69 protein-coding genes, 2 tRNA genes and 3 rRNA genes (1 of these 74 only partly in view) are annotated in these 87,255 nt (G+C 45.6%); 36 read left to right on the top strand and 38 right to left on the bottom strand.

The features are described from left to right. Nucleotides 1-77: 77 nt before the first annotated feature. Together C8R30_RS06320 and C8R30_RS06315 are read left to right on the top strand one after the other, a co-directional pair. On the top strand, nucleotides 78-620 hold the full coding sequence (locus tag C8R30_RS06320; RefSeq protein WP_338065849.1) for a hypothetical protein: 543 nt from the start codon (nucleotides 78-80) through the stop codon (nucleotides 618-620). Between the two features lie 62 nt (nucleotides 621-682). Then, nucleotides 683-1,771, top strand: coding sequence for an acetyltransferase domain-containing protein (locus C8R30_RS06315; RefSeq protein WP_107783005.1), 1,089 nt, complete (start codon nucleotides 683-685; stop codon nucleotides 1,769-1,771). 534 nt (nucleotides 1,772-2,305) lie between these two features. Here the strand turns inward: C8R30_RS06315 and rrf are convergent. The 8 genes from rrf to glgC all read right to left on the bottom strand — a co-directional run bounded on the left by rrf (nucleotide 2,306) and on the right by glgC (nucleotide 12,931). Then, nucleotides 2,306-2,418 (bottom strand): 5S ribosomal RNA (rrf, locus tag C8R30_RS06310). Nucleotides 2,419-2,499: 81 nt separating this feature from the next. After that, a 23S ribosomal RNA gene (locus C8R30_RS06305) occupies nucleotides 2,500-5,416 on the bottom strand. Nucleotides 5,417-5,582: 166 nt separating this feature from the next. Continuing rightward, nucleotides 5,583-5,658, bottom strand: a tRNA-Ala gene (locus C8R30_RS06300). Between the two features lie 4 nt (nucleotides 5,659-5,662). Continuing rightward, a tRNA-Ile gene (locus C8R30_RS06295) sits at nucleotides 5,663-5,739 on the bottom strand. A gap of 104 nt (nucleotides 5,740-5,843) precedes the next feature. Beyond that, nucleotides 5,844-7,381 (bottom strand): 16S ribosomal RNA (locus C8R30_RS06290). Together the 16S, 23S and 5S rRNA genes with 2 tRNA genes alongside form the textbook arrangement of a ribosomal RNA operon. Nucleotides 7,382-7,761: 380 nt before the next feature. Beyond that, nucleotides 7,762-9,780 carry an alpha-amylase/4-alpha-glucanotransferase domain-containing protein gene (locus C8R30_RS06285; RefSeq protein WP_107789776.1) on the bottom strand — a complete coding sequence of 673 codons (2,019 nt, stop codon included), beginning with the start codon at nucleotides 9,778-9,780 and terminating at the stop codon, nucleotides 7,762-7,764. 130 nt (nucleotides 9,781-9,910) lie between these two features. Further along, on the bottom strand, nucleotides 9,911-11,620 hold the full coding sequence (locus tag C8R30_RS06280) for a glycoside hydrolase family 57 protein (RefSeq protein ID WP_107789775.1): 1,710 nt from the start codon (nucleotides 11,618-11,620) through the stop codon (nucleotides 9,911-9,913). Nucleotides 11,621-11,686: 66 nt separating this feature from the next. Next, nucleotides 11,687-12,931, bottom strand: a complete 1,245-nt coding sequence (gene glgC / locus C8R30_RS06275; protein ID WP_090668107.1) for a glucose-1-phosphate adenylyltransferase — start codon at nucleotides 12,929-12,931, stop codon at nucleotides 11,687-11,689. A 273-nt stretch (nucleotides 12,932-13,204) separates the two neighbouring features. Between glgC and glgB the strand changes: the two genes are divergently transcribed. Next, entirely contained in the window at nucleotides 13,205-15,415 is a 2,211-nt protein-coding gene (gene glgB, locus C8R30_RS06270; RefSeq protein WP_090668110.1) for a 1,4-alpha-glucan branching protein GlgB, read from the top strand. A 78-nt stretch (nucleotides 15,416-15,493) separates the two neighbouring features. Here glgB and C8R30_RS06265 read toward each other — a convergent pair whose 3' ends face one another. Beyond that, on the bottom strand, nucleotides 15,494-16,201 hold the full coding sequence (locus C8R30_RS06265) for a type 1 glutamine amidotransferase (protein ID WP_090668113.1): 708 nt from the start codon (nucleotides 16,199-16,201) through the stop codon (nucleotides 15,494-15,496). Between the two features lie 228 nt (nucleotides 16,202-16,429). Here C8R30_RS06265 and C8R30_RS06260 point away from each other — a divergent pair, with 228 nt between their 5' ends. Together C8R30_RS06260 and C8R30_RS06255 are read left to right on the top strand one after the other, a co-directional pair. Beyond that, on the top strand, nucleotides 16,430-17,821 hold the full coding sequence (locus C8R30_RS06260; protein WP_090668116.1) for a DUF2868 domain-containing protein: 1,392 nt from the start codon (nucleotides 16,430-16,432) through the stop codon (nucleotides 17,819-17,821). A 2-nt stretch (nucleotides 17,822-17,823) separates the two neighbouring features. Beyond that, nucleotides 17,824-19,233: a DUF3482 domain-containing protein gene (locus tag C8R30_RS06255; protein WP_090668119.1), complete on the top strand. Its 1,410-nt coding sequence runs from the start codon at nucleotides 17,824-17,826 to the stop codon at nucleotides 19,231-19,233. Nucleotides 19,234-19,239: 6 nt separating this feature from the next. Here C8R30_RS06255 and C8R30_RS06250 read toward each other — a convergent pair whose 3' ends face one another. Together C8R30_RS06250 and ppc are read right to left on the bottom strand one after the other, a co-directional pair. Next, nucleotides 19,240-21,222 carry a tyrosine-type recombinase/integrase gene (locus C8R30_RS06250; protein WP_090668122.1) on the bottom strand — a complete coding sequence of 661 codons (1,983 nt, stop codon included), beginning with the start codon at nucleotides 21,220-21,222 and terminating at the stop codon, nucleotides 19,240-19,242. Between the two features lie 85 nt (nucleotides 21,223-21,307). Continuing rightward, nucleotides 21,308-24,103 (bottom strand): phosphoenolpyruvate carboxylase, encoded by a 2,796-nt coding sequence (gene ppc, locus C8R30_RS06245; protein WP_107789781.1) that lies wholly within the window; start codon nucleotides 24,101-24,103, stop codon nucleotides 21,308-21,310. Between the two features lie 123 nt (nucleotides 24,104-24,226). Between ppc and hemC the strand changes: the two genes are divergently transcribed. The 4 genes from hemC to C8R30_RS06225 are packed head-to-tail and all read left to right on the top strand — an operon-like array spanning nucleotide 24,227 to nucleotide 27,916. Next, complete coding sequence (gene hemC, locus C8R30_RS06240; RefSeq protein WP_107789774.1) at nucleotides 24,227-25,165, top strand: hydroxymethylbilane synthase; 939 nt, start codon at nucleotides 24,227-24,229, stop codon at nucleotides 25,163-25,165. 24 nt (nucleotides 25,166-25,189) lie between these two features. After that, nucleotides 25,190-25,972 (top strand): uroporphyrinogen-III synthase, encoded by a 783-nt coding sequence (locus tag C8R30_RS06235; RefSeq protein ID WP_107789773.1) that lies wholly within the window; start codon nucleotides 25,190-25,192, stop codon nucleotides 25,970-25,972. A 19-nt stretch (nucleotides 25,973-25,991) separates the two neighbouring features. Next, a complete protein-coding gene (locus C8R30_RS06230; protein ID WP_090668130.1) occupies nucleotides 25,992-26,753 on the top strand; it encodes a uroporphyrinogen-III C-methyltransferase in 762 nt (253 codons plus the stop codon). Beyond that, nucleotides 26,750-27,916 (top strand): heme biosynthesis HemY N-terminal domain-containing protein, encoded by a 1,167-nt coding sequence (locus tag C8R30_RS06225; RefSeq protein WP_090668133.1) that lies wholly within the window; start codon nucleotides 26,750-26,752, stop codon nucleotides 27,914-27,916. Before C8R30_RS06230 ends, C8R30_RS06225 begins: the two co-directional genes overlap by 4 nt. Before the next feature lie 4 nt (nucleotides 27,917-27,920). Here the strand turns inward: C8R30_RS06225 and C8R30_RS06220 are convergent, their stop codons facing one another. Continuing rightward, on the bottom strand, nucleotides 27,921-28,961 hold the full coding sequence (locus C8R30_RS06220) for a CDP-6-deoxy-delta-3,4-glucoseen reductase (RefSeq protein ID WP_107789772.1): 1,041 nt from the start codon (nucleotides 28,959-28,961) through the stop codon (nucleotides 27,921-27,923). A gap of 42 nt (nucleotides 28,962-29,003) precedes the next feature. Here C8R30_RS06220 and C8R30_RS06215 point away from each other — a divergent pair, with 42 nt between their 5' ends. From C8R30_RS06215 to C8R30_RS06190, 6 genes are all read left to right on the top strand, one after another. Then, a complete protein-coding gene (locus C8R30_RS06215) occupies nucleotides 29,004-29,906 on the top strand; it encodes an SDR family oxidoreductase (protein ID WP_090668139.1) in 903 nt (300 codons plus the stop codon). Between the two features lie 160 nt (nucleotides 29,907-30,066). Next, nucleotides 30,067-31,287: a type II secretion system F family protein gene (locus tag C8R30_RS06210; RefSeq protein ID WP_090668141.1), complete on the top strand. Its 1,221-nt coding sequence runs from the start codon at nucleotides 30,067-30,069 to the stop codon at nucleotides 31,285-31,287. Between the two features lie 21 nt (nucleotides 31,288-31,308). Next, a complete protein-coding gene (locus C8R30_RS06205) occupies nucleotides 31,309-32,172 on the top strand; it encodes a prepilin peptidase (protein ID WP_090668144.1) in 864 nt (287 codons plus the stop codon). 3 nt (nucleotides 32,173-32,175) lie between these two features. Beyond that, nucleotides 32,176-32,805, top strand: a complete 630-nt coding sequence (gene coaE, locus C8R30_RS06200) for a dephospho-CoA kinase (protein ID WP_090668147.1) — start codon at nucleotides 32,176-32,178, stop codon at nucleotides 32,803-32,805. 96 nt (nucleotides 32,806-32,901) lie between these two features. After that, nucleotides 32,902-33,657 carry a cell division protein ZapD gene (zapD, locus tag C8R30_RS06195; protein ID WP_107789780.1) on the top strand — a complete coding sequence of 252 codons (756 nt, stop codon included), beginning with the start codon at nucleotides 32,902-32,904 and terminating at the stop codon, nucleotides 33,655-33,657. 12 nt (nucleotides 33,658-33,669) lie between these two features. Further along, nucleotides 33,670-33,855, top strand: coding sequence for a DNA gyrase inhibitor YacG (locus tag C8R30_RS06190; RefSeq protein WP_107783019.1), 186 nt, complete (start codon nucleotides 33,670-33,672; stop codon nucleotides 33,853-33,855). A gap of 34 nt (nucleotides 33,856-33,889) precedes the next feature. Here the strand turns inward: C8R30_RS06190 and C8R30_RS06185 are convergent, their stop codons facing one another. Genes C8R30_RS06185 through argJ form a run of 3 tightly spaced genes read right to left on the bottom strand, consistent with a single transcriptional unit; the run spans nucleotide 33,890 to nucleotide 36,984 of the window. After that, a complete protein-coding gene (locus tag C8R30_RS06185) occupies nucleotides 33,890-34,852 on the bottom strand; it encodes a Nudix family hydrolase (protein WP_107789771.1) in 963 nt (320 codons plus the stop codon). 27 nt (nucleotides 34,853-34,879) lie between these two features. Then, complete coding sequence (locus tag C8R30_RS06180; RefSeq protein WP_107783103.1) at nucleotides 34,880-35,749, bottom strand: ATP-binding protein; 870 nt, start codon at nucleotides 35,747-35,749, stop codon at nucleotides 34,880-34,882. A gap of 5 nt (nucleotides 35,750-35,754) precedes the next feature. After that, nucleotides 35,755-36,984: a bifunctional glutamate N-acetyltransferase/amino-acid acetyltransferase ArgJ gene (gene argJ, locus C8R30_RS06175; protein WP_107783021.1), complete on the bottom strand. Its 1,230-nt coding sequence runs from the start codon at nucleotides 36,982-36,984 to the stop codon at nucleotides 35,755-35,757. 150 nt (nucleotides 36,985-37,134) lie between these two features. Between argJ and C8R30_RS06170 the strand changes: the two genes are divergently transcribed. Then, on the top strand, nucleotides 37,135-37,362 hold the full coding sequence (locus tag C8R30_RS06170; RefSeq protein WP_090668156.1) for a sulfurtransferase TusA family protein: 228 nt from the start codon (nucleotides 37,135-37,137) through the stop codon (nucleotides 37,360-37,362). A 74-nt stretch (nucleotides 37,363-37,436) separates the two neighbouring features. Here C8R30_RS06170 and pmbA read toward each other — a convergent pair whose 3' ends face one another. After that, nucleotides 37,437-38,795: a metalloprotease PmbA gene (gene pmbA / locus C8R30_RS06165; protein ID WP_090668158.1), complete on the bottom strand. Its 1,359-nt coding sequence runs from the start codon at nucleotides 38,793-38,795 to the stop codon at nucleotides 37,437-37,439. Between the two features lie 129 nt (nucleotides 38,796-38,924). Here pmbA and yjgA point away from each other — a divergent pair, with 129 nt between their 5' ends. Then, entirely contained in the window at nucleotides 38,925-39,461 is a 537-nt protein-coding gene (yjgA, locus tag C8R30_RS06160; RefSeq protein ID WP_107789770.1) for a ribosome biogenesis factor YjgA, read from the top strand. Between the two features lie 13 nt (nucleotides 39,462-39,474). Here yjgA and C8R30_RS06155 read toward each other — a convergent pair whose 3' ends face one another. After that, on the bottom strand, nucleotides 39,475-40,485 hold the full coding sequence (locus C8R30_RS06155; protein WP_107789769.1) for a metal-dependent hydrolase: 1,011 nt from the start codon (nucleotides 40,483-40,485) through the stop codon (nucleotides 39,475-39,477). Nucleotides 40,486-40,963: 478 nt separating this feature from the next. Here C8R30_RS06155 and C8R30_RS06150 point away from each other — a divergent pair, with 478 nt between their 5' ends. After that, nucleotides 40,964-41,419, top strand: a complete 456-nt coding sequence (locus tag C8R30_RS06150) for a hypothetical protein (RefSeq protein WP_107783023.1) — start codon at nucleotides 40,964-40,966, stop codon at nucleotides 41,417-41,419. A 78-nt stretch (nucleotides 41,420-41,497) separates the two neighbouring features. Here C8R30_RS06150 and C8R30_RS06145 read toward each other — a convergent pair whose 3' ends face one another. The 3 genes from C8R30_RS06145 to cysK are packed head-to-tail and all read right to left on the bottom strand — an operon-like array spanning nucleotide 41,498 to nucleotide 43,861. Beyond that, a complete protein-coding gene (locus C8R30_RS06145; protein ID WP_107789768.1) occupies nucleotides 41,498-41,914 on the bottom strand; it encodes a GlcG/HbpS family heme-binding protein in 417 nt (138 codons plus the stop codon). Between the two features lie 19 nt (nucleotides 41,915-41,933). Continuing rightward, nucleotides 41,934-42,875 (bottom strand): serine O-acetyltransferase EpsC, encoded by a 942-nt coding sequence (gene epsC, locus C8R30_RS06140; protein WP_239654201.1) that lies wholly within the window; start codon nucleotides 42,873-42,875, stop codon nucleotides 41,934-41,936. Nucleotides 42,876-42,880: 5 nt separating this feature from the next. Continuing rightward, on the bottom strand, nucleotides 42,881-43,861 hold the full coding sequence (cysK, locus tag C8R30_RS06135; protein ID WP_107789767.1) for a cysteine synthase A: 981 nt from the start codon (nucleotides 43,859-43,861) through the stop codon (nucleotides 42,881-42,883). Between the two features lie 351 nt (nucleotides 43,862-44,212). Between cysK and C8R30_RS06130 the strand changes: the two genes are divergently transcribed. Both C8R30_RS06130 and C8R30_RS06125 read left to right on the top strand, forming a co-directional pair. Further along, nucleotides 44,213-48,394, top strand: coding sequence for an EAL domain-containing protein (locus C8R30_RS06130; RefSeq protein ID WP_107789766.1), 4,182 nt, complete (start codon nucleotides 44,213-44,215; stop codon nucleotides 48,392-48,394). A 62-nt stretch (nucleotides 48,395-48,456) separates the two neighbouring features. Further along, nucleotides 48,457-49,161: a septal ring lytic transglycosylase RlpA family protein gene (locus tag C8R30_RS06125; RefSeq protein ID WP_107789765.1), complete on the top strand. Its 705-nt coding sequence runs from the start codon at nucleotides 48,457-48,459 to the stop codon at nucleotides 49,159-49,161. Between the two features lie 22 nt (nucleotides 49,162-49,183). Here the strand turns inward: C8R30_RS06125 and C8R30_RS06120 are convergent, their stop codons facing one another. Genes C8R30_RS06120 through C8R30_RS06110 form a run of 3 tightly spaced genes read right to left on the bottom strand, consistent with a single transcriptional unit; the run spans nucleotide 49,184 to nucleotide 52,114 of the window. After that, a complete protein-coding gene (locus C8R30_RS06120; RefSeq protein WP_420812394.1) occupies nucleotides 49,184-49,495 on the bottom strand; it encodes a metal-sensitive transcriptional regulator in 312 nt (103 codons plus the stop codon). Further along, nucleotides 49,479-49,688 carry a heavy-metal-associated domain-containing protein gene (locus tag C8R30_RS06115; protein WP_090668186.1) on the bottom strand — a complete coding sequence of 70 codons (210 nt, stop codon included), beginning with the start codon at nucleotides 49,686-49,688 and terminating at the stop codon, nucleotides 49,479-49,481. The genes C8R30_RS06120 and C8R30_RS06115 overlap by 17 nt, the downstream gene beginning before the upstream one ends. 32 nt (nucleotides 49,689-49,720) lie before the next feature. Continuing rightward, nucleotides 49,721-52,114 carry a heavy metal translocating P-type ATPase gene (locus C8R30_RS06110; RefSeq protein ID WP_107789764.1) on the bottom strand — a complete coding sequence of 798 codons (2,394 nt, stop codon included), beginning with the start codon at nucleotides 52,112-52,114 and terminating at the stop codon, nucleotides 49,721-49,723. A gap of 153 nt (nucleotides 52,115-52,267) precedes the next feature. Between C8R30_RS06110 and C8R30_RS06105 the strand changes: the two genes are divergently transcribed. Beyond that, nucleotides 52,268-52,900, top strand: coding sequence for a hypothetical protein (locus C8R30_RS06105; protein WP_146162682.1), 633 nt, complete (start codon nucleotides 52,268-52,270; stop codon nucleotides 52,898-52,900). Then, complete coding sequence (locus C8R30_RS06100; RefSeq protein WP_107783031.1) at nucleotides 52,890-53,828, top strand: DUF2157 domain-containing protein; 939 nt, start codon at nucleotides 52,890-52,892, stop codon at nucleotides 53,826-53,828. Before C8R30_RS06105 ends, C8R30_RS06100 begins: the two co-directional genes overlap by 11 nt. A gap of 12 nt (nucleotides 53,829-53,840) precedes the next feature. Here C8R30_RS06100 and C8R30_RS06095 read toward each other — a convergent pair whose 3' ends face one another. From C8R30_RS06095 to dnaA, 14 genes are all read right to left on the bottom strand, one after another. After that, nucleotides 53,841-55,994: a sensor domain-containing protein gene (locus tag C8R30_RS06095; RefSeq protein ID WP_181258705.1), complete on the bottom strand. Its 2,154-nt coding sequence runs from the start codon at nucleotides 55,992-55,994 to the stop codon at nucleotides 53,841-53,843. Between the two features lie 99 nt (nucleotides 55,995-56,093). Then, nucleotides 56,094-56,903: a cache domain-containing protein gene (locus C8R30_RS06090; RefSeq protein WP_107789761.1), complete on the bottom strand. Its 810-nt coding sequence runs from the start codon at nucleotides 56,901-56,903 to the stop codon at nucleotides 56,094-56,096. Between the two features lie 649 nt (nucleotides 56,904-57,552). Beyond that, nucleotides 57,553-57,975 carry a F0F1 ATP synthase subunit epsilon gene (locus C8R30_RS06085; RefSeq protein WP_107789779.1) on the bottom strand — a complete coding sequence of 141 codons (423 nt, stop codon included), beginning with the start codon at nucleotides 57,973-57,975 and terminating at the stop codon, nucleotides 57,553-57,555. Between the two features lie 21 nt (nucleotides 57,976-57,996). After that, nucleotides 57,997-59,376: a F0F1 ATP synthase subunit beta gene (gene atpD / locus C8R30_RS06080; protein ID WP_090668205.1), complete on the bottom strand. Its 1,380-nt coding sequence runs from the start codon at nucleotides 59,374-59,376 to the stop codon at nucleotides 57,997-57,999. A 27-nt stretch (nucleotides 59,377-59,403) separates the two neighbouring features. Next, nucleotides 59,404-60,285, bottom strand: coding sequence for a F0F1 ATP synthase subunit gamma (gene atpG / locus C8R30_RS06075; RefSeq protein ID WP_107789760.1), 882 nt, complete (start codon nucleotides 60,283-60,285; stop codon nucleotides 59,404-59,406). A 3-nt stretch (nucleotides 60,286-60,288) separates the two neighbouring features. Further along, a complete protein-coding gene (atpA, locus tag C8R30_RS06070) occupies nucleotides 60,289-61,830 on the bottom strand; it encodes a F0F1 ATP synthase subunit alpha (RefSeq protein ID WP_090668211.1) in 1,542 nt (513 codons plus the stop codon). Between the two features lie 12 nt (nucleotides 61,831-61,842). After that, entirely contained in the window at nucleotides 61,843-62,379 is a 537-nt protein-coding gene (locus C8R30_RS06065) for a F0F1 ATP synthase subunit delta (RefSeq protein WP_090668214.1), read from the bottom strand. Then, the gene (locus C8R30_RS06060) at nucleotides 62,379-62,852 is read right to left on the bottom strand and encodes a F0F1 ATP synthase subunit B (RefSeq protein WP_107789759.1); all 474 of its coding nucleotides are present in this window, start codon (nucleotides 62,850-62,852) and stop codon (nucleotides 62,379-62,381) included. The genes C8R30_RS06065 and C8R30_RS06060 overlap by 1 nt, the downstream gene beginning before the upstream one ends. Nucleotides 62,853-62,891: 39 nt before the next feature. Next, complete coding sequence (gene atpE, locus C8R30_RS06055) at nucleotides 62,892-63,164, bottom strand: F0F1 ATP synthase subunit C (RefSeq protein WP_090539839.1); 273 nt, start codon at nucleotides 63,162-63,164, stop codon at nucleotides 62,892-62,894. Nucleotides 63,165-63,209: 45 nt separating this feature from the next. Further along, nucleotides 63,210-64,019: a F0F1 ATP synthase subunit A gene (gene atpB, locus C8R30_RS06050; protein ID WP_090668220.1), complete on the bottom strand. Its 810-nt coding sequence runs from the start codon at nucleotides 64,017-64,019 to the stop codon at nucleotides 63,210-63,212. 44 nt (nucleotides 64,020-64,063) lie between these two features. Continuing rightward, nucleotides 64,064-64,450, bottom strand: a complete 387-nt coding sequence (locus C8R30_RS06045) for an ATP synthase subunit I (RefSeq protein WP_090668223.1) — start codon at nucleotides 64,448-64,450, stop codon at nucleotides 64,064-64,066. A 213-nt stretch (nucleotides 64,451-64,663) separates the two neighbouring features. Beyond that, nucleotides 64,664-67,072: a DNA topoisomerase (ATP-hydrolyzing) subunit B gene (gyrB, locus tag C8R30_RS06040; RefSeq protein ID WP_090668226.1), complete on the bottom strand. Its 2,409-nt coding sequence runs from the start codon at nucleotides 67,070-67,072 to the stop codon at nucleotides 64,664-64,666. Between the two features lie 68 nt (nucleotides 67,073-67,140). Next, nucleotides 67,141-68,265: a DNA polymerase III subunit beta gene (dnaN, locus tag C8R30_RS06035; RefSeq protein ID WP_090668228.1), complete on the bottom strand. Its 1,125-nt coding sequence runs from the start codon at nucleotides 68,263-68,265 to the stop codon at nucleotides 67,141-67,143. 207 nt (nucleotides 68,266-68,472) lie between these two features. Continuing rightward, on the bottom strand, nucleotides 68,473-69,846 hold the full coding sequence (gene dnaA / locus C8R30_RS06030; protein WP_107783036.1) for a chromosomal replication initiator protein DnaA: 1,374 nt from the start codon (nucleotides 69,844-69,846) through the stop codon (nucleotides 68,473-68,475). A gap of 318 nt (nucleotides 69,847-70,164) precedes the next feature. Between dnaA and C8R30_RS06025 the strand changes: the two genes are divergently transcribed. The 10 genes from C8R30_RS06025 to C8R30_RS05980 all read left to right on the top strand — a co-directional run bounded on the left by C8R30_RS06025 (nucleotide 70,165) and on the right by C8R30_RS05980 (nucleotide 84,759). Continuing rightward, a complete protein-coding gene (locus C8R30_RS06025; protein WP_107783037.1) occupies nucleotides 70,165-71,442 on the top strand; it encodes an ABC transporter ATP-binding protein in 1,278 nt (425 codons plus the stop codon). Continuing rightward, nucleotides 71,432-73,108 (top strand): GNAT family N-acetyltransferase, encoded by a 1,677-nt coding sequence (locus C8R30_RS06020; protein WP_181258704.1) that lies wholly within the window; start codon nucleotides 71,432-71,434, stop codon nucleotides 73,106-73,108. The genes C8R30_RS06025 and C8R30_RS06020 overlap by 11 nt, the downstream gene beginning before the upstream one ends. An 84-nt stretch (nucleotides 73,109-73,192) precedes the next feature. Beyond that, a complete protein-coding gene (locus C8R30_RS06015; RefSeq protein ID WP_107789757.1) occupies nucleotides 73,193-74,374 on the top strand; it encodes a glycosyltransferase family 4 protein in 1,182 nt (393 codons plus the stop codon). After that, complete coding sequence (locus tag C8R30_RS06010) at nucleotides 74,340-75,119, top strand: PIG-L deacetylase family protein (protein WP_181258703.1); 780 nt, start codon at nucleotides 74,340-74,342, stop codon at nucleotides 75,117-75,119. Before C8R30_RS06015 ends, C8R30_RS06010 begins: the two co-directional genes overlap by 35 nt. 41 nt (nucleotides 75,120-75,160) lie before the next feature. Continuing rightward, nucleotides 75,161-78,298, top strand: coding sequence for a glycosyltransferase (locus C8R30_RS06005; RefSeq protein ID WP_107789755.1), 3,138 nt, complete (start codon nucleotides 75,161-75,163; stop codon nucleotides 78,296-78,298). Next, entirely contained in the window at nucleotides 78,295-79,200 is a 906-nt protein-coding gene (locus C8R30_RS06000; protein ID WP_107789754.1) for a glycosyltransferase family 2 protein, read from the top strand. The genes C8R30_RS06005 and C8R30_RS06000 overlap by 4 nt, the downstream gene beginning before the upstream one ends. Then, nucleotides 79,193-80,086: an SDR family oxidoreductase gene (locus C8R30_RS05995; RefSeq protein WP_107789753.1), complete on the top strand. Its 894-nt coding sequence runs from the start codon at nucleotides 79,193-79,195 to the stop codon at nucleotides 80,084-80,086. The genes C8R30_RS06000 and C8R30_RS05995 overlap by 8 nt, the downstream gene beginning before the upstream one ends. Before the next feature lie 167 nt (nucleotides 80,087-80,253). After that, on the top strand, nucleotides 80,254-82,029 hold the full coding sequence (locus C8R30_RS05990; RefSeq protein WP_090669603.1) for a type I secretion system permease/ATPase: 1,776 nt from the start codon (nucleotides 80,254-80,256) through the stop codon (nucleotides 82,027-82,029). A gap of 28 nt (nucleotides 82,030-82,057) precedes the next feature. Further along, the gene (locus tag C8R30_RS05985; RefSeq protein WP_090669600.1) at nucleotides 82,058-83,401 is read left to right on the top strand and encodes an HlyD family type I secretion periplasmic adaptor subunit; all 1,344 of its coding nucleotides are present in this window, start codon (nucleotides 82,058-82,060) and stop codon (nucleotides 83,399-83,401) included. A gap of 2 nt (nucleotides 83,402-83,403) precedes the next feature. Beyond that, nucleotides 83,404-84,759: a TolC family outer membrane protein gene (locus C8R30_RS05980; RefSeq protein ID WP_258191950.1), complete on the top strand. Its 1,356-nt coding sequence runs from the start codon at nucleotides 83,404-83,406 to the stop codon at nucleotides 84,757-84,759. Between the two features lie 37 nt (nucleotides 84,760-84,796). Here C8R30_RS05980 and C8R30_RS05975 read toward each other — a convergent pair whose 3' ends face one another. Next, a complete protein-coding gene (locus C8R30_RS05975) occupies nucleotides 84,797-85,270 on the bottom strand; it encodes a DUF5658 family protein (protein ID WP_107789752.1) in 474 nt (157 codons plus the stop codon). A 300-nt stretch (nucleotides 85,271-85,570) separates the two neighbouring features. Here C8R30_RS05975 and rpmH point away from each other — a divergent pair, with 300 nt between their 5' ends. From rpmH to yidC, 4 genes are all read left to right on the top strand, one after another. Further along, on the top strand, nucleotides 85,571-85,705 hold the full coding sequence (gene rpmH / locus C8R30_RS05970) for a 50S ribosomal protein L34 (RefSeq protein WP_090669592.1): 135 nt from the start codon (nucleotides 85,571-85,573) through the stop codon (nucleotides 85,703-85,705). A gap of 46 nt (nucleotides 85,706-85,751) precedes the next feature. Then, complete coding sequence (gene rnpA / locus C8R30_RS05965) at nucleotides 85,752-86,123, top strand: ribonuclease P protein component (RefSeq protein WP_107789751.1); 372 nt, start codon at nucleotides 85,752-85,754, stop codon at nucleotides 86,121-86,123. Further along, on the top strand, nucleotides 86,095-86,304 hold the full coding sequence (gene yidD / locus C8R30_RS05960) for a membrane protein insertion efficiency factor YidD (protein WP_090669586.1): 210 nt from the start codon (nucleotides 86,095-86,097) through the stop codon (nucleotides 86,302-86,304). The genes rnpA and yidD overlap by 29 nt, the downstream gene beginning before the upstream one ends. A 195-nt stretch (nucleotides 86,305-86,499) precedes the next feature. After that, nucleotides 86,500-87,255, top strand: partial view of a membrane protein insertase YidC gene (gene yidC / locus C8R30_RS05955; RefSeq protein WP_090669582.1) — the beginning only. 984 nt of this gene lie beyond the right edge of the window; only the first 756 of its 1,740 coding nucleotides appear in the window; it begins with the start codon at nucleotides 86,500-86,502; the stop codon falls past the right edge of the window.

The following is an 87,255-nucleotide window of genomic DNA, read 5'->3' as shown; positions in this document are numbered from 1 at the left end:
ATGAGCACTTTTTACACTGAAAGTGCTCTTTTGTCCAGATCTTTAAATAACTTTCTGAATTTGATTATGATTGATTAGTGAACAAATTTACCCTGGTGCGTGGTCTTGCATTTGTAGCAATGGACCAATTACACCTTGCCGAGCAAGAGCTTGCTTCACTACGCAAGATCATGCAAGAGCCTGGACTGGATTCACCATTGTTCTCGCCTAATACAGCTCGTGCTGTATTAGCAATCGGCCCCGAAGTATTGTCAGGTGAAATTCTTGCTGCACAAGGAAAATTTGATGAGGCCATCGCACATTTTGATCATGCTGTCCGCTTGGAAGATGGCCTGGTCTATACCGAACCCGCTGAATGGCACTTTCCACCGCGACTTGCACTGGGCACAATTCTGTTAGAAGCAGGACGTCCAGCCGAGGCAGAAACCGTATTTTGGGAAGATCTCAGGCGTAACCGCAACAACGGTTGGGCATTATTTGGCCTGCTACAGGCGCTAGAAGCACAGCAAAAGAACGAACAGGCAGCAGCGCTCATTGAATCTCGCTTCAAGAAGGCTTGGGAACGCGCCGATATCACGCTCAAAGCTTCTCGCTTTGGCAGAGAAACGGGAGGAATGTAGTTTTTTCATAAAGTATAGGCACTGTTTATTTCAATCATCACCCAGTACTGAACAGACATTACATGAATCGTATTGCTGCCATTGATTGGATGCGCGGTATTGTCATGGTGTTAATGGCACTAGACCACGCATCAATTTTCTTTAATGAAGGGCGCGTAGCTGGCGATACCGTCGTATCGCATATCGTGGGTTCGAGCTTTGTGACTGAACAGTTTTTTGCGCGCTGGATAACCCATCTGAGTGCACCGACATTCGTATTCCTAACAGGAACAGCTATGGCGCTCAGCATCCTACAGCGGCGCGAAAAGGGCATGAGTGACAGAAACATTGATCTTGATTTATTCATTCGGGGAGCATTTATCGCACTTTTGGATATCGTGGTATTTTCACTGGCAGCCGGAAAGCTTTATTTGCAAGTACTTTATGCAATCGGTGTAAGCATGATGCTAATGACGCTACTTCATCACTTAAGCAGACGCACACTTTTGCTGTGCGCATTGCTATTAATTTTTGGTGGAGAAGCCTTTACGCTACTTTTCTGGCAACCCCCGGGAGAGGTACCTCTATTATTATCACTAACTTTTGCGCCGTGGTTTAGCGAATCCTTTACAGCACTTTATCCAGCCATCCCATGGTTATCGATAATGATGTTAGGTTGGGTCTTTGGTGAATGGCTAGGTGATCGTTCAGAAGCCAGCTTGTCAGTTACGCGTATACTTCTGCTCTGCAGCTTAGTTTTGCTAACTTGCTTCTTACTGGTACGCGGTTTCAATGATTATGGAAACATGCTATTGCTTCGTGAAAATAATTCACTTATACAATGGCTGCATGTTAGCAAGTACCCACCGAGTATTTCCTATATAACATTAGAGCTAGGACTAATGATGCTGATCTTAGCATTTTTAATATGGTTAAAAACGAAGATCGGTGTTCGCCAAAATGGTCCTCTGCTAGTATTTGGTCAAACTGCACTTTTCTTCTACTTGATGCATTTTGTAATTTTAGAATTATTAACTTTATTACTGGCGCGCGGCGAATTAGCGCAAGCATTCTTGGCTGCGGCTATTACCCTGATTGTGCTTTATCCTCTATGTTATTTTTATCGAGTAGTGAAATGGCGCTTTCCTAACAGCTTACTGCGATTTGTATAAAGCGCTTGGCTACATCAAGTTTTATTTTAGTTTGAGCACAACTCTATCAGATTCATCACGCCAACATTCTTATTGCTCTCATCGTAAATAAAGAGGAGCACAGAGGGGTACGGTGTTATAACTAACGATAAGTATTTCTGCTCTTGATCAGCAGCAGAGTATCACAGCACTTTTGGAGATAATTTTATTCTTTTATTAACAAGGGTAAAAATATGATAGTTACTACGGGTAGGTGAAAGGAAATATTAATCATCTTTATACCGGCATTCTCAATCAATTTACCGATGTAAAGTGACAATATTTCAATTATAGTGAAGATGAAGTTACTGATATTATCCATGAAACTGGATAACAAATAGGTAGAATATTGGTTGCTATAATAGCAATGAAAATTAGATATAAATTACTCGGTATTGATGTATTTTCGAGCAATTTATATTAGTTCTGAGGTAAATAAATCCAACATCAATGGATTTATTTTTATGTAATTTTCTTATATACACTAATAAGAAATTACTTATTTCAAATATAAGAGCTTGGCGGTGACCTACTTTCACATGCGATTACACACTATCATCGGCGCTACTTCGTTTCACGGTTCTGTTCGGAATGGGAAGAGGTGGTTCCAAAGCGCTATTGCCGCCAAGCATAACCTGTATAAATGGCTTTCCCCATGGAAAGCCATTTTAAATAGACTGTTATCTGTTAAATATAATTCTCAAAATTATAGGATCAAGCCTCACGGCCAATTAGTATCGGTTAGCTTAACATATTACTATGCTTCCACATCCGACCTATCAACGTTGTAGTCTTCAACGAGCCTTTAGGGGGATTAAATCCCCGGGAAATCTAATCTTGTGGCAAGTTTCCCGCTTAGATGCTTTCAGCGGTTATCTCTTCCATACTTAGCTACCCGGCAATACGACTGGCGTCATAACCGGTACACCAGAGGTATGTCCACTCCGGTCCTCTCGTACTAGGAGCAGCCCCACTCAAATTTCCAGCGCCCACGGCAGATAGGGACCAAACTGTCTCACGACGTTTTAAACCCAGCTCACGTACCACTTTAAATGGCGAACAGCCATACCCTTGGGACCGGCTACAGCCCCAGGATGTGATGAGCCGACATCGAGGTGCCAAACTCCCCCGTCGATATGAACTCTTGGGAGGAATCAGCCTGTTATCCCCGGCGTACCTTTTATCCGTTGAGCGATGGCCCTTCCATACAGAACCACCGGATCACTATGACCTGCTTTCGCACCTGCTCGACTTGTCAGTCTCGCAGTTAAGCACGCTTTTGCCATTGCACTATCAGCACGATTTCCGACCGTACCTAGCGTACCTTCGCACTCCTCCGTTACCCTTTGGGAGGAGACCGCCCCAGTCAAACTGCCTACCATACACGGTCCCCGATCCAGATAATGGACCTAGGTTAGAACTCTAACAACACCAGGGTGGTATTTCAACGTCGGCTCCATGTGCTCTAGCGAGCACACTTCAAAGCCTCCCACCTATCCTACACAAGTATTGTCAAAATCCAATGTAAAGCTACAGTAAAGGTGCACGGGGTCTTTCCGTCTAGCCGCGGGTAGATTGCATCTTCACAAACATTTCAACTTCGCTGAGTCCCAGGAGGAGACAGTATGGCCATCGTTACGCCATTCGTGCAGGTCGGAACTTACCCGACAAGGAATTTCGCTACCTTAGGACCGTTATAGTTACGGCCGCCGTTTACCGGGGCTTCAATCAAGAGCTCTCACCCCATCATTTAACCTTCCGGCACCGGGCAGGCGTCACACCCTATACGTCCACTTTCGTGTTTGCAGAGTGCTGTGTTTTTATTAAACAGTCGCAGCCATCTTTTTATTGCAACCTCTTTTAGCTCCTCGTGCGAAACGATTCACTTACTCAAGGCACACCTTCTCCCGAAGTTACGGTGTCAATTTGCCGAGTTCCTTCTCCTGGGTTCTCTCAAGCGCCTTAGAATTCTCATCCTACCCACCTGTGTCGGTTTACGGTACGGTCTTTATATAACTGAAGCTTAGCGGCTTTTCTTGGAAGCATGGTATTACTCACTTCACACATAAAGTGCTTCGTTATCACGTCTCAACTTAGCCGCCCGGATTTGCCTAAGCAGCATGTCTACACGCTTGAACCAGGATATCCAACACCTGGATGAGCTAACCTTCTCCGTCCCCGCATCGCATTATATAAAGGTACTGGAATATTAACCAGTTTCCCATCAGTTACGCATTTCTGCCTCACCTTAGGGGCCGACTCACCCTGCGTCGATTAACGTTGCACAGGAAACCTTGGGTTTTCGGCGAGGAAGCTTTTCACTTCCTTTATCGCTACTCATGTCAGCATTCGCACTTCCGATACCTCCAGCAATTTTTACAAATCACCTTCACAGGCCTACGGAACGCTCTCCTACCATTCGTATTTACATACGAATCCCTAGCTTCGGTGTATAGTTTAGCCCCGTTACATCTTCCGCGCAGGACGACTCGATCAGTGAGCTATTACGCTTTCTTTAAAGAATGGCTGCTTCTAAGCCAATCTCCTGACTGTCTATGCCTTCCCACTTCGTTTACCACTTAACTATATCTTTGGGACCTTAGCTGAGGGTCTGGGTTGTTTCCCTCTCGACACCGAACGTTAGCACCCGATGTCTGTCTCCCATGCTTAATCTCTTTGGTATTCGGAGTTTGCAATGGTTTGGTAAGTCTCAATGACCCCCTAGCCATAACAGTGCTCTACCCCCAAAGATCATACATGAGGCACTACCTAAATAGTTTTCGGAGAGAACCAGCTATCTCCAGATTTGTTTAGCCTTTCACCCCTACTCACAGCTCATCCCCTAATTTTTCAACATTAGTGGGTTCGGACCTCCACGAAGTGTTACCTTAGCTTCATCCTGGCCATGAGTAGATCATCTGGTTTCGGGTCTACACCCAGCAACTTATCGCCCTATTAAGACTTGCTTTCGCTACGCCTCCCCTACTCGGTTAAGCTTGCTACTGAATGTAAGTCGCTGACCCATTATACAAAAGGTACGCAGTCACTCCTAACGGAGCTCCCACTGTTTGTATGCATGCGGTTTCAGAATCTATTTCACTCCCCTCCCGGGGTTCTTTTCACCTTTCCCTCACGGTACTTGTTCACTATCGGTCGATTACGAGTATTTAGCCTTAGAGGATGGTCCCCCTATCTTCAGACAGAATTTCACGTGTTCCGCCCTACTTATCTCAACCCTAGTTCCACATCAAAATTTTCGCCTACGAGACTATCACTCTCTATGGTTCTACTTTCCAGAAGATTTGACTAATTTTGATGCTAAAGATTGAAGGCTCTTCCCATTTCGCTCGCCACTACTTTGGGAATCTCTTTTGATTTCTTTTCCTCTGACTACTTAGATGTTTCAGTTCATCAGGTTCGCAACTTTTAACCTATATATTCAGTTAAAGCCGACTCTTGCTTAATTGATTCTTTGCAGAACCAAGTAAGCAAGAGTCAGGTTTCCCCATTCGGAAATCTCCGGATCAAAGCTTGTTTGTCAGCTCCCCGAAGCTTATCGCAGACTTCCACGTCCTTCATCGCCTGTAATCGCCAAGGCATCCACCACATGCACTTATTCGCTTGACCCTATATTTTTGAGAACTTCATTTACAATGAAATACAAATAACTTCAATTTGAATTTCATTATTACAATCTACCTTTTTTTAAATTTTTAAAGAGCAAAACCAACGCAAGAATAAAAAAACAATTAACATCGCCCCCATTTTCTCAAACAGAAACAGCCAGATTGATTGGTGGAGGTGAACGGGATCGAACCGATGACCCCCTGCTTGCAAAGCAGGTGCTCTCCCAGCTGAGCTACACCCCCTATTTGGTGGGTCTGGGTGGACTTGAACCACCGACCCCACGCTTATCAAGCGTGTGCTCTAACCAACTGAGCTACAGACCCACTAAGGATCTTCTATTAGCACAACCTTAAGATACGATATTAAATTCTTTTGCGTGATTTTAAACAACCAATAAATTGTAGGCGCTTGGTAATTAGTGATTTTGAAAGGAGGTGATCCAGCCGCAGGTTCCCCTACGGCTACCTTGTTACGACTTCACCCCAGTCATAACTCTCACCGTGGCAAACGCCCTCCTTGCGGTTAGACTATTTGCTTCTGGTGAAAATTACTCCCATGGTGTGACGGGCGGTGTGTACAAGACCCGGGAACGTATTCACCGCGACATGCTGATCCGCGATTACTAGCGATTCCGACTTCACGGAGTCGAGTTGCAGACTCCGATCCGGACTACGACGCGCTTTATGAGATTAGCTCCCCTTCGCAGGTTGGCAACCCTCTGTACGCGCCATTGTATTACGTGTGAAGCCCTACCCATAAGGGCCATGAGGACTTGACGTCATCCCCACCTTCCTCCGGTTTGTCACCGGCAGTCTCACTAAAGTGCCCAACTAAATGATGGCAATTAGTGACAAGGGTTGCGCTCGTTGCGGGACTTAACCCAACATCTCACGACACGAGCTGACGACAGCCATGCAGCACCTGTGTCTCGATTCCCTTTCGGGCACTTTCGCATCTCTGCGAAATTTCGAGCATGTCAAGGGTAGGTAAGGTTTTTCGCGTTGCATCGAATTAATCCACATAATCCACCGCTTGTGCGGGTCCCCGTCAATTCCTTTGAGTTTTAATCTTGCGACCGTACTTCCCAGGCGGTCAACTTCACGCGTTAGCTACGTTACCTAATCTTTATATAGATCCGACAACTAGTTGACATCGTTTAGGGCGTGGACTACCAGGGTATCTAATCCTGTTTGCTCCCCACGCTTTCGTGCATGAGCGTCAGTGTTAACCCAGGGAGCTGCCTTCGCCATCGGTGTTCTTCCACATCTCTACGCATTTCACTGCTACACATGGAATTCCACTCCCCTCTGTCACACTCTAGTCATATAGTTTCAAACGCAATTCCTAGGTTAAGCCCAGGGATTTCACATCTGACTTATACAACCGCCTGCGCACCCTTTACGCCCAATAATTCCGATTAACGCTTGCACCCTACGTATTACCGCGGCTGCTGGCACGTAGTTAGCCGGTGCTTCTTATGTCGGTACCGTCATTCATTGTGGATATTAGCCACAACTATTTCTTCCCGACCGAAAGAGCTTTACAACCCGAAGGCCTTCTTCACTCACGCGGCATGGCTGGATCAGGCTTTCGCCCATTGTCCAAAATTCCCCACTGCTGCCTCCCGTAGGAGTCTGGGCCGTGTCTCAGTCCCAGTGTGGCTGGTCGTCCTCTCAGACCAGCTACTGATCGTTGCCTTGGTAAGCCATTACCTTACCAACTAGCTAATCAGGCATCGGCCGCTCAAAAAGCGCAAGGTCTTGCGATCCCCTGCTTTCCTCCGTAGAGAATATGCGGTATTAGCACATCTTTCGATGCGTTATCCCCCTCTTTAAGACACGTTCCGATGTATTACTCACCCGTTCGCCACTCGCCACCAGGGTTGCCCCCGTGCTGCCGTTCGACTTGCATGTGTAAAGCATGCCGCCAGCGTTCAATCTGAGCCAGGATCAAACTCTTCAGTTTAATCTTAATTCTTTGCTTGACTATTAATTTACACTTAAAATAGCTGATGTAAATTAATACCTTTTTGAAATGGTTACTAATTAACTTCGATCAACGATCTAATTAATTCTTTACCAAACGCCTACATTTATTGGTTGTTTATTTTTAAAGATCATGTCGCTTTCGGTTTTTGTTACCCCTCAAGCGTCGAGAGATGTGCATTATACAGATTGAAATATTCCGGTCAAGATATTTACAAATAAATTTTTAAATTCTTGTTATGCATTGATCGCAAGAAGCAGAATAATCTAGCGATATCATAAGAATATAGCGGTTATGTTTTTTTATATCTTGAACAAGAAAATAATGGATTGGCCTCGATTCGTTTAATTGAGGCCGTGTTATTTTGATTTATCGTCAACCTCCAAAACAATCTTTAATTTCTTAATCGATACTGGCCAAATTAGTTTTAATTTTACTGCCTGCATAATTTTTTCAACGCCACCCTCTGATTGAGAAACCGAGAAATGCGGATTGGCTTGCAATTTTACCGGTTCTGATATGCGCAAAATTAGCGCACCCTGCAACACGATATCGTCTAATGTGATATTTGTCAGCTCATCGAGATCAAAATTCTGACCAAATCCACCTAGCACTTCCACACCGTTTTTAATATAACGCCCGCCTACGCCATCACAGCTAGGCATCGCCAAACTAATTTCGCATGCAATTGAGCCGGTCAATTCTCCAGACAAGCTATAGGCAACTGATAAATTATTTTCAGATAACTTCAGCTCTTTAACGATTGACCCTTGATCAACAGTCGACAAAAAACGGACAGAACTGCTGTCGTGTGACTCAAGCTGATAAATTATCGGCATTCCATTGAATTCATCAATAAATACGCTTTGCGCACGATTGTCCACAGTTAAATCGGATGACACTATTTGCTGCTTAAGATCAATTCGATCATGCGCTGAAGCGATACCTGCATCATTGTGCTTAGGAAAATTATGCGCACCCTGATGTACCCTGCAATGGTAATGCTCAGTTTGACGACGCAAGGTATCGCCAAAATTATGCCTGAGATGATAGGCATCTAACTCGCAGACACTGGCACTTCCATCAAGCTTAACGACAGCTTGAAGGTTTTTATTATGCAGATAGGCCTCATCCACACCATCTAAATCGGTATCTTCGATAAAAAAAGTGGGTCGCGACACACAACTATCCAACAATGCCTCCAACTCAACGATGTTGCTATATATCGCCCGCCGCAAATGGGGAAGATATAACCCACCGAATAAACCATGCCAATATGCGTCATTGGCTTGTGACGCATAAAGCTTTTGCCGCATTTCATCTGTACGCTGATTCACCGGCAAAGCGGCAAAGCGCGCAGAAAGCGTTAACATACGTTTATGCATCCAGTTCGATTCTGGATAGCGTGAAAAAAAATTTTTCCAGATTCCTCCTCGTAAAAATGATTTACTATGTTCATACCAACCGGCTGATTTTGCTTGCTGGACCAGGCTAGCATAAGCATTAGCTGGCTCTGCCGGCAACGTCCACTCATTCATTTCGATATAGGAAGTAGTCGGAAGATATATTACGCCACGTGTTTTCTCAGACGCATGATAATCACGATAATGTCTTGGAATGATTTTAGAAGAAGCGAGTACACCTTGAATGAACTGCTCAAGCCACCCTCTTTCATACACCCATTGATAGGTTTCTGGCCAAATGCCGAATTTTTCTATGTCATCAAAATAGATTGCTGCCGCTTGCCTATTATTTGCTGAACTTTCAGCTAACGATTCGATATACGCTACTGCCTCATGCGCTGGAGAAAAAGGCAATCTATAACGAAGTATTTCAGAAATAGGAAAGAGATCTAAGGTCCTTGCGTCTTCTTCCGTTGTAAAGTAACCGATAAGCTCATCCTTGGTTTTTCCGGCACAAATAAAATGATAGTCGTCAACGATTGCATAGCGTATGCCACAATCTACCAGAGCAGGTACTACTGTTGATTCCCAAACTCGTTCAGTAAGCCATGCGCCTTGCGGATACTGTCCCAGCTTCTTTTCTAATTTCTTTGAAAAAGTTTCGATTTGTCCGATACGGTCTCGATTAGGAATGACGGCCAATACTGGTTCAGTTTCTCCTGCACTGAAAAGCTCCACTTGTCCACGTTCAACCATCTCACGCAATAAAGCCATATCATCTGGATAATGCTCAAACAAAAAATCGAGCAACCACCCAGAAAAATGAAGCGCAAATTTAAATTCTGGGAAACGAGATAAAACATGCAAGAAAGGTTGGTAACAACGCAAATGGGCGTCTACCAAAACCTCGGTAAAATTACCAATTGGTTGGTGCGCATGAACACCAAAAAGTAAAGAAACAGACTGAGATGCCACTAATATTCACTCATATGCGTTGGATTACTCGATTATTAATCAACGGAACACCCTTTTTAAATTCCTTGCTGGCATTGGGTTATCGATAGCTGATTTATTTAAATTTCCAATCATATTCATAAGGCTTGGCTTAAGAAGATCGCCGCATTGTTTCATTTAAGCCAGCACCTCTACCTACACCATGACTGATAGGTTCAAGTACGACCGCTGGGACGGGTAACTTCAGCAAGCGATAAAGATTAGAAAGATTTTTACGGAATAGCCGGTCAAAACTAGCAACAGCCTGTGGTGAATTATAATCACCTAACCACCAAAACCAATCTGAGCTTTCACATGAAGCAAGTTGTAGCTCCGCCAACCTCATCTCTTGGTCTGTTAATCGTCCACTCTTCATTACTAAATCATAGCTCTGTTTCGCAGCACACAACAGATCCCACGCAAGATTTTTATCGTGATCGCCAATCCATGTAGAAAATGTACCATAAACCCAGCTTCCTGCAGCTACTGCCGGTAACACTTTGATTTCGGTTCGCGAAAAATTGTGATTATCGATATAGTCTTGGTAAGTAGTTGTTTGAATATGAGGGTGGTTACTCAGCAATTCATAAAGATCATTAAGAAAATAGTAACCATTATACGGATATGATTCCCATGCATTTTCTCCATCCAGAATTACACTCACAATCTGATTTTCAATCGATTGTGCTTCTTGCCGAATCTTTTCGATCGTATAAACAAAATGCTCTGCCGCGTCACGTCCAAACCATTTCGAGTACTCAAAACCGATCATATCGGATAATTTATCATCTCGAAAAAAACACAATATACTTTTATCTTTATCAGCTATTTGATAAGGTCGATAAAGATATTGATTGCGGTCTGGCAAGAATTGATCTGGATTCGATTTACGCAGGCTGTTAACCAAAACGCTTTCGCCACTCGCGCTCCACCGACAACCTGATTCCATCAAGATATTCAATAAAGCGGTTGAAATGGCACCTTCAGCAGGCCATATACCTGTTGGCTCGACATTGAAACGCTGCTGATGACTAGTGATGCTTGACTCCAAATGGAATACAACGCGTTCCCGTCCTCCCGGGTATGCAGCACTTGAGGGTAAAACAGCATTCGGCTCACTATCTCGAGCCGAAGAAAAATCTATGAGGAGTGGTGCCAGTGGATGATAATGAGGAGTGATAGACAACTCGATTTGACCTGACGCTGCCAGCTTACGGTAACGTGGAATCAAATCTTGAATAAGCTCCCCAATCAGATTGAATAACTGCATCCGATCCGCAAAACTGAAATTTTTACCTTGTGTCATGAGCTGCACCACAATCGCATGACTCCGGCGCACACTCTCGCCAGTCCATGCAAGGTGGTACCATGTTAATAAATCAGCAATGTATTGATCAGAAACATACATTAAATCCTTATCACCCTGCTCTCTCAACATCGCATAAAGGTCACGCAGATGGCGATAAGCGGGATAAGGCTCCAACATAGTCGTGTGATTACTTCGGAAGCAGCTATCTAAAATATAAGCACGCTCTTTAGCTGTAATCAAATTCAGATCCGGTTTAGAAAGTAGTCGCAGCAGGGGATCCCGTATTTCTCCCTGTGCAAATTGCTGGATATAATCTTCAAGTTGATCCAGCAATACCGGTACAAAATTAATTACCACTTTGATACGCGGATGGCTCTCGAGGTGATGCGCCATATCGGTATAGTCTTTGATCGCGTGGAGATATACCCATGGCAGCAAAAATTCGCCCGTTTCATGATCTCGATAATCCGGCTGGTGCATATGCCATAGCAACACGAGATTTATGGGGTTCATGGTTGTGCCATTATTTTGTATGTCATCCAGGAAATTAACCCACTTTAATCCGAATATGCCACCCTTTTATCGAACCTGATGGATACATTGTCCAAGCATTTCTGGTGTAATTAGGGTTATGCCTTTCTTAGTGACGTAAAACCGCTTACTGTCTTCTTCCAAATTGAATCCAACTTTCAGTCCTTCTGGAATAATACAATTTTTTTCGATGACAACACGTCGCAGGTGCGCATGCCGACCGATATCCACATTCGGCAAAATCACTGAATCCTCAACAATCCCGTAACTTCGAACCTGAACATTGGAGAACAATAGTGAACGTCGTATTGTTGCGCCGCTGATAATGCAGCCTCCCGAAACCATCGAATCCAGCGCTTGCCCCCGTCGATTATCATCGTCAAAAACAAATTTAGCGGGTGGCAGCTGTTCCTGGTAAGTCCAGATCGGCCAATCTTCATCGTACAGATTGAGATCAGGCGTCACTTTAGTCAGATCGATATTGGCTTCCCAGTAGGCATCTATAGTGCCCACATCGCGCCAGTAGGGAACACCCGCAGCCATATTGACACAACTACTCGGGTAGCGATGCGCATAGACACGATGATGGTTGACAAGATAAGGGATCAAATCCTTACCAAAATCATGCGATGACTGATGATCATCATGATCACGAATCAGTTGCTCAAATAAAAAGGAAGCATTGAACAGATAAATACCCATACTCACCAATGCACGATCTGATTGACCAGGCATAGGCGCAGGATTTGCCGGTTTCTCTGTGAAATCAGTGACAAGCCATTTATCATTAACAGCCATAACGCCGAAGGCCGTTGCTTCCTCTAGCGGAACTTCTGCACAAGCGACAGTAATATCGGCGCCTCGATCTGCATGTTCAACCAGCATTCTGCTGTAATCCATTTTATAAACATGATCGCCCCCCAAAATCAATACATGGTTAGGATCATGATCACGCAAAATATCAAGATTCTGAAAAACCGCATCCGCTGTACCTTGATACCAAGTCTCTTCAGTGCGCTGCTGCGCTGGAAAAAGCTCGACATACTCTTTGAAACGGCCATCAAGAAAACTCCAGCCGCGCTGGATATGACGAATCAGGCTTTGCGCTTTGTATTGCGTCACGACCCCAATACGCCGCACACCGGAATTAACGCAATTGGAAAGAGGGAAATCGATGATACGAAATTTACCACCAAATGGTACCGCCGGCTTAGCCCGCCAATCAGTCAATTGATGCAATCGGCTGCCTCGCCCTCCAGCAAGGATTAGCGCAAGCGTGTTACGTGTAAGCATTGATTATCTCCCAATCCTGAAATACCGCTCTATCTCATTTCCTTATATGGAAAAAGTAGCACGCGCTCTTCGACAGAAAAGTAAGCCACGAGGCACGCTGAATAAAATAATCCATCAAATGTATTACATATTTACCACTTCATGCTACTTCACTCTAAAATAGAAGCAATAAAATGCAATCTTTTGCGTTCACTGTGATCTCATCTTACTTGATCTTAATTATCATTTCCAGGCGCATTGTTCCACACAGGGCGTTCATGGCAATTTAAGCTTATGAAATCTGAACTCGTTTATAGCCAACAAGTTAATTCATTGCAAAAAGCGCTTCTCTCCGCACGCTTACACGATCCGTTCGCCTATTTAGGCCGGCATAGCGTTCAAGACGGCGAATTCATAAGGATATTCCAACCCCATGCAAAAAATGCTTGGGTTCAAACATCAAATGGCTTCGAGACAATGCCGCTAGTCCATGAAGAAGGCATTTTTGAGTGGCATGGAAAAACACCCCTTCCTTGGCCCTATCTACTTCGGATCGAGGAGTACACTCAGCAGGAGACCGTTATCTTGCGTGAATTACATGACCCTTATGCGTTCCCCTTGCAAATCTCGGATCACGATTTGTATTTGTTCAATGAAGGTAGTTTACGTCAAAGTTATCAAACCCTCGGTGCACATTTAGTGACCATAAAAGGGGTTACTGGTACTCGTTTTGCCGTCTGGGCACCGAATGCGGAACGTGTCAGCGTGGTCGGTAATTTCAATCGGTGGGATGGGCGCGTTCATCCCATGTCGGTGCATCACCAAAGTGGTGTCTGGGAGTTATTCATTCCTGATCTTCCTAGTAAGCAACTTTACAAATACGAAATTAGAAATCGTTATACCGGCGAAGTCTTCCTAAAAACCGACCCCTATGCAAATTTTCATGAACTGCGTCCCAACAACGCGGCTTATACCCCGTTAGAAGATCATTTTGCTTGGCAAGATGACGCTTGGATGCAAAAGCGTGCTGCATGGGATTGGCTACGGGCACCCTTAAATATTTATGAAGTGCATGCGGGGTCATGGAAACGCCACCCCGATGGACGGTTTTATAGCTACCGAGAACTTGCTCAACAGCTTATCCCCTACCTGTTAGATATGGGTTATTCCCATATTGAATTGTTGCCGATATCGGAGCATCCGCTCGATGAATCATGGGGCTATCAAACAACAGGGTATTTTGCTGTCACCAGTCGTTTTGGCTTACCAGAGGATTTCAAATTTTTTGTAAACGCCTGTCATGAAGCGAACATCGGAGTGATTCTCGATTGGGTGCCCGCACACTTTCCCCAGGATGCGTTCTCCTTGGCGCGTTTCGATGGTACCGCCCTTTATGAACATGAGGATCCTCGCCTAGGGTTTCATCATGATTGGGGAACCTTTATTTTTAACTATGGGCGTAACGAAGTGAAATCGTTTTTACTATCAAGCGCCCATTATTGGTTAAATGAATTTCATCTGGACGGATTGCGCGTCGATGCGGTCGCCTCGATGCTTTATCTCGATTATTCACGCAAATCAGGAGAATGGTTGCCCAATAAATTCGGCGGACGGGAAAATCTCGATGCAATCGATTTTTTGCGTGATCTCAATATTATGGTGCACGAAGAATTTCCGGGCGCGTTAACCATTGCGGAAGAATCGACTGCCTGGCCAGCAGTATCACGTCCGACTTATGTCGGTGGCTTGGGGTTTTCAATGAAATGGAACATGGGATGGATGAATGATACCCTGACCTATTTGAGACAAGATGCAATTTATCGACGCTACCATCATAACCAGCTCACATTCAACCAACTTTATGCCTATACTGAAAATTTTGTGCTACCCCTCTCACACGACGAAGTCGTACATGGAAAAGGTTCTCTACTCGCAAAAATGCCGGGTGATCGCTGGCAAAGGTTTGCTAACCTGCGTTTGTTGTTGACTTATCAAATGACTTGTCCAGGCAAGAAACTCAATTTCATGGGCAATGAGTTCGGTCATGCGCATGAGTGGCAAGTCAACCAAGCGCTTGACTGGGATTTACTTGACGACACATTCCATCGTGGTGTGCAAATGGCATTACGCGATCTGAATCATCTTTATATGGCTACACCCGCATTGCATCAGCTGGATTTTTTCCCTGAAGGATTTGGCTGGATTGACTGTCACGATGCAGATCAATCCGTAATCAGCTACCTGCGGCGCGCGCAAGACGGCTCATTTAGACTGATCGTACTCAATTTCACGCCTGTGCCGCGTATGACGTATCGAATCGGTGTCCCCAAGGGGGGTGCCTATCTCGAAATTTTTAACAGCGACTCTATTTATTATGGTGGTAGCAACATAGGCAATAGTGGGTGGATCAGCACGATTGGTGAACCTTGGTTAGAATTTCCGGACTCTCTCCTCGTCACGCTTCCGCCGTTAGCCGGGATTATCCTGGCGCCTAAGGATGACTGATCATATCATTACTGATTATTTGTACTGAATTTGTCAAGCTTACCGAAAGAAAAACTATCGGCCTCCGCTTAAACACACTCAATATTTTAGTGCACTGATCCACTTACCGTACAATCGATCAGCGACCGCTTTTAATTGTGGCAAACGGGATGGCAGATCAGCAAGCATTTCCTCCGCAGCTTGCACAGCGGGACTCGAGCGGTTTATTGCGATTTCTTCGGCATTGACTTCAATCCATTTACGGATCATATCCTCGGTGACTTCTACATGACATTGCATCCCGAGATGGATGCCTGATGCGAATGCTTGATTTTCGCAATAAACATTGGAAAATAGCCGGGTAGCGCTCGCTGGTATCGAGAAGGTTTCACCATGCCAATGAAATGGCTCGAATTCTTTTATCTCACCAAGCCATTCCTGAACAACGGGGTGATCGGTCACTGTTACTCTTCCCCAACCCAGCTCTTTGATGAGTCCGGTTTCAACGGTGCCACCCAGTGCTTTTGACATGAGTTGGCCACCCAAGCAATGTCCCAACACCGGCACTTCGCTAGCTACTGCTTGCTTGATCAGGCAAAGCAAAGGCTCGATCCACGGTAGATTATCGTTTACACTCATCGGACCGCCCATCAAAACCAAGCCGCTGTATGGCGCTATGCTCGAAGGAAGAGCCTGCCCTTCGTCAATGCGGATTAGCTGCCAAGGAATATGATTGTTATCGAGAAATGTGGCAAAATAGCCTGGGCCTTCGATATCAAAAAACCTGATAATTGCAACCGGTTTCATAGCGATAATCTTCTAAAGAGTGAGTTTTTGCTGCTTATTGTAGCTTGCCAAATTTAATCCTTTCTCCGTTCGCATTATTTTTATATAAGAAAGTGAAACACACTTAATTTCTGTCGAATCTAATTGATTTTCAATCAGCTATTGCCAGCTTGCTCTATGACATCGACTGTCAGTTTACTATGCAGAAAAAAACCATAGGCTTATTTTGTGCTTTTGAAATCGACCGTTATGACACCCAAAAATAATACTTTCACAGATTTGGTGCGCTTAGAGCAATTACGCCATATTGAAACGAGCAAGGCAGAAGCCCTATCGTACGCCAGTATCGCCGACATGGAAGCACACGTGGCTTCTGATTTCAGCTACCACGCTTTTCTCAAGCGGCTAACGACTCGCGCTCGGCGGCTGATTCAAGATAACGCTTTAACTAGAGTACTGCAACACCCTCAAAGCTTATTTGTTCGTGCGCGTCGGATAAGCTTGGTCATCGCTGCCATTCTGGGTGCATTGGCGGCAGCCAATGCAGTCGGTGAATCGGCAACATTGAATATTTACTGGCTGTTAGCCGTCTTACTCGGTTTCAATTTTATTTCTATTGTGCTATGGGTCATGGGTATTTCGCTCAATTTACAGAGCCTAAGCGCTGGCGTAGTCGCTCAGCTTGCTTGCTGGTTACCCTACCGCTACAAAGAAAAGGAAAGCGACTCGATTGCTTCCCTCGCAGCACGGGGCTGGTGGGAAACGTGTTTAACCGGTGCAATCGGTAAATGGCGAATCAGCGTACTTACTCATCTCTTCTGGTTGACCTATCTTACGACCGGTTTGGCCTTGCTGATATTACTGATGATGGCAAAGCAATACGATTTTATTTGGGGCACCACATTATTGCCGGAAAGCAGTCTTCCACAGCTAACACTTTGGTTGAGCAGGCCCATGGAAATTTTTGGCTTAATCCCTCCCGATAGCTACCAAATTGCAGCAAGCCGGGTAGGCGCTGCAGCACAAGATGCAGAAACCCGAAGTGCTTGGGCCAAATTTTTGCTGGGGACGCTGCTACTCTATGGCATATTACCCCGCCTCTTCTTACTTATGCTTTCCAGTTTGATGCAACAACTAGCAGAGCGTCGATTCAAGCTCGATCTTTATTTGCCCTATTACGTTACGCTGCGGCAGCGATTGATGGCACACGAGTTTGAATCGAGCGTCATCGACGCAGACCCCCAAATCGCATCCGCACATACAATCCCCGCCCTTCAACAAACCAGCGGGGGAATGCCTCAAAATATACTTGCCGTTGGAATCGAACTCGATGATCACATCATTTGGCCTGATGGGCTACAGTGCAGCGAGAATGTCATCGACCAAACATCCTTTGCAGAGGCCACTGATAAAATTAAAAGATTCAATGGGCCTCTACTAATTGGCGTAGCTGCGCACCGGCTTCCCGACAGAGGCGTTCAGCGCACTATCAGAGAATTAATCGCCAGTGGTCCGGGAGAAGCTTGGTTGATTTTACTACGCAGCCGTGCCGCCATTCCTGTCGCGGAGACACGAAAGCTCGCCTGGTTCCGCACAGCAGAGACATGCGCTATTCCTGCTGAACACGTCATCATTCAGTGAACATGAAAGTAACTAACGAATCACAGAACGTTCATGCATTGCTCAATGTCGCAGTCGTGGGACACACCAATACTGGGAAAACCTCGCTAATTCGTACTATGCTGCGAAGCACTCAATTTGGCGAAATTGAAGACGCTGCAGGAACGACACGTCATGTGGAGCGGGCAACCATATATGCTGGCAACGAAGCTATTCTCAATTTACACGACACGCCAGGTATCGAGGATGCCCACGCATTACAAAAACAGCTCAAAACCATCAGCGCTCGAAATAGCTCACAATCTACGGCAGAAGTATTGGAAGAATTCGTGGCATCGATCTCCATCGATGATCCACTGGAGCAAGAAGCAAAGGTAATCCGTCAAGTGCTTCGCAGTGACGTATTGCTATACATCATTGATGTGCGTGAGCCTGTATTAGAAAAATATCTGATTGAAATCGAAATTCTCAGTAAAGCCATGAAACCCATCATACCGGTTTTCAACTTTATTGCCGAACACACAGAAGAACTCGCGACTTGGCGCAAGAAATTGGCGGCATTCAATATTCATGCGTCTTTAGAATTTGATACGGTTGCTTTTTCCTTTGAAGCTGAAAAACGGTTATATCAAAAAATACAAAGCCTAGTGGAATTACACTACGATAAATTACAAAAATTGATCAACCACCGGGCTAAGGTCTGGGATCAGCTTTGTTTATCCGCAGCCAAGCGGATCGCCGACCTCATTGTTTCTGTCGCCTGTCATCGCGAGAGTAAACATAGTCAGAGTGATAATACTGTCAATACCGCCGCCCAGAAGTTAAAGGATTTTGTTAGAAAAGCCGAGCAGCGTTGTCTGCAAGACTTGCTTGCTATTTTTAATTTTTCGGAGAAAGATATCGCCTTGCAAAAAATTCCGGTAAGTAATGGTCAATGGCAGATCGATCTTTTCGCGCCGGGCGTGCTCAAGGCCTATGGTCTTGATGTTGGAAGCGCGGCACTCAAGGGGGCTGCGGCAGGGGCCGGAATCGATCTGATGGTAGGCGGGCTCAGTCTCGGTGCTGCCAGTGCTTTTGGCGCTATTGCGGGCACCGGCTGGTCGACATTCAAACGATACGGCAAAGAAATCAAAGCAAAAATACAAGGCACACAATGGTTATGTGCAGATGAGAATACTTTACAAATACTGTTTCTACGCCAGCAGCAATTACTGTCAAAGCTCATGCATCGCGGTCACGCAGCCTACCATATTGATCAAATCAACACAGTTACAGCCTCTGCTACAGAAAAATTACCGAGTGATTGGTCCAGCATGATCAGCACACTTCAGCAAAACCCTGCGTGGCAAAAGCCTTCTGCAGCCCGAAACCAGAATCCCCTCTATCAAGCGATCGAAACCAAGCTGATTAATACACTTCTAGGTAATGGATAATTCCACTCACGCTTGAGGCGATGGGGCCAACGGATAAAACAGTTCAATTTCGTCAATGCCGCGTTTCGGGCCAACTGGCGCATACTTGCTCAAGATCGATAATTCTGCCGGAGGAACGTAGCCGACGATTTTCTCAAGTTCCGAAAGGCGTACACCCTGTCTCACAAGATAAGCAATGTAGGTATGCCGCAAGGAAGCAGCAGAGATATCATCCGTAACAGGTAACCCTGCATCGACAATCGCGCACGTCAACAATGCTGCCAGGTCATCTTGAGAAAGCGTATCGCCGGATGGATTCACGAGTGCCAACCCATACTCTTGCAAACTCGCTTTTAACAATGGATGTAATGGGATGTGCCTAGGGTAAGTGCCAGTAATGGTCACAATAGCCTTCTCAAGATCAATATTTTCGATTTGCAATGCTGCGATTTCTTGTAAAGTCAATCCGCTCAATAACAATACCAACAGTTGCTGCTCCTTTTTATTGGCAGCTTTAATCAGCACGTCGATCTGTTCAGCAGGCATTTCCTTTATCAGTGACTGCTTGAGCGCATATTGCGGTGGTTGATTCAGTGCGCTCTGTGAAAATGGCAGTTGATCGATTGCCTCAGAGGCAAGTTTCTCGTTACTGTACACATGGATACCTGACAAGTTAATTGCAAGTTTTGCACGTTCTTTCCGGGTTAAAAATTCAACTAACCACACGCAAAAAAGCCCAAACAGCAAAGAGCTAAGAAGGGCAATAAGTGCGTCCCTCGAATAATTTGGCCAGATGGGATGATCAGGGTAAAAGGCCCATTCAACAACATCGACTTGAGGGTATTTCCCGGTATAGCGGGCCTCAATTTGTACCAATCTTTCTTGAGTTTCTCGAAAAAGCTGCTCCAGCCCTTCCAGATCATTCTTCAGCGCCTCATGCTCGGCAAATCGCGCCGTGAATTCAGCCGCTTTTCTTCGATGTTCATCAAGCTGCTCCCGAACAGCTTGTGTCGCCTGCCGTGCGGCTGAATAAGCCTGCTCTGCCTCCGAAACGACAATGGCTTGTCCGGTTTTACGCATACGCTCAATTTCAGCTTGTAGATTGGCCAGTTTCTCTGGAATAACCTTTAAAGAAGGTGTCAATGCCATGTATTCACGTGTAAAACGTCTATCCAGCTCTTCTAATTCTTCTCGTAACTCCTGAGCACGCCTTTCAAGCTGGCTCAATGTTAGAGAATCCTCTCTGGGAACAACTGTCTGGCCACGCGCGATGGCTTGTTTGATCGAGTCAAGTCTCGCTTTTGTATTAACTTCCTCTTCACTTGCCTTGTTCAAAGCGTCATTGAGTCCTCTCAATCGCGCCAACGCTTCGTTTTCTTCGCGCCCCATGGAGACAATATGGTTTTTTTCCCTGAAGTGCTCCAGTTCAGCACGTTTTAAGTTGATTTTTTCAGTGAGTTCCGCCAGCTCCTCTCGTAGCATCTGGGCTGTCACACCGATGGTTCTGGCAATTTCCGCCGATCTCGCTTCAAGGTAAACCTCAATCCAAGTATTGATGAGTGCAGGAAGCAGAGCAGGATCGGGGCCTTCCGCAACCAGCTCCACCAAATTGGTATCGGGCACAGATCTCACATCAAGTATATTGCGTATATCGGCAACGGCTATGTGGCTTCCCTTATCTTCTCGAGGAAGGGATCGAAGACGTTTTGCCGTTTCCGCCAGCAATTCAGCGCCAAATAGAATTTGCTTCTGAATGGCGACATGCTGGATATCCGCATCACTACTCCTCTGATCAATCGGGGTTTTGGCTACTGTCAATAATGTCGCATAACTCTGATAGACTGGGGAACGGCCAAACACATAGATCAGCGTGATCAAAGCACAGGCTGAAAATGAAACGATAAAAATCAACAACCTGCTGGATCGTAGCCAGGGCGGCCGGCCTGAAGACGGCAATGATTCATGATCTCGGGAGCGAGTGATATCGACTTGTGGAATACGATATTGCATGATGGCCCCACCCTCCTGAATGGATTACTTCGGAATAAGCTGCAAGAAAAATCCAGTCGTCATTCCCGCAGCTTGCCTTACTGCATCAGCCGCTGTTTCTAAGTCCTGCTGCAACGCCATTTATCGTCAAATGGATAGAGCGGTGCACTTGTTCAACGTCATCACCTGCACAATAACGCCGCAGCAACTCAATTTGCAAGTGATTGAGCGGATCAATATAGGGTGAACGAATACGAATACTGCGTGACAAGGTCGGGTTTTCCTGCAAGAGCTCTTTATGCCCAGTAATTGCAAACAACCATTTTACACTCCGCTCCCATTCCGCATGGATGCGCCCAAAAACCTCATCCCGCAAAGCCGTGTCGGTAACCAGCTCTGCATAGCGCGATGCAATGCCCATATCCGTCTTAGCCAACACCATATCCATGTTTGACAAGAGCGCTTGCATGAATGGCCACTTAAGATACATTTCCTGCAAGAGTGCCAATCTATCGTTCTGTTGATCTCGCTGAACGAATTCCTCAACTGCCGAACCAAAGCCAAACCAGCCAGGAAGCATTGTTCGATTGAGACTCCAGCTGAACACCCATGGGATAGCGCGCAAGTCTTCAATCTTATCAGAAGGTTTACGTGAAGATGGCCTGCTGCCAATATGCAATCCAGCGATTTCCCTAATCGGGGTGGCCTCTTGAAAAAACTGCTTGAAGCCCGGAGTTTCGTATACCAGATCTCGGTAAATAGCGAATGCATGGGACGATAAGGTCTCCATCACTTGGTAATAGCGAGGCGCATTTTCCTGGATAGCGTCATGGCTCAGCAATGTTGCTTCGATTGTGGCTGCAACCAATGTTTCAAGATTACGTCGCCCAATTTCTGGATCGGTATATTTACTGGCTACCACTTCCCCTTGTTCCGTCAACCGTATCTGCCCATTTACGCTTTTTGGTGGCTGCGCCATGATTGCCTGGTAACTTGGTCCGCCGCCCCGCCCTACGGTACCCCCTCGTCCATGAAACAAGCGCAGCTCAACATTATGCTTAGCAAATACTTTCGTCAATTCGATTTCAGCTTTGTAAATTTCCCAGTTAGAAGTCAGAAATCCACCATCCTTATTGCTATCCGAATAGCCAAGCATGACCTCCTGGACATTACCCCTTGAATTCAATAGCTTACGATAATAGGGTAGTGAAAACAATTCATCCATGATCTTGCTGCAGCTGCGCAAATCCTCGATCGTCTCAAACAATGGAATGATGTTGAGACCCAACTGGGGGCTCTCGCCCGCATGTAACAAACCGACCTCTTTCAGGAGTAACGCAACCTCCAGCACATCGGCGACACTTGTTGTCATGGAAATAATGTAATTCGGCAACGCCGCATGACCAAAACGCCGTTGTATTTCTGCCGCCATGTGCAGGATGCGCAACTCACTCTGCACTGTATCGGTATAGCTCAAATACGGTGAATGCAGCAATCTTAAGCTACTGATTTCTGCAAGCAACCATTCTATTCGCTCAGCATCTGTTAACTCGAGATAATTGTCTTGATGGGTACCTTTCGCAAACAACTCTGCGACAACCTGTTCATGAACTTGACTATGCTGCCGCATATCCAATGGCGCCAAGTGGAATCCGAATACATCAGCCGCACGACGCAATTTTCGCAACGCACCCTTTGCCAGCCAATGGGAGCGATGCTGCTTCAGCGAATTGATCACGATATCGAGATCATGAACAAACTCCGCACTGTCTGCGTAAGGTTCCGTAGGGCTGACCTGCAACCGCTGCACCACTGTCAACCCAAACCGCTGACTCGTTGCAGCGAGCCGTGCATACATACCAAGAAAAGCACGCCGATAGGGCTCATCTATACGGCTCGCGGGTATGTCCGGTGAAGAAGCCGCCAATTGCTCGAGTTCGTCGCTCACGCTGATTAATCGTTCGGCAAGACTCATATTCTGTCCAATCTTGCTGATTTCATCCATATAAAAATCCAGAACCAACGCAGCATGCCGCTCCGCTGCGTGCAACATGACTTGGTGCGTGACGAACGGGTTACCATCCCGATCGCTGCCTATCCAGCTTCCAATTCGCAAAAAAGAAGCAACACGTGGTGCGTCCTTGCCTAGGCGCCGCTCCAGCAAATCTTCGATCTTTGCATAAACGTAGGGCACCTGGCTTAAAAACGTATAGCTATAATAAATTAGCCCATTCTCGATCTCGTCATGAACGGTAAGACGTACTGATCGCAGCATACGGGTTTGCCACAAAATCTGAATGGCAGCACGCATTGCTTCCTCGTTGTGCCGCATTTCATTCGGTGTCAACTGAATGCGGTCGCGCTCCTGCAATAGCCGTTGTATGGTCAACTGGCAATCCAAAATGCTCCTTCGCTGAACTTCCGTTGGATGCGCTGTCAATACGGGTGACACCATTGCTTTTGCAAAAAAATTCCCCAAGGTTGCACTATCGATACCCCTTGCGAGCACGCGTTCCAACGCCAGAGTAACGCTTCCTGGTTGTGGAGATGAGCCCTGGCGCAAATGAGCGCGCCTTCGGCGGTTATGGTGCAGATCTTCTGCAATATTGGAAAGTAGTGAAAAATAACTGAACGCCCTTACGACAGCAATAGTTGCCTTGTTACTTAACCGATTCAGAATTTCATCGAGCTCCTGCCGCGCCTTAGGGTCTTTTTCCCGGCGAAAGCGGACCGCTGTTTGGCGAATCGTTTCGACTAACTCAAACGTTGCTTCGCCCTCGTGCTCCCGTAACGTATCTCCAAGCATGCGTCCAAGCATACGAATGTCTTCGCGTAGGGGTTTGTCTTTTTCCTCACCCACGTTATTGTCAGCATAATCGCTTACGCCAGCATCAGCGTTCATCTCAATGCGTCTCCCTTTCTTATAAAAATCAAATCTTTCACACACGCTCCAATCCATACGATAGATGACCATGCTAAAATGGCGCGAATCTGAAAGTTTTCTATTCTTTCCAAATTAAGCTCAATGTCAAATTCATTTACACCCCCTTCAAAAATTACTATTGCTTCACGTGAAAGCCTGCTTGCCATGTGGCAAGCCAATTTTATAAAGGACCGATTACGTGAATTATACCCGCAAACCGAAATCAACATACTTGGCATGACCACCCAAGGCGATCAGATCCTTGATGTCACACTCTCAAAAATAGGAGGAAAGGGATTATTCATCAAAGAACTCGAGCAAGCGCTAGAAGATGGACGCGCTGATATTGCCGTTCATTCCATGAAAGATGTGCCCATGAATATGCCGCCGGGTTTCAGGTTGGCAGCCATCACCGAACGTGAAGATCCCCGTGACGCTTTTGTTTCTAATCAATATGCCCATCTCGAAGCGCTTCCAAAGGGCAGTGTCGTCGGTACCTCGAGCTTGCGGCGCGAATCGCAATTACGTGCCCGCTTCCCACATTTACAGGTGAAACCTTTACGTGGAAATGTTCAAACACGGCTCAGGAAACTGGATGAGGAACAATTTGCCGCGATCATACTCGCCGCGGCGGGATTAAAACGCCTGGAATTGACCTACCGGATCACTTCATTGCTTGAACCTGAATTAAGTTTGCCGGCTGTGGGGCAAGGGGCACTCGGCATCGAATGTCGCGATGATCGGGCTGATCTAGCGTTACTGATGCAGCCCTTGCATCACGCAGAAACGGCTTATTGTGTTGAGGCGGAGCGCGCGATGAGCCGCATGTTAGGAGGAAGCTGCCAAGTTCCGCTGGGTGGGTATGCGGAAATTGCTGACGGTGTGCTTACTTTGCGCGGCTTTGTCGCTAATCCCGATGGATCAAACATGATAAGCGATGAATTATGTGGCAAGCCGGAAGCTGGTGTAACCCTTGGGCAGCAATTAGCCCAGAATCTAATAGCACAAGGCGCGGATAAAATTTTGGCGGCTTTAGCCTAAATAATATTACCTAAAGATGATTTCATGCCTGAAATGCAACCGCTAGCAGGTTTATCCATATTAGTCACTCGCCCGGCACACCAAGCAACTCATCTAGTTGACAGAATCAAGCAAGTGGGGGGGAATCCTGTGTTGTTCCCGGTGTTAGAAATCGCTGACACCAACGATCCTTACCCTCTTCTGAGCGCGATTCAGCGTCTCGATCAATTCGATTTAGCAATTTTTGTCAGTCCAAACGCTGTTGACAAAGCCATGCGTTTAATCCTGGCTACCCGGTCTATACCACCACATCTGAAAATTGCCGTGGTAGGAGAAGGCAGCGCTAACAAGCTAAGACAATATGGCATCCATGAAATCATTGTGCCTTCCGGCCGAAATGACAGCGAAGCACTACTTGAGCAGCCGGTTCTGCAAGACGTACTCAATAAACGTATCGTCATATTTCGAGGGAACGATGGCCGTCGCTTACTGGGTGATACCTTAATTGAACGTGGCGCCCAACTGGAATATATCGAATGCTATCGTCGCAGCAAGCCAAAAACGGATCCGACTCAACTGCTGAAAAGCTGGGCAAATAACGGTTTGCACGCAATTACCATCACAAGTAGCGAAGGCTTGCATAATTTATTTGACATGATAGGCGAAGTTGGCCAACAATTACTAAAAAAGACGCCTTTATTTACTGCACATGAACGAATTGCGCATATCGCAACAGAACTTGGGTTGACAGATGTGCATATAACTGCGGCTGGAGATGAAGGTTTAGTGAAAGGGTTGCTGGAATATTTTTTATCAATTAAAAATTAAAAATGGCTTCTCGAACATCATGAATAGAGAAACACAAACAGCTCCACCAAAAACGTCACACTTAGGCGTGACCATCCTGCTTTTAATCTTTTTGACCATTATTGCTTTTTATACATGGCAATGGGCAGATAGACAGGGCCATATCGTTGAAACAAAACGAACGCTGGCCGAATATCTGAACAATGTTGATTTCTTTGGCAAGCTGCCCCGCCAGCGCATCGCTGAAGTGCTAACGACCGCCGAAGAAACTCAAAGGCAGCTTGATAAGCTCAGTAAGGACGTAATATCCCCGGATCATCTTGCATTGGCGGATCGACTCTCACATCTGATTGAGTCGATTGATGCATTGCCCTTAGCGATGGATACGCATTTGGTTAAGGTCAATTTTCCGTTAGAACAGCTCATATCACCACAAGGTCATCGCTGGCATCAATTTATAAATGAAATAGGGCATGATCTTCAACAGCTTATACGAATTCAGAAAATCGATGATCCGTCAATTGAATTGCTGTCACCTTCTCAACGCGATCTCATCCGTGAAAACATCAAGTTAAGATTACGTCTAGCACAATATTCGCTGCTTACTCACGATCAAACAAATTTTCAAACAAATCTAGCGCTTGCGATAAACTTGATACATCGCCATTATGACAAGCAAACAGAGTCAGTCATCGACATACTAAACGAGTTAAATCAATTACACAGTTATACAATCGGCGAAGCGCTGTCCAAACTTTCGGCACGCAATTATCGGCTTATACTAGATGGGGAGGATGAATGAAATTAGTACTCTGGGTGTTAACTCTATTTGCTGCGGCTGCAGCTGTTGTGATTGCCGCCCAATATGATCATGGCTCCGTATTATTTGTTGTACCACCTTACAAGATTGAGCTTACGATAAATATTTTTATCATCGTTTTGATTGCCGCTTTTTTTCTTTTCTACCTCCTCCTAAGATTATTGGCAAACCTATTTGGCTTACACCGGAAGAGAATTAATGAATCTACGCTTACTGCAACCAAAGCTTTCTTCGAAGCACGCTTTGATAAAGCGGAAAAGGCGGCGGCTTCTGTAGTGAAATCGAATTCCCCTTCTACTATCAGCGCGATAAATGCTGTCATTGCAGCGCGCTCTGCACATAAACAAGCAAATTATTCACAACGCGACCACTATCTCGCAATTTCAGAGCAAAAAGCCCCTGAAGAAAAGGAGCTAAGACTCGTTACGCAAGCAGAGCTATTGCTCGAGGAGGAACGTTACGAAGAAGCGCTGAAGGCCTTACAAACGCTTTACTCAGAAGGGGGGTTGCAAAGTACCTCAGTGCTCCAACTTGAATTAAAAGCACAACAATTAGCCCAAAACTGGGATGCTGTCCTGGAATTAGCCAGTATCCTCGAAAAGCGCCATTCCGTTAATAGAGCGGCGATCGAGCAAATCAAGCACCATGCACATATAGAAAATATCAAGAAAAATGGGGCACACTTAGAATCGCTTAATAAATACTGGAATAGCCTATCCCCAGCAGAAAAACTGGATAGCCGGTTAGCAGCAACGGCTGCGCGTGCGTACATGGCGCTTGGCGAGGTATCCATGGCTCAAAAAATCATTGAACAAAGCATTGATTCGAAATTAGATTCCGAGCTTATTTCACTTTATGCTAAATGTCTGGATGGTAGCGTAAGCTGGCAAATTCAGCGTGCAGAAGGATGGCTGAGAAGACATCCTAACAATGCCGAATTGTTACTTACACTCGGAAAATTATGTACCTACTGTGAACTATGGGGTAAAGCTCAGAATTACTTGGAAGCAAGTTTATCGATCGAACCCAGCCGGGCCGCACATCTCGCACTGGCACAATTATTTGAAAAATTAGAGAAACATGATGAAGCAGCCGATCATTACCATAAAGGGCTAGGGTTTTCGTTGAAAAAGCAACAAGCTTAAAACCCTAAACAGATACGCTGACAGAAGGTACAAAAATATCTGAGTAGAAATGAGTAGCCGGTAGATTTTTTAGGGTCGTAAAATCTTGGTAGGCTGCTTTCACCATGAGTGGCGAACCACAGGCATAAACATGATAGCCTACCAAGCTTTCGTAATCTTCAAGTACAGCCTGGTGCACTAACCCCGTTCTGCCTGTCCAATTATCTGTGGGAAGCGCATCTGACAATACCGGAATGAATGTGAAGTTATGATGCTGCCGCGCCCACTCTCGTGCTAAATCCTCGAGATAAAGATCTGCTTTAGTCCGCACACCCCAATACAATGTCATTTTTCGTAGGCGTTCCTGCGTATTTTCTGTATAAAAAATATGCTCGAGCATGCTCTTGATTGGGGCAAATCCAGTCCCACTTGCCAGAAAAATAATCGGTAAATCTGCGTCGTTTTCATGCAGGATAAAAGAGCCGAGAGGACCTTCAAATCGAAGGATATCTTTCTCCTTCATATGCAAAAAAACATGCTCCGAAAACACACCACCGGCGTAATTTCGCGCGTGAATTTGCAAAAACTCGTCGTCATGAGGCGCATTTGCTAACGAGAAACTCCGCCTCTTGCCATCTTTCAATAAAATATCGATATATTGACCAGGAAGAAACTGCAATCGCTCATTCGCAGGTAATTTCAGATAAATAATCATCACATCAGGCGCCACGCGCTCGAGCTTTTGTACGCGACTGGGCATTGTCCTGATCTTGATATCCTTAATCGCGTCCACTTCACGACTCTCGATAATCAGATCGGTCAACGGTTGTGCACAGCAAAACAATGCTAGGCCTTGTTGTTTTTCCGTGTTTGTAAGCGTTTCTTCATTATATCTGCCATAATTAACAATACCTTGTACGATTTTTCCCTTGCATGCACCACACGAACCGTTACGACAACCGTAAGGAAGTGACAACCCTTGCCGCAATGCAGCCTCTAATACTGTCTCACCCGGCTCTACAGTGAAAGTATGCTCGCTTGGCTTAATAATGATTTGATACGACATTTCTCAGTTAAATAAAAAGACGGATTGACAAAATAAATAACAATGAAAAAAACGCTTTTAATGGTAGGGTGCGGTGATATCGCTTTACGGGTAGCACCACTGCTGCAACATCGATACCGGATCCTGGGTTTATGTCGAAAACCTGAAAATTTCAGCAAATTACGCGCTCACGCTATTACACCCATAATCGGCGATCTTGATCAACCCAGCAGTCTCAGCAAACTCGCTGGAATAGCACAGGCAGTATTGCACCTCGCACCACCACCCGCTGACGGCCTAAAAGATCCACGAACAACTCACCTGTTGGCCGCATTGACTCGACAACCACTTTTCGCAAAAAGGAGAATACTACCACAACGCTTGATCTATATCAGTACCAGCGGTGTCTATGGTGATTGCCGGGGCGAATGGGTGAGCGAGAACCATCCGCTCAATCCTACCAATGCACGCGCTATACGGCGTGTCGACGCAGAAATGCAAGTGCGACAATGGGGCACACGTAACAATGTGCCTATTTCCATTCTTCGTGTACCGGGAATCTATGCCGCCGATCGGCTTCCTCTTGCACGCTTACGTCAAGGAACGCCCGTCCTTTCTGCCGATGAAGACAGTTATACAAATCATATCCACGCAGATGATCTCGCTCGTATCATTTGCGCCGCGCTTCATCATGGAAAACCCGGCAGAATTTATAATGCGAGTGACGATTCCCATTTAAAGATGGGAGATTATTTCGATCTGGTAGCCGATTCTTTCGGTTTGCCTCGTCCGCCACGCATCCCTCGCCATCAGGCAAGGGATGTGATCTCACCCAGCCTATTATCATTCATGAACGAATCGCGGCGGTTGACTAACACGCGTATTAAGCAAGAATTACATATCAATTTACTCTACCCGACAGTCGCTGCGGGTATCGCTCACGTAGCCCCGTGTATAAACGGATAAAACAGGACGAACATATCGCTAAACAAATTTAGAGTAATGGTCGTTATTACCTAAGTTCACAGAAACTTTTTGCACCGCTTTTGAAGCAGTAATTCAATTGGCGCGTGTACCCCCTATTTTGGGTAAGTTAATTAAAAAATTAGGTTAATAAGGAGTTGTTATGGCAACAATCTCAACACGGCCAGAAAAAAAAATCAAAGAAGTCAGCTTCTCCTGGGAAGGTAAAGATCGTTCTGGCAAGGCTGTAAAGGGAGAAATGCGCGCAGCGGGCGCAATCATAGTTACATCCACGCTACGCCGCCAAGGTATCCGCGTTACCAAGGTTACCAAAACCAAATCGAGTGGTACCATTAAAGCTAAGGATATTACCTTGTTCACGCGTCAGCTTGCTACCATGATGAAATCCGGCGTCCCATTGTTACAAGCTTTCGATATCGTCGGAAAAGGACATAGTAACCGAGCAGTCAGTAAGCTACTGATGGATATCAAATTGGACGTTGAAACAGGAAGCAGCCTTGCCAATGCATTCCGTAAATACCCACTCTATTTCGATTCACTCTATTGTAATTTGGTCGCCGCTGGCGAAGCGGCCGGTATCTTGGATAATTTGTTGGACCGGCTGGCGACTTATAAAGAAAAAATTCAGGCAATCAAAGGAAAGATCAAATCTGCGTTGTTCTATCCCCTGTCGATTATAGTCGTTGCCTTCATCATCACAGCGGTCATCATGATCTTTGTAATTCCCTCATTCAAGGAATTATTTGAAGGTTTTGGAGCCGATCTCCCTGCGCCCACGCTCCTTGTTATGGCTATTTCTGATTTTTTCGTTGATTATTGGTGGGCAATTTTTGGTGGTATCGGTGCAAGTCTTTATACTTTTTTTTATATATGGAAACGCTCAGCAACCATGCAACGTATAATGGACCGGCTTGCATTGAGATTGCCTATTTTTGGCGAGGTCATCAGAAAAGCCACCATTGCACGCTGGTCTCGTACACTCTCAACCATGTTTGCAGCGGGTGTTCCACTGGTTGAAGCATTGGAATCCGTTGCCGGTGCAGCGGGGAATCATGTTTATTACGATGCCACAAAAAAAATACAGCTTGAAGTCAGTACCGGAAATAGTCTAGTTGATGCGATGACCCAAACGAATGTTTTTCCTAGTATGGTTCTCCAAATGGTGGCAATTGGGGAAGAATCGGGCTCGCTAGATTCGATGTTGAGTAAAATCGCCGATTTCTTCGAAGCGGAAGTCGACAATGCCGTAGAAGCGCTCTCCAGCTTGATGGAACCGCTCATTATGGTCGTTCTCGGCACGTTGATCGGGGGTATGGTTATCGCAATGTATTTACCCATTTTTAAAATGGGCCAAGTCGTCTAAAACAATATTTATCATAAAAATATGTCGCTAATTGAAACGCTCCAGGATGCGCCCACGCTATTCATCATCTTCAGTACTATCATAGGAATAGTCATCGGGAGTTTCTTGAATGTTGTCATTTATCGATTACCCAGAATGATGGAACGCGCTTGGCAGCAACAATGCGCCGAGCTCCGTGGAGAAGACCACCACCACAATTTGCCGGATTTCAATCTTATAACACCCCGTTCAACTTGCCCCCAATGCGGTCATAGCATTACTCTGTTCGAGAATATCCCCCTTCTCAGCTATCTGTTTCTGCGGGGACGCTGTTCACAATGCCATGCACGTATTTCCCTACGCTACCCTGTTGTCGAAATGCTCACCGGGGCGTTGAGCGGTTTGGCCGCCTGGCACTTCGGTTTCAGCTCGGCAGCTATGGCTGCTCTCATTTTTATTTGGGTAATGATTGCGCTCACTTTCATCGATCTCGATACGCAGTTATTACCCGATGTCTTGACACTTCCCTTGCTCTGGCTTGGCCTATTATTCAATTTAGCGAACGGCTTTACCGATATTCAGTCGGCAGTCATCGGCGCGGTAGCAGGTTATCTCGCGCTATGGTCCGTATATTGGATTTTCAAGTTGACGACGGGTAAGGAAGGTATGGGATACGGCGATTTCAAGCTGCTCGCAACCATCGGCGCATGGCTGGGCTGGCAAATGCTACCATTGGTCATTCTTTTTTCCTCGTTTGTAGGTGGAACAGTCGGTATCTTTCTGATAATTTTTAAGAAATATCAACGCAACTCGGCGATCCCGTTTGGTCCTTATCTCGCTGGAGGCGGCATTATTGCCCTGTTTTGGGGAAATACGCTTAACCATGCATACCTTGCTTTATTCTAACGCATGCCATTGATTGTCGGATTGACGGGTGGTATCGGCTGTGGAAAATCCAGTGCTGCCAATTTTTTTGCAGCACTGGGTGTGGATATCATTGACACTGACATCATCGCACATGAACTCACGTTGCCAGCGGGAAAGGCAATCACACCGATCAAAGAAGCGTTTGGTACAGCGTTCATCACCGATGAGGGGGCCTTAGATAGAAGCAAAATGCGGAAGCTGATATTTTCAGACGCAACATTCAAGCAAAAGCTCGAAGCAATCTTACATCCGCTCATTTACGAAGAAGTTGTCCGCCGTATCGGTCTGGCAACCTCTACATATATCGTCGTGGTCGTGCCCCTGTTATTAGAAAATACTGCATTTCGCGCACTCGTCCAACGTATTTTAGTCATCGATTGTTCTGAACAATTACAGATTTCACGTACAATCGCACGTAGTAAATTGGACGAACAAGAAGTGCGCGCCATCATAGCTACACAAATTTCACGGGCGGTGCGCCTAAAGCAATCAGACGATGTCGTAGTCAATGACCGAGACCTCACTCACTTGCATACCCAGCTCAAGCAGATACATCTCAAATATCTCGCTTTGGCAAAAAGCATGTGCCATGACAAAACGAGCGAACATTGATTGACTCGCTTTAAAAATAAGCTTGCATGCAGACATCACGTTTCATAAAGTATGATGCTGCTATGTTATTTACATTACACACTCGATATACATACTGTGATTTGCTACGAACTCCCACTCACTGAACGAATTCGCACATTATTGCGGCTTGAAGATCTATTCAATAAGGTTGATTTCTTTGCAAAACGTACGACGGCTAACGAACATCATGCTGCATTGGTCGCATTGTTCGAAATTCTCGATGTTACCAGTCGTGCCGATATCAAATCAGATTTGTTACAAGAGCTCGAACGACAAAGGAGTTCACTGGAAAATCTGCGAAAGAATCCCGATGTTTCAGAAGCAGCATTGAACCAAATACTGGATGAGATAAAAATTGCCTTTCGTGGCTTACTCAATGTTACAGGCAGAGCAGGCAGCCACTTGCGCGACAACGAGTGGCTGATGAGCATCAAACAGCGTATGAATATTCCAGGTGGTGCATGCGAGTTCGATTTACCTTCTTACCATTACTGGTTAAGTATTGCTCCGGAAGTACGCCATCAAGACTTCCAGGATTGGATTACACCTTTACTACCCATTCGTAACAGCTTCAATATCGTCTTAAAGTTGCTCAGAAATAGTGGTAGAACTTTTCGCTATACCGCCTATCAAGGATTATTCCAGCAAACCGATCCCGAGCACGCTGCGCATTTGCTACGCTTGATCATCGATGATACCTTGCCGTGTTTTCCTGAAATCAGCGCCAACAAATTCGCGCTGAACATCCGTTTTATCCGATTTGGAACAGACCAGAAAGCGATTACTTATGAAGAGGATATCGACTTTGAATTGACTTTTTGCAATTTGTAACTATTCGATGAAATGAAACAATTAATCGTTAATTGTCCTCAATGCGGAAAGGCTCTCACCTGGAAGACTACCAACCGCTATCGCCCCTTCTGCTCAGAGCGCTGCAAAATGCAAGATCTGGCACAATGGGCGACAGAATCCTACCGCATACCGGAAACGACGCAGGAAACAGACAGCAATAAGGAATCGAGTGAATGATGGGTAGGCTTGGGTCATTCGTGAAACTGCGCTTTCATTGATCTCCCCAAACAGCGCGCATCATGGCAATGCCGTGGCCACCCTGTTCTTGAGCGATCGCTAAATCGCTCATCCACAAACCACCCAACGCATAAACGGGTAAAGAATAATCCCTTATCAAGGCAGCAAACCTACGCCAACCCAGTACTGCGATACCCGGGTGACTCAGCGTGGGCGATAAAGGGCCTAGCACGACAAAATCCAACCCTAGCTTCTCTGCCTGGTAAAGTTCTTCTGCATTATGGCAGGAAGCACCGCACCAAGGTACTTCTGGGCGGCTGGTAAGGGACATCAGCTGCGCCGTTGTTAAATGAACGCCATCCGCCCCCAGCTCACGGGAAAGCGAAACATCACTATTGAGGAGTACCTTGGCTTGCGATGCATGGGCACGCTCAATGATTTCACTTGCCAGCCAGCGGAAGCTAGCGCTTGACATCGTTTTTTCGCGAATTTGTACAAACTTCAATCCTTGTTGTAAAGCATGCTCAAGCTTTTGCAGCATGGCCGCTTCACCTAACTCAGCCGCATTGGTAATCGCGTAGATTGGCGGCAAGGCAAGCGCTCGCAGCACGGGAAGATTGGCTGGCAACAAAGGGGAAACGGAAAGATGATCGGCGATTTGCCAAGACAATGTCTGCTGCTCCCGGGCATGTGGCTCACCTTCCCACTCGACGACACGGTAGAAATGCAAACGTACCGTGGCATGGCTATAAGTAAATACACGCGTTATCCAAGGATAAGCCCACCTGACCTGAATGCCGAGCTCTTCGTATAACTCCCGGGAAAGCGCATCGACTGCCGATTCACCCTCCTCGATTTTGCCACCAGGAAACTCCCAATGGCCAGCGTACGGCTTGCCTTCCGGACGGCTGGTCAGTAAAAAATAACCATCAGGACGCATGATGACCGCGGCAGCCACCTCAACGAGCGAAACAACGGATGGGTGCGAAAGAGTCATCGCCTTGTCATCAAGTGTTTGCAAAGGCTAGCCATGCGTCAACTTACACTTTCCAGCCCAGTCACGCGCAAACTGCCATGCCACGCGCCCACTGCGCGAACCGCGTCCCAGCGCCCATCGCAGCGCTTCCTCCCGTATAAGTGGCGTTATGTCCTGAACACCATAGAACGCAAGCCAGTAGTGGACAATTTCCAGGTATTGCGTTTGATCAAAGGGATAAAACGATAGCCACAAACCAAAACGCTCCGACAGCGAAATCTTTTCTTCAATCGTCTCACTGGGGTGGATCTCGCCATCGATATGGCGGCTATCAAGATTGTCCCGCATCGATTCTGGCATCAAGTGGCGACGGTTTGAAGTTGCGTAAACGAGCACATTGTCGGATGCCATTGCAATGGAACCATCCAACACAACTTTCAGCGCTTTATAGCCTGGCTCATCGGTTTCAAATGACAAGTCGTCACAATACAAAATAAAACGTTCCGGCCGCCGACAAACTTGCTCAACGATGTCATGCAAGTCGATGAGGTGTTGTTTTTCTACCTCGATCAGACGCAACCCCTTGCTGGCATATTTATTCAGCAACGCTTTGATCAACGATGATTTCCCCGTCCCACGCGCGCCCGTCAGTAAAACGTTATTGGCCGGGTACCCCGATACAAATTGAAGCGTATTTTGATCGATTTGCCGCTTCTGCTCGTCGATCCCATGTAGTGCGTCAAGTACGATGTTATGGGGATGGGCAATAGCCTGGATATAGCCCGTATGCGCGAATTTACGCCACCGGAATGCAATCGAGGTGCCGAGATCGGAAGAAACGTGTTGGGGAGGCAGTATGCTCTCTATCCTTGCCAGTAATTTATCCAACCGATCATAAATTCTATCTGTATCACTCATCTCCATCAGCTTCGATAATCTGCATTGATTCTTACGTAATCATACGAAAAGTCACATGTCCATACCTTGGTTTCGGCATCCCCTCGATTCAGTATGACACGTACCATGATTTCAGATTGTTGCATGACGCGTTGGCCATCCTGCTCACGATAGCTTTTAGCTCGGCCACCTTGCTCTGCAACCAGCACTTCATTGAGATAGAGTTGAATCGCTTCGACGTCTAAATTTTCAATGCCAGCATAACCAATTGCAGCAAGTATCCTTCCCAAGTTAGGATCAGAAGCAAAAAAAGCGGTTTTAACGAGTGGTGAATGTGCAATAGCATAGGCAACTTGTGCGCATTCCGCCTCTGTTTTTCCTTTTTCTACCTGGACCGTTATGAATTTGGTCGCGCCCTCGCCATCGCGCACGATCATCTGCGCCAATTGCTGTGCGACCCGCAAGATTGCATCTTGTAACTGGCTATATTCAGCACTTAACGCATCGACGATCTGTGGATGAGCAGCAGCGCCAGTCGCCAGCAGCAGCAACGCATCATTGGTGGAGGTATCACCATCGACCGTAATTCGGTTGAATGAACGATCTGCTACATGGTGTAGCATTTGCTGCAACAAGGGTTGCGCAATAGGGGCATCGGTTGCGATATAACCCAGCATGGTCGCCATATTGGGATGAATCATGCCCGATCCTTTGGCAATCCCTGTTATCGTGACCGTGCTATCGGCAATTCGGATTTGGCTAGAAACGCCTTTAGGCACAATATCGGTAGTCATGATCGCCTGCGCTGCGGCAAACCAATTATCCGCTTTGAGCGCGCTCACTGCATGCGGCAGCCCTTGTACGATACGCTCGACAGGCAGCGGCTCCATGATCACGCCCGTGGAAAATGGCAGCACTTGTTGCGGCAGGCAGTTAAGTAGCTTGGCCGCTTCCTCGCAGGTCTTGCGTGCGTTCAGGATACCTTCTTCTCCGGTTCCCGCATTGGCATTGCCGGTATTAATGACCAAGGCCCGGATCGAATCGGCAGTTGAAAGATGTGCTTTAGCAACCACAACCGGCGCCGCACAAAATCGGTTTTGCGTAAATACACCCGCAACGCTGATCTGTTCATCAAGCGCAATCACGAGAAGATCTTTTCTATCAGGGCGTTTAATCCCAGCTTCCGTCACGCCGAGCGAAATGCCGCGAATAGGTAATAATTGTTGCGGTAATAAAGGTGGAATATTAACTGGCATATAATGCTATTTTTAAAGAAAAAATCAGAGCGATCATAGCGTATTTTGTATCATCGGATTCATTAGAATGACGCATAGCAGTTTATTTGGCACCTCAAGCCATGCCCGGTAAAATTATGCTCCATCATTTTTTAATACTAAGGGAGAAGCATGAATTTTGATAAGGAGCTCGATGTGCGGGGATTGGTTTGCCCCCTCCCCATCTTGCGCACCAAAAAATCCCTGGCAGACATGACGCATGGACAAATCCTCAAAATCGTCGCCACGGATCCCGGTGCTGTCATTGATTTTCAGGTCTTTGCTGAACAAACAGGGAATCAATTATTGTCTTTAAATGAAGCCGCTGGTGAATTTTTGTTTTATCTACAGAAAAAATAACATTTTACAAATCGATCATCACCCGGGGGGAATCGCGATTCTTCATGCTGTCCACCGTTTGCCCGCGAATTACCTCAATGTCCTGCAACCGTCATCCGCTCAATCAACAACGACCCGCATTGCTTGGAACCTCGCACGATGGTATCGTCACCCACACCAATGATCCCTTGCAGCATTTCTTTTAGATTTCCGGCAATGGTAATCTCTTCGACGGGATAGCTGATTTCCCCGTTTTCAACCCAAAACCCGCTTGCACCGCGTGAATAGTCCCCTGTCACGCTGTTCACGCCATGTCCAAGTAATTCGGTGACCAGTAGACCCGTGCCCATTTTTTTTAATAATGCATTAAAGGACAATGCTGTCGCGTTTTCCAATACCAGATTATGGTTTCCACCCGCATTGCCGGTAGATCGCAAACCAAGTTTACGCGCCGAATAACTCCCGAGAAAATAGCCTTGGACAATGCCATTTTCAACGACAAAGCGGTCACGAGTGGCGACGCCCTCGTCATCAAATATGCAACTTGCCAAGCCCTTCTTGATATGAGGCAATTCACGTATTTGAATATCGGGAGAAAAGATTTGTTTGCCGATACTGTCGAGTAGAAACGATGATTTACGATAAAGACTGGCTCCACTCACCGCTTGCGTAAAATGCCCCATCAGCGTCGAAGCGATCGGTGCTTCAAATAAAACGGGTACATCGCAGGTCGCAATTTTTTTCGCACCCAGACGGGCAATCGTTCGCATTCCTGCTTTTTTACCGACTTCTTCGATAGATTCCAAATCTGCCGCGTCACGCGCGATGCTGTACCAATAATCCCGCTGCATCATGTCCTGCTCGCTGGCAATCATCGCGCAACTGACACTATGCCGTGAAAGGGGGTAGCCGGCGAGAAACCCCAGGCTATTTGCGTAGACAAATTGTGAGCTGCTGAGTGAAATCGTAGCGCCCTCCGAATTGGTGATGCGCTTGTCTACCGCAAAAGCGGCCGCTTCGCACGCTTTGGCCAGTTCGATTGCTTGCTCTACCGACAACGACCAAGGGTGGTATAAATCCAGGTCTGGAAATGAGTTAGCTAATAAATCCGCATCAGCCAAGCCAGCACAATCATCAGCAGCCGTATGGCGCGCAATAGACAGCGCAGCCGTCACCGTATCGCTAATTGCCTGGGGTGAAAAATCTGAAGTACTGGCATGACCGCGCTTCTGTCCTATAAAAACAGTAACGGACAAACCTTTGTCACGTGTGTGCTCTATGGTATCCACTGCACCTTGCCGCACGGTAACATTTAAACCGCAACCATCGGATACATTGGCTTCACACGCGCTTGCACCGCCTTTTTTTGCGTGCGCGAGCATATCGCGCGCAATCTGCTGGAGCGTTTCGAAAGGATATGAAAATTCCTGAGATGGCGAAAGTTGGTTATTCATAAATAGTTAGTGTTAAAAAGATCAACCCACGATGAAATCACAATAGGCATTTCAAGGAAAATTTTACAAGATGCATGCTCAAAGAGCGCTATGATAACAGCTTCTTAGGATTGCATTACACCACTCACCATGCAAAATGACATCCCAGACGAATTAGAGCAAGAACAAACATTGCCACCAAGCAAAACGCGTCGCAAGCATGCCATGCATGCACTGCAGGAGCTAGGCGAACAATTGGTGGCGCTCGATAGCAAACAAATCACCGAAATCGATTTACCTGAAATACTGTTAGATGCCATCCTTGAAGCTAAACGCCTGACCAAACATGGCGCTCGGCGGCGTCAGTTGCAATATATCGGCAAACTGATGCGGGATATTGATGCCGCGCCCATCCAGGAAAAAATCAGTGCATTTCATAGCACCGGCGTGAAACATACCGCTTGGCTGCATCTAGTGGAAAACTGGCGGGAACGTTTAATGACGGATGAAGCCGCTTTTACTGAATTTGGGCAGCATTACCCGCACGCCGATCTTCATCGCCTGCGAACACTGGCGCGTAATGCGCATAAGGAAAAGTTGGCAGGAAAACCCCCAAAAAGTTTCCGAGCTTTGTTCCAGGAATTGCGGACGGTGATCCCGGAAAACGCCACATCGAATCTTTCGTAAAAATGCTAGTCGGTTAATGCTCTATCGGCTCCCCCATCAAATAGGTAAGAAATTTCTGCCGGGTTTCCTTGGATGCATCCCTGAATAACCTGTAGTGGGCATGCTGCCCAGGGTTTTGCATATCCATTTCTATACCCCACAATGGTGAAACCGTTGTCGGCAAATTTGAGTAACGCACATCGACCAATAGATTGGGTTGATCAGGTTGAATTGCGACAAAGCCATCTGAAAAAACCGTGAAGCGCGCGATATCCTTCGCCAAGACTGAGTTTTCAGGTAATGGATCTAGATGCAACGTAGGCACGAATTTTGTGATGGAATCTCCTGCATAAACACGCGCTTCCGAAAATAAACCGACTCGAATTGCATCAACATAGAATTTGCCATCGGTTTCATAAATGGAACGCCATAGCACCAAGTTTCCCAAAGTAGGTTTCACGATCAATTGCTCAATGGTATGCCCTCTCGAAGCAGCCAGGGTTGTTGCCACCGCTTCCGCACGTTGTAACTGCATCCAACCAAACACAAGATAAATTCCTGCGATCGTCAAACCCATTCTGGCAACAATCGTTTTATGCTGCTTATACGCATAGATAACCGCAATCAACAAAATCAAAGTGAAAATGGGGTCGATGACGGAAATAATATTGAGTGCGACACGCCCTTCACTGACTGGCCAGAACAAATGGGTGCCATAGCTCGTCAATGCATCCAGTACACCACTCAAACAGTAACCAAGAAAACAAAATAAATATAGCCGTGAGAACGATAGCCGCCTTCGAACAAACAACCAAAGTATGGCCGCCGCAATGAGCGCCCCCAGCGGAACGAAAAAAAGTGAATGTGTAAAATGACGGTGAAATTCGACGGTGAGCAAGGGGTCATTAGATGACTGTATCAAAATATCCGCGTCGGCTAACAAGCCAGCAAAAAATCCAACCCCTGTGGCGATACGGGTTTCGTGTTGTCGTGCGCCCGCCTGGGCAAGACCCGCACCCAACAACCCCTGTGTGAGTAAATCCATTTTCTAAAGAATTAAAGCAAACTTAAATTTTATAACGGGTTGTTAGTTTACCCTGTTTAGTTGTCACATCGCTATTCGTATACCTGCTTGTTATATCGTTAACGCCACGCATCCTAATGAACATCATCCTAAACGAAAATGACAAAATGCTGCTGATTCCCTTACATGCAAGCTATCTAAAAATCGATCCTACACCCTGAATTCGACTATTTAATAGATAATTAGCAATACAGCAATTTAAAAGCTGCACAAGCAATAGTATTTTTACTGTTAAAGCTTGGCAAAATGATCTACCCTATGCGGAAATAGTCACTAAGCGTGTTAATTTTACTTATCAAACAAAAAGATAGATCAATGAATACAAAGGGACTGATCAAATGAGTGGGATAGCTTGATATATTTTTCTAAAGCATATACTAAAGATGCCCCTTAATGTTGCGTTAATAAAAAGAAGCACATCCTATTAGGAAAACACAAGATGATAGAGTCAAACAAGCTTTATACAGATATATATGCCTTCAGTCAGGAAATCATTGCTGAAAACGTCCGCAGTCTTGATTTGCTCAAAGATACGGTCCCTACGTTGTCCCAATTAGGCAGAATGGCAGCCCAAATGACGGCAGATACCGCCTTTGCTGGAAAAGCAATTATCGCTATCCAGGAATTGAATATTCAGATAGATGCCGATGGTGCAATTTCCGGCAAGCTACAACAAGCGCAAAGCTACACCAATCAGCTATGCGATGCCCTAGGTCAAATGTGCTCTATGACCCAGCAAAATGGGAGTATGGCAGAAAACAGCACCGAACAGGCGTTTACTCACGCAATTACCGCTGCAGATAACCTGCATAATATCCTGGGTTTGTTACAAATTTCTGTCAGCGAACCTATACAAACTCCAGAAGAGATCGTCACCAAATTCTTTGTCGTTTAAGGATAGGGAATACGAAATTAGATCGGCTTTGCCCCACAAATGAAGGCAGCACTATTGTATTCCGGCTGAAATTGACCTTCATGGGGTATGCTGCTCAAGAGCGTCGATACCCGCCTGAGCAATTTGGGCATCTTGATGCGATCGCACACCACTGACGCCGATTGCGCCAATAAATTGGTTTTCCACCACAATCGGTAAGCCGCCTTCGATGGGTATAGCACCTGGCAAACCCAGATAACGAACCTGTCCCTGGGTAACCTGTTCTTCCAGTACTTTGGTTTGCCGCCGGAAAGCGATTGCGGATCGCGCTTTCTGTATGGCAACTTCAATACTGCCATATTGCGTATTATCCAGCCGCAACAAAAACAGCAGGTGTCCGCCATCATCCACGATTGCAATGACGACCGGCCAATCATTGCGCCTAGCTTCAGCTTCCGCGGCTGCAGCAATTATCTTGGCATCATCGAGTGTCAAACAAAGCTTATGCGCTATCATGGTTGCTCCTTAAATAATTCTAAATCCCCGCTCCACCTTCAAAAGTTTCATGGCGGATTTGTGCCTGGGTGATATGACTGCCAGGCGGCACACTCCGTGTTAACCAAACATTCCCGCCTATCGTCGAACCTCGTCCAATCGTAATGCGTCCTAAAATCGTCGCCCCGGCATAAATCACCACATCATCTTCGACAATCGGGTGGCGTGGAATACCTTTTACCAAAGCACCATGCTCATCGACCGGAAAGCGCTTGGCGCCTAATGTAACCGCCTGATAAAGCCTTACGTTACGGCCGATGATCGCGGTCTCTCCGATCACGACACCGGTGCCATGGTCGATAAAAAAGCTACCGCCGATTCGCGCACCTGGATGAATTTCTATTCCAGTCGACGAATGCGCAATTTCGGAAATCATCCGCGCAATCAGCGGAACACCCAGTAAATGTAATTCATGTGCCAACCGGTAATAAGTAATGGCCATGATGCCTGGATAACATACCAGCACCTCATCTACGCTATGCGCGGCCGGATCGCCTTCATAAGCAGCGACGATATCGGTTTCCAACAAACTGCGGATGGCAGGTAGCCGTTTGGCAAATGCTTGTGTAATTTCTACTGCGCGTTCACGATCTTCGTCATTCAAGGATTCCAGTCCAGAGTTGAAATGCAATTCATGCTGAATCTGGACCAGCAGCGCGCGCAAAGTGGTATTCAAAGTGTGTCCAACATAATGATCCACCCCTTCATCAGCCAGGTCGGCAGAACCCAGGCGATTTGGAAACATCGCCGCACTCAACCCTTCGGCGACACCTACCAGAATTTTTCGTGAGGGAAGTTTGGGTGGACGCTTATGTCCCTGCCGATGCTCCAGCGAAGCGATTCGTAAAGTACGTAACTCACCCACGATCTGGTCAATCTCCAGATAGGTGCTTCTTAGCTGGAGATCGCTAATTCTATTCACATTCGTCACTCTATATTCAATCCTTGTTCATTGAACATACCCTCAAAGAGCATACTACTCAAATAGCGCTCCCCGGAATCTGGTAAAACGACAACGATTGTCTTTCCTGTATTTTCCAGTCGCTTTGCATGCCGCAGAGCTGCAGCTACCGCAGCCCCGCTGGATATACCCGAAATAATCCCTTCTTCACGAGCGAGGCGGCGTGCAAACGATATGGCCTCCTCATTGCTTACCTGCTCAACCTCATCCACTAAAGAAAGATCAAGATTCTCTGGTACAAAACCTGCACCGATTCCTTGAATCTTATGGGGTCCTGGAACCAAAGGTTGACCTGACCGCTGCTGAGTAATGACGGGACTCGCTGTGGGCTCTACTGCAACAGATGTCATCGTTTTTCCTTTGGTACGCTTGATATAACGGGATACCCCTGTCATCGTACCGCCCGTTCCGATCCCTGCGACAAAAATATCGACTGCACCATCGGTATCTTGCCAAATTTCAGGGCCTGTCGTTTGTTCATGGATTGCTGGATTAGCCGGATTCTTAAATTGTTGTAACAATACATAACGTGTTGGATCCGAGGCTACGATTTCATTCGCTTTGGCAATCGCTCCGCTCATACCACGAGCCCCTTCAGTGAGAACGAGATTGGCGCCAAAAGCAACCAACAACTTTCTGCGCTCGATACTCATCGTTTCCGGCATTGTCAATGTGAGCGGGATGCCACGCGCGGCAGCGACAAAAGCCAGTGCAATGCCGGTGTTCCCGCTCGTTGGCTCTACCAATGTTTTGCCTGGGACAAGCAATCCACGACGCCCTGCATCCTCGACCATCGCCACTCCGATACGACATTTGACCGAGTACGCAGGATTACGTCCTTCTATCTTAGCGAGTACGGTCGCGACTGCTCCCTCCGTGATGCGATTGAGCCGAACCAACGGGGTACGCCCAATCGATTGGGTATTATCGGAAAACCAATTTGGCATAAAACGTTCCTTTTTCTGGTTGGCTTAACACTTTGCTCATCTGAACAAAAAATATATTCAATATACTTTCTACTTTCCTACGCTAGTGAGCGCTTTTGAAATTTAAATGACATAAAATCAGACTCTAATACTATAATGCGGTTTCTGCCAATCTATTGATAACTATGGAATTCAAAAGGATGGTTTTATGCATTGATATCGATTAGCGCACATGAATGTAATTATAGGTAGTCAGTGTAACGATATGTTATCAGAGGATGACACGGTTTTGTGCCTGCGTAGCGGACATTTATCGATCTGATCCACCACAATTCGGCTATTACACTCTTTCTAGTCGCAGTAAATCCTGATATGAAATCATTCTCCTTTACATCTTTTACATTGTCACGATCTTTGGCTCTCCGCATTTTCGCATTGGCCACCGTATATTTTTTGGCAGGCTCTTTTGGTTTGAGTATGCCTTATATAGGCTCGAATATTACATTACTCTGGCCACCCTCCGGTATTGCACTGGTAGCGGTATTAGTATGGGGGACCGTATGTTGGCCAGGTATTTTCCTCGGTTCTTTGTTGATTAATTTATCTGCAGGAGCGCTCCCCCTTGGGGCTGCGCTTACTATCGCATTCGGCAATACCCTCGCTCCGTTACTCGGCGCACTCATTCTAAAAAAAAGTATCTCTTTCGATCACATTTTCACGCATGGAAAGGATGTCGTCGTATTTATCCTAGTTGCGTCCTGCATCATGGTATTGAGCGCAACCAATGGCATATTGTCGCTTTATGTGAGCGAATTGTTGCCAGGTGAGTTAATTCTGAGTGCGTGGCTAGTTTGGTGGCTAGGCGATACGATTGGCGTCATGATTTTTGCACCTCCCCTGCTTGCATGGGCAAGCTATCAGGCAACATCAGGACATCGGCATGTTCACCGTCGCTTTGAACTTATATTAGTGATGGGCTGCTGTATTGCGATGACATGGCTCGTTTTCGGCGATACCCTCTCACTCGGCCATCTTAAACTCTCGCTTGCCTTTCTGGTATTTCCCCCATTGATTTGGGCGGGGCTGCGTTTTGATGTCCTCGGCGCTTCCATTGCCGCTTTATCGATTACTTTACTTGCCGTTTGGGGAACCTCTCAAAATCTTGGTCCGTTTGCTCGAGGCAACTTCCACATCGACCAACTAACTTTATCTCTGTTCATCGCAACGACAGTGCTTATCTCGTACATGATGATCGGCATTCAGGCAGGAAGACGGCTCGCCATACAAAATTTGCGCGACAGTGAATCTCGTCTCCGCATGGCGCTGATTGCATCAAATCAAGGTTTTTTTGATCTAAATGTGCAAACCGGATCGACAACCGTTAGCCCCGAATATGCCCAGATGCTGGGATACGATCCACAAACTTTCGAGGAAACCCACAACCGCTGGCGTGACCGCATGCACCCGGAAGATCGAGAAGCCGTTTGTCGACTCTACCAGGACTACCTACAGGGCCAATGCGATGACTACCGGGTAGAATTTCGCCAATTAACCCAGCAAGGTGATTGGAAGTGGATCTTTTCGACGGGTAAGATTGTTGAGCGGGATGAGCGCAATCACCCACTACGCATGTTAGGCATACATACGGATATCAGTGACCGGAAAGCTAAGGAGCTGGCGTTACGTAAAAGTGAAGAAGCACTGCGCCGCGCACAATCTCTTGCCAAGCTGGGCAGCTGGCATTTAGATTTAAAAAATAACGTGCTGACGTGGTCTGAGGAAACCTTTCAAATCTTCGGTTTTAAAGAATGTACACCTCTGGATTATGCACACTTCCTTACCTACGTTGTACCAGAAGATCGCAGTCTGGTTGAGAATGCTTGGCAAGCCGCTTTGCGGGGCGAACCTTATGATATCGAGCACCGGATTCATATTAGCGGGAAAATCAAATGGGTCAAAGAACAGGCTGAAGTTACTTTTGACAATAGCGGCAAGCCTATCGAAGCACTCGGTACTGTTCAAGATATCAGCGAACGAAAGTTTGCTGAAGAAGCCATCAAACACGCAAAATCATTACTGCGCACAGTAATTGACGCAACCCCAGATTGGATATTCGTTAAAGATAAGCTACATCGTTTTATGCTGGTCAATCAAGCGTTGGCCAATAGCCAAGGCATTGATCCAGAAGGAATGATCGGAAAACCCGATTCTGATTTTTGGCCGCAGCATTTGTGTGTGGGCGATCCGGCTCAGGGCATAAAGGGGTTTCATGCCGATGACAATGAGGCACTCTCCGGAAAAACCATACATAATCCTGCTGACCCGGCGACACTCGCAAATGGGCAGCTACGCTGGTTCGACACCTTAAAGCTACCCTTACGGGATACCAGCGGAGAAATCATTGGTGTCCTGGGATATGCGCGAGACGTAACTGATCGGATGCAAGTGGAATCGAAATACCGAACGCTGATTGAGCAAATTCCCGCTGTCACCTATATCGTCGATATCAATCCGATTGCACACATTTTTTATGTTAGCCCACAAATAGAAACTCAGTTTGGCTTTAGTGTGCAGGAATGGCTTAACGATCCCCATCTATGGGTTAAACAGATACACGATGATGATCGAGAACGAATTTTCGATAGCTTTTCTGCGAGCCTTGCGACAGGCGAATCCTATAACAGGGAATATCGTATGATCAAGAAAGATGGCACAGTCGCTTGGGTGAGGGATGAAGCCACCTGGTTGAAAGACAGTGCAGGGAAGCCCATTTTGCTTCAAGGCGTCGTTTTTGATATCACGATGCAAAGACAAGCAGAAGAAAAATTAAATTCAGTCATCGAAGAGCTGCGTATTTCTGAAAAGCATCAGCGTGAACTGCGTACGTTTGCGGAACGAGAACAGAGCCGCATGAGTGCGCTATTATCCGCAATGAACATCGGCATTCTGTTTGAGGACGAAAAACAATGCATCGAATATCTCAATCCCGCATTTCTGCGGATGTGGGGAATCAGTGAACGAGAAAACTTACTGAATCTGTCAACCCGCACGTTACTTGAGCACGCTACTAAGCATTATGTTCAACCTCCTCATGCCGCAAGCTACGTACTTGCCGAACTGGATGCACATGAAATCAGTGAACGATTTGAGATCGAGCTCAACGATGGACGCATTCTGACGCAATTGTCCTACCCGGTTTACGATATCAAAAATCGCGCTATTGGCAGGCTTTGGATCTATGAAGACGTTACCCAAGAAAGGCAAACGGCACAACAGCTCATTTACCTGGCCGAACGCGACCCCCTGACGGGGCTATATAATCGTCACCGTTTCCAGGAAGAACTGGATGACTTGATCGCAGTCTCTTTGCGCAATCAAAGCAAATTTGCCTTGCTCTATTTTGACTTGGATGATTTCAAATACATCAATGACACCTTTGGTCATCGGGCGGGAGATACGGTATTGGTTCGAACGGCTGGCGAAATTTCCACCATAGTCCGGCAAATCGATATATTTGCGCGCTTGGGGGGCGATGAATTTGCCATTTTGAGTCAACTCCAGCCTAAAGATGACATCACTGCCCTGCCAGCGCGTATTGTTGGAACGGTTGCCTCAATTCCGATGCGCTTCCGGGAGACAAACCTTCGCCTGACCAGTAGTGTCGGGGTCGCCGTCTTTCCTGAACATGGCGAAACAGCGGAAGATCTCATCGCGCATGCCGATGCCGCAATGTATCAAGCCAAGAATAAAGGCAAGAATACCTGGGCCGTGTACGATCCGACACGCGACGCTTCTGAGGCCATGGTACACCGCATGACTTGGTATAACCGAATCGCACAAGCCCTTGAGCAAGATCTTTTTGAAATTCACTTTCAAGGTGTCTATGAAACAAATCAAGGATCGCTAGCCCACCTAGAAGCCCTTGTCAGGATGCGAGACCTCGATGCACCCGATAATTTGATCATGCCAGGCCAATTCATTCCAATTGCAGAAAAAAATGGACAGATCGTCAATATAGACCGATGGGTGATAAAGCAGTGTATTTTGCTGCTCAGCCAGCGTACGGATATGCCGTCGATAGCGATTAATATTTCGGGCCGTACCTTCGATGATCCAGCAATACCTCATTATATCCGCGGGTTATTAACCGAATTCAAGGTCGATCCCAGACGTCTCATCATCGAACTCACTGAGACCGCAGCCGTATCCGATATTCAAGACGCTCAACGCTTCATTGAAGCCGTTCATCAAGCAGGGTGCCGTGTGTGCCTGGATGATTTTGGCAGTGGGTTTTCTACCTTCAGCTATCTGAAGTATCTCGGTGTTGAAATACTCAAAATAGACGGCTCATTCATTCATGATCTTCCCAGTAACCGGGACAATCAGATTTTTGTCAAAGCTATGGTAGAAGTTGCTCGTGGATTGGGAAAAGCAACGGTTGCTGAATTTGTCGAAGATGCTGCCACCATGAAAATGATAAAAAGCCTGGGCGTCAACCTTGCCCAAGGCTATTACCTTGGGCGTCCAGGAGCGGCCATTCCCTGTTCATCATAAATCCTAGATACCGAAATCAATGATAGAATCCATCCATCTTCAGCAAATGGGAGTATCTTGCGATGAATCGATCAGGAATAGGTATTACCATTTTATTCTTAAGCGCATGCACGACTCAACCGCACCATCGCGATATACTGCCGTTAGCCCCTGTTAATACCGAATCAAAATCAGCTCAGGATGCAGAGCTTCCTGTAGAAAGCGGTTATCCGTTACCTAACACACCGGAAAAATTAGACGAGGAAACCCATCTAATATCAGCACCTCCCCTAGACAATGCTCCTCAAACAGAGCACTGGCCCTCAGAAACCGGTATGGCCACTTACTATGCATCGGATATGGAAGGGCGGCTCACCTCGAGTGGCGAGCCCTACGATCCCAGACAATTAACCGCAGCGCATAGAACATTACCCCTAGGAAGCCAGATACGCGTAACCAATCTCAAAAACCAGCAGCATATCATCGTAAGGATTAATGACCGTTGGGGTGGGGGTGGGAACCGAATCATCAATTTGTCAAAACAAGCCGCCCTACACCTTAATTTTGGTTCGGCCGGCATGATTCCTGTTCGTCTCGATATGGAATCTCTGCCTTCTGACTTCACTGCTGTCCCAGACGAACCCATCCCGCGATTACCTGCACGCCAGAGGAACGATACAACAACCCACCCACGCTTTCGCCAATGCCAAAACGAAGCCAGTATTCTTGGTTTGACAGGCTCATTTTTCCGCAATCATGTCATTGCCTGCCTATCCCGTAGCAAGTAAACGCACCCCTCTACACTGGACACTAACGGGCAAATTTTCGTACCACGGTCATAAGCTCGTCGATCGCCGCTTCACCATTTCCGGATTGAATGGCATGATGCACACAGCCATGAGCATGGTTTTCAAGCAATCGTATCGCTACCGCATCCAATGCTGACTGCAAGGCGGAAACCTGATTCAGGATATCCACACAATAGCGGTCCTCAGTGATCATTTTAGCAACGCCTCTTACTTGGCCTTCGATCCGGTTAAGACGCTTTATCAGCGCTTCCTTATCAGGCTGTATCACTCGATTGGGCGTATGGCAAGGTTGATTACTAGGTAATGACTTCAAATCCTGCATCCTCTATAGTATGTTTAAAATGGTCTATCCCTGTGCGCGATTCGTCAAACTCGATTCTTACCTGTGCATCTTCTAATGACACTTCAGCATGGCTCACACCCGGTATTTTTTCCAATACGGCTTTAATACTGCTTACGCATCCCATGCAAGTCATACCCTTAATATTGATGACCGTCGTTTGCATATCGATATCCTTTTTAGTATGAATAAATTTGATTAACTGCCTGCCTGCCAACGCTTGAGCAATAGCGAATTACTCACGACCGATACAGAGCTCATCGCCATCGCGGCGCCGGCGATAATCGGGTTGAGCATACCGATCGCCGCTAACGGTATGCCTAGCACATTGTAAATAAAAGCAAAGAACAAGTTTTGACGAATCTTGCGCAGTGTTGCCCGGGAAAGCGAGATAGCGTCGGCCACACTCATTAAATCATTATGCATCAGCGTAATATCTGCTGCTTCGATTGCGACATCGGAACCCGTTCCCATAGCGAAACTCACGTCAGCCGCAGCCAGTGCAGGCGCATCGTTAATACCATCTCCAACCATGCCGGTGAATTCTCCATTGCCCTTAATTTTGTTTACTTCAGCCGCTTTTTCTTGTGGCAAGATTTCTGCATGGTAGTGCATTACCCCTGCCTGCTTGGCAATCGCCGCAGCTGTGGCTGAATTATCGCCCGTTAGCATGATGACTTGTATACCCATCGCTTGGAGTCGTTTAACTGCTTGCTCCGAGGTAGTACGCAACCGGTCGGCAATAGCCAGATAGCCTAGCACTTGGCTTAAACTTCCTGATTTCGCGGCTACCCCCACTACGGTTTTGCCTTCCGCTTGAAGTGACGCAATGAGCGATTCGTCTATGACGGCACCTTGTGACTGTAGAAATTTGGGTGAACCAAGTACATACTCGACATCTTGTACTTTTGCCATGATTCCACTGCCGGTCACCGCTTTGAAATCGCTCATCGGTAGGGAACGAATACGCAAGTGTGCGGCATATTCCAGTACGGCTTTAGCGAGCGGGTGTTCTGAGCCTTGTTCCAATGTCATCGCAATTTGTAACAGAGTGTGTTCAGCGATCGATGCTTCCGGAACGATATCCGTGACAACAGGTTTACCTTCTGTAAGCGTGCCTGTTTTATCTACGATTAAAGTTCTAATTTTCTCCGCATGTTCGAGTGCCGTCGCATTTTTTACAAGTACACCGACTTGCGCACCGCGCCCTGTACCGACCATGATAGCTGTCGGTGTGGCTAATCCCAATGCGCAGGGGCAAGCAATCACCAGCACAGCCACCGCATTGATCAGTGAGAGAACGAAATTTTCTGTCAACCACCAGGTTAAAATCAAAGTCAAGAGGCTGATACCAACGACAACGGGTACAAATAGGGCTGCAATCGCATCTGCTGTCCGCTGAATGGGCGCTTTGGAACCTTGAGCTTCTTCTACCAAACGTATGATAGCTGCGAGTTGTGTCTGAGCCCCGACGCGGGTTGCTTGACATTTCAATAACCCCTCCTGATTCTGAGTCGCTGCGAACACCTTTGCACCTGCACGTTTTGTTACAGGTAGACTTTCGCCCGTCAACATCGACTCGTTCACGCTGGACACCCCTTCGATCACCTCTCCATCTACAGGCAAACGTTCTCCTGGGCGTACGATAAAAATATCGCCTTGCTTGAGGGTGTTCACATCGACTTCGATAATCTGGCCATCACGTTCGATTCTTGCTGTTTTAGGCTGTAATTTGATGAGCTCCTCGATAGCTGCTGAAGTCTTGCTTTTAGCTCGTGCCTCCATTAATTTGCCCAATAATACCAGCGTAATGATGGCAGCACTCGCTTCGAAATAAACATGCTGATCAAGTGCAAAAAGCGTAACAGCGGCACTAAAAAAATAGGCCATACTGGTTCCCAATGCGATCAATACGTCCATGTTGGCGCCACCCCCTCGCAAAGCATGCCAAGCTCCGCTATAGAAACGCCTACCTACCCAAAATTGAATCGGGGTCGCCAATAACCACTGTAACCACCGAGGCAACCAATCTGTATGGTCTCCGCTAAGCATGACCCCCATTTGCAACATAAAGGGTAATGTAAGGGCAGCCGAGATCAGAAACATACGAAATTCTGCCTGATAAGCGGCTAGTCGCCTTGCTTTTTCTTCATTACGATTTACCGCATTCATCACTGTTGCACCATAGCCTGCCTTTTCCACGGCCACAATGAGATCGCCTACCGTAGTTGTCCCTGGTATGAAAGTCACACTGGCAATTTCTGTCGCTAGATTGATGTTAGCGGTAACGCCCGCCATTTTAGTCAAAGCTTTTTCGATACGGCTGCTGCAAGCAGCACAAGTCATGCCGCTGATTTGCAATTGAACCGAATGAGGTACGACATTGAAACCGGTTTTCTCGATCGAATGAATTAACGTTTGAGGTGGGGTTGCCATCTCGTCAAACGTTATCGTCGCCTTCTCGCTGGCAAAATTGACTGCTGCTTTAACACCAGGCAATTTATTGAGATTTTTTTCTATACGCGCCGCACATGCTGCACAAGTCATCCCTTCTATCGGGAGTTCAATATGTTTAGAGGCCAATACATTCATTGTGGTGCTCCTTATTTCAATAATAAAGCTGCAGCGATCATATACCCCATAAGGGTATTAGTCAATACCTATAAGGGGTATATTCTGCTTACACAAGCGATATCTCTTTTCTGTTACAACGGCTTCAGGCATAGTACGTTTTCAGCATATCGAATGAGACCATTACCTATGGCGCAGAACCACTTTTTTAAAGCAAATTTTGCCTTGATCATCGGCCTCGCGCTGCCTGTCATATTAGTTCTAGGGTTTTTAGTTGCGAGCCATTTACCCCAAAAGCTTGGAGCACCTCCACAGCATGAATTGATTTTCAGCAGCTCACGCTATGACCTGCATGCACCGATGCATGTCGATTTCATCATCAAAAACAAAAAGTTGTATATGAAGCTTGTACCTAAAAAAGAACAAGAAGCTGTCTACCTCAAAGAATTATTTGTTTTTAACGGACAGAAGGGAAGCGTACGTAAAATTCATTATCAAATACCGAGCGATATAGATCATGCTGGCGACAACGAAATACTGGTCGCTGAATTCAAGGATGTCCTCATCGATAACAATAGTAAATCTCCTGATGGCTACCAATTCGTACCCGGTCAATATCGCTCACGTGGTCTTTGGTTAGAACTCTTCGGCGGCCATTCCGGACGCTATGTTCCACGCATAAAAAAAGAGGGCGGTGCAAGTTATGTCATTCCCGACTACGGTAACGCCTATTCTTACGGTAACTTCAATTTTATTGGATGGATGATCAATTCAGATCAAAACGGATCGCTAAACTATGGCCAATAAGCAGGAAGCATTACAGGAAATCATTACCATTGCGCAAAATCATCGCTTGTCTGTGGATGAAGTTGTGGCGGCCATGAGGGACAGTCAAGCCATTGCTGTTCAACAATCGCACGGTATTCTTTCTCGCATGTTTGGCTACATCGGCAGTATTCTGGTCTTTGCGGGAATCTGTATCTTGATCGGGATGCAATGGGATCAGCTTAGCTCAGGAGAACGTGTGGCGATCACGCTCGGTTCAGGATTCATTGCCTTTTTGCTAGGGCTTGCCACCATGGATCATCCTAAATATGACCGTGCAGCGACACCTTTCTTGTTGATGGCCGCATTATTCCAACCGACTGGGATCGTTGTCATGCTTGATGAATATTCGCGAGGAGGTGATCCGTTGTACGGAGTTCTGTTTATGTCGATCATCATGCTCATTCAGCAAGGTGCTATATTTTGCTACAAGCAACGCACGACGCTCGCATTCACAACAATTTTTTTCGGTTGCAGCTTTTTTTTCACTGCAATGTCCCTCCTGGAAATAGACGGAAACCTCATCGCTCTAGCTGTTGGAACATCACTGATGTGCATCTCATGGGCGCTCAGTAATTCTCCTCATCGCGCCATCGCTGCATTTTGGTATTTAATCGGTTCTAGTCTGTTGCTAATTTCCGCTTTTGATTTGCTACAAGATAGTCCTTTTGAAGTGCTTTATTTGGGTTTGAGCGCAACGCTAATCTATATCAGCACCACTACCCGCAGCCGGGTTCTATTGCTGATCGGTACAGTATCCATGCTGGCTTATATCAGCTATTTCACCTATGAGCATTTCAGTAATACGCTTGGCTGGCCATTGGTGTTAATCATATGCGGAATTGCCTTTATCGCTATTGGCTCAGTCGCTATGAAAATCAATAATCGTTATCTCCGTGAATCAAGATAAAGGGAAGTTATCCTATTGACTCGCACACAATTTACTTTCTAGCTCTTCGGCTGTTAACGGTTCGCTAAAATAAAACCCCTGATAGCGGTTACATCCTTGTTGCGTCAAAAAAGTCACCTGTTCTTGCGTTTCTACGCCCTCGGCGATGACCGCCACTTTCAGTGTCTTAGCCATGGCAAGAATAGCCGCAATGATCGCTGCATCATTTGGTTCTGAAACGATATTCTGTATGAATGAACGATCGATTTTAAGTATATTGATCGGATAAAACTTCAGATAACCTAAGCTTGAATAACCCGTACCAAAATCATCGATTGATAGCTCAAACCCCATTAATCTCAGCTGGGTAAGAATCTCAACGGCTTCATCGACATTTTGGATCAACATACTTTCGGTAATTTCCAGTGTCAAGCTACTAGGTGAAACCCCCGTTTCATTTAAAATACGTGTAATATCGGCGACGAGCGTTTTACACCGGAATTGCCTGGCAGATAAATTGATCGCGACACGCGGCACCTGATAACCCCGTTCCTGCCACGCTTTGATCTGCAAGCAAGCCTCTTTCAATACCCACTCGCCAATAGATATGATCATGCCGGTCTCCTCTGCCAGCAAAATAAATTTGGAAGGCGGAACCGACCCTAGCTTAGGGTGCTTCCAGCGTAGCAATGCTTCCATGCTTTTCAGTTTCTGCTCAGGCATATCGATAACAGGCTGAAAATACAACTGAAACTCTTTACGCTCTGCCGCGCGACGCAAATCTGTTTCCAGCAAATGCCTTTCCATGATTTGCTGATTCATATCCGCAGTAAAAAACTGATAATTGTTTCGCCCGATTTCCTTGGCATGATACATTGCGATATCACTGTTTTTCAGCAGGATATCGGCGTTTTCACCATCATCCGGAAAAACCGCAATGCCAATGCTACACCCGATATGTAGTTTCTTACCACCAATCGGATAAGGTTGCTTGATCGCTTCCAATATCTTTTTCGCTACCGCTCCCGCGCTTTGATGATCTGAAATGCCTTGCAATAGCACGACAAATTCATCCCCGCCTTGACGGGCGACCGTATCTTCAGCACGCACACACGATCTGAGCCGGATACCGGTTTCTTTTAGCAATAAATCACCCATTTCATGCCCGAGTGAATCATTAATGATCTTGAATCGATCCAGATCGATGAACAAAATCGCTGCCCGCTTTCGATGACGGCCTGCATGGGCAATCGCTTGCGCGATACGATCCTGAAGCAAATGCCAGTTTGGCAAACCGGTTAAATTATCATGTGTCGCCAGATAGCTGATACGCTGATCTGCCAGTTTGCGCTCATACCATCGGCCCAGATCATTGGCAATGATATCGATGAGATTCTGTTCTTCTGGGAGCCAAAAAAGCTTGCTTTCAAGGTAGCCTAATTGCAATTCCCCTATGTTGTTACCATTAACGATGATTTCCGCACTTAATCGTTGCGCAAAGACTTCAACATAATTATCAGTAACGAACTGCTCACCTGCCAACTCAATTTTAGCGGAAGCAATTTCTGGATATTGCACAGCAGCGGTTAAGTGCGCCAAAATGTGCTGGCATAGCTTGCTCACCGATAGCTCTGAATCCATAGCTTGACGAATTAACTGGAGGCAGTTACTTTCCTTGAGCTGTTGACATAACGACAACTCTTTTTGTTTACGAGCACTAATATCGACACGCACCGAAAGATACCGGTAAATCCTCCCGCTACTGTCCCTCAGCGGGACAATGGTCGTGTCAACCCAATAAAGCTCTCCTCCCTTGGTGCGATTACAGACTTCCGCATGCCAAGTATCGCCAAGAGAGACCGTTCTCCACATCTCAGTCCAGAAAACCTTGGGATGGATACCAGAATTGAGAATACGGTGATCCTGTCCGATTAATTCCTCTTCATTGTATCCGCTCACTTCACAAAACTTGCTGTTAGCTTGAATAATGAGTCCCTTCTGATCGGCGACAGAAACAAGTGCGAGTTTACCAACCGCTTCGTTATAATGTGTCAATTCAGAAAGATTACGTTCAATAATTTCCTTGGATCTATGCAAATTGGCATTGACTTTCTCTATTTCTTGCTCTGATCTGACAAGCTTACGCACTAACGGCATCAGTTGCCAATTGAGCAACAGCAAAGCCATGACCATCAATAAAATGATATAGAAAAATATTTCTTTTGCCCGCGCAGTAATAGGTTGATATAACTCTTCTTCGTCAATCTTGACGACTAAACCGAGTCCTTACTCACCGACAGGAGTATGGGCTGCGACAACGCGTATCTGACGATAATCGCCAGTTGTCACCACACCGGATTCTCCTCTCAACGCATAGTCCATGGGCAAAGCTTTATCGGCCAACACACGGGATAAACGCCGAAACTGCACGCCAGCAGCGTTCATCAAGAAGCATTCCATCTTTAATCTATCTTCCCTCCAGGGAGTACAAAGCATAAACTCACCACTTTCACCAATTGCTCCTATTTCGTACAAAGATTGTGTGAGTAAAGATTGATTTTTTTCCGTGACGATATACCCAATTTGTTGGCCATTGTGGTCGAATACTTCCATCTGGATGCGCTGTATATAACGCTCATTCCACCAGAGCGTTATCATCGCGCTTTCGAGCTCAAAAGAAAGGGATTCGGTCAATTCCTGGCTGGTTGGGCCGGCCTGGACGACGTTATTACCGGCATAATCATAAATTGATATGGAGTTAAAGCCATTATGCAACAATGCATTTACATATTGCTCCAGCTTTTCAATAGCATCTGTTTCACCTTGTTGGCTATTTATTTGCTGTAAAGCATCAATCAATGAAAAGCGAGCACTTATCGATTTCGTATCGCTGACCATCGCCTGAATCTGGCTATTTAGCAATTGTGCTTCTTGCTGCGACAGCGTTTCAAGACTCATATCCAAGAGGCGCACGCTCTGACGATGCATCGTTGTATATACAAAAATACCCGTGACCAAGATGAGGGTTATGAGAATCAAGCTCCCCACTAAATTTATTCGTCGGTCATACTGGGTTAAAAACAATTTTGCTTTCATGCCTTTTTGAATAGAAACTGTCACTTGTAAGAGGAGGTAACGACTATGCAATGTATTTCATTTATGATTTACACAGATCTCCTGTAAACCAGAAAAGAAGTCATTTCAGGATTACGAACCATGCTGCATACAACGACTAAATTCTGAGGAACTTGATACCAAATTGGTTACAAACTATACAATCACCTGATTTAGCGGCTAGCTGCTCATAATGGATAAAGTTGACAATTTTTTAGCACAAGTGTCATTTACACAACTAGGAGGATGTAACCAACAAAGAAAAATCTTTGTTATTAATCAGGTGAAAAGTGAAGACAGGTAGCAAATTACTGAAAATTTGCGTCGTTCGAAATGTTGCATTTCGAAGCTTTATCTATGGAAGGTACAGAAATTAAGGATAATGAGATGTAGGCAGTTAGATACTTCCACCTCGTATGCCTATCAGCAACTATGAAGAACACGTAGTAAGCAGGATTGAAACGGCAATGCGCTAAAACTAAGCCTTGGTGAAAAGAATTAGCATGAATCTGAAAAACTGCGAGAGCACATCATCACAGTAACGATAATATTCGCCTGTGAAAATAGCCTAACTATCGTCATGGTTCATCTATGAACCATGACGATAGATTAGTCAAATCTATCTACTGATTTAGTGACCGCGTTTTCTAAGTTTCTGAATCGCTGTTAGTTGAGCAGCCGCTTCCATCAGTTCAGCTTGCGCTCGGGCGTATTCAATCTCGGATGTTTTATTTTTCATAGCCTCTTCCGCCCTTTTCTTGGCTTCCAAAGCTTTAGCTTCATCGAGATCTTCACCCCTTATCGCAGTATCGGCAAGAATCGTGACTATATCAGGCTGTACTTCAAGCATACCCCCCGACACATAAACTGATTCTTCATCTTTTAACGGTGCCTTAATACGCACCATCCCCGACCTAATCCGCGTTAGCATCGGTGTGTGATGAGGGTAAATCCCAACTTCGCCCATCAGTGCAGGCGCAACCATGAACTCAGCAGGCCCAGAATAGATTGATTCCTCAGCACTAACAATATCCAGATGAAATATTGTGCCCATTTTATCCACTATAGTGATTAATTATTGAATCGTTTTTGCTTTTTCAATGACTTCTTCTATGCCACCAACCATATAGAAAGCTTGCTCTGGAATATCATCATATTCACCATTAACGATACCTTTAAATCCTTTGATGGTTTCTTTAAGAGGCACATATTTACCAGGCGAACCTGTGAAGACTTCCGCAACGAAGAACGGCTGTGACAAGAACCGCTGAATTTTACGCGCTCTACTTACAGTGAGCTTATCTTCAGGTGACAACTCATCCATTCCGAGAATGGCGATAATGTCCCTCAGTTCTTTATAACGTTGCAGTGTTTGCTGTACTTCTCGGGCCGTGTTGTAATGATCCTCACCGACAACCATAGGATCTAATTGTCTAGAGGTGGAATCAAGTGGATCAACCGCAGGGTAAATACCCAGCGATGCGATATCACGTGACAATACCACTGTTGCATCAAGGTGGCCAAACGTGGTAGCAGGAGAGGGATCGGTTAAGTCATCAGCAGGGACATAGACCGCTTGTATGGAGGTAATTGAACCCGTTTTGGATGAAGTGATGCGCTCTTGCAATCGACCCATTTCTTCTGCTAACGTCGGTTGATAACCCACTGCTGAAGGCATACGGCCCAATAGTGCGGATACTTCAGTTCCTGCAAGTGTATAGCGATAAATGTTATCTACGAAAAATAGAACATCACGACCTTCATCACGGAAAGCTTCTGCCATGGTTAAACCGGTCAAAGCTACACGCAGACGATTTCCAGGCGGCTCATTCATCTGACCATACACCAAAGCAACTTTATCCAATACATTGGAATCTTTCATTTCATGGTAGAAGTCATTGCCTTCCCGAGTGCGTTCACCAACACCTGCAAACACAGAATAGCCACTGTGTTCTATCGCGATATTCCGGATCAACTCCATCATATTCACGGTTTTACCAACACCCGCACCACCGAATAAACCGATTTTACCGCCCTTAGCGAAGGGACAGATCAAATCAATCACTTTGATACCCGTTTCCAACAATTCGGTAGAAGCCGAAAGCTCATCAAAGGCGGGTGCTGCTCGGTGGATTGGCATACTTTTATCAGCACCGATATCACCCATTTCATCAATAGGTCTACCTAATACATCCATAATACGGCCAAGCGTTTTCGTTCCTACCGGGACCGTGATTTGCTTCTTCGTATTATCAACCATCATTCCTCTGCGCAAACCATCAGAGGAACCAAGCGCAATAGTTCTTACAATCCCATCGCCTAGCTGTTGCTGCACTTCCAGTGTCAATCCTGCGCCTTCCATTACCAGCGCATCATAAACGTTTGGAATACTATCCCGCTCAAATTCTACGTCAATGACCGCCCCGATACATTGAACAATTTTACCTTGGCTCATTATTGTTCCCTAATACTAAAATATTGATTAAACAGCGGCTGCGCCACCTACGATTTCTGATAATTCCTTAGTAATAGCAGCTTGACGAGATTTGTTGTAAATCAGAGTCAATTCGTCGATTAAATTACCCGCATTATCTGAAGCTGCTTTCATCGCAACCATCCTCGCAGATTGCTCCGATGCCATATTCTCAGTCACAGCCTGGTAAATCAACGCTTCCACATATCTGACCATGATGTCATCGATAATAGGCTTCGCTTCAGGCTCATATAAGTAATCCCACAACTTATTCTGACTCGCGTCATTTTCTTCGCCACTCATGCGCTCATCAGATAGCGGCAACAACTGTTCCATCGTTGGTTCTTGCTTCATTGTATTAACAAAGCGATTATAAAATATGTAAACCCGATCGAAACGATCTGCCGTATATCCATCAAGGACAATTTTGATCGCACCTATCAATCTTTCGATATTAGGTGTATCACCCAGCCCCGTTACCTGCGAAATAACATTTGCTCCAATTCGGCTCATGAAGCCCAAGCCCTTATTGCCTATGCAACAAACTTCGATTTGTTCTCCTTCCGCTTCCCAGGCACGCATTTGATTTAATGCCTTACGCAGTACATTTGTGTTCAATCCGCCACATAAGCCTTTATCAGAAGTAATCACAATTACGCCGATCCGCTTCACAGTATCGCGTTCAACCAGAAAAGGGTGGTGATATTCGGTACTTGCTCGACTCATATGTGCAGCCACATTACGAATTTTCTCGCCATAAGGCCGCGCCTTTCTCATACGATCCTGAGCCTTACGCATTTTTGATGCAGCTACCATTTCCATGGCGCGAGTAATCTTCTGCGTATTCTTTATGCTTCTGATTTTATTGCGTATTTCCCTGCTTCCAGCCATCGGTTAATAGGTCCCGTTTTTCTTAAAATCTTCGATAGCTTCTGCCAATGCTTGCTCAGTTGCTTCATCCAGATTTTTAGTTGTCTCAATTTTATCCATGATTGCAGCATGCTGGCTTCGCATATAACTTCTTAGTGCAGATTCAAACGCCAAACCTCGCTTGACATCGACATCGTCCAAATAGCCTTTGTTCAAGGCAAATAGCGTAAGCGCCATCTCTGAAACACTGAGGGTGGCAAACTGTGATTGTTTCATCAACTCCGTCGCCATTTTTCCTCGATCCAATTGTTTACGTGTCGCTTCATCCAAATCTGATGCAAACTGTGCAAAAGCTGCAAGCTCTCGATACTGCGCCAATGCCAGGCGAATACCGCCCCCCAATTTTTTGATCACTTTGGTTTGCGCTGCACCACCGACCCGTGACACGGATATACCTGCATTAATTGCTGGACGAATACCTGCATTAAATAAATCAGTCTCCAAGAATATCTGACCATCCGTAATGGAAATCACGTTTGTTGGTACAAATGCGGTTACGTCACCGGCCTGCGTTTCAATAATGGGTAGTGCTGTCAGCGAGCCAGTCTTGCCTTTTACTTTGCCATTGGTATGTTTCTCTACATACTCTGGATTTACCCTGGCAGCCCGCTCAAGTAAACGGGAGTGCAAATAAAAGACATCCCCTGGGTACGCTTCCCTTCCAGGAGGGCGTCGTAGAAGCAGCGATATTTGACGGTACGCCCAAGCTTGCTTGGTCAAATCATCATAAACTATGAGTGCATCTTGACCATTATCACGAAAATACTCACCCATGGTGCACCCTGAATAGGGTGCGATAAATTGCATTGCAGCAGATTCTGAAGCAGAAGCGACAACAACGATGGTGTACTCCATCGCACCATGTTCTTCAAGCTTACGAACCACGTTTGCTATCGATGAGGCCTTTTGTCCAATGGCCACATAGATGCAAATCATATTCTCACCTTTTTGATTAATGATTGCATCTATCGCAACAGCTGTTTTTCCCGTTTGACGATCACCGATAATTAATTCTCGCTGGCCACGACCTACTGGCACCATGGAATCAATAGCTTTCAATCCAGTTTGAACAGGTTGATCTACAGATTGACGCCAGATCACGCCGGGTGCAATTTTCTCTATCGGTTCCGTTCCCTGAGCAGTTATCGGTCCTTTGCCATCGATAGGTTGTCCCAGCGCATTAACGACACGCCCTAATAATCCTTCTCCCACCGGCACTTCCAAGATACGCCCTGTACACTTGACCGTATCCCCTTCTGTAAGGTGCTCATAAGCGCCCAGAATAACCGCACCCACCGAATCTCTTTCCAAATTCAGAGCGAGACCATAGGTATTGCCCGGAAACTCAAGCATTTCACCTTGCATGACATCTGATAGACCATGTATACGGACAATTCCATCTGTTATCGATACGATAGTCCCCTGAGTACGAATCTCCGAGGAAATAGAAAGTCCTTCAATCCTAGTTTTAATCAGCTCACTGATTTCTGATGGATTTAACTGCATTTTTAATAACTCCTAGCTTTTGAGGGCAACAGACATGGTTTCGAGTTTACCGCGTACGGAGCTATCAATAACTTCATCGCCTATTACAACTTTTACTCCGCCTATTAACTCTGGATCAATATTCACTTTCGCTTTGATTTTACATTTAAACTTTTTTTCAAGCACTGAAACTAATTTCTCTAGTTGCTTTTCGGAAATTGCATAGGCCGAAGCGATGTTAGCCTCTAGTACCCCTTCCTGCTGCGCCTTCAATTGTTCATATAAATCGCTTAATTGAGGTAGTACTTCTATGCGATTGTTTTCAATCAACAAAGCAACTAAATTTTTACCTTCATCATTTAGATTGTTTCCACAGATATCTAAAATTATTGCCAATAATTTATCTGCAGTAATGCCTGGATTAGAAACAAGGGCCTGTACCTGCTCAAATGACGTGACTTGTGAAATCACTTTCAGCATATCTGACCACGCTGATAGCGCATCCTTTTCTTTTGCTAGCTTAAATACTGCTTCAGCATAAGGCCTAGCAATGGTTATTTGCTCGGCCATTACTTCAATTCTTCCTCTATAGATGCAAGTAAATCGGCATGCACTTTGGCATCGACCTCACGACGTAAAATCTTGGTAGCGCCCGCTAAAGCCAAATCTGCAATTTGTCGACGCAATGCTTCTTTTGCTGCAAAAACCTCATGGTCGATTTCTGCTTTTGCGCCTACAAGAATCCGATCTCCTTCGATTTTTGCATTTTCCTTAGCTTCCTCGACAATCTCGGCAGCACGTTTTTCGGCTTGCGTAATGATCTCTGTTGCACGCTGCTTGGCTTCTTTCAAAACTTCTGAAGACCTGTGACTTGCCAGCTCCAGTTCTTTTTTACCGCGTTCACCTGCTGCTAAACCATCAGCAATCTGTTTTTGCCGCTCTTCAATTGCGCGTAGCAGTGGCGGCCATACAAATTTGACTGTAAACCAGATAAATACCGAAAAGGCTACTGCTTGTGATATGAGAGTGAAATTAATATTCATAGCCAGCTTCGTGTAAGTTTTATTAATACAAAATGGATTTTATTGAACGACTGCTAATAGCGGATTACCAAAAGCAAATAGCATTGCTAAACCAACTGCGATAATAAAGGAAGCATCAGTTAAACCTAACAATAAGAATACTTTACCTTGTAAGGTAGGAATCATTTCAGGCTGACGAGCAGCACCTTCAAGAAAACGGCTACACATGATACCCACACCAATACATGCGCCAGCTGCACCCAATCCAATCATCAAGCCAATGCCAATCCCGGTATAAGCTTGTATCATCGCGAGAAACTGCAAATTTTCCATTTTTTCCTTCCTTTTATATATTTATGTTAAAAAACTCTTATCCAATCAATGAGATTCATGTGCCATCGAAAGATAAACCACAGATAGCATCATAAAAATAAACGCTTGCAACGTTACTATAAGTATATGGAAAATTGCCCATCCCGCACCTAGAATAGCGCTGAAAAAAGATCCTGCAACACCTGTTGCAGCCCACATACCTAGCAATAGAAAAATAATTTCACCAGCGTAGATGTTACCGAAAAGCCGTAAAGAGTGAGAAAGGGGTTTCGATACATACTCAATTACGTTGAACAATAAATTCAACGGCCACAAAATCGGGTTCTTACCAAATGGTGTGCAAAATAATTCAAAAAGCCACCCCCCCAACCCTTTGACCTTGAGGTTGAAAAATATCATCAAGAACCATATTGACAACGCTAATGCGAAAGTTGTATTGACATCCGTCGTCGGCACGTTACGCCAATTATGTATACCGAATACATTTTCATATACCCAAGCCATAATATCGATGGGTAATAAATCCATTGTATTCAGCAACAATACCCATACAAAAATGGTGAGTGCTGCGGGCGCTACGAAAGTATGCCTGTTTCCGTGGAACGTGTTTTTTACCTGTGTATCGATAAATTCAATAAGCAATTCCACAAATGCTTGCCGCTTTGTTGGAACACCGGGTGTTGCCTTTCGAACCACCAGCCACAAAGATCCCATTCCCAAAATACCGAGAATAACCGACATCACAAGGGTATCCACATGCAATACCCAAAAAGGTCCTTCTCCTACCGATGTAGTTAGATTTGTGAGGTGATGGGTGATATACGAGTTTGGAGTAAGCTCAAGATCTGATGCCATTATTGGTGAATTTGTTATCGAAAAATGATGTTATTTATGTTATTTCATTTAGTGTTATCTTTAGCGTCATTCGGCACGAACAAAGCCATACTAAAGATAATAACCGCCATGATAAAAACGCCGATAAATGCAACCGGAACAACTTCTGTATACGCTGCGAACACTGCCCAGAGGGAAAATATTATGATGACTATTTTTACCGCTTCTGCTCTCAAGGCCGTTCTAACCGCGCTACCCGCTGTATATCCTTTATGACGAGAAACCATCATTGCATATGCTAGGGAAGAGATCACACTTACCATTCCTCCCAAAAATGCGGAAAATGCACCGTGTATTCCCGTAATCCATCCACATAGCAATGCCATGAATAGGGTAAATAGCACTTGCCAGCGTATCACCACGTATAGTGATCTGTTTCTTATCCAAGTCATCAAAACGATTATTCTTTTACTTAGAATCGAAAAAATCCGTCTACACGCTTGTATAAAAGAACGCGGATTCTAACCTGCTTAAGCCCATGAGTCAACGCGGAATGAATCAATTTTCTCGAGAGCATCCTACTGGTTGTGCAAATTATTAGGGTGTAAAGCGAAATATTTGTTGTGAAATTCAACAAAATACCCTTTCTAGAAATATATAGGCTGTTATACATCCAGATTAGTTACCCTTAGGGCATTTTTTTCAATGAATTCTCTGCGCGGCTCTACGACATCTCCCATGAGCGTTGTAAAAATTTCATCGGTGAGTATGCTATCCTCGATTTGAGCGCGTAACAATCGACGATTATTGGGATCCATCGTGGTTTCCCATAACTGCTCTGGGTTCATTTCACCTAATCCTTTGTAGCGTTGGATATCGACCCTTTTTTTAGCCTCTTCCAGCAACCAATCGAGCGCTTCCTTGAACTCTTTTATAGGCTTAGTTTCTTCTCCCCGCTGGACGAACGCTTGTTCGCCTATCAAACCATCGAGTACTTGTGCAGTTTTTTTGATTTGCTGAAAATCACCGCTTTGCAGAAAATCTTGATTGAGATAACTGATTTGAACGTTGCCGTGATGAACCCGTGTTACTTTAAGACGGAATTGCTCAAAAACATCATCGTATTCAGCAACGATAGCAACATCATGCAATAAAGAAGAAAGTTTCATCGCGCTCTCCGACGCTGATTCCTTGCTACTGAGATCGATGTTCGGCTGTTTGAACAAGGCATACATCACTTCGCTATCAACTAGCCTGCTCATGCGTTCGATAACGGCCTCGGAGAGTAAATATTCGTGCGCAATATTCGCGAGCGTTTCGCCCGCTAAGGGTGGTTCATCCTTTTGGGTATGGATTTCCGCGTTTGTCAGTGCTAACCCCAGCATATACTGCTTTAGCTCATAATCATCCTTGACATAACGTTCTTGTTTGCCGTGCTTAATTTTATAAAGTGGAGGTTGCGCAATGTAAATATGTCCTCGCTCAATCAGCTCAGGCATTTGTCGATAGAAAAACGTCAATAAAAGCGTACGGATATGCGAGCCATCGACATCAGCGTCTGTCATGATGATAATGCGATGATAACGAAGTTTTTCAGGGTTGAATTCATCTTTCCCAATACCTGTTCCGAGTGCGGTGATGAGCGCGATGATTTCCTGTGAAGAGATTAATTTATCGAAACGGGATTTTTCCACATTCAATATTTTTCCCTTAAGCGGCATGATCGCTTGAAATTTACGATCCCGTCCCTGTTTAGCAGAGCCACCTGCCGAATCACCTTCCACCAGATAAAGTTCACATAACGCAGGATCCTTCTCTTGACAGTCGGCAAGTTTGCCAGGAAGACCCATACTATCGAGCACCCCTTTACGACGGGTCAATTCGCGTGCTTTTCGAGCGGCTTCTCTTGCTCTAGCGGCATCGATAATTTTACTGCAAATAGTTTTAGCATCGTTGGGATGCTCCAATAAAAATTCTGAAAACTTTTGTGCTACGATCTCTTCTACGACCGGACGCACTTCTGAAGACACGAGTTTTTCCTTCGTTTGTGACGAAAACTTGGGTTCAAATAACTTGACCGATAACACACAGGTTAATCCTTCCCGCATATCATCACCTGTCGTATCCACTTTTGCCTTTTTGGCCAATTCATTTTTTTCGATATAGCTATTGAGGGTACGCGTCATCGCTGCGCGTAGACCGGTCAAATGCGTACCCCCATCTTTTTGAGGAATATTATTCGTGAAACATAAAACTTGTTCGGTATAACTATCGTTCCATTGCATCGAAATTTCCACGGTAATATTTTCTTTCACACCACTTGCATAAAAAATATTGGGATGCAGAATTGTTTTGGTTCGATTGATATATTCGACAAAATTACGAATACCTCCTGAGAAGGCAAAAACTTCTTCCTTGTCATTACGTTGATCAATTAACTTGATTTTTATTCCATTATTAAGAAAAGATAGTTCTCGTAAACGTTTAGCAAAAATATCGTAGTGGTAGCTAATATCACCAAAAATTTCCTTGTTTGCTAAAAAATGGACTTCAGTTCCATGTTTTTCTGTTTCCCCCGTTACTGTGAGAGGTGCAACAGGCACGCCATGTCGGAACTCCATTTGATGGATTTTTCCTTCACGTCGAATAGTCAAGCGTAACCATTCCGATAAAGCGTTGACCACGGAGACACCTACGCCGTGTAACCCTCCAGACACCTTATAGGAATTGTCATCGAATTTCCCACCCGCGTGTAATTCGGTCATCACAATTTCCGCGGCTGATCGCTTTAGCTCGTCATCCTGCTTGATACCAGTGGGAATACCCCGCCCATTGTCATGGACACTAACTGAGTTATCATGATGAATAATTACGGAAATTTCATCACAATGTCCTGCTAAAGCTTCGTCTATCGCGTTATCGACAACTTCGAATACCATGTGATGTAGCCCGGTACCGTCACTGGTATCGCCAATATACATTCCAGGCCGTTTGCGGACTGCGTCTAATCCCTTCAAAATTTTTATGCTGTCGGAATCGTAATTACGGGGTTGTTGCGTTAATTTTTCATTCATGAGGATATGATTGATTACCTTTGAGAAATGCCGGTTTAAAAATACTTTTAGAGGATTTGAAGAAATGGTTACAACCGCATTGGCATGACGATATATTTGAAATGATCGTCATCGGGTAGGGAGAATAAGGTACTACTATCGGTGTTTTCAAAAGCACATTGAACACTATCATTATTCAAGTTGTTCAATACGTCCAGCAGATAGGTAATATTGAAACTGATATCGGTTGTTTCTTGGTCATACTCAATTTCAAGTTCTTCTTGCGCTTCTTCCTGCTCTTTGTTTTTGCAAATAATGCTTAACATATTTTTCGAAACGACCAGCCGAACCCCACGGAATTTATCGCTCGTATCAGATAACACAGCTACACGCTGTAAACCTTGTAAAAAATTGAGACGATCTATACGAAATTGCTTGCTATTTGTCTTGGCAACAATCTGATTGAAACTCGGAAATTTTCCTTCTATGACCTTGGAAAGCAGTGTTACTTCTGAAAATTTGAATCGTATTTTTTTGGGAAAAATTTCGATTGTAACGAGTTTTTCACTATCATCGAGTAGTTTTGAAAGTTCCAGGATTGTTTTTCTAGGAATGATTGTTTCCCTTTTCGAATACTGATTTTCCAACTCAACAGAAGCGTAGGCTAAGCGGTGACCATCGGACGTTATTACTTTTAAATCCCGGTCTTCTACCACTAGCAGTAGGCCATTAAAATAATAACGGATATCTTGCTGAGCCATCGCATATTGAACTAAATTCAAAAGATTTTTTAATACATTCTGTGCCAAATTTACGGTGATCTCGGGTTGATCCTCTATCGCCATCCTTGGAAAGTCTTCTGCCGGAAGCATTTGTAGGCTAAAGCGACTTTTTCCGGCATTAATTAGCAAGCGACTATCTGACTTAATCAGCGTGACCTCAAGATCAGTAGGAAAAGTACGCAAAATATCCAGCAGCTTTTTAGCAGAAACGGTTATTGCAGGGTAGGCTAGTTCTGTTGCGCTATTTTCATGTTCTTGCGAATGAATCCCAATTTCGATTTCCGAATCGGTCGTAACGAAAAGGGTTTTTCCATTTTCTCTTTGAATCAATACATTGGAAAGTATTGGTAACGTATGGCGTCTCTCGACAATACCACTGACCATTTGCAAAGGCCTAAGTAGGAAATCGCGGTTCGCTTTAAATAGAATCATAGTTGTTATAAAACTCTAGTAATAATAGATAAAAGAGGGCTAATTCCGGTATATCTCTAAAAATTCATTAATTATCAATTGTATGGTTAATTTTTTTAGAGGGTATAAACTGTCTGTTAAGCTTGGATAAATTGTGGATAAAATGCCATAGCTAAATTTTTTTCAAGTTATCCACAATTTATTCAGATGATTTCCAAATTAACAGCATCAACCGCGCAGAATATGCAGCAAAGCGTTGTAATCGCGGCTAATAGTAGGATCGGAAGCTCTTAGTTCCGTTATTTTCCGGTATGCATGTAGAACCGTTGTATGATCTCTTCCCCCAAAAGCTTCACCAATATCCGGCAAACTTAATTGAGTCAACTCTTTAGCGACTGCCATTGCTATCTGCCTTGGTCTTGCCACCACACGCGTGCGTTTTTTTGAATACATTTCAGCGACTTTGATTTTGTAATAATCTGCGACTGTTTTTTGTATATTTTCGATGGAAATTTGTCTGTTTTGTACTGCCAGCAAATCTTTCAACGCTTCTTTTGCAAGTTCGAGTGTAATGGAATGGCCAGTGAACCGAGAATAGGCCAGAATACGCTTTAAGGCACCTTCTAGTTCACGAACATTGGAGCGGATATGTTTGGCGATAAAAAAAGCGACATGTTCGTCTAAAACGATTTTATCTATAAGTGCTTTCTTTAGCAGGATAGCCACCCGCATCTCAAGCTCAGGGGGTTCGACGGCTACCGTTAAGCCCCAACCGAATCGGGACACGAGCCGCTCTTCCAACCCTGAAATTTCCTTAGGATAGCAATCGCAGGTAATGATAACTTGTTTATGGGCTTCTATCAGCGTGTTGAAAGCATAAAAAAATTCTTCTTGCGTGCGATTTTTTCCGCCAAAAAATTGAACATCATCAACGAGAAGGACATCCAGGGAATGGTAATATAGTTTGAATTTATCGAATGATTTGTGCTGGTATGCACTGACGACGTCCGAGACATACTTTTCAGCGTGGACATAGCGGACCTTTGCTTCTTCATTATGCTCAAGAACATAATTACCGATCGCTTGGATCAGATGCGTTTTACCTAGCCCGACGCCGCCATAAATAAAAAGAGGGTTATAGGCGATGCCAGGACGTTCAGCGACCTGGATCGCACCTGCACGGGCGAGCTGATTGGCTTTGCCTGTTACGAAGCTGTCAAACGTAAAATTAGGATTGAGCTGGCTCACATTCTTTTTCTTGGAAGCAGGCTTGACTGAAACAGCTGGAATGGCTTGCTCGCTCATGTTCCGAATATTATTTTCACCATTGATGGTTTTCGCCTCAACCGAATTTCCCAGTATCAACTGAAAATGAATTTCTCTAGCAAAGTGCTGCTGAGCCATCACTTCAATATGAGGGATGAAATTTTCCTTCACCCATTGCAAAACGAATCGATTGGGCGCAATCAGTACCGGACTGTTGTCATCACATTGTGAAAGATCCAACTGTAACGGCTTAATCCAAGTATTGAATTGTTGGGCATTGAGTGCATTCTCGAAATGCTTTAGACAGGAGTACCAGAAAGTTTCTATTGCCTGCATAGGTGGAAGATTCTTGTTAAGGTTATCTCAAACTACAATTTTCCCACCAGGTATTCTACACTGATGTGAGAAAACGCGCGGATCCCTCATCAATAAAATTATAAAAATTGATCTTTTTCAAAAAAATCAATCGATTATTATCGATCAGTATTTTTGCGTATAACGATAGTATAATGATAGGTAACTTGCAATCCTGTTTTTATGTGTGGTTACTAACAAACCTCTTCCTAAGTATCTTGTTTATCAAAAATGGATTTTTTTACCGCCTTTTGCCGGTAGTGCTCATAAGCAATCGAACCTAAGGAATTATCGATAAGCATGGAAGTTGGTCAAATCTCAGCCCCCCTGCATTCTGCCATTCGCATTCAAAATCTAGGTAAATGCTATCAGCTATACGCACAGCCTAAAGATCGTTTAAAACAATTCCTATGGCGCGGGAAGAGGCAGTTTTACCAAGAACTTTGGGCTTTGCGGGAAATCAATCTGCAAGTCATGCCAGGTGAAGTAATCGGTATCGTCGGCCGAAACGGTTCGGGAAAATCAACATTATTGCAGCTTATCTGCGGCACTCTGACGCCCACGTGTGGAGAAATACAAGTCAAGGGGCGTCTAGCAGCTTTATTAGAGCTGGGGGCTGGATTTAATCCAGAATTTACCGGACGAGAAAATATTTGGCTAAATGCAGCCATCATGGGCTTATCTCAAGACGAAATTGCCGAACGTATTGAGCAGATTATCGATTTTTCTGAAATTAGAGATTTTATTGATCAACCGGTCAAGACCTACTCGAGTGGTATGTATGTGCGATTGGCTTTTTCAGTGGCTGTCAGCGTCGATCCGGATATTTTGATTATCGATGAAGCGCTTTCTGTGGGAGATGGCTCGTTTGCAAGAAAATCTTTTAATCGTATTATGCAGCTAAAGGACAATGGTAGAACGATATTGTTTTGTTCTCACTCTCTTTTTCAGATTGAATCATTGTGCACTCGGGTGCTTTGGATCAATCAAGGCAGGCTGATGGCAGAGGGTGATGCAAAAGATGTCGTTTCTGCTTATCAGACATTTTTGGATAAAAGTGTATTGATTGCTACGGAGCCTGTTGCTGCCGAAGATGAAGCCGTCGAATCGGTTTCAATCAATTCACCTGTTGCGACTGGATACGTTCCTGGTCATGCGCGACTCGATAAGGTTGACGTCCTTGTCGATGGTGAGACGAGTAGCGATGCGGTTGTCAAAAGTAGTTGTTCAACGGTCAGTGTGACAGTTTCATTCGCTTCAGATCCTGCAGTACCTTGTCCAACGGTTGCGATTACTCTTCATGCCATGGATGGGCGGATGCTGACCAGCGCAGCGACCTGGGAGGATCATGTTGTGTTGAAGCGAACTGGGGAAGGAACTGGGCAAACGACCGTTATTTTTGATCAGCTACCTTTACTCAAAGGAGAGTATCTCGTAAGCGTTTATCTGCTTTGTGAGAAGGGTATCCATCTCTATGACTCTGTAAATGGCGTGTCGAAGTTGCGCGTGCAGCAAGAAGGAAGACTGCAAGGCTACTTTACAGTGCCCCATCGCTGGGAAGCTGGAAATGAAATTTAAGCAACCCTCCTCGGGACAGTTACCGTTTATAGACAGGGCGCTGACACATTCAATGGCAGCTCATGGTCACAATATCCTACAACAAGAAAGGCAAGCAGAACATTTGTCTGATGGGCCGATTCAACAAAAAAAAACCGATTCGGTGACGCTACAACAGTATTCAACAACGTTACTGATGGGTCGCTTGCCTGCCCCTCCTTGTCGTATCCTGGGGGTAGGTACGGGTTTGACTGCAATCTGCGCTTCGCTAGATCAGAAGGGTTATCAAGTATGTAGCCTCCTGCAGGAAGAGCAGAACACTGATCAACCCAATGATCGGATCGAAGCCCAACCCCGTGACGCGTTTCAGCGCCTAGAGGATTTAGCAGCGGTTCGAAATAATTTCGATGTCCTTCTGTTTCAAGAGTCTGTACGGGCTATTGAGCCGCTCTCCCTTTTTAATAAAGGGCTTGATTTGTTGCCTGTAGGAGGAAGTTTGCTCATCATGGATGAATTCAGTTCATGCAGACAGCCTGGTCCGTTTCAGGCAGGATTGCATTTGCTGGAAGATTTTCTGGCATTGGCTAAGCGGATGGGGTTTGAATTAGTTGAACAGTTGGATCTATCCGTTAAAGAAACACTCGTACCAGATCATCAAGAAAAATATGAATCAGGCCAGTCGTGTTATGTATTCCTATATTTCGTAAAACAGCAGCTGCCTACTTGGCGTTTGCAACTGCTGGGAGAAAACCATATCCCTGATATGCTCGTTCTGTTTGAACAGACATTTGGTCATAGTATGTCGCCTGCTATGTGGCGATGGAAGTATGGTGCGGGGCGAGGCCATGCAATTGGCGCATGGCGCGAGGGTCGTTTGATTGCTCATTATGGTGGAATGGTACGAAAAATTTTGTATTTTGGCCAACCCCAAACAGCCGTCCAGATCGGCGATGTCATGGTTGACAAAGCAGAGCGCGGCACACTGACTAAAAAAGGCCCTTTTTTTCTGATGGCAGCAACATTTCTGGAACGTTACATAGGTTATGGCAAGCCCTATTTATTGGGATTCGGATTTCCCAATGAAAGAGCGATGAAAGTGGCTGAGCGATTGCATTTGTACGCTGAAGTAGGTCACATGGTCGAACTCGAGTGGCCGCCTTTGGCTAAAACCCCTCATTGGCAAACACGATTACAGGTAATCGATAAAGCCAGTGCTGAACAAACTTGGGTGGCAACCGCTATCGATCAATGCTGGCGGGATATGAGCGTATCTTTGCGTGAAGGAATCGTGGGTATTCGGGATTGGCGCTATTTGCAGAAACGCTATCTCCACCATCCCCATCACCAATATCAGGTTGTGCTGGTGATCAATCGCTTTGGTGGAAAAGTGCGAGGAGTATTGGTGCTCCGGCATGATTCAAATGGATGTGAAATCGTTGATTTAGTTGCACCTTTGAATGAAATTCCCTTACTGGTAATACATGCAAGAAGAGTTACAGGTATCAGCGGTGATTATCGGTTATTTTGTCGTATCACGGAAAGATTTATTGCACATTTCACAGCAACAGGTGGAATTCGGCAGACATTGGATATTCATATCCCTACTAATATTTGGAGTGCAGGGCCGACACCGACGATGTTGCGTGATCATTGGTGGTTGATGAGTGGAGATACCGATTTTCGTTGATTTAAGCTGTGATTTTGATTTGATAAGCCATCATTTATTAATTGTTGCTGATAATTCTCACACATACGATAGAGAAAAGAAGCAATGAAAATTCTAATGGTCACTCGTGAAACTCAGGCTGAAAAGCGTTATGGACTCGGGCGGAGTTTAATGCCTTTAATTTTGGAGTTCCGACAACGTGGTATTACTGTCGATTATATTTGCCAAACTAATTTGGGGGCTCGGTCAGTTTTATGGCAGCACCGTATTCATCGTTTTTTCACCGGATTGGCTCAAATTGTAAAATTTGAAACTGATTTCTCAGTACTTCTTCAAGTTCTACTTGAACGTATCAATATGGGGCGGCTAGCTGTCAAATTCGTTGTAAGGCATGGATACACTCACGTTCATTGCCATGATCCTATCATTGCAACTGGTTTTCGGTTTTTTGCAGGATTTAATTTGCGATGTAATGCTGTATGGGGAATAACAGAACATGGTTTTGGTTGCTACACTCAAGCCATTTCTAAAGATGGTGTTAAGCTTGGAAAATTTGTAATGCGCTTGATGCAGTACTTGGAAGTGAGTACGCTGCTTTCTGCTAACTGGGTAATCGCACCTACTAACATAGGAATTAAACAGATCGCTGATGATTTAAAAATATCTAAACTTCCAACAAACTGGCATTGTGTAGTCCATGCTCGGCCAGTAATTAATCATTATAGTAAGGAGGAAGCGCGGAAACGTCTTGGATGGGACGACAGCGTAGCTTATATACTTGGTGTTGGCCGCATTGCACCGGTAAAACAGTTTCCACTGTTATTAGAAGCCTGTGCCAGATTGAAAATTAAGAAAAACTTTCAATTAGTTATCCTGGGTGAGGGAGATTACAATAATCTAAAGATAGTAGCAAAGCAACTTAAATTCGCACAGGAAATACAGTTTGCAATTACCGATGATATTGGCTTATATCTTTGTGCTGCTGATTTATACGTCAGTGTTTCTGCTTCAGAATCTTTTGGTTTAGCTAATCTGGAAGCTCTGACTTCCGGTACGGCAGCAATATGCACCGCGGTAGGGGGTGTACCTGAGGTAGTAGGTAATGGAGCGATACTGATCGATTCAACCTTAGATTCGCTGATAACGGCGATTCAATGTTTATTAGAAGATGATGAATTACGTCAATTAATTGCACAAAAAGGACGCGCAAGAGCTGCGGAATGGCCAAATATTGTTCAGGTTACAGATGCTTATGAAGCGATTTATCGAAAAGCTACAAATAACTAAGATAAACCAGCTTAGGCTTTGCCCACTTCCGATTCCATTGATACCTATTGAGGATGGAAGAATATTAGTCTTTGCACCCCATGCAGATGATGAAGTATTAGGATGCGGGGGCACACTTGCTCTCCTTCAAAAGAAAAAGTGTGCAATAAAGGTTGTTTTTATTACTAATAGTGCAGGCGCTGGTAGTCTAAGTGAAGATGCGCCTTTAGTTAGACGTCAGGAAGCAAAAGAAGCCCTGTCTGTACTTGGAATAGACGACATTAATTTTCTTGATGAGCCTGATGGCAGCTTTCGTAATTCAGCTCATATCCAAAATGAGATTTACAGTCTATTGCAACAATTTAACCCAGACTGGATTTTTCTACCTTCAGTGCTTGATTACCACCGTGACCATGTAGCTATTAGTCATACTATTTTATCGTGCTGGCAGAGCTGGACTGGCGCTGGACGTGCATTCTTTTATGAGATTTGGTGCCCATTACCAGCCACCTTAGTGGTAGATGTTAGTAGTGTGATTGATCTCAAGAAACTTGCCATTTCAAAGTATATATTGCCACTTTCTCATTGTGATTATTTTTCCGCTAGTATTGGATTAGCTAAATACCGTGGCCTTTACTTACTAAAACAACAAAAGCCTAGCTATGCTGAAGCTTTTGTCGAAGCTGAAAAGAAGGATAGTTGGAAAAGTTTACAGCAAACAATGCTAAATTTGCGGTTCTATCTGGAAAGTTTTTTGAGGAACTGAGTTAGCTAGTTTCTTAAGCTTTTATTACTTATTACAAAAAAATGCCTGAGAAAAACGAAGCTACTCTTCCTTTAGTAAGTATCATCATTCGCAGCATGGATCGTCCCACGCTCTCCGATGCTTTGGATTCGATCGCGTTGCAAACGTATTCGAATATCGAAGTGGTGGTCGTCAATGCCAAGGGGGGCCGCCATACCGAACTTGACGAGAAGCACTTTCACGTCATCTTGAAATTGATCAATCAAGGAGGACGTGGATTATCACGTGTCAGAGCGGCAAACATCGGTCTTGATGCGGCGCAAGGAGAATGGTTGCTGTTTCTTGACGATGATGACACGATCGATCCCGATCATATTCATCGATTGATACATGGCGCACAGACATCCCTCGCTCGTGTAGTTTACACTGGTGTCAGAATTGTCGATCAGCATTTTCGAGAACGCTATCACTTGGACGAGGAATGGGATCGTATACGATTATGGCAAGCCAATTTCATGCCGATTCATGCGGTACTTTTCCAGCGTAGCCTACTTGCTTCTGGTGCCAAATTCGATGAGCGATTCGATGTTTATGAGGATTGGGATTTTTGGGCTCAGCTTGCGCTCGAGACACCGTTTATACATATTCCCGGTCTATCCGCGACTTATCGTCTTGCTGGAAATTCAGGGCTTTCAAACGATTCGGATAGTCATTTTGTACTGCAGGCGAGAAGTGTTTTTTATGAAAAATGGCGGTCCAAGATCCCACCTCATGAGCTCGCAACCGCTTTTGCACGCGCTGAGGAGGCGAGAACTTTAAACAATAAATTACAGATGTTGGATAAGGATTATCAAATGTCCCGCTCTTCTCTTGCGAAGATGAAGGCCGACTTTCAGGGACTGCAAGATGCTTATGGCATTTTAGAACGCGATAGAGCTGCTTTGTTGGCTTCAACATCGTGGCGTGTCACGGCACCATTGCGTTGGATAATGACAAAGTTGCGAAAATCGGGTTTTCTCAGGCGTTCTATTTTTAGAGCTTGCCGTGCAATTTATCATGCATTGCCTATCAATAGCACGTTGCGCATCCGTTTGCGCAGTTATGCTTTGCGATCACCCATGGGGCGGATTTTACAAAAATTGTGGGGAGGAGGGTTGATCTCAGGTGGTCAATATAGCGAGACACTCTCGATCGACAAGGAAAAAGTACGCGCTGAAAGTCATGCCGCTTTGATGAAATTCCTCGAGTCGAACCAGAAATTGCATCTCCCCTCATCCGCCAGTCCCGTCGTGTCCATTCTGCTCGTGTTATACAACCAAGCGGGTTTGACCTATCGCTGCCTCAAGGCCTTGTCTGAAGAGCGCGGTGTGACGTTTGAAACCCTTATTGTTGACAATGCTTCAGAAGATGCAACACATTCGCTGTTAGACCGTATCGAAGGCGCACGGATTATTCGTAATCAAGAAAATGAAGGTTTTCTTTTGGCCTGTAACCGTGCAGCTAAAATTGCTACAGGCGAGTTTTTGCTTTTTCTCAATAATGATGCGGTATTGTTACCCGGCGCCTTATCCGCAGCAGTTACGCGCCTGCAGAATACACCGGATGCAGGGGCCGTGGGCGGGAAAATTCTTTTATGGAGTGGCAGGTTGCAAGAGGCTGGCAGCATTATCTGGCAAGATGGTAGCTGCGTGGGGTATGGTCGTGACGAAGATCCTGATGATTCAATTTTCAGCCATGTCAGGGATGTCGATTATTGTTCGGGTGCTTTTTTGCTGACACGCCGAGCCTTGTTCGAGTCGATGGGACGATTCGATATCGATTACGCACCTGCATATTACGAAGAAAGTGATTATTGTGTCAGGTTGTGGCAATCGGGTTATCGTGTTATTTACGACCCGGCTATTCGTATCCGCCATTTCGAATTTGCCAGCTCGGACGCCAAATCGGAACGCGCGTTTAATCTGCAGAAAAAAAATCGATCGGTATTTATTTCGAAACAACAAGCTTTTCTGCAATCCCAATGGGAACCGTCCGCTGCCAATGTGCTGCTAGCGCGGCAACGTTTCAAAAAAGGGTGTCGGCGTGTTCTGTTTATCGATGATCGACTACCACGGCGAGACTTGGGAAGCGGCTTTCCACGCGCGCTTGAGTTTATCGAATCATTGGTCGAAGCGGGTTGTTTCGTGACGCATTACCCTTTGCAGTTTCCACATGAACTTTGGGAAGAGGCACGACAGTTTTTGCCGGAGACGGTGGAGATCGCAGCCAACCGAGGTGTTTTCGAGTTGCAGGATTTCCTTGAAGCGCGACAGGATTTTTATCATGCCATCATTGTCAGCCGTCCGCATAACATGGTTGTCCTCAACAGCATCGTTTCTTGCCATTCCGAATGGTTTTCTAGAAAATCGCTGATTTATGACGCAGAAGCCATGTTTTCCCTGCGAGAAATCATCCAAGCGGAAGTGAATGGAAAACCCTTTACACCCGAAAAAAGCGATCAGCTGATTCGTGAGGAACTGGCGATCACCAAATATGCAAACCGTATTATTACGGTTTCGCAGGCCGAGGCAGATCATTTTCTTCGCTATGGCAAGAAAAATGTGTTCGTTCTCGGTCATGCACTCGATATTGCACATAAAACACCTGGCTTCCAGGAGCGGACAGGCTATTTGTTCGTTGGCGCGATGCCGTCGGACGCTTCGCCGAACGCAGACAGCTTGATTTGGTTTCTGCGCCATGTGTGGCCGATAATTTCTGCACAAGGTGCCGCCCATCTTGATATTGTCGGGTTATGCGATGCACCAACCGTAATGGGGTTTGCATCCGATAGCGTGCATATCAATGGCCGAGTGGACAACGTCACATCGTTTTATGCAAATGCTCGGCTATTTATCGTTCCTACTAGGTTTGCGGCCGGTATTCCTCATAAAGCCCATGAAGCAGCTGCTCAAGGACTGCCGATGGTGGTTACTCCATTGATCGCGTCTCAATTGGGATGGGAGGAGGAAGTCGTGATAGGAGAGAGTCCTTCAAGCTTTGCCAAAGCTTGTCTAGCCCTTTATAACGATCCCATTCTTTGGGAAACAAAGCGTGCATCGGCATTGAAAGCGGTCGAGCGTGATTGTAACCGGCAGCATTTTCAAAAGACGGTGGAGCTGATTTTGGCTGACCCGCAAGTGATCGAGCAGAACAGAGAATGAATCCACAACTGAGCGTTTCCATTGTAACAGTCAATCATAATGCGGGTGCGCTGCTCGCCGATTGCATCGATGCAGCGTTGAAGCAAGCGCAACAAATTATCGTTGTCGACAACGCCTCGACGGATTCCAGCCTGTTTGTGCTAGAAAAGCGTTTTCCGGCTGAATCTCGCTTAAATGTAATTCGACTCGAAAAAAATGTTGGGTTTGCGGCTGGCTGTAATATCGGTTTAAACGCGGCGACCTCGCCATTTATTTTGTTTTTGAATCCGGACTGTATGTTACCTGCAGGCGCTGTGGATCGATTGTTACAAGTGATAACAGAGAAGAATCATGTAGGTATGGTCGGCGGACAACTACTCAATCCAGATGGGAGCGAACAAGGTGGGAGCCGACGGGCGATTCCAACGCCGTGGCGCGCGCTTGTGCGTGCGCTGGGGTTGTATCGTTTGGAAAAGGTATGGCCACGGCTTTTTTATGATTTTCATAGGCATCACCAGCCGTTGCCGGATAAACCTATCGAGGTTGAAGCCATATCCGGTGCGCTAATGTTGGTGAGACGAGAGGCGATCGAACAGGTAGGTACTTGGGATGAAGGCTACTTTCTTCATTGCGAGGATTTGGACTGGTGTATGCGCTTTCGGCAAAAGGGCTGGAAGATCTTGTTTGTTCCCGATGTGCAGGTATTGCACTATAAAGGTGTCTGTAGCCAGGCACGTCCTATTTTTGTGGCTTGGCATAAACACAAGGGGATGATGCGCTTTTACCAAAAATTTTTTGGTGATTGTTATCCTAAACTATTGATGGGGCTAGTCGCCATCGGTATTTGGATGCGCTTCGCTGCAACGATGGGCTTATATGCTTTTCGCTATCTATTTAGCCTGACAGGATTGCGGCGTGGTTGATCCCTGTGTGGGTGTGTTTGGTGCCACCAGCTCGGTTGGGAAAGGCTTGCTATCGTTGCTGGTGCAGCGCGGTCAGCCAATCGTCGCTTTTACGCGTCAGCCGATTGATGCCGGAATACAGTCTATTTGCCCCTCCGTGACTTGGCGTCAACTCAAAGATGAAGATTCGGGGAAAAAGTGGGCGACTGTCAGCGACAAGATCACTTCGTGGTTCTATTTGGCACCTATTTGGACATTACCCACTTACTTCGATTTTTTTGCTGCGCATGGTGCTCGCAGAATCATAGCTTTGTCTTCTACAAGCATTTTTACCAAAGGCAATTCTTCGGATGAAGGGGAGCAATTAATCGCTCAACGTCTTGCGGAAGGAGAAGCTTATTTCCGTGCCTGGGCTGAGCGCAATCATGTCACATGGGTTATTTTGCGTCCGACGCTTATTTATGGGCAGGGGCGCGATAAAAACATCACTGAAATCGCACACTTTATAAGGCGGTTTAAATTTTTTCCATTGTTTGGATGTGCCAGGGGGTTGCGTCAGCCGGTTCATCGGGATGATGTCGCTATGGCCTGTTTTTCAGCATTTTTTACCAGTAGCGTGGCTAATCGGGCCTATAATATCAATGGTGGTGAAACACTTACCTATCGTGAGATGATCGAACGGATCTTCACGGCATTAAATCAACCGCCTATTTTAATAACGATACCTCGATGGTTTTTTCGCTTGGCTGTCAATATTATGCGGAGATTGCCCCGTTACCGCCACTGGACTGTTGCGATGGCAGAACGAATGAATCGTGATCTGGTGTTCGATGCTTCAGAAGCAACGCGTGATTTTCGCTATCTTCCCCGTCCTTTTCAGCTGATGAAAGAAGATTTGCCTGAATGACCCGTTGCGAAAACGTTTTTTCTCAAAGGGTGGTTGTACAAATGCTAGTTTGATTTTATGGTCAGGCAAAGTAATATTTCGGCAACTAGTCAATATAGAATCATTTTTATGATTGGCTGTGCAAGATTTGATCTTCTCAAATTAAGATGGCTCGTTAAAATTTTTAGATGAAAGCAAAAAATACGCCTCAAAACGAAATCGCAGAAATACTAAGCAGCTTCAGGCGCGCGTTCTATACGGTAGGAATGTTCAGTGCAGTCATCAATTTGCTAATGTTGATGCCCGCCCTTTATATGCTGCAGCTTTATGACAGCGTTTTGACCAGTCGCAACGAAATGACTTTGTTGATGTTGACGCTGATCATGCTGGGTGCTTACATTTTCATGGGAGCACTGGAATATGTCCGCAGTTTCGTTCTGATTAGAGTCGGTGCGCAATTTGATTTGAAGATGAACAAACGTGTCTATACCGCAGCGTTTGAACAATGTTTGCGACAAGGGAACAGCAATGCAGGCCAGGCATTGCAAGATTTGACCAATTTGCGCCAGTTTTTGACCGGTAATGCGCTGTTTGCTTTTTTTGATGCACCATGGTTCCCGATCTATATTCTGGTTATTTTTATGTTTCATGTCTGGCTGGGGGTCTTCGCGTTGTTTGGTACGGTGATTTTGGTGGTACTTGCCTATATCAATGAAAAGCTATCCCACAAACCGCTTGCGGAAGCCAATGCTGTCGCCGTAGCCTCGACAACATTGGCTTCCAATAACTTACGCAATGCCGAAGTGATCGAAGCGATGGGTATGCTTCCCAATTTACAGGCGCGCTGGTACAAGCTTCATAGCCGTTTTCTCAATTTACAAGCCGAAGCAAGTGAAAAATCGGGGGTCGTAAGCGCTTTCAGCAAAGCAACCTCTGTCGCATTGCAATCGTTGATGTTGGGATTAGGCGCGCTGTTGGTTTTGGAAGACAGCATTTCACCTGGGATGATGATCGCGGGTTCAATTTTGCTGGGTAAGGCGATCGGTCCAGTACAGTTGCTGATCAGTGTTTGGCGGCAATTTGGTAATACTCGAAGCGCTTACGAAAGGTTGACAAGCCTATTGGAAGAAAACCCTGACCGTAAGCCTGGCATGGCACTCCCTAAGCCGAAAGGCATGGTATCCGTCGAGAATGTCATCGCTGCACCACCTGGCTCGAAAGTACCGGTTCTCAAAGGATTGACGTTTGCGATCACGGCCGGAGATGTCCTGGGAATTATCGGGCCCAGTGGTTCAGGTAAATCGACATTGGCAAGATTATTGGTGGGCGTTTGGTCGACCACGGCGGGAAAGGTAAGACTGGATGGCGCAGATGTGTACCAATGGAATAAAGATGAGCTGGGACCTCATATCGGTTATCTCCCTCAGGATATCGAGTTGTTTGCGGGTTCTATCAGCGAAAATATCGCGCGCTTTGGCGAAATCGATCCGGATAAAGTTATTTTGGCAGCCAAGCGCGCGGGCGTACACGAGATGATATTGAGCATGCCAAATGGCTACGATACATTGCTGGGCGATGGTGGCGGAGGCTTATCGGGCGGGCAAAAACAGCGCATTGGTCTCGCGCGGGCAATGTATGGGGATCCTTCCTTAATCGTGCTGGATGAACCGAATTCCAATTTGGACGATGTTGGCGAACAAGCCTTGCTGGCGGCGATCATCGATTTGCGTAAACGCGGCAAAACAATTGTCGTGATTACACATCGCACGAGCATAATTACGGCGACCAACAAGCTGCTGCTGTTGCGCGAAGGTACGCTTCAGATGTTTGGGCCGACCCAGCAGGTACTGGCCGATTTAAGTAAACAACGGCAGTCGCTCAGGCGAGGGAACGAGCAAACAGCGCAACTTGTGCAACAAGGTGCGGCATCCTCTGGTGGAGAATCAGCGCCGGCTGCGTCATAAACACCTACCATCAACACTTAGAAAATTTATGAGTCATAAAGATGCAACCGTACTTGGGAATGCTATAGCAGAAGATCCAGGAAACGTTAAAACAGATGAGACCCGCCATGCCCGGCTTGGCTGGTGGATTGTCCTCGTAGGGGTGGGGGGGTTTTTTCTGTGGGCGACCTTTGCGCCACTGGATAAAGGTGTCCCTTTATCAGGATCGGTGATGGTCGCTACCAACCGTAAGGCTGTTCAACATCAGACCGGTGGAATCGTAGAGGACATTCTTGTGAAGGAAGGGGATTTGGTCAAGGAAGGCCAAGTGCTCGTAAAGATGAATGATATTCAGGTCAAGGCACAAGCTGAGATCACCCGTGGTCAGCTGATTGCAGCAAGAGCGATCGAGGCGCGTTTGATCGCTGAACGGGATAATAAGCCCGAAATCGATTTCCCGCCTTTTCTGCAGTCTGTAGCAGATGACCCACGCGTTATTGGCAGTATTTCTTTGCAGAAACAATTATTTGTTTCGCGTCAATCCGTTCTGAAACACGAACTGGCTGCACTGGATGAAAACATTGCAGGTCTGACAGTTCAATTACGTGGCCTGGAATCATCCCGTACAAGTAAGCTGCAGCAATTGGAATTTTTGAAAGAGCAGCTCGATAACATGCGGGTATTGGCCCAGGATGGTTATGTGCCACGGAATCGTGTACTTGAGTTGGAGCGTACCCACGCGCAATTGACGGGGGATATTTCTGAGGATACCGGGAATATCGGCCGTATCCAGCGGCAAATTTCAGAGCTCAATTTACGCCGAGTCCAACGTCTCGAAGAGCATCAAAAGGAAGTACGGCAGCAATTGACGGATGTACAACGAGAAGCTGAGGCGCTCAATAGCCGGTTGCTGGCACAAGATTTTGAGTTGGCTAATGTGTTAGTAAAAGCACCAGTGGACGGCATTGTGGTCGGAATCAATATTTTCACCCGCGGCGGCGTTATCGGTCCTGGATTTCGCATGATGGATATCGTGCCCTCGGAAGACATGCTGGTCATAGAAGGGCAGGTGCCGGTCCATCTTATCGACAAGGTACATGCGGGCCTGGATGTGGATTTTATTTTTACTGCGTTTAATCAAAATAAAATCCCGCGAGTACCTGGTATCGTCACGAATGTGTCAGCCGATCGGTTGACTGATGAGCGCACCGGTGTACCCTATTATCAATTGAAAGCCAAGGTAACACCGGAAGGCATGAAAATACTGACAGATTGGCAAATACGGGCAGGGATGCCTGTTGAAATTTTTGTGAAAACAGGTGAACGTTCGCTCATGAATTACTTGTTGAAACCTATTCTCGATCGGATTCATACCTCACTGGTGGAAGATTAGCCGTGACATTCCGTTTGTTTAAGCCATTTTCATCGATGATGCTGATCGTTGCCGTGCAGTGCATACCGGGTATGGCTGACGGAATGGGGTTGCTGGAGGCGTATGAATCCGCACTGATGAATGATCCTACTTTCCGCGCAGCCATTCACGAAAATGAAGCGGGCCAACAAGCCATTGCCCTGGGGCGAGCTGGGTTGTTGCCGTCGTTGACGATCACTCATTTACAGGGATTGAGTCGAGGGACACAAAGAACACCTGACAATAATCCCTTAACACCCGACAGAACCTCTCTGCATTTTAATAGTGAAGTCACGACACTGACGTTGCGGCAGCCTCTTTTGAATATGGAAGCCTTAGCGGGTTACGACCAGGGGCATGCACGCGCCAATTCCAGCCAAGCCAAATTTTTAGGGCAAAGCTACGAGCTCATCGTCAGACTGGTGGAGGCTTATGTTAAAACCTTGCTGGCGCAGGATCGCTTTTTCTTGGCAAATGCGCAGCTCAAGGCGCTAGAGGAACTGAAGCTCGTCAATGAGAATATGCTGAGACGAGGGGAAGGGACCCGCACCGATGTGCTGGAGACGCAATCCAGGCATGCTTTGGCACAGGCGCAAGTGATCGAAGCGCAGGACGAGTTAGATGTCGCGCGCCTCGCTTTAGAAGCGATTGTTGGCCAAGAAGTCGCTCAACTGGATTCGTTGTCGGGTACCTTCAAAGCGCAACCCATTCATCCTCCCGATTTTGAAAGCTGGCGACAGATGGCTTTGGAGCGCAATGCAGAACTCGTCACACAGCGGCATGTTGTCACCACCAACCAGCTCGAAGTGAAAAAAAGCCTGGCAGGTCATGCGCCTCGTGTGGATCTCGTAGCCAGTCTGAACAGGCAGAATTCGGCATCATTTCTTTTTCCTGATCGTGATGCCACGTTTGCCAGTGTTGGGGTCGAAGTCAATTTACCGCTTTACGCTGGAGGGCGAGTCGTTGCAACCACCAACCAGGCGCAGGCAAATAAGGCGCGGGCTGAGGCGGATCTGAATGCAATGAGCGATAAAGTGCTGGTTGAATTGCGCCGACAATTTCAATTGTTACAAAGTAGCATCAAACGAATCGAGTCACTTGAATTGGCCGTTGATTCAGCACTTTTACTCGTACAGGCGACTGAAAAAAGTATCAAAGGCGGCGTACGAATCAATCTTGATTTGTTAGATGCGCAAAGCCAGCTTTTTTCGGCACAGGTCAATCTAGCGGAAGCACGTTATAGCTATTTGTTGTCCTATTTAAAATTGCGGCTGGCAGCGGGTTCGTTGATACTGGAAGATCTGGAAAAAGTCGCCAGCTATTTTGTTGCAAAACCTTGATCAGCAGATCTCCCCTTGTTTAGGGCGAGACGATTGTTCACCCAATATTGCCAATTGCGATGAGCAGCCCTATTTCGTAACAAATCAATGCAGTATAGCCCATTAATATGAAGTAGATCAGATGCTTTACCTGTATTTTTTTTGTCAGTTGGACCTGATGGTGGATGACGAGAAAGATCGCAGAGAAGGCCGTCAGCGCAAGCTTGAAGTAAACAAACTTTTCAGCGCTGTCTTCTATCAAGATCGCCATAAAGTTGTTGAGTTCTATACCTCCATTGGCGAGGATATTGAGTGTCATGAAGGCATCCATCGCGCTGAGAAACACGATTGCGGCCGTGGCGAGCATGAGATGATCTGCGTAGCAATCAACATACGCAGCGCCTGCTCCTGAGCGCCGGTTATCCATACGCCGCCCCTGTTTGATTCCTAAGTGGTAAAGGCAGAAAAAGGGTGTGCCTACCCGTCGATCCCGGAATCGTTGATCGGCAGGGCGAATATTTGTGTCTGTCATCGCGTCTCCATTCCTGAAAAGTGTGTATCAACAACAAGCTGTTTGATTTAGCCCTTGATCCACGCAGTCGCCCGGGCTAAACAATAGCTGCTTTCACTGTAGTGATTATTTGTCTGAGGAAGATCATGTGCAACTGTACTAGCGTACAGATATCACCATGAAAATAGTGGGAATTCTCCCAGTTTTCCGGGCCGCATCTTGAAATTTAGGTTGACATCGATACCCATAACAGGTTGTAATACGCGGTTCTATTGGGACGATATTTATCCATAAACTAATTAATAATCCATAACATAAAAAATGAAACGCACATACCAACCGTCTGTTATTCGCAGGAAACGTACGCATGGTTTCCTAGTACGCATGAGAACCCGCAGTGGTGCGGCCATCATTCGAGCGCGCAGGGCTAAAGGCCGGACTCGTCTGAGTGTCTGATATGCGGTTCGATAACCAAAGACTCGCGCTATGATCGAAAGGTTAGGTGAGGAACTATTCATTACCTAAAGCACGTCGGTTGCATAAGGCAGCAGAGTTTCGGTCAGTTATTCGTTTTAAACGCTCGGTAAGTGGTCAATTTCTTCAGTTTTTCATCAAACCGAGTCATCTGGATTACCCACGGTTAGGCTTGATTGTCGCAAAAAAACTGGAACGGCAAGCAGTGAAGCGAAACCGATTAAAGCGTGTGCTGAGAGAAATATTTCGTATACATCAGCTAGAACTGGACAAAGTAGATTGTGTATTTCGGTTACAGCGTTCAACGGACCAAGCGGATATTGCTCGCTTCAGACAGGAAGCTGAAATGCTCATATTTAGGATGAAACGCCATGTCACGATTGATCATAAAACTGATTAAGTTTTATCAATACTGTATCGGGCCTTTTTTTCCTCCTTCCTGTCGTTTTAGCCCTACCTGCTCGAATTATGCAAGTGAAGCGCTGAGAAAATACGGATTTATCAAGGGTATGGCTTTGAGCATAGGACGTGTTTTACGTTGTCATCCATGGAATCGGGGTGGATACGATCCTGTTCCTTAAATATTATTAAAGAAAGAGTACCTCTAAAAATTCTGAGTTTTAAACACAAGACGAGGCGAGTGCAATAAATGTTGACGCAACCTATGATTGATAGGTAAGGAAGCATTTTTTGTAAACAACGATGTATTGTGACGAAATAGGAATTTTTAGGGGTACTCGAAAGATTATCGCTATAACTCGTTTGGCTAGGTCAAGATGGACACAAAAAAATTTGTATTGATCATCATTTTTAGCACGTCATTGTTGTTTCTTTGGGATGCTTGGGTTACCGAGCGGGGAAGGCTGGATAAATTAGCATCGGAATCGGTTTCCACGGCAGCTGGTAGCACACCACAACAAGGCCATGAGGCGCTCCCCGTTCCAGGTGATGCACTGACAGCTTCGCAAGCTGAAAATGGTCAAGCAGCAGGCATAGACGGCGCGCCTACGACCGTGACGCCACGTATGTTGGCAACGGGCGAGCAAATCAAAGTTGTTACCGATATGGTTATCGCAGAGATTGATACTGCGGGTGGCGATTTGCGCCGGCTAGAATTACTTAAGCACCCTTCTAGTGAGGATAAGGAGATTCCTTATGCGTTGTTACAAAGTCAGTCACGTATTGCTGTTGCCCAAGCAGGTCTGATCGGTGATGGTCTGCCCAACCACAAGACAGAATTTACGCTGGATTCAAGTACGCGTAATTTTGAATTGACAAGTGATCAAGACAAAATAGTCGTTCGCTTACTGGCGCCAGAAGTCAATGGCGTACAAGTAGCGAAAATCTATACCTTTCATCGTGGCAGCTATGTGATCGATGTCCAATTCGAGGTGCAGAATCATGGAGAAGCCATGATTCGTCCGTTCGCTTATTTCCAGATGTTACGGGACAATGTTGCGCCGCCTGGCTCGACCATGATGATCCCGACTTATCTAGGTGCAGCTATTTACACCGAGGATGAAAAGTTTCAA

The sequence above is a fragment of the Nitrosomonas nitrosa genome (genome assembly GCF_003051105.1).
In the GTDB taxonomy this organism is placed as follows: Bacteria; Pseudomonadota; Gammaproteobacteria; order Burkholderiales; family Nitrosomonadaceae; genus Nitrosomonas; species Nitrosomonas nitrosa.
This window is presented reverse-complemented; position numbering and strand designations above follow the sequence as displayed.

Bases quoted from the DNA above. Each gene is read 5' to 3' on its own strand.
- C8R30_RS06130 (WP_107789766.1), top strand. From the start codon at position 44,213: ATGAAATCATTCTCCTTTACATCTTTTACATTGTCACGATCTTTGGCT.
- C8R30_RS06185 (WP_107789771.1), bottom strand. From the start codon at position 34,852: ATGACTCTTTCGCACCCATCCGTTGTTTCGCTCGTTGAGGTGGCTGCC.
- dnaA (WP_107783036.1), bottom strand. From the start codon at position 69,846: ATGCAGGCAATAGAAACTTTCTGGTACTCCTGTCTAAAGCATTTCGAG.
- C8R30_RS05985 (WP_090669600.1), top strand. From the start codon at position 82,058: ATGAGTCATAAAGATGCAACCGTACTTGGGAATGCTATAGCAGAAGAT.
- coaE (WP_090668147.1), top strand. From the start codon at position 32,176: ATGCCATTGATTGTCGGATTGACGGGTGGTATCGGCTGTGGAAAATCC.
- C8R30_RS06065 (WP_090668214.1), bottom strand. From the start codon at position 62,379: ATGGCCGAGCAAATAACCATTGCTAGGCCTTATGCTGAAGCAGTATTT.
- C8R30_RS06280 (WP_107789775.1), bottom strand. From the start codon at position 11,620: ATGAACCCCATAAATCTCGTGTTGCTATGGCATATGCACCAGCCGGAT.
- hemC (WP_107789774.1), top strand. From the start codon at position 24,227: ATGTCAAATTCATTTACACCCCCTTCAAAAATTACTATTGCTTCACGT.
- C8R30_RS06235 (WP_107789773.1), top strand. From the start codon at position 25,190: ATGCCTGAAATGCAACCGCTAGCAGGTTTATCCATATTAGTCACTCGC.
- C8R30_RS06230 (WP_090668130.1), top strand. From the start codon at position 25,992: ATGAATAGAGAAACACAAACAGCTCCACCAAAAACGTCACACTTAGGC.
- atpG (WP_107789760.1), bottom strand. From the start codon at position 60,285: ATGGCTGGAAGCAGGGAAATACGCAATAAAATCAGAAGCATAAAGAAT.
- C8R30_RS05975 (WP_107789752.1), bottom strand. From the start codon at position 85,270: ATGACAGACACAAATATTCGCCCTGCCGATCAACGATTCCGGGATCGA.
- C8R30_RS06060 (WP_107789759.1), bottom strand. From the start codon at position 62,852: ATGAATATTAATTTCACTCTCATATCACAAGCAGTAGCCTTTTCGGTA.
- C8R30_RS06145 (WP_107789768.1), bottom strand. From the start codon at position 41,914: ATGATAGCGCATAAGCTTTGTTTGACACTCGATGATGCCAAGATAATT.
- atpA (WP_090668211.1), bottom strand. From the start codon at position 61,830: ATGCAGTTAAATCCATCAGAAATCAGTGAGCTGATTAAAACTAGGATT.
- C8R30_RS06100 (WP_107783031.1), top strand. From the start codon at position 52,890: ATGGCCAATAAGCAGGAAGCATTACAGGAAATCATTACCATTGCGCAA.
- dnaN (WP_090668228.1), bottom strand. From the start codon at position 68,265: ATGATTCTATTTAAAGCGAACCGCGATTTCCTACTTAGGCCTTTGCAA.
- C8R30_RS06105 (WP_146162682.1), top strand. From the start codon at position 52,268: ATGAGACCATTACCTATGGCGCAGAACCACTTTTTTAAAGCAAATTTT.
- C8R30_RS06225 (WP_090668133.1), top strand. From the start codon at position 26,750: ATGAAATTAGTACTCTGGGTGTTAACTCTATTTGCTGCGGCTGCAGCT.
- C8R30_RS06250 (WP_090668122.1), bottom strand. From the start codon at position 21,222: ATGCAATATCGTATTCCACAAGTCGATATCACTCGCTCCCGAGATCAT.
- gyrB (WP_090668226.1), bottom strand. From the start codon at position 67,072: ATGAATGAAAAATTAACGCAACAACCCCGTAATTACGATTCCGACAGC.
- C8R30_RS06000 (WP_107789754.1), top strand. From the start codon at position 78,295: ATGAATCCACAACTGAGCGTTTCCATTGTAACAGTCAATCATAATGCG.
- C8R30_RS06220 (WP_107789772.1), bottom strand. From the start codon at position 28,961: ATGTCGTATCAAATCATTATTAAGCCAAGCGAGCATACTTTCACTGTA.
- C8R30_RS06190 (WP_107783019.1), top strand. From the start codon at position 33,670: ATGAAACAATTAATCGTTAATTGTCCTCAATGCGGAAAGGCTCTCACC.
- C8R30_RS06025 (WP_107783037.1), top strand. From the start codon at position 70,165: ATGGAAGTTGGTCAAATCTCAGCCCCCCTGCATTCTGCCATTCGCATT.
- yjgA (WP_107789770.1), top strand. From the start codon at position 38,925: ATGCAAAATGACATCCCAGACGAATTAGAGCAAGAACAAACATTGCCA.
- C8R30_RS05990 (WP_090669603.1), top strand. From the start codon at position 80,254: ATGAAAGCAAAAAATACGCCTCAAAACGAAATCGCAGAAATACTAAGC.
- C8R30_RS06255 (WP_090668119.1), top strand. From the start codon at position 17,824: ATGAAAGTAACTAACGAATCACAGAACGTTCATGCATTGCTCAATGTC.
- C8R30_RS06315 (WP_107783005.1), top strand. From the start codon at position 683: ATGAATCGTATTGCTGCCATTGATTGGATGCGCGGTATTGTCATGGTG.
- C8R30_RS06015 (WP_107789757.1), top strand. From the start codon at position 73,193: ATGAAAATTCTAATGGTCACTCGTGAAACTCAGGCTGAAAAGCGTTAT.
- ppc (WP_107789781.1), bottom strand. From the start codon at position 24,103: ATGAACGCTGATGCTGGCGTAAGCGATTATGCTGACAATAACGTGGGT.
- C8R30_RS06090 (WP_107789761.1), bottom strand. From the start codon at position 56,903: ATGAAAGCAAAATTGTTTTTAACCCAGTATGACCGACGAATAAATTTA.
- C8R30_RS06150 (WP_107783023.1), top strand. From the start codon at position 40,964: ATGATAGAGTCAAACAAGCTTTATACAGATATATATGCCTTCAGTCAG.
- C8R30_RS06110 (WP_107789764.1), bottom strand. From the start codon at position 52,114: ATGAATGTATTGGCCTCTAAACATATTGAACTCCCGATAGAAGGGATG.
- atpD (WP_090668205.1), bottom strand. From the start codon at position 59,376: ATGAGCCAAGGTAAAATTGTTCAATGTATCGGGGCGGTCATTGACGTA.
- glgB (WP_090668110.1), top strand. From the start codon at position 13,205: ATGAAATCTGAACTCGTTTATAGCCAACAAGTTAATTCATTGCAAAAA.
- atpB (WP_090668220.1), bottom strand. From the start codon at position 64,019: ATGGCATCAGATCTTGAGCTTACTCCAAACTCGTATATCACCCATCAC.
- C8R30_RS06045 (WP_090668223.1), bottom strand. From the start codon at position 64,450: ATGACTTGGATAAGAAACAGATCACTATACGTGGTGATACGCTGGCAA.
- C8R30_RS06210 (WP_090668141.1), top strand. From the start codon at position 30,067: ATGGCAACAATCTCAACACGGCCAGAAAAAAAAATCAAAGAAGTCAGC.
- C8R30_RS06095 (WP_181258705.1), bottom strand. From the start codon at position 55,994: ATGGCTTTGCTGTTGCTCAATTGGCAACTGATGCCGTTAGTGCGTAAG.
- C8R30_RS06170 (WP_090668156.1), top strand. From the start codon at position 37,135: ATGAATTTTGATAAGGAGCTCGATGTGCGGGGATTGGTTTGCCCCCTC.
- argJ (WP_107783021.1), bottom strand. From the start codon at position 36,984: ATGCCAGTTAATATTCCACCTTTATTACCGCAACAATTATTACCTATT.
- C8R30_RS06180 (WP_107783103.1), bottom strand. From the start codon at position 35,749: ATGAGTGATACAGATAGAATTTATGATCGGTTGGATAAATTACTGGCA.
- C8R30_RS06020 (WP_181258704.1), top strand. From the start codon at position 71,432: ATGAAATTTAAGCAACCCTCCTCGGGACAGTTACCGTTTATAGACAGG.
- cysK (WP_107789767.1), bottom strand. From the start codon at position 43,861: ATGCCAAATTGGTTTTCCGATAATACCCAATCGATTGGGCGTACCCCG.
- C8R30_RS06010 (WP_181258703.1), top strand. From the start codon at position 74,340: ATGAAGCGATTTATCGAAAAGCTACAAATAACTAAGATAAACCAGCTT.
- yidD (WP_090669586.1), top strand. From the start codon at position 86,095: ATGTCACGATTGATCATAAAACTGATTAAGTTTTATCAATACTGTATC.
- rpmH (WP_090669592.1), top strand. From the start codon at position 85,571: ATGAAACGCACATACCAACCGTCTGTTATTCGCAGGAAACGTACGCAT.
- atpE (WP_090539839.1), bottom strand. From the start codon at position 63,164: ATGGAAAATTTGCAGTTTCTCGCGATGATACAAGCTTATACCGGGATT.
- C8R30_RS06260 (WP_090668116.1), top strand. From the start codon at position 16,430: ATGACACCCAAAAATAATACTTTCACAGATTTGGTGCGCTTAGAGCAA.
- pmbA (WP_090668158.1), bottom strand. From the start codon at position 38,795: ATGAATAACCAACTTTCGCCATCTCAGGAATTTTCATATCCTTTCGAA.
- C8R30_RS06205 (WP_090668144.1), top strand. From the start codon at position 31,309: ATGTCGCTAATTGAAACGCTCCAGGATGCGCCCACGCTATTCATCATC.
- C8R30_RS06005 (WP_107789755.1), top strand. From the start codon at position 75,161: ATGCCTGAGAAAAACGAAGCTACTCTTCCTTTAGTAAGTATCATCATT.
- C8R30_RS06265 (WP_090668113.1), bottom strand. From the start codon at position 16,201: ATGAAACCGGTTGCAATTATCAGGTTTTTTGATATCGAAGGCCCAGGC.
- glgC (WP_090668107.1), bottom strand. From the start codon at position 12,931: ATGCTTACACGTAACACGCTTGCGCTAATCCTTGCTGGAGGGCGAGGC.
- C8R30_RS06125 (WP_107789765.1), top strand. From the start codon at position 48,457: ATGAATCGATCAGGAATAGGTATTACCATTTTATTCTTAAGCGCATGC.
- C8R30_RS06115 (WP_090668186.1), bottom strand. From the start codon at position 49,688: ATGCAAACGACGGTCATCAATATTAAGGGTATGACTTGCATGGGATGC.
- C8R30_RS06085 (WP_107789779.1), bottom strand. From the start codon at position 57,975: ATGGGCACAATATTTCATCTGGATATTGTTAGTGCTGAGGAATCAATC.
- C8R30_RS06215 (WP_090668139.1), top strand. From the start codon at position 29,004: ATGAAAAAAACGCTTTTAATGGTAGGGTGCGGTGATATCGCTTTACGG.
- C8R30_RS06155 (WP_107789769.1), bottom strand. From the start codon at position 40,485: ATGGATTTACTCACACAGGGGTTGTTGGGTGCGGGTCTTGCCCAGGCG.